This window comes from Paenibacillus sp. FSL F4-0097, from assembly GCF_038593125.1.
Classification (GTDB): domain Bacteria; phylum Bacillota; class Bacilli; order Paenibacillales; family Paenibacillaceae; genus Paenibacillus_AQ; species Paenibacillus_AQ odorifer.
In genome coordinates, this window is sequence record NZ_CP151965.1 from 1,095,754 (window position 1) to 1,211,096 (window position 115,343).

Genomic DNA, 115,343 nt, shown 5'->3' on the forward strand with positions numbered 1-115,343 from the left:
ATCAAATTATGGAGCATGCACGTAAATTCGATGAGCAGGCGTTTATGGTTAAGTTCAAGCAGTATGTTGAGCAGGCGTACGTCAATTTTCTAAAAGGAGGATGATTATATGAAGCTGACAGTAATCGGTACTGGGTATGTGGGTCTTGTATCTGGCGTGTGCTTTGCACTGGGCGGACATCATGTCATCTGTGTGGATAAGGACGAGGAAAAGATTAAGAAGCTGAAACAGAAGGAATCGCCCATCTATGAGCCGGGAATCGAGGAACTGATTGAACTGAATCTTCGTGAGGAACGGTTATCTTTTTCTGCGGATCTTCAGGATTCGGTGCGCCGTTCAGATATTATCATCCTTGCTGTAGGTACGCCATCACTGCCTAATGGTGAAGCAGACTTAACCTATATTGAGGGTGCAGCCGCTGAAATCGCTAAAGCGATGGAAGGGCACAAAATTATAATGACTAAATCTACAGTTCCAGTAGGGACAAATGAGAAAATCTCCAAAATGATCTCTAGCCATACCCATCATCCTTTTGATATCGTGTCTGCACCTGAGTTTTTACGTGAAGGCTCAGCGATTCGCGATACCCTCCATCCCGACAGAATTGTCATTGGTCTTGATAATCCAGAGCTGGAACCAACTATGCGCGAGCTTCATAAGGGTTTCACAGAAAATGTATTTGTAACAGATATACGCAGTGCTGAAATGATCAAATATGCTTCGAATGCATTTTTGGCCACGAAGATTTCCTTTATTAATGAGATCGCCAATATTTGTGAAAAAGTGGGAGCTGATGTAACCGAGGTAGCACAAGGAATGGGTATGGACCAAAGAATCGGGTCATCCTTCCTGCAGGCTGGCATCGGTTATGGAGGCTCCTGTTTCCCGAAAGACACTAATGCGCTCATTCAAATTGCGGGCAACGTCGATTACGAATTCAAATTATTGAAATCTGTAGTCGAAGTGAATAAGGGACAACGCTTTATGATCATCTCCAAGCTGCATGAATCACTTGGCAGCCTGCGCGGTTCGACGATTGGGATATGGGGGCTTGCCTTTAAGCCTAATACTGATGATGTCCGCGAAGCTCCAGCCAGAGAGATTGTTGAGGCACTGGTGGCTGAGGGGGCAACAGTCAAACTATATGATCCAATCGCAGCTACAAATTTCAGGCAGCAATACGATCATCCGCAGCTTCGCTGGTGCCATCTGCCAGAGGAAGCGGCTGAGGGCAGCGATGCCGTCTGCCTCTTGACCGATTGGAGCCTGCTCAAGGAGATTGATCTGCATCAGCTGGCGAAAAGCATGCGTAATGGGGTATTGATCGATGGACGCAACGTGTATTCCAAGGAGCAAATCGAGGGTACCGGCCTCGTTTATCATTCTGTCGGCCGCCCGCAGATGGGCGGATTGAGCGGTTATTCTGCTAGTGTGGCTGGAGCGGTTTAATCTAAGTTATATTGATTGAACTTGTGATTTTTCTATTTAGGGATGAGCCGTGACTCCAGAGAATGTTTGGACTTCCAGCCGCTGTTGTCTGCAGATTTCCTGATTTTAACCGCTGATAGCGGTAGAAATCCGCAGACAAAGGCGGATGCTATTGCTCCTCCAGTTCCAAAATTCTCTTCCGCCACTTCGTTCCCTTATTTTAAGGTTCTAAGCAATTTATAAAGTTAGGTACTCTGATTATATACCGCAGTAGCAGTAGCATTTGTAGTTGTCATTGTCTCTGTCTCTGTGGTGGCAACTAGTCTTGCTCTTGTAGTTGCAGTTGTTCTTGCAGTTGTTCTTGCAGTTGCAGCTGCCTCCCCCGGAGCAGAAGCAAATCTTTAGAAAAACGTGCTCGCTTCCGGCTGGTACAGCCCGGTGCGCATGGATCATTGTTAAAAAGTAGTTGGTTAGGTTAAGAACGGAAAGGGAATTTGGAACTGTAGAAACGGAGTGTTCGCCCGAAAGATTTCCGTAGGAAAGCTAGCTTCGAAAGCATATGCTATCCTCGGATTTCTACCGCGAGAAGCGGTCCAATCAGGAAATCTGAGGATAACAGCGATCGGAAGTCCAAAATCCCTTGGAGTGGATTCTACCTAACAAAGACATAGCTTTTAATACATTCCATTCAAGGAGGGTTCATTCTATGAAAATGGTACTTCTATCAGGCGGTTCAGGTAAACGGTTATGGCCGTTGTCTAACGACTCACGTTCAAAGCAATTTCTAAAGGTACTTGAAAGCCCTCAAGGTGAACCAGAATCCATGGTACAACGTGTCTGGAGACAGCTGGAGGAAGCAGGGATGGCAGAATCATCTTATCTAGCCACCGGCCGCGGCCAAGTAGAAATGATACAAAGCCAACTGGGAAGTCATGTGCCGATTATCGTTGAACCGGAGCGTCGGGATACTTTTCCGGCTATCGCCTTAACAGCTACCTATCTTTATTCAGTGGCAGGTGTTTCTCCAGCGGAGACGGTAGCAATATTGCCTGTTGACCCTTATGTAGAAGCATCCTTTTTCGATACCATAGCTATGCTTGAGGGGACCATGCTGGAAAGTGGAGCAAATCTGGCACTAATGGGTGTTGTTCCTGAACATGCCTCAGAGAAATACGGATATATTATTCCTACCACTGAAGAGGCGGGGGGGAATGGTTTTATGAAGGTGAGTCACTTTCAAGAGAAACCAGACCGCATACAAGCAGAACAGCTCATCGAGCAAAATGCATTGTGGAATTGCGGAGTGTTTGCCTTCCGTTTAGGGTACTTGTTAGATATTTTGCAGCGTAAAGGGTTGCCTTTAGGATATGAAGAATTGCAGAAGCAGTATAAGCTATTGTCTTCCATCAGCTTTGATTATGAAGTGGTGGAGAAAGAAGAACATATTGTGGTGCAGCCGTATGATGGATTCTGGAAGGATCTTGGAACGTGGAATACGCTGACAGAGGAAATGAGCAGCAAGCATGTAGGAAAAGGTTTTGTGACGGCGGATTCTGAGGGGACTTGCTTGATTAATGAGCTGGACATTCCGATTACGGTAATTGGTGCGAAGGATCTGATCATTGCGGCTAGCCCGGATGGAATTCTAGTTACCCATAAAGCTGAGAGCCCACGGATTAAAGAAGTGCTGAAGACCTTTGAACAGAGACCGATGTACGAGGAACGCCGCTGGGGCCATTACAAAGTTATTGATTATGTGAAATATGATGAAGGCAATGAAGTGCTGACCAAACGGATTTTTATATCCGAGGGGAATAATATCAGCTATCAATTACATCGCAAGCGTAGTGAAATTTGGACAATCGTCAGCGGCGAAGCAAGTATTGTGCTGAATGAGAAAAAACATAATGTGAAGGCTGGGGACGTGGTACGTATACCGGAAGGAACGAAACACGCGATCCTTGCTTTGACGGATGTTGAGTTTATAGAGGTACAGACGGGGTCTGAATTAGTAGAAGAAGATAACATTCGTATTACTTTAGACTGGAATGATATAGAACTACAACAATTCATTTCATAGGTCTAACCTATCTATTTAACCAATTCAAAATTTCTTGAAACAGGTAAATTGACTCAATTATCAAAAAAAGTCATAAAAACACTAAATATATCATTAATTGTCGTCGATACTTACGGTAAGAGAGATTATTTCTCTTAAATTGAAAAGGCAAACCTATCGAAAGGTAGGGACGCAAAGCTATAGGGCCTTCGAAAGAGTGGCAGCCTGGCTACCGAAAGGGAGAATATTTTGAAAGCTTACCGTACGTATCGATTGTTTGGTGCATTTCTGTCACTCGTCCTGTTTCTGACTGCACTTCCGCTTGCTGTTGGGATTTCGCCGTCTATTGTCATAGCTGCTTCAAATTCTGGAACGCCAGTTACCCCAGGTGCCTCACCTGAAGCCGTAAAGCTGCTTAACTATTTTTACTCGATCTCAGGAAAAGGCATTATTGCTGGTCAACATGACTATTTAGAAAGTCCAGATGAAATTAACAATATGCTGAAGGGAACCAGCGGACAATATGCGGCTCTTCACGGTTATGAAATGGGTGCGATCAGTGGTCAGTCCGAAGCAACGATGGCTTGGCAACGTCAAAATGTGGTGAACAGCGCCATCAACTGGAATAAAGCGGGCGGGATCGTAGCTATGACTTTTCATGCTAACCTGCCGGGCACCTCTTATGACTGGGATAATGTGAAAAAAACACTCAGCCAGAGTGAGTTCGATAGTTACGTTACACCGGGTACCAAGCAATATAATAATCTGATCGCTGAGCTTGATAAGGTGGCAGTCTCTTTAAAAAGCTTGCGCGATGCCAATGTTCCGGTGCTTTGGAGACCCTATCATGAAATGAACGGGAACTGGTTCTGGTGGGGGAAGAAAAATAACTTTTCTAAACTATGGAATATAATGTATGACCGTTTTGTTAACGTTCATAAATTAAATAATTTGTTATGGGTATGGAGTCCGAATGCTCCCAATGTTTGGTCAGATCCTTATGCGCTAACTTATCCAGGTGCTGATAAAGTAGATATTCTGGCAGCAGATATATACGAAAATGATTACCAGCAAAAATACTATGACAGCTTGTTGAGTCTAGCCGCAGGCAAACCGATTGCGATCGGGGAGAATGGTGAAATGCCTAATCTGGAGAAGCTTCAGCAATCGCAAAGTAAATGGACGTATATGATGAGCTGGGGAAAAATGCTTTACGAAAATAACAGTGCAGACACAATCAAAACATTTATGAATAGCAACTACACCCTGACCAGAGATAAATTAAATACTGGTCTGGCACCGACACCTAGCGCCGCACCAGCGCCGGCACCTTCCGAAGAAGAGGGGGAGGCAGCAATTCCTCTCGCGAAGGGGCTTGCAGGAGAGTATTACAACAACATGTTGTTGTCGGGAGCAGCAGCTCTTAATAGAACTGATGCAATAATCGATTTCAATTGGCGGCAAGGCTCGCCGGATGCCTCCCTCGGGATTGATCGTTTCTCCATACGTTGGAGCGGTAAAATTAAGCCGTTATATAATGAGCAATATACATTTTACACTACCTCAGATGATGGTATCCGTGTCTGGGTGAATGGGGAATCCGTGATTGATAGTTGGACTAAGCAAAGTGGTACTGAGCGTAAGGGCACTATAACGCTGAAGGCTGGCCGGCTATACGATATCAAGGTGGAGTATTACGAGAATGAAGGCGATGCGAGAGTCCGCTTGATGTGGGAAAGTGCTAGTCAAGCTAAAGAGACAGTTCCAGCAAGTGCACTTTTTCTTCCGGATGTCTCCTGATTGATGAAAATTAAAGGTCGATCCTTAGTGGCTCTGCGTTATTGCAGAGCTACTAAGCTATAGTCCTCATTAGGTCAGAAGACGATTGTCCGATAACAGGTATGTTTATTTAGCACCTGTAGAGGCAGTACAGCTACCGAAAGGAGGATTTATTTGCGTAAATATTATAAGAAAAACAGATTGTTGTTTACTATGTTACCGGTGTTTATTATTTTTTCCTTGCTGCCTTGGGGAGAGGTTAAGAGTCTTCCGAAGGCTATGAGTGTTTCTTCCTCTTTACCTCCGGTTATACCCAGTAATCCATCGGCTTCTGAAGAGGCTAAGCAACTGCTGAGTAATTTGGTGAATCTACGTGGCAAAGGGATTTTGTCCGGCCAGCATGATTATCTAGAAAGCCCAGATGAACTGGTTCATAAGCTGAAGAATACTTCGGGACAAAATGCTGTTCTACATGGTTATGAATTAGGGGCGATTAATAATCAATCCGAAGGGACGATCGCAGAACAGCGGCAAGCAGTGATAGACAGTGCAATTGAATGGCATCACGAGGGTGGCATTGTAGCCATGACATTCCATCAGAGTTTGCCGGGAACATCTCCAGAATGGTCCAATGTAAACAGAAGTCTCAGTCAAGAGAAATTTAATGCTTATGTTACACCTGGGACAGCTCAGTATAAGAGGCTAATCTCAGATCTAGACGAGGTTGCTGGATATTTGGGACAATTGCGTGATGCCGGAGTTCCAGTCTTATGGCGACCTTACCATGAAATGAATGGCGGTTGGTTTTGGTGGGGGAAAAAGGACAATTTTTCAGAGCTTTGGAGTATTGTCTATGATCGTTTTGTAAACACACACAAGCTAAATAATCTACTGTGGGTATGGAATCCGAATGCGCCGAATGAATGGTCAGATCCTTATGCTGCATATTATCCCGGTGGGGATAAACTCGATGTTCTGGCTGCGGATATCTACAATAACGATTATAAGCAGTCCTACTATGAGGATCTGCTCGCATTGGCCGAGGGTAAACCTATCGGAATCGGGGAGAGCGGACAGCTGCCGAACCCGGATGTATTAACTGAGAAACAAAATAAATGGGTCTATATGATGACCTGGGGAAAATTACTGACAGAAAATAATACGCTACAGTCAATTAAAAGCTTTATGAAAGACTCGTTTATAGTATCGAGAGAGGACTATGTTCTCACAACAGGAGGTCCTTCGATAGCACCCGTAACTCCGGTAACCCTAACGGGTTTAACTGGAGAATACTATAACAATACTGATTTAGAGGGAGAAGCGGTACTTATCCGCGATGACCGTAAGATTGATTTTAATTGGCATGGTGCGTCACCTGCCTCAGGGATAAATGAAGATCACTTTTCTGTACGCTGGAAAGGGAAGCTCAAACCCAAATTCAGTGAAAAATATACAATTTCAGCATCCTCTGATGATGGAGTCCGTGTCTGGATTGACGGAAAGCTGATCATCGACAATTGGAAAAATCAAAGTGCAACCCTTCATAAAGGAAGTATCCCGCTCACAGCTGGAACGCTTTATGATATCCAAATTGAATATTATGAGAATGAAGGAGATGCCAATCTTCGTTTGCTATGGGAGAGTTCCAGCCAGAAGCAGCAGGTAATTCCACAAGGGGCATTGTTCCTTCCTTAATCTAATGAAATGATAGGGTAAGACATTCCGGAAGAAAGAGAGGACCTATGGATGGGAATAACGAGGAGAATATCTAATAGAAAAAATAAGATATCTGCAAACAAACCATTACTGTTATTACTAAAATTCGCCGCATTAACCGTCTTGTTTCTGTTGTCTGTCTCTGTCTTCGGAACGAATAGGACAAACGATTATAAGGTAGGTGCCAATATACCGAGACTATCTGCAGGAACTGATGCTGCAGCAGAAATACCGGATGGTACTGTGATCTGGAATCTGGGACAACATGATGGCTCAGCAGCTGAATTCGCTACGAGTGGCACTTCTGGCAGCAAGAAGGACTTTAATGTTACTTCTTCGGTGCTCAAATCATCGGCTCTGCAGAGCTTGCCTGCAGGCTTGAATGGAAAGACCCAGCCGGAATTAACGATCACATATCAGCTAAATAAGATCCCGGAGAATGGGGTCTTATTTAGCGTAGGTATTCTGGATGCGTATAAATCCGTGCCGCAAATGAGTGTGTTCTCCAATCATCAATTGTCGGGGATCATTCAAATTGCGGGCGTTGCTGGCACAGAAAGTGAATATAGCTTTCAAAAGACCTATGAATTATATATTCCCAAGGAGCAATTGAAGATAGGAACGAACGAATTGAAGCTGCAAACGGTTCGCTGTTTATATTGCAGTGACAAAGAAGACGAATATTCCTGGTGGACTTGGGATAATCTCCGTTTAGAGTCTCTTAACGCTCCAATTTCTGAGCCTATCCATGGCAGCTACACATTGACCGGAACAGTAGTGAATAATAAGCAATTTTATTTCGATGAAGGTGCAGTTACGCACTTGCCTTATGTTATCAAATGGCTAGGTATGGCTTATAGCGGCAATGTGATGCGAACCAGCTGTGCCAGCGATGTTGGGCGGTCCTGCTCGGATATGATGGAATATTACAAGGTGTTGCAGGATTACAACATGCAGGCGGTTGCTCTGTATTTGCATACTGGTGATATTAAGCTTAAGGCAGACGGATCGTTGCCCGCTGATGCAGAGAAAAAGCTGACGGATTATTTTGAGCAATATAGCCCCTATTTTCAATATTATGAGGTAGATAATGAGCCAGGATTATTCAATCGTTCTAAGGCAGTTAACTTGGCGATTGCGGACTGGCTAAATAAAAAGGGCAAGCAAATCGCGCCCCATTTACAAACTGTTGCTCCGGGCTGGGCGTATTGGCCGAGTTACAGTGAGGATTCCTGCGGTAATCAGAAGGGAACTGGGAAAGAATGTGGAGATCCGGATGGCTGGGAACGTGATCCAGAGCAACGTATGGAGCTGGAGAAGGTTACGGATTTGACCAATGGACATTCCTACGGGGACTCTTATATTTTTAGTAATGGAGGAAGCTTTACTGAGAATTTGAAGACCTTCACTGGCGCAGAAAATGGACTCGGCAAAAAAATGCTGACCACTGAATTTGGTACCTCGGACAGTCATGTGGATGCCTATCAATACGGGGCAACGGAGCGGACAGCGGCTGTATTCGACCGGATCATGCGTGCACATATTGGTTATGCGGATATGTTTGTGCAGCATGCTGCTTTTTTTAAGGATTTCAGTTTATTCAAATACGGGTTTAATTTAGAAGAGCATGATCCGGCGACCACAGAGATTTATTATACAAAAGAAAATGAGGATTCACGTGTCAGCATCATGAGAAGGCTCAGTCTTGCCTATGCTACGCATGGAGCTCCATTAACTTATCAAGTTGCCAACAAAGATGTGTTAGCCGACAAGCTGGTATATGTTCGGGCCGTGGATACTTCTACATTGAAGCCTCTTGCGGGAAGCGGAGCGACCTCAAATAAGGTGCTGGTTAATTTCGTTAACTTTGAGTCTACTCCACAAACTGTGAGTGTAAATGTGACTATGCCGAAAAACGGGGTGTATGAAGGGGAACGTTTTGGAAACGGGGATACGTATGAAAAAGCAAGAAGCTATGTAACAGGTAAAAAGGCTACTCCCACGTTAACTTTTACGGAGACACTTGCTCCAGGAGAGGCTGTGCAGTATATTTTGCAGCCTTCCTCTGAAGTAAAGCCGTCGGCCCCTAAAGGATTCAAAGCCGCAGCAACAAAAGGTTTAGCTGTAAAATTAAATTGGTTGGAGGCACCGGGAGCAAGCTACGAGCTGCTTCGTGCTGAAGGTAGCGGGGGGGAAATGAAGGTGGTAGCCACCGGTGTGAAGCTTACAGAATACACGGATCATAATTTACGTGAAGGGACGTTATATACCTACGCGGTAAGGGTATCAGGTTCAAATCTACTTTCCGACAAAATTCAGATTACAGCCACCGGCCTGGTTCCTCTGGATCGGACAAAGTGGAAGGTAACCTCAAATGTGAATACGGTGGCATCAGCTCCAAGTCTGGCCATCGATGGGGATCGGCGCACGCGCTGGGATACGGGGAAACATCAGGTTTCTGGAGAGTATTTTCAGATTGATCTGGGTGAAGCACATGAAATTGAGAGAATAGATTTGGACAGCACGTTATCACCATTTGATTATCCAAGAGACTATGTAGTTTATATTTCTGACGATGCTCAAAACTGGAAAAAACTCACGTCTGGTAAAGGTACGAAAGAGCTTACTAAGATATCCGTTTCTAAAGTGAAGACGAGGTATGTAAAAATTGTACAGACCGGAGCCGGCGGGAATTATTGGTCTATTCAAGAGCTACAGGTGTACTCCAGAGAATAAGCAATCCTTTGAATTTATATAACTGTTAATAGAGCATACTAAATAACCTCAGCGGGATCATTCTCCCGCTGAGGTTATTTTTGTGCTTTAAATAAAATGGAGACCAGACATATAAGGTAATGGAATTGCCTCAGATTCCCCTGAGGAATCTGAGGTGCGAAGCGGGCTCGCTGGATCAAACAGCAGCGAGATCAGCTCCTTGTCGTCCACGGACGACAAGTCGAGGCTACGCTTGCGGCATACTTCCGTCTGCCGCAAAAGCGATTCCCGGTCTGCGATGCAGACCGTCCCGCTGTTCGCGCCGGCGCTTAAGGAGGCGCCGGCGTCCCGCAGAAGCGCGAGCAGGCTGCGCTCCTGCCACGGCACAGGCACTTGCAGCGTGCCAACGCCGCTGCACAGAGCCGCCTTGGCCAGCAACGCCGCTACCGCTTGCGGCTGGCCGGCCCAATCCACCGCCGTCGCTGGGCTCGGCGCCGGTACATCCGCCGCGGGCACAGCCATCGCGGCGAACCCCTCGATGCTGCCGTCCCGCACGGCTACGAGTGTGCGCTGGGACAAGCCCAGCACACCCGCGTAAGCCTCGGCACCCAACAGCAGCGCTAGCTCACCCGGACTGTACATCTGTCCGGCTTCGCGTTCATTCAGCAGCCGGTTGACGGCGAAGAAGTCGCCCGGCTGCATTGGCCGCAGCGTCCATTCTTCCCCTGCTGCGGCAGCAAGTGCGTGAGCCGAGCTTGCGTTCAGCTCGGCAAATTGCGTACCGCCGAACGGTACGCATCCCGCTCGGGTATACAGCGAGCGGTCACCCGAGACAAAGATAAGTGATGCGCCAGCATTCGCAGCATGGGTCTGGCATAGCTGTAGAAGCTGACCGGCTAGTCCCTGGCCGCGATAAGCAGGATCTGTGCAAACTGCACCGATGGAGAACACGTTCAGGAGAGTTTCTCCAGTGCGGATCGTGGAGGGCACTAATCCCATAAAAGCAGCGATGTTACCGTCCTCGGCAACGGCTGCATAAGAGTGAGTGTAACCAGGGCTAAAAATCAGCGGAAACAGCTCTTTCATAGAAGTGTCGCCGGCTTTGCGAAAGATGGAATGGGCTAGAAGAGCGGCTTGATCCAGCTCCGCAGGTTTAATTAATCTCAATTGCATTTACAGTCAGCCTCCTTATATGTAAATACGAGCAGGGTAGGAAGGAATTATTTTAAGTATAAGCCCCAGCGGATGAAATCTTCAATCCTGCTTATATTATTCAATGTCTCAAAAGGATGTGGATAAGGGTAATAACGTACATAAATAAGGAAGCTTATATTTTAAGCTAGAAGAGAAAGGGAAGTGAATAAACGGTGACCCAACTTGCAGATAATATCATATTATTGCTGGCAGCTCTCTTACTTGTAGGTGTGTTTTCCACCAAATTCTCCACTAAATTTGGAATGCCAGCGCTAGTGCTTTTCCTTGCTGCGGGGATGGTACTGAGTCAATTTATCTTTTTTAACAATGCTTCCTTAACACAAATGGCCGGGATTTTTGCGCTGGTTGTTATCCTGTTCGAAGGTGGGATGCAGACCAGTATTAAGGATATCAAGCCTATTATTCGGCCGGCATTATCCTTATCTACGGTAGGCGTATTGTTAACGACAGCTATCGTTGGGGTGTTCGCTAAGCTGATTCTTGAGGTGTCATGGGCGGAAAGTTTTCTGTTCGGAGCTATCGTGGGTTCGACTGATGCGGCTGCGGTCTTTTCGGTATTAGGCGGTAAGAATATTGACAAACGACTGACCTCGACACTCGAAGCGGAATCAGGCAGCAACGATCCTATGGCGGTGTTTTTGACAGTATCGCTGATCGAATGGATTCAGCATCCGGATATGGCGATATGGGGACTTGTGCTGTCCTTTATATGGGAGATGGCAGTTGGTTTGGTGATAGGGATTGTACTTGGCAAAATCGCAGTATACCTTATCAATCGAATTAACCTGGATTCCACGGGGCTTTACCCGGTATTGGCGATTGGATTTGCTGTCCTAACCTACGGGTTATCTGCACTCGTTCATAGCAGCGGCTTGCTGGCTGTCTATGTAATGGGTCTTACCCTTGGCAATTCTGAGCTAATGTATCATCGAACAATTATGAATTTTAGTCATGGCTTCGCTTGGATGATGCAAATATTTATGTTTATATTGCTGGGTCTACTGGTATTTCCACAGGAGCTGGCAGAGGTGGCTTGGCAAGGTATATTGCTGTCCGTCATTCTGATGGTTGTGGCAAGGCCCATTGGTGTGTTTATAAGCTTGCTCTTTTCCAAATTCTCTATTCGTGAAAAAACACTGATTTCCTGGGCAGGCCTGCGCGGAGCCGTTCCAATTGTACTGGCAACCTATCCGCTGCTAGCCAATCTTCCCCACGGACGACTGTTCTTCAATGTGGTGTTCTTCGTCGTGCTGACCTCAGCAGTGATTCAAGGAACAAGCATTTCACCGCTGGCTTCCCGGTTGAAGCTGGTGGGGCAAGAGGATTCAGCACAGCCATCACTGATGGAGCTGGTCGCCCTTGGCAAGACAGATTCCGAGTTCAACCACATAGGAATTGAACCTTACATGCCCATTGCCGGGCAGAAAATCTCCGATATTGGACTGCCAGATGATATCTTATTTACTGCTATTATCCGGAATAAAAGCATTGTCACCCCCCATGGCAGTACCGTCATTGAGCCAGGGGATACTGTATATGTCTTAAGTCCAAAGAGCAAACGCGATGAGATGAGGGCTTTTTTCCGGAGTCAGAAAGGGAAGACGGCGGAGGAAAATATATCTTTGATTTAAGTTTAGAAAGAGGCTGTTATCCAGAGTGTGACAGAGATAATAGGCGGTATAACAAAAGTTATGCTAGAATCGGCAACATGTAAATCTTCAAAGTGGTTGCAAAAAGCAAAAGGATGTGTTAAATTGTATATAGATTTAGAACGAGTCTAAATACAATGTAATAAATTAACCATAGGAGGTTTTATTAATGAGTACACAACTAAAGAGCCAAACTGAACTGCACGCTGCTTTGAACCGCCAGACCGCGAACTGGTTCCTGCTTGGGGTAAAGCTTCATCATTATCACTGGTATGTTAGCGGATCCCAATTCTTCACGCTGCATGAGAAGTTTGAAGAACTCTACAATGAAGCTGCTGGTTATGCAGATGATTTGGCTGAGCGCCTGCTTGCTATTGGTGGACAACCTGCCTCCTCTATGAAACAATATTTGGAGCTTTCCGATTTACAGGAAGCTCGTGGTGGCGAAGATGCCAAGGGTATGGTAATGGAGCTGGTTAGAGACTTTACGACTGTCTCTAAAGAACTGCAAGCTGCGATTGCTACTGCAGAAGAACTGGCTGATCAACCTACTGCGGATCTGCTGATTGGTATTAGAAGCAGCATTGAGAAACATGCATGGATGTTGAATGCTTTTATCGCCTAAGACAACAGTCTTATAAAGGATAGAACCACAAAGAGCGCCTGCGTATAGGATACGCATGGCGCTCTTTGTTTTGTTGTTTTACTGCTGAACACAACTATTTAATAAACACACCCCCGAAGGGGACTACCTCGCGTATAAATCGTTTAACAATTCCATCATCGTTATTATCTCTTTCGAATCGGCGGTTCTGACGTCCTGCCTGAAACAGCACAGGCCCGTGACCTGTCATCTTCCAGTGATAGCTCATATGCTGGCTAGCCAAATGGTTGCCGTAAACGGTGAGCTCCAGCTTGGCATTCTCAGGGTAGGCAATAATGCTGCCTGCATCGACATAAAGGGGGTTGGTCGGATGCAGTACAGCTTCACAGACCGTACCCTCCGTCAGTATGCCAATCATGCCATTGCCCGAAAATTTCACCTTTACAATATCCCGTGTAACGAGCACATTTTTCATGCTTAGCACCCGGGTCTCCAGCGAAATACCTATACTGTAGAAGAAGAGATGCTTAAAGTCGTACAGCAGATCGCTTTTACCATCGAGCTGCAGGATTTTTATGCGATAGCCTGGCGGAAGGGCGGCAACGAAATGGCAAGGACCTGCCATATCGGAACGAATCAACTTTCGCTTGCGGTATATGCCCTTTACATCCATAAATCTGTCCGCTCGTCCTGAGGAAGGACCTTGATAAGCGATAATTTGTTGTGGATGGAGTACATGAACCTCTTCCTTCTCCTGAAGGGAGAAGGCTACGGCTTGTCCGCTTCCACTGTCGCTTTCATCTTGGATATCGATGTTCATAGTTCATCTCCCTCATGCTGTGACTGTGATCTTCAATGAATACGTAAGACTAACGCAGACGATCGCCTTTTCGAGAACGGTAAAGCATGCTGAAACGAATAAAACGGATCAGTATAAAATAACCTAGGATTAGTCCAATCCCTGTAAAAATAGTCACTTTGATTTTATGATAATATTCTTCGCGTGCCGTCCGGTCATTTTTTAATTCATCAACCATCTGCGTCAGTTGGCGATTCTGCTCTTGTAGGCTTTCGTTCTGTATCCGGTAAGCTTCCATCTCCTGCGTGGTATTCGCGAGCTTATCCTTTGCCTGCTGAAGCTCTTCAGCAGTTTGCTGAAAACCTTCCTTTAATTCATTCACTTCGTTTGGCAGCTCGGAGAAATTTTTAACTCCATTATAGATATCACTGAATATATTAGCTTTTGCTACAGGAGCTGGCAGGCATACAGTAAGCGTCAGCAAGAACAGGAGCGAATATAACAGCTGTAGATATGCTCGGGATTTATGTTGCTTCATCTATATAATCACCACCCAATTTAGGCTTGTAGTTCTTTTATTTTAACACAGCTTGACAGCTTCTGACAGCGTACGCCATGGGACTGGCAATGCTTATAATGAAAGTAATTTTTACCTCCTTAAGGTTTTCGTTTACTCATTATTAAACACGATCAGTCCGTGATTATCTCGATTGAGAAGAGGTACTATTTATCGTATACTTTGGACGAAAGGGGCTGCTGTCGATTGAACAAATGGCTTAAAACAATATTGCTTCTGATCGGATCTGCTTTTTTGACTAGATTGATCCCATTTTCATCTTTGTTTCGGAATTTAGACACGATGATTCATGAATTTGGTCATGCTCTGATGACCTTACTACTGTCGGGTAGTGTGCTGAGGATTGAATTATACGCAGATCATAGCGGTGTAACCTATTCAGCCATTCAAGAAGGGGGCAAGGCAATATTAGTTTCCCTCTCGGGTTATTTGCTAGCCTCCTTATTTGCACTTCTGCTCTTCTATTTATATAGTAAGGGACGCCATGATTGGGGCCTTATCTTAGCTACGGGTGTGGCGTTGATTATGCTCCTGCTATACGTACGAGGAAGCTTTGGCATGATGTGGTTGGGCGGATTTATTGCGTTAAATATTCTAATGCTGGTGGTTTGGAAGAAGGCCAGCAAATATTATTATTTGTTATTGGCCTTTTTAACCTTGGAGGAGTCTGTAATGGGAAGTTTATTTCTGGTATACGCGGCTGCTGTATCACCGTCCCGTGCAGGAGATGCCAGCAATCTGGCAAGAATGACTCCCGTACCGGCTATATTTTGGGCCACACTGTTTTTTATATTTTCTCTGTTGTGTGCCAAATGGGCACTGGGACTATTTTTCAAGCGAGAGCGAGTGCAGACTAAATTAGGGAGTCGATGAGAAAAAAACATAAAATTTTCGTCATAAAAAGACAAAAGGGGTTGTTTTTACAAGAGTCAGTCTACTAAGCATGTAGAATGACTCTTTTTTTGTCGATAATATAGAACCGAACATACATTCCATGACATGGAGTTGTCCGCCATTATTGGTACATTAATAGAAGACCCAAAAAAAGAAAGAGGTGGAAATAATGATAGAAAGTATTCATCCCGTATTCACATGGAGTCAAAATCGTATTTTTGCAGGCGGCAATCGTAATGTTATCTTGCTTGTCGAATGGAAAGGGAATATGCCTTCAGAGCACAGCCGACCCAGCAGTTATAAAGTGGTTGCACGTGAAATCGAACTGCGGGTTTGGCTTGAACCCCATGTAACTTTTAAGCGCTCGTATGGGTGTGAGTTTGAAGTCGGTGAAGGCAGTTCGCTACTTCTTAAGCTTGGCAAAATAAAAACGGGGCAACGAAAGTTTATTGCACTGGAATTCAATATCTCTACTACTATTGCAGGTAGATATGAAGCTCTTTCCTTACAGTGGAAATATAAAAAGCCAACCGTAGAGCGTGTTCAAGAGCTTCCAGTAAAGGTTCTTGAGCTAGAATACACTCATCATACTCAGGTTCTGAGTGAAACCTGCTGCTTTCATGTAGAGAAACATCTGGAATTGTTAAAAACAGCTGAAACGATTGAGGAGGCAACCACGTTGCAAAATGAAGGACAACATAGTCAAGCTCATGAAATGCTCTGCCGTCACGCAGATAAATTACTATTACTAGCCGTACGTTCTGGAGATCCTTTACTACTTAAAGAGGCCGAAATGTTGTATAAACAGATTGGATTCGAGTATCAGAAGCGGGGTAAAACTGCTACTGGAAATTGATATAGGACATACAACTAGAAGATGCATATTGACGAAAAAAGACCTATACATAAATTTGTTTTGTCAGCGGGTTCGGCGGAAAATAATCAGAAGAATTGTAATATAAAATGTGGTAACATAGTAAAAAAGTTCTATCACACTATTACTTTTTTTCATAAAATAATGGGTCTATTTAACCATAAATCAAGGGGAACTGAATATGACAGACCGATTAATCCGACTGATGCGCATTATTACACTTGTTCAAGCCAAGCCAGGGATATTAGCCCGTGAATTGGCGGAACGCTGCGGCAACAGCGAGAGAACGATATACCGGGATATGGACGCGCTTAGCGCCATGCATATTCCTATAACCCACCTTGGACATGGAAAAGGCTATGCTTTTATTGGCAATTTTGCACTTTATCCTTTGGATTGGTCGGAAGAAGAGGCGGCTGCGTTTTCGCAATTACGCTATATTATGGAAGATATTAAACCCGTTCTGCCTATCGATTTTGAAGGCGCTTATGAAAAAGTAGTCGCAGCTGAATACAAGCGAAAGGCAGAGCGGGAAGAAACGATAGAACGTGCAAGAAGAGAAGCAGGTACAAGCTGGTTGGAAAGAAGCGGTGCACAGATGGAGCATCAATCTTTTTTAACACCTATTTTGGAGTCTTTATTAAAGCAGAGGAGTATTCAAGCGAATTATTGCGAGAATGCGGTGGAGGAGAAGGAAATAACCATCGATCCTTATTGTTTAGTCCCACTGGAAAATCGTTTTCATCTCATTGGATTTTGCCATCATCAGGGTGTTATTCGTACATATCATATCAACGATTTTTCAAACGTGAAGCCATTAAACCGCTGCTTCTCAAAGGAATCATTTGATTTGCAAGCTTTTATGAAGCAAAAATGGTCACTTGACCGCGATAGTTTGCAGGTAGAGTTTAAAGTGAAATTTTCGGAGCGAATCATGGAAGGGCTAAAGAAAGAGGATTTGCCCTATAAGCCGAATAAAGTAGACCGTCAAGCTCGGTGTTGTTATTTTAAAGTCGCATTGGAACAAGATATTGCATTTGTCCGCTGGATTAAGCGATTTGAAGAGGATGCGGAAATTATAGAGCCGTTTTATTATCGTGAAGTGCTCAGGCAGCAGTTGGAGAAATGGATATCGCAATATAAATAAGATGGATTCTCACCTTCAAATGAAATATTCGTTTACATATATTGTTACAAATCAAAAATTATAGAATATTTCTCTTGTTTGGTGAGTCTTTTTATAATACCACATACATTTAATAACATAATTGCAATTTAGAGGTTTTTTTATCCTCGAATTTGACCTTTGTTCAATTTTATACAGAAGAGGGCTATTCTCTAGATCCATTTGATTCTTAAAAATGAATATATTAATCCGGGTGAGCTTCTTGGGGGAGTGGATTATCCATTATGTTGAATGTACTTGGCTTTAACCTGGTGGGTGACGGTCAACATGATGTGCTTGGCCCACAGATGAAGAATTAATATCATTCGTGAAATAGGTGTCTTTGCAGCCCTATTTAGGGGAGTCAGAGGCATCTTTTTTGTGTGCAAAAAGCCAAAATCATCATTATATATTGTCTAATTATAACAATATATAACTAAACATATCTAAACATATCTGTAGTTATAGAAAAACGAAAAAGTGTATGCTAGAATAGCATCTAAATATATACATACGAAATTGGGAGGAATGGAAATGTTTAAGAAATGGACACTCTCCGTGATGGGGATATTGGCAATCGTTCTGGTTGTGAATTTATCTGCAGGTCCAGGGGGAGAGGTGCAAGCAGCCACCAAGAAGACTGAAATTATTGTTTCCGCTGCGGCTAGTTTGCAGGATAGCCTGGATAAGATTGCCCTCCTTTATGAAAAGAAACATCCCGATATTGATTTGGTCTTTAATTATGCAGCATCCGGTACTCTGCAAAAGCAGATTGAGCAAGGGGCTCCGGCGGACCTGTTCTTCTCTGCAGGTGATAAACAGATGAATGCACTGGTGGAAGGTGGACTTATCTCCGATCATAAGGTTCTGCTTAAGAATCAATTGGTTGTAGTCGTACCCTCAGATTCAAAGGTTAAATTAACAACGATTACTCAGCTTACGGATAAAGCTTTTAAGAAGGTGGCAGTGGGACAGCCTGAATCTGTACCAGCGGGTCAGTATGCTCAGCAATCATTGACAGCGAAAAAGGTCTGGGATCCGCTGCAAAGCAAACTCGTATTTGCCAAGGATGTGCGTCAGGTTCTCTCTTATGTAGAAACAGGAAATGCCGATGCCGGTTTTGTCTATAAGACAGATGCGCTTACTTCAAAGAAAACTAAAATCGCTTTGACGGTCGGTCCACATGTACACAAAGCTATTAATTATCCGGCAGGCATCGTGAAGAGCTCGAAGAATCAAAAGGCAGCTAAGGAGTTGTATAGTTACCTTCAAAGCAAGGAAGCTAATGATATCTTTGTTAGTTATGGCTTCCTGCTTCCTTAAATAGAAATTACGAGTAGAAGCGGGTGGAATAAGGTTGGAAATAAATTGGACTGATTTCTTCGCCCCGGTATGGCTTTCCGTAAAAATATCTGTGATTACAAGCATTATTGTATTCATTTTGGCAACAGCTGCTGCGAAGGCTATGGCGGGCCGGAAGTTTCCCGGTCACAGCTTGGTAGAGACTATAATGCTGCTTCCGCTCGTATTGCCGCCGACGGTCGTAGGATTTGTGCTTTTAGTTATTTTAGGCCGACGAAGCTGGATCGGCAGATGGTATGAACAGATGACGGAGCAGACGATCCTGTTCACATGGGGGGCAGCTGTTATCGCCGCTGTAGTCGTAGCTTTTCCACTCGTATACCGCACAGTGAAGGCGGGTTTCGAAGGGATAGAAGCAGATCTTGAAGATGCGGCGCGGGCACAAGGGGCAAGTGAACTGCAGGTACTGCGTTATGTCACGCTGCCGCTTGCGGGCCGGTCGCTGGCAGCCGGTTATGTTCTTGGTTTTGCCCGCGGTCTTGGGGAGTTTGGCGCTACCATCATGGTAGCTGGCAATATTCCGGGCCGCACGCAAACCTTACCCACAGCGATCTATGTTGCGGTAGATGGAGGTAATATGACGCTCGCGTGGATGTGGGTATGTTCAATTATTGTTATTTCAGCCGCTATGCTGATGTTTGTGAATCGGCGTTCTTAAAAAAACACCAGACAGCGATTCTCCGGTTATTGGAGAGTTGCTGCCTGGTGTTTTTGGTTTGAAGCGGGTGGTTTGAGCAGATGCTGGGCAAGTGAACCCGGCAACTTTGATGTCAGCTTCTAGCGCCGTCGGATTTTGATGGAGTCTGTGAGTTAACTGCATTCTATACAGTTATTCCGTCTGCATAAGGAATCGTTCTAACTTTAATTGTATTCTATACAACTAAAACTAGAAAAGTCGCCTATGGGGTAGTAAATCAAGAGAAATAGGTGTACCAAATACAGTTATATCTAATTTGCGAGTTATTCGAAGTAATATAGTTGTACGAAATACAGTTAAACGCTTCTGCATAATGCTCCCGTCTTCTGCTGTGACCCATTAAGTCTCATAAATTATCGTCCCTGTTTCCGTGAGATCATATCCGTGAATGGACCCAAGCTCACTCTGGAAGGCTGGTGAACGCAAAATATCAATCACGGCAGCAATCCATTGCTCATGATCCGGTTTTTTAATCATCACCAGATCGTAGCACTCCTGAATCATAGGAACGAAATCAACACCGTCGACAATCTTAGCGGCTTTCTCGGTGCCGATGGCTACATCTGCTTCTCCCCGGACCACTTTACCGGCAACTGCCAAATGGCTGTTCTCCTCGTTCTCATAGCCTGATAGGCAGGCTGCTGGAATGCCATGCAATCGAAGCTGTTCATCCAATAATACGCGTGCACCTGAACCTCGTTCTCTATTGATCAGCGTGAGTCCGTTCTGCTCTAAGTGAGACCATTCATGAATACCCCTGGGATTCCCTTTTTGTACATAAAAACCTGCACTTCGGGTAAGTAGGCGAACTACAACATAAGAGCATCCTACGAGTATTTTTCGGATATAGGGTAGGTTGTATTCTCCAGTATCCCCGTCGAGCAGATGTGTGCTGACAATGTCCGACTCCCCTTTATACATGGCTATCAGGCTATCAAGACTCCCGGCATAAGAACGAAGAGGGCGTTCAGGCAGAGCCCGTTCCAAATAGGTAGCTAGAATATCCAGTGACATATCCTGACCTGTAATCACCAAGCTGTGTCCTACAGTTTTAAGGTGGGGAGATTGTGCTGGCATTTGAGCTGGATTTGTACCGGAAAAGGCCAAGGGTATTGCTGGTGGAGTCTGGGCCATTATAGTAGTAGGATTAGCGGTGGACGCCCCACTCCGTGTATTTTGTTTGTAGGTTTCCAAATCGGATTGATCCACGCGCATTTGTTTTCCTACACGGTAGGAGGGGAGCTCCCCTTTTTTAATTAGATCATATACTTTTAATTTTGATATTTTTAATAAGCGGGCAATTTCCTCTGTCGTATAGGATGTATTATCGGACATGACAAAAGCCTCCAGAACTTCATATTAGGACAAGACTACCCTATTTTGAAGTCCTGTGCAATTAGCCTATTGTTGTTTACCCGCCTGCTGTGTACTGGATAATTTGATCAACTCAGAGACAGTGACAAATCGAAAGCCTTTCTTTTCTAATTCCGGCAAAATAATTTTAAGAGCTTCTCTAGTTTGTGACTGCCCGTGCACATGATCATGAAATAGAACGATGTCCCCATTACGTGCATTTCGAATGACCTTGTTCGAAATACTGTACACGCCTGGGCGATTCCAGTCACGAGTATCTTGATGCCAGGACCATAATATTGGCTTCAAGCCCATATTGTTAGACAGATCAACTAAGGTCTCGTCATACATGCCGCCTGGTGGTCTGAACAGTGAACTATGTTTACCGGAGACTTTTATAATCTCTTCTTCGGTCAATCTTAGCTCCTGCTCAAATTGTGCTTCATTAATAGGTTTTTTAAAATAAACGTGATTGTAGGTATGGTTAGCTAATTCATGCCCCTCAGCAATAACTCGTTTCGCTACCTCTGGATAGGCTGCAATTCTTTTTCCTATCGCAAAAAAGGTGCATTTCGCATGATATTGATTCAATACCTTTAAGATTTGATCGGTTTCAGAAGGGTCAGGACCGTCGTCGAACGTCAATGCAATCACTTTTTGGTTAGTATGTACTTCCCAAATCATGTCTCCTCTTTTTTCGTAGTAGTCGCGGTTTTTGCTTGGACTACCTAGAGCAGAGTTCGTGAAGCATAAAAAGAATGCAAGGGTGATCAACATAATTTTGCTGCAAGTTTTCATCATTTCACCTGTTTTTTTATTTTAGAGTGCTCCTTTTGGGGGTCGGTATATTCATAGTTTCAGTTTTGTATAGGCAACCAGTCTTTTTTCGTGCTCATTCTTCTTTCTACTATATCTTCATGTACAGGTTATGAGATTCATTTTGGCTTCTGACGATTACATAGTTATCCACGTGACCGTCTATAATTAAATTAGCCTTTGTATTTTGATGTGAAAATTGTTATGAAAATGCCTTATAATGAAGTACTATATACAGACATTTGGTTAGGGTGGTGGGAACATGACACTTATTGAAAAAAGAGAACACCGGCAGTATCCGGAGATTACCCGCCTAGAAACGTCGAGAGCTGCTTATGAGCGTGATTATTCACGCCTGATTCATTCGCCTACTTTTCGGAGGCTGCAAGGTAAATCACAAGTATTCGGGGCTGGGACGGGTGATTATTACCGCACGCGTCTGACTCATTCACTTGAAGTTGCACAGATTGCTCGTGAGGCGGCGAAAAGTCTGCTGCGATCGTATCCAGAAGTGGAAACCACCAAGGCGGAGAATCCGGGTCTTGTTATAGATCCAGAGGTAGTGGAATGCGCAGCTATCGCTCATGATTTTGGCCATCCTCCCTTTGGACATAAAGGGGAAGAAGTGCTGGATAATATTTTGGAACAGCTTATTGAAAAGAAAACTAACGAAGCTGCGCTGCAATCAGTTGCAACGGGTGTGGATCGCCTGCTGATCCATGAGCAGATGAAGCAACGTTATGAGCATTTCGAAGGCAATGCCCACAATTATAGGCTGATTATGTTTCTGGAGAAGCGTGAGAATATTGATGGGCTAAATCTGTCAGATGCTGTGCTGCTAGGCATAAATAAGTATCCTTTTCCCGGCACCTCGCTGAAGAAGGGGATGTACCTTCACGAATGGGGATATATTTCGGAGATCCGCAAAGAGTGGGGAATACCGGCAGGTAAGAAAACGTTAGAGGCTCAGCTTATGGACCTTTGTGACGATATCGCTTATTCTGCACATGATCTGGAGGATGGGATTAAAGCCGGAAAGATTGAAGTGCATGAACACTTTATGCATGATTCTTATATCCAGCGGTTAATCGTAGAGAAAATCACCACGCTCGAGGATTTCTTCTGGAAGGGCTGGGAAGAGGAAGGCATTCGCGCGAAGGTCGAGGAAGTGCTCAGTTCATTTCTTCGGGTTTGGAAGGAAAAAATGCCAACCTGCGAAAATGACTATTCCCGCACTCGACGTGAAGTTAAGGCTTATTGGGTAAGTACCTTTGTCGCCAGCTTGGGAGTGATCCAAGATGGAGACTGGAAGAAGGTCACCTTTATAAAGGAAGGAAAAGAAGACGAAGATATGCTGCGGACCGTAAGTGTGCTGAAAAGCTTCGCGTGGGTTACTATGATCCGTGATTTGCGTGTGCAGCGGCTGCAGAAACGTAGTGAGTGGATTTTGCGCCGTCTATGGGGAGCATTTTTGGATCCACAGACCTCTAAAGCCATTATTCCATCGGATTGGCTGCAGCGATTTGAGAAAGATCAGAAGCAGGCAAAACCGATTTGGACCTGGGAGCATATGGTGATTGATTATATCGCAGGGATGACTGATGCTTTTGCAGAGAAAATATATAATGAGCTGTACGGACTGAAAGTCGGCTCGATTTATGATTTGGATTAGAGGCTCTTAGACAAGTAGTCCCTGCTGTTCATTTAGGATGATCTAAATGAACAGCAGGGGCTATTTTTATAAGGATTATTGATTTAAATACCACTCATATGCAGTTCTTTCAAGATTAACCACAAATTCTTCTTTCCCGTCTATATAAGCTGCAATGTCCTCTGGGAATTGTTTGGCAAGAGTATCCTTCAAATCTCCGTACTGTTTAACCGTCTCCGGATGTGATCGAAGGTAGTCTCTTACAGCCAGATGACGGTCGATATCTATCTTATTATCCATTTGGAAGACATGAACATGATGGGTTCTGCTATTTCCGCCTTTTCTGAAATATCTTCTGCCACTGATACCGAACTCACCCATACATTCATAACCAAGTGCTGTCATTTGCTGGTTGAACTCATCTACAGCTTCGATATTTCGTACTACAGGCATTATATCTATGATTGGTTTAGCTTTTAGTCCGGAAACAGAAGTGCTGCCAATATGGTGAATATCAACGAGGGCATCAGCAAAGATGTCTTTAATCTTCTGAGCTTCTTCAATGAACATTAGACTCCATTGCTCGTTAAATTCTGTGACCGTGACCTTCATTTCACTAACCCTCTCTTTATGGATAACTTTGGATTTTCTTATTATAGAACAGATGTTCTTGTTTTGTAAAGCATATTATTAATATTGCCGGTCGTAATCAACAAGATTTAGAGAAGGTGTGCCTGATGATAAGTAAGACTTCACATTTTCGGTAAAAATATTAACGATCCGGTCAGCGTATTGATCTGTAATTCCAGCGGAGTGTGGAGTGATGATTACTTGCTCCATAGACCAAAGCGGATGATCCTGCGGAAGGGGTTCGGTCTCAAAAACATCCAACCCAGCGCCACGGAGTTGTCCGCGATTCAATGCATCGATCAGAGCCTCAGTATCGGTAGTTGCGCCACGGCCAATGTTAATGTAATAGGAGCCTTCTTTAAACGCGGAGAAGCTGGTGGCATTAAATAAATGCTTGGTCTCATCGGTAATAGGAAGGGTATTGATGATGAAATCGCCTTGGCTTACAGCTTCGGATAAACGATCTGTTGTATAGATTTGATCAAAGTCTGCGACTGGCTTACCGGAACGGCTGACACCGATAGTCTTCATCCGGAAGGCTTTAGCAATTCTGGCGGTTTCACTGCCGATCGCTCCAGTTCCAGCTATAACGGCTGTTTTGCCGGACAGCTCGCTTTCACTGCCATCAGATTTCCAAATCCGGTTCTGCTGATTGCGTACAGCCGTATGCAAATTACGTGTGAAGAGAAGGATGAACCCGAAGATTACCGCAGAAATAGGCTCGGCATGCACTCCGCTCCCACTGGTGAGCAGGACTCCTTGTTCCTTAAGACGATCGAGAGGAAGTTTCTCAATACCAGCAGACCAGGACTGAACCCAGCGAAGGGAGGACTCGGGGCGAAGGATTGTATCCGAAATACCTTTAGCCCAGCCGATTACGATTTCTGCGTCTGCAAGCAGCTGCAAATCTGGATTTTTGGCGTCTCCTTGTGTGAATGTATAGCCTGGGGCAGCCGCTTTGATCCTTTCCTGCTGCTGAGATGTAAGTGGTTGTAGACATACTATAGACTTAGTCATGATGTGTTCCTCCTACTTTGTGGTTTAATGGATATGGATCATGTTATAGGTTAAGAATACCAAATCTATTGGAGAAGGTGAAATTGACCATGAATACTAAAGTATCAGAGAACGAATCAGAACGGCTTTTTCTAGCTGTGAAATTACCTTCTGAGCTGCAAGAAATAGTGGCGCAGGCATGTTCAAAGCTATCTGGAAACTTTGAATTTGCTAAATGGACAAATCCGCAAGATTATCATATTACCCTGCAATTTTTAGGAGATACCCCAAAGACCGTAATTCCAGATTTAGTAAAATCATTAAGGCAGATCGCGGGTCAAGGCAGCCCCTTCAATCTCTCTTTGGACAAATGGGACACATTTGGTCTTTCAGCTTCCCCAAGAGTCCTGTGGATAGGGGTTTCTGGCGAAATAGAGGCATTAAATCAATTAGCTGCGAGAGTGCATTCTGCGACGTTTCCATTAGGTTTTTCAGGCGAATCCAGGGCCTATAAACCGCATCTTACCGTGGCTCGAAAGTACCGGGGAAAAAATTCATATGATGATAAATTGCTGGAAAACTTACTGAAATTGGATGATGATTGGAACCTAAAAAACTATCAGAGAGACTGGACGATTGATAGTTTTGTGTTGTATGCTACCAGAATGTATGCCATTCCTATGTATGAAATTATTGAAAAGTTTACAGTTTAAAATCGATAATAAAGTTTTCAAAGCTTCCGTTTTCGGTTACATACAATAGGAATGTGCCGTGAAATAGGAGGAATATCATGTTAATTTTTAAACAAAACCGCTATATTGCGTTGCTCGTTGGCGTTATACTAGTGTGTTTCTCTGCCATAAGCTTATTGCAACCCGAACAAGTTGCGGAAGGGAAGATGGACAGGGTGCAGATGGATAAGTTGCAATCCACCAGCCGTGCATCCGTACTTTCTCTTTTGCAAGATGAATCGAAGTCTAGTATAACGAGTAGCATTACGAGGGGCATTACTGAAGTTACACAAGCCAATAAGCTTAATAACACATTCAGTCTTTTAAGTTCCGCTTGGAAACCGGCGAAGGGTGTGGAATGGCTTAGTGTAAAAAAAATAAAACAAAAAAACACAAAAAACACATCGAACGTTTCCATTATTCGGGTGAAGGCTGATGTAGTACAATCCAAGCCAGCTGCGCAAAAAGCGTCGCAATTGGCGGAAACAGCAACAAAGAGTAGTCAGGCGACAGCGAAGATAGCCTCGGCTTCTCAGAAACATCCCCTCACAACATTGTACTTCTCTCGGACAGAGCTATTAAGCCAGGAGCAGCAAAGTAAAGCAACCCGGCGCTACGCTGTATCCGAAGAAGAACTGCTTCTGCTACAAAAAATTGTAATGGCAGAGGCGGAAGGTGAACCGTACAAGGGCAAGGTGGCAGTTGCCAACGTTGTTCTGAATAGGCTGCGGTCAGCCAATTTCCCCGACACGATATATAAAGTTATTTATCAGAAGAGCCAGTTCAGCCCTGTAGCTAACGGGCGTCTTAACCGTGTGAAGCCTAACGATGATAGTATTAAAGCGGTGAATGCTGCACTCTCCGGAGTAAAGGAAGTTCCCGATAATACTTATTTTTTCTTGTCGCTAAAACTTGCACAGGATCTGACCGTACATCATTCACAGACTTATGTTAAAACTATTGGCAATCATACTTTTTATAAATAATTTGGTGGATCTGTGAACCTCAGCGCTATATAGGGTAAACTAAACTATATGAATCTGGAGGTGGAAGATAACCATGAAAATCACTTATTATGGACATTCAGCTCTGCTGGTAGAGACGGGGAACGTGAAGGTTATTATTGACCCTTTTTTGTCAGGTAATCCGAACTCCGGTATTTCACCTGCCGATATTTCCGTTGATGCCGTTCTGCTTACTCACGGCCACTCTGATCATTTAGGAGATGCTGTCGAAATTGCCAAGCAGAATGATTGTCCGATCTTTGCGGTGTTTGAGCTTGCCGAATATTGCCGGATGAAGGGTGCACAGGTTAAGCACATGAATATAGGTGGTAGTCATACCTATGCAGGGATGACTGTGAAATTTACGCAGGCGTTTCATTCCTCATCCATTCAGGAGGGCGATTCTTGGATTTATGCTGGACAACCCGCGGGGATTTTGTTGACGATTGAGGGCAAGACGATTTTCCATGCGGGGGATACCGCACTATTCAGCGATCTGCGCCTCATTGGAGAAAGGAATGCGATTGCCCTGGCAGCTCTTCCTATAGGCGATATGCTAACCATGGGACCGGATGACGCCTTGCTGGCCGCACGCTGGCTACGGGCGGATAAAGTGATCCCGCTACATTACAATACATTTCCGGATATTGCTCAGGATGGTGCTGATTTCTGCGATCGCCTGCATCAAGAGGGTGTAGAAGGTTTTCCGCTTAAAGCTGGTGAGAGCGTAGAAATTTAACCAATCCGATTTATATTATAAAAAAAGCAGGTAGCCGGGGGAAATTCCCTGACTGCCTGCTTATTCTTTAAGGTGTAATACACACAGGTTCTTCATTACGTGCTTGCGCTCTTGTGCCTCTGATTTCAGTTGCCTCGCTTACGGGGTTACCTAACATCTTCAGAACAGTAGTCGCACAGCTTTGCGGTTGATGTTTATCTGGAGCGAGACGTCGTCTGCGTTGCTCTTCCAGAACTGAATATTCACGAAGCATCATAGTGAACCATTTGTTCACTACTTCCGAGTCGAGCACCTCTGCCAGCCCAAGCTCTACGAAATATTGGCAGTTTTTCTCTTCCTGACCTGGAATAGCTTTATAGAAAAGCATTGGAATTCCTTTGGCCTGACCTTCCGTACAGGTCATGCCTCCAGGCTTCGTAATCAGCAGGTCTGAGGCATCCATCAATTTATTGATTTCACTGCTATATCCCAGAATTTTAACATTGGGATGATTGAGCAGTGGATTGGACTTCATTTTGGCGATTAGCTTCTCATTGCTGCCCATACAGAAGACGAGCTGAATATCATCCATTCTGGCGGTGAGGGAATGCATAATCTCTTTGCCGAACATCAGCCCCCATCCTCCGCCCATAATGAGTACGGTTGGAATATCAGCCAATCCCAGCTCCTTGCGTAGCAGCGTCTTGTTGGACCGTTCCCAGAACTTTGGATGCACTGGGATGCCAGTGACGGTTACTAGCTCTGGAGCGATCCCACGGCCTGTCAGAATGGACTTGACGCGTGGGGTAGATACGAGATAACGATTGACCTCGGAATTTACCCAACTCCCATGTGCATCATAATCAGTAATTAATGTATACAGAGGCACATGTAGTCCACGACGTTTCAGTCTGGAGATGACCGCAGCCGGAATGGGATGAGTGCAGATAATTAAATCAGGCTTTAGCTGCTCAATGACCTGTGAAGCATGTGTATAAAAAATCCGGTGAAGCGCCATTTTAGTCAACGGGTTCAATGATTTATGATATTGTGTCTTATACATCATGCCGACCAGCTTAGGCTGGCTGCTAACTGTTTTGCGGTAAGCGGAAAGAATCCAAGGGGCGACCGTCGGGTTAAGAAATTTCCCCAGCTCGATGACTCGGCATTGGACATCCGGATTCAGCAGCTTTATTCCTTCGGCCAGAGCATAGGCTGCTCCTGTGTGGCCCGTACCGAAGCCTTCCGAAAACAGCAGTACTCTTTTCTTTCGCATAAGTTCACCTGCTACTTTCCTTTTCTATAGAAATGCGTTTCTTCTTCTAATTATACTAGGAAATCTATACTATACTCACATTATACAAGTAAGACGTAAATAGAAAGTTAAAACCCTGCAATAAATAAAAAAAATAAAAGGTTCGCCCAAAGTATTGCAAACTAGAAAACAACATGATAAAGTAGTGAATGACCAATTGACCGGATTAGTAAAATGGTCAGAAGTCAGCGGGGACGATATTTTCTGGAGAAAGGAAGTGTGCACAGGTGGCAGTGGTGGATCGAAGACAGCAGGTGCTTCAGGCCGCAGCAAAATCTTTTTCATTATTTGGCTATAAGGCAACTACAATGGATCAGGTTGCTAAGATTGCAAATGTCGGTAAGGGGACCATCTACACCTTTTTTACAAACAAAGAGCAATTGTTTGACGAGATCCTGCACGATATGATGATGGAAATGAAGACGATTGCTGAGCGGGAGATCAGGCGAGACAGACCTTTCTTTGACAACTTGCATCGTGTGCTGGATGCTCTGCTTGAGTTTCGAAGTGAGCAGGAGCTATTCATAAAACTTTCCCAGGAGAATCGCGAATTCGGTACGCCGCAGGCTGGAGAAGGACTTGAGAAGATCGAGAACGTAGTTTTAGAATATTTAGAACGGGAGGTGCAACAAGCGCTCCAACAGGGAGAAATCAAACCTTGCGATCCCAAAATCGTCTCGGTAGTCATGTTCAGATTATATATTGTATTGACTGCTGAACTGAATAAAACACATACTCCCTTGGACAAGGAACAGATCAAGATGTATTTTCATTTGTTTCTCGCCGAAGGATTGGCACAGTAAGGGTTGATTCAGGACAGGGATGGCGTTCTCAGCTTCACTCGATTCGCTTTCCCTTAACAATTCTCAAGATGGATTAGGCATTGAAAAAGAGCCGCGAGGCATTTTTTTATACCCTGAATTGACCGAATGGGGAAAACAGTCACTTAGTGTTACGTAATATTTCGCAAACAAAGCATTTTAAAGAGAGCATAAGCTCATAAGGAGAGAACCAGAATGAAATCATTATCCGTATTTACCAAGGATCTTGGCGCAGCCCTTAGAAATCCGAAGGTGCTAATTCCAATGATTGCTATCCTATTTATTCCGGTGATGTACAGCGGATTCTTCCTGAAGGCATTCTGGGATCCGTATGGCAAGATGAATGAGCTTCCGGTTGCTGTGGTCAACCAGGATGTCGGCGCTAATTATGAAGGCAAGCAACTACAAGCCGGTAATGATCTTATAGAAGAGTTGAAGGTAACCGACGGCTTCCAGTGGAACTTCGTTTCCCTTGAAGAAGCGGAAGCAGGAATGAAAGACAATACTTATTATATGTCGATCATTGTTCCGGAAGACTTTTCTGCTAAAGCTACTACTCTTATGGATGATGAACCACAGCCTGCAAAAATTATTTATGAGCCAAATGAAGGTTACAACTTCTTGGCTGGTCAAATCGGTGGTACGGCTGTAGCAGAAATTAAAAATAAAGTATCTGCTAAAGTAACTGAAGCTTATGTAGAGTCTGTATTCAATCAGATTACAGAAGTATCTGATGGATTGGGCGAAGCAGGAGATGGAGCCTCCAAGATCGCTGATGGCGCTGGTAAGCTAGATGACGGAGCCTTGAAGCTGAAAGATAATCTACTTGTACTGACAGATGGTACAGGTAAACTTCAAAATGGTGTAGAACCCCTTACACAAGGCGTGACTGATTTGAATGCAGGTGCTACGGCGCTTAAAACAGGATCAACCACGTTGGCAAGCGGATTGCAACAACTGTCTACTGCACATACGCAGCTTCAAGACGGTGTTGCACAGAGTGCTGCCGGCAGTAAACAACTTAGTGACGGCTTGAAACAAGCTGTAACAGGGGCAACACAGCTTCAGGCGGGAACGCAGTCTGCTGTGGATGGTACTTCTAAACTACAAGCAGGAACACAATCTTTAGTTGATGGCAGCGCGAAGCTGGAAGCAGGCTTAACTTCTTCCGTAGATGGCAGCGCGAAACTGGAAGCAGGTTTGCAAGCTTTCGCCGCAGGCAGCACGAAGGTAACTGAGGGTGCTAAAGCGGTAGCTCAAGGATTGGAGCAATTGGCACAGGCTAGTCCTGAGCTGGCACAAAATCCAGCGGTACAGAAGCTGCTGGCAGCCAGTGCAGCTGTGGCACAAGGCAGTGAGCAACTGCAACAAAGTCAAGAGCAGCTGGCACAGGGTGCTACTGCACTCCACAGTGGGCAAGAGCAGCTGGCACAAGGTGCAACTCAATTGCACTCGGGTTCACAGCAGTTAGCTGCTGGTGTAACTCAGTTGCATGATGGAGCACAGCAATTAAATGCTGGTAGCACACAGCTTTTGACAGGACAACAAAAACTGGCACAAGGCGCATCTGCACTTGTAACCGGTGGAGATAAGCTGAATGCAGGGATGCAACAATTTGGTGCGAAGCTTAAAGAAGCTGCAGCTGGAGGCAGCAAGCTGGCTGAAGGCGGTAAAGCGCTTGGCGATGGTACTACAAAACTGTTAAGCGGTGTAGGCGAACTAGGTTCCGGTATCAGTGCTGTAGCAGATGGTTCGAAAAAACTGGCTGATGGCGCAGGCGAGCTGAAAGATGGTATGGATGATCTGAAATCTGGATCAACAGAACTGGCAACTAAGCTTGGCGATGCTGCTGAAAAAACAGGCAGTGTGAACAAAACAGATGCAATGATGGAAATGTTCGCACAACCAGTGGTGGTTGAGGATCAAGTTGTGAATCATGTTCCGAACTATGGTACAGGTTTTGCTCCTTACTTCCTATCCCTTGGATTGTTTGTAGGTGCTTTGATTTCAACAATTGTTATTCCAATGCGTGATTCGGCTGTCCTTGGTGCTAGCCGTATGAACCGTTTCATTAGCCGTACGCTTACTTTCACAATCATGAGCTTTATCCAGTCTATGCTGGCTGCTGTGGTTGTATTGTATGGACTTGGATTGGAAGTACAAAGTAAACCGCTATTCTTCGTATTTACATTCTTAACAAGTTTAGTTTACACATGGGTAGTTCAAGCGATTGTTACTTGGATGGATCAACCGGGACGTTTCGTTGTTATCGTTATTCTTATTTTCCAATTAACAACTAGTGCCGGAACATTCCCACTTGAATTGATCCCTGACTGGATGAAATTCTTTAATCCACTGCTTCCAATGACTTACACAGTTAGTGGTCTTAAAGCAGTAATTTCTACAGGTGACTTCAGTGCAATGTGGGGAGATGTAGGTATCCTGGCAATCTTTGGTCTTGGATTCCTTGCTCTTACCTTCGCTTACTTCATGACTCGTAGCCGTGAGAATGAAGTTGGAGTGAAAAGTGAACAAGTTTTGACTGTATAAACTGATAGATTTTTTGAAAAAAAAGTATAAAAAAGCGTCTCCTCCGGGAGACGCTTTTTTTGATTTAAAATCATAAAAACCCTTTTTCTTGCAAACATATTAGAAGGGATGAAAAATCTTGTAACGCTTTCATTGCATATGCACTTATGCGTTATTCATGTATAATTATGCATTGTGAAGTTTTTTTAAACTTTTACTCGCTAAAGCTGTGATGCAAAAACAAATGTTAATCAGCATCATAAAAAAGTTTAAATTGCGCTGATGTTACCTCGGTGATAAAATAATAGCACTAATCTGGATTGAATAATTATTAAGATTTTCATGTGAAAAATTTTCCTAAGACATTGCATACTTTATAATAGAAAGGTTGCGTTCGATGAAACACACTGAACTGCCCGTAAAACAGGGCCTGTATGATCCCCAGTTCGAAAAAGATGCTTGCGGCATGGGATTTGTAGCTCATATTAAAGGCACACCGTCTCACAATATCGTAAGTAATGCTTTGACAATGCTCTTTAATATGGAGCATCGGGGAGGCCAAGGTAGCGAACCCAACTCTGGTGACGGAGCAGGTATCATGCTTCAAATTCCGCACCGTTTCTTTGCAAGTGAAGCTCAGAAGCTAGGCTTTACTTTGCCGGAACAAGGCCATTATGGCGTGGGCATGATCTTTTTATCTCATAACGAAGAAGTTCGGGCGCAGCATGAAGCCCTCTTAAGCAATATTATTGCTGAAGAAGGTCAAATAGTACTCGGCTATCGTGATGTGCCTACCTATGATGAAATGCTTGGCAAGACAGCGAAAGCTGCTAAGCCTTTTGTGCGTCAAGTGTTTATCGGCCGCTCGGCTTCGGTCACGAATGAATTGTCTTTTGAACGTAAGCTTTATGTTATCCGCAAACGTGCGGAGCTTGCCATTCGTTACGGTGGTGTAGAAGAGGCTGAATCCTTCTATATACCAAGCTTGTCGTGCCGTAAGATTGTATACAAGGGCATGCTGACTACAGAACAAGTCGGACAATTCTACCTGGATTTGCAGAACGAAGAGCTGGAATCAGCGATCGCGTTAGTTCACTCCCGTTTCAGCACGAACACCTTCCCAAGCTGGGAACGTGCGCATCCCTACCGTTTTATGATCCACAACGGTGAGATCAACACCTTGCGTGGTAATGTGAACTGGATGCATGCACGCCAGTCATTGTTCAAGAGCGAAGTGTTTGGTGAAGATCTGAACAAGATCAAGCCTGTTATTAACCCGGATGGATCGGACACTGCAATGTTCGATAACACCTTTGAGTTTCTCTATTTGAGCGGACGCTCCCTGCCACAGGTAGCCATGATGATGGTTCCTGAACCATGGAGCAATCATGATAGTATGGATGCTGATAAAAAAGCATTTTATGAATATCACAGTACTCTAATGGAGCCATGGGACGGGCCTGCTGCAATGGGCTTTACCGATGGGATACAAATCGGCGCTATTCTGGACCGTAACGGTCTGCGTCCTGCTCGTTATTATGTAACGAAAGACGATATGATTATTTTATCCTCAGAAGCCGGTGTACTGGACATTCCAGCAGAGGACATCTTATATAAAGACCGCCTGAAACCTGGACGCATGCTGCTTGTGGATACGAAGGAAGGCCGCATTATCTCGGATGAGGAAGTTAAATCGGCTATCGCCTCTGAGAAGCCTTATCGCCAGTGGCTGGATGAGCATTTGATCAGTCTTGATGAGCTTCCGGATGCGCCTGAACTGCCAAATCCTAAGCATGACAATGTACAACAGCTACAGCAGGCTTTTGGCTATACTTTTGAAGACTTGCGCAAGGTGCTTGAGCCAATGGCATCTACTGGTGCTGAAGCTGTCGGTTCCATGGGTTATGATGCTCCACTCGCTGTATTTTCGGACCGCCCGCAACGTCTCTATAACTATTTCAAACAAATGTTTGCTCAGGTAACGAATCCACCCATCGATGCCATTCGTGAAGAGCTGGTTACATCCACAACGACTACGATTGGACCAGAGCGTAATTTGCTTAAACCGGAACCGGAAAGCTGCCGCCAGATCTCGCTGCAAACGCCAATTCTTTCGAACGAAGATTTTGCTAAGATTCGCCATGTTCGCCGTGCAGGCTTCAAATCGATGTCTATTCCAATTCTTTTCCCGGCTGAGCTTGGGGCAGAAGGATTACGCATCGCGCTTGAGCGCATGAACGAGGCTGCTGACCGTGTTATGGCTAAAGGGCATAACATTCTGATTCTGACTGACCGGGGTGTGGACAGTGAGAATGCTGCGATTCCAGCGCTGCTTGCGGTATCGAGTCTGCATCACCATTTGATCCGCCAAGGAACACGGACGAAAGTTAGTATTTTGCTGGAATCCGGTGAACCACGTGAAGTCCATCATTATGCGCTGTTGCTCGGTTATGGGGTGAGCGCAGTAAATCCTTATCTGGCTTTTGAAAGCTTGGATGATATGATCGGCCAAGGCTTATTGCGGGGAATCTCGCATGAAAAAGCAGTGAAGAACTATATTAAAGCTGCGACTAAGAGCGTAGTTAAGATTCTTTCCAAAATGGGAATTTCGACGATTCAATCTTACCGCGGTGCGCAGATTTTTGAAGCTGTGGGTCTGAACTCTGAGTTCGTGGATCGCTACTTTACTTGGACACCTTCCCGGATTGGCGGTATTGGCCTGGAGGAAGTGGCAACTGAGGCACTTATCCATCATAACCGTGCTTTTACAGAAAAAGACGGAAATGATAAGGTGCTTGATTCCGGTGGCGATTATCAATGGCGTAATGATGGGGAAGAGCATCTTTTCAATCCACAGACCATTCATCTGCTTCAGCACTCTGTGCGTAGTGGGAATTATGATATGTACAAGAAATATGCTGCCCTTGTTCAAGGAGAAAGCGAGAAGCAATTGACGCTTCGTTCCTTGTTGCAATTCAAGTCAGCCTATGAACCGATTCCACTGGAAGAAGTAGAACCGGCATCGTCTATTATGAAACGGTTTAAGACGGGTGCAATGTCCTTTGGTTCCATTAGTAAGGAAGCACATGAGACACTGGCCATTGCGATGAACCGTATCGGTGGTAAGAGTAATACGGGGGAAGGCGGCGAAGATCCAGCCCGCTATATTCCGGATAGCAATGGTGATTCACGTCGCAGTGCGATTAAACAAGTAGCTTCTGGACGTTTTGGTGTTACCTCGAACTACCTAGTTAACGCTGATGAGATCCAGATTAAGATGGCTCAGGGCGCTAAACCAGGGGAAGGTGGACAGCTTCCGGGACGTAAAGTTTATCCTTGGGTCGCTGAAGTACGTGGCTCAACAGCAGGTGTCGGTCTGATCTCACCTCCACCGCATCATGATATTTACTCTATCGAGGATTTGGCAGAGCTGATCTATGATCTGAAAAATGCAAATCCACGTGCAAACATTAATGTTAAGCTCGTATCGGAAGTTGGAGTGGGTACGATTGCTGCGGGTGTAGCCAAAGGGCGCGCTGATATTATCTTGGTTAGTGGCTATGATGGAGGTACAGGGGCATCGCCGATGAACTCCATTCGTCATGCGGGTCTTCCGTGGGAGCTTGGCTTGGCTGAAACCCATCAGACATTGATGCTCAACAATCTGCGTGACCGTGTAGTTCTGGAAACAGATGGTAAAATGCTAAGCGGCCGCGATTTGGCTGTAGCTGTATTGCTTGGGGCCGAAGAGTATGGTTTTGCCACTGCTCCGCTAGTATCTGTTGGCTGTATTATGATGCGTGTCTGCCAAATGGATACTTGTCCGGTTGGTGTAGCTACACAGAATCCGGATCTTCGTAAGAATTTTACCGGTGATCCGCAGCATGTAGTTAACTTTATGACCTTCGTGGCACAGGATCTACGTGAAATTATGGCAAGTCTCGGCTTCCGCACAATTGAAGAGATGGTAGGCCGTACCGATTGTCTAGACGCAACTCAGGCGTCGAAGCATTGGAAGAAGAAAGGCATAGATTTGAGCAGCCTGCTGCATACACCGGAATTACCGGAAGGAAGCACACGCTTCCGCAGTAAATACCAGAATCATGGTCTGGAAGAGACACTTGATGTTTCGCAGCTGCTCGACCTGGCAGCACCTGCACTGGAATCAGGTACGGCTGTTGAGGCATCACTGCGAATCACGAACGTTAATCGTGCCGTCGGAACTATCCTTGGCAGCGAGCTGACCCGCAAGTATGGGGCCGCAGGTTTGCCGGATGATACGATTCGGCTTCATTTCACCGGTTCTGCTGGTCAAAGCTTGGGTGCATTCGTGCCTAAGGGAATCACGCTTACGGTGGAAGGAGATTCCAATGACTATGTAGGTAAAGGATTGTCGGGTGGTAAGATTATTATCAAGCCATCTCCGAAAGCTACCTTTGCTGCTGAGGACAATATCATTATCGGAAATACTGCATTCTACGGTGCAACAGGTGGAGAAGCTTATATTAACGGTATCGCTGGTGAACGTTTTGCCGTCCGTAACTCCGGAGCGAAGGTTGTTGTAGAAGGCGTGGGTGACCACGGCTGTGAATACATGACTGGAGGCCGAGTGGTTGTCCTTGGTGAAACTGGCCGTAACTTTGCGGCAGGGATGTCAGGCGGCATCGCTTATGTCTACGACCCAGATAGAACCTTCATCGGCCGCTGCAATCTCGAAATGGTACTACTCGAGAGAGTGGAAGAGTCTGAGGAGATCGAAGAGCTGCGTGAGCTGATTATCCGCCATACCGAGCTTACAGGTAGTGCGGCTGGCGCACGGGTACTGAATCAGTGGGCAGATAGCTTGCCGAACTTCGTTCGTGTCATTCCGAAGGATTACAAACGGATGATGGAGCAAATTCGCAAGGTAGAACAAACCGGATTGACCGGAGAAGCTGCGTTGATGGCTGCATTTGAAGCAAATATGCGCGAGCTTGCCCGTGTTGGCGGCTAAACTGCTGTACCTGAATGAAATAGGAATTAAATGAATAAGGGAACCTGACTCTTCCTAATGCCGGAGAAGTCAGGTTCCTTTTTTTTAGATGGCAGACTCGTATCCTCTAGTGATTTTCGGGAAAAAGGGTATATGTGGTAAACTAGGTTATAGATGAAAGGAAGTGAGACTATGTCGAATACAGAAATATTGATGGAGCCTGTTGCCCGCCTGCAGGGAGTCACCAAAAAAATCGGCTCGAAAACGCTGGTGAGCGATTTAACGCTGGACATCCCGCCTGGACAAATCTTCGGTTTTTTGGGGCCCAACGGAGCAGGTAAGACTACTACAATACGGATGATGGTGGGGTTGATTTCCATTAGTCGTGGAGACATCTTGATCTGTGGCCGTAGTATTAAAAACCATTTTGAAGAGGCTATCGCAAATATAGGGGCCATTGTAGAAAATCCTGAGATGTACAAGTTCCTATCCGGTTATCAGAATCTGCGCCAATATGCACGGATGGTGCCAGGGGTAACGAAGCAACGGATAGACGAGGTCGTCGAGCTAGTTGGACTAGGTCAAAGAATTCATGACAAAGTTAAGACCTATTCACTGGGAATGCGTCAGAGGCTGGGAGTGGCTCAGGCACTGCTGCACAGACCCAAGCTGCTGATTCTAGATGAGCCAACCAACGGCCTGGATCCACAAGGGATACGCGAGCTTAGAGACTATTTACGACGTTTATGTCAGGAAGAAGGAACAACTGTATTCGTCTCCAGTCATTTACTTTCCGAGATGGAGCTCATGTGTGACAGCGTGGCGATTATCCAAAATGGACGACTGGTGGATGTGAAGCAGCTGAAAGGGGTAGGCAATACTGCAATGCCTCTGGGAGAAACCTTGTTCGAGGTTGATAATGCTGAAGCTGCGCTAGCCCTCATTGGACGTGGAGTATTTAAGAGTGGGGGACTTGTGCTTGAGGCAGAGCGTGAGGAGATCGCAGAATTAAATGCCAAGCTAGTGGCAGGTGGGATTAAGGTGTATAGCATCAGAGCCCTTGCCCGTACGCTGGAGGATCAATTCTTAGAGGTTACAGGAGGTGAAGGAATTGGGTGAATTTACAGCTCTCATACATAATGAGAATATCAAAATATACAGCCGTGTCCGCACATGGATTATGCTGCTTATTCTTGCAGTGATGAGCGTGCTGCTTCCTGCGCTTATTTATTTCACAAGCGAAGGCGATTCATCGCTTATGGGGCTTTGGGACAACTTTCAGATGACGGTGAGTATTGCGTTCTTCTTGAATACAATATTTACCGTTGTAGTGGCTTCTGACTCCGTAGCGGGCGAATTTACCTGGGGAACCATCAAGCTGCTGCTGATTCGCCCGTGGAGTCGCTCCAAGATCCTGCTCTCGAAATATATTTCCATGGTGTTATTCAGTTTGCTTAGCACCGCAGTATTGATTGCTTTTGGCTTTGCTGCTTCGTTAATCTTCTCCTCATCTTCGGGAGATACGATGTCATCCATTACGGCTTGGAGCCCAGCGGAATATTCCTTCCTAGATCTCCTATGTCGTTACATTGAGCTTTTCCTGACCGCTGCTCTGGCTTTCATGGTATCTAGCGTATTCCGCGCAAGTGGACTGGCTATTGGATTATCCTTATTTATTATGTTTGCCAAGAGTATTTTTACGGTTATTTTTAGTCCAGAACGGTTTGAATGGGCCCAATACTTGATCTTCACACATATGGATCTAAGAGGCTACCTATTGTCGGATACGGGTCCGGGGGGCTCTACACTTGGCTTCTCCATAGCTGTACTAACGGTGTACTATATCCTATTCCTGGCCATTTCCTGGATTGTCTTCCGTAAAAGGGACGTTGCCTCATAGAAATAAGTCTAGCCGGCTTCGAGTGTTCCTTGTGCTTTGGAGGAGCGCTTGGCTGCCTTGTCCTTTTTTATATTACTTTTGGGCTCACCTGCTTTTTCAGAGGTGGGCTGTTCTTGCATGGCAATGGAGCCATTCAGGAGGCTGCCTTCCATAATGCTAAGTGCTCCTGCTGAAATATTGCCATGTAACTCCCCGGTTCCGGTCATAATGAGTCTGCGGTCTGCGGTAACATCCCCGTATACTTTGCCGGCAATCACGATTTCCTCCGCTTTAATACTGGAGCGCACTGTTCCTTCTTCTCCTACAGTCACGACACCACTGCAAATAATCTCACCGCTAAAGGTACCCTCAATCCGCAGGTTTGTATCGCATTGCACCTTGCCCTCCAGTGTTCCTCCATGCCCTATTAGGGAATCGGTAGATTTAAAGGGGACACGCTGCTGCCGTTTGTTCCACATTTATAAATTCCTCCTATTATATAAATTGAATGCATCCCTTAGGGTTTGACATACGCCAAAGGGTTGACAGTTTTATTCTGCTTCACAACCTGAAAATGAAGGTGAGGACCTGTGCTTCGGCCAGTGCTTCCAAGCAAGCCGATTTTTTGCCCCTTGCTAACCTTGTCTCCGGCAGATACGTTCATTCCGTTCAAATGCATGTACCAGGTTTCCAACCCGTTTGAATGCTTAAGCACGATGTATTTTCCGCGTGCGCCCATTTGTTCCGCAGTAATAACCTCGCCATCTAAGGCAGCATATACAGGATCACCGATGTTCCCGGCAATATCGACACCGGAATGGAAAGCAGACAAACCTTTGAATGGATCTGAGCGGTAGCCGAAGCTTGAAGAAATAACTTTGGACTCGGTAGGCCAAAGCGGTACTGCGTTAAGTCTAGCCTTTTCTGCACGGGCCTTTTGAGCTTGCAGATTTGCTTGTACGTTATTCTCATGCTCTGCCTGTGTGATTGTCTGTGTAATACTTTCCACCATTTCATCAAGCATTCCGTGAATCTCCTCAAAGTCATCCTTAGTTTCTTCCACCAAGCTTGTAGCGTCGTTCTGATACACCGCGATGTATTCTCCACCAACCTGTGGGGTGAGTGTTTTTGGAAGGGCTGCAGTAATGGCTCCAAAGCGGAAACTTATGGCGGATAGAGAAGTGGAAGATGAGTTCTCTTCAGTACTCTGCTTAAAGGAGGTCTCTTTAGGAACAGGAGAAGAAAGACGGCTCGATAAACCTAATGTTGAATTTGAAGTGGCCGATCCAGCTTTTGATTTTTCTGTTGCGGATTTCTCCGGTTGGGATTCATTCGTGTCTGTAGCGGCAGCAGCACCTTTGCTTTTGTTAATCAATGCTTGCAGCTCCTGTTCCAGTGCATTTACACTCTTCAGCTTGTCTTTAATGTTATCTGCCTCTTCCGAAAGTTCGCTGACCTGGCTACGAAGCTGGGTTAAATCTTTATCCTTGTCGGCGACCTTCATTTCCATGCGGAGATTGGTTAGCGATAGTGCGGCTGCCTCGGCTTCTAGCTGTGAGATGGACTGAGAGGCATGGAAATGCATAGAGGTGACCAGACTGGAGATAGAGAGGGCTGCTGCTGCCGGCAAAGCGAACGCTAGCGGTTTGGAGATGTGGAGCTGTTTGACTGGACGTCCGGCATCCCTTACGACAAGCAGCGTAATCCGTTTATGATCTGGCTGACTCTTCATGGCTTCTCCTTTCTGCGGCTTATGGCAGCCGCTTGCGATACCTGAGGCTAACGACTTTTCTTCCATTAGGCTCATCCGAATTGTCCTACTACTCTATGTATTCCATATCTTTCAGGAACATGACAACGGTTTGTTTGAATAAAGAAGGAGAGTTACGGCAAAACCTGTACTAGAGTCATCGCAGAGAGTCTATTGCATCTGTTTTTATTAATTGAGGGGGTAGAGAATTGAAGATTTTTGCGATAATTCTAATTCTTTTTATCATACAGATTGCATTGATTGTATTTCTGGAGTACCGCCGCCCGCAAAGGGCTATAGCATGGTTGTTTATTTCCTTTTGTTGTCCACCGCTTGGTCTGGCATTCTATTATTTTCTAGGTCGTGACTACAGACAGAATAGAAAATTGAACAAAAGATGTACTTCGCTCTTCCGGGAAATTCGTTCGTATGTCACTGGCAAGATTAAGGTAGTAAAACAAGCGTCGGATACTGGAAACGCTCAGTTTGAGAATAACGAAGGTTTATTGGTTTTGCTTGCAAAGCTCTCGGAAGGGCCTATTACAGGCCATAACAAAAGCAGAGTACTGTCAACTGCGAGAGAAGCGTACGACGCAATGCTGAAAGCCATGGAAGAGGCAAAAGAACATATCCACATGCAATTTTATATTTATCGTGATGATGAGATCGGAGAGCAGTTTCAGGACGTTATGATTCGAAAGGCGCGGCAGGGAGTAAAGGTGCGTTTGCTTTGTGATGGACTGGGCAGTCATCGATTAAGCCGTAGGTTTATTCGAACCCTGAGAAATGCCGGGGTCGAGTTCCACTTTTTTTTACCTCCGATTAGTTCTTTACTGGATCGTCGGTTTAATTTCCGCAATCATCGGAAGATCCTAGTGGTGGACGGATTGATTGGTTTTACAGGTGGAATGAATATCGGGGATGATTACTTAGGAAAGGACGCCAAGATGGGTTACTGGCGCGATACCCATCTGCGTTTAGAAGGAGATTCTGTTTATTATATTCAGTATGTCTTCCTGAAGGATTGGAGACTGGCCTCTGGTGAAGGTATGAGCCATCCTCGTTTGTTCCCTGAGCACTCTTGTAAGGAGCAAGAAGCCGTGCAGATTGTAGGAAGTGGACCGGATGCTGCGATCGATGCTTCTCAGGAGATGTATTTTGCCGCTTTTTGCTCTGCTAGGGAACGGATCTGGATTACTTCGCCGTATTTTATTCCGGACCCTGCGATTTGTCGTGCTTTGAAGAGTGCAGTCCTTCGTGGAGTGGATGTTAGAATCATCATTCCGGCGAAGCCTGATAATAAGCTCGTTTATCATGCTTCTTTGTCTTATCTGGAGAATTTACAAGATGCAGGCGTGAAGTTCTATCGCTACACCAAAGGATTTATGCATGCCAAAGTCATGATTGTGGATGATCTGCTGGGTACGGTGGGAAGTGCGAATCTGGATATGCGCAGCTTCTATTCTAATTTCGAAATGACAGCGGTTTTGCTGCATCCTGAGACGATAGCAGTGCTAGTCGCGGGGTTTGAAAAGGATCAAAAGAACAGTGAATTCATTGATCCTGTAAAATTTAAGGAGAGAGGGAGAATTGTCAAACTCGGTGAAGGGCTATGTCAGTTGTTATCACCGCTGTTATGACCGGAAAGAGGACTAAATCTGAATTTTTCGAAGGATAGTACGTGTTCCATTCATTATTAGAGCATATTTTGTGATATAATAATTGTATAAGAAGAAATGTAAGAAAGTATAGATTGTAATTATACTTCCGAATGTTTCAAAACTATATTGTTAAATTGTAGGGGGAGTTCTATGAATGTGAGTCCACAAATGTTTACCAAAGAGGAGCAGAACAAACTGCAGAAGACCGGTGCCCATAAAATGGCTAAGTTCGCGCAGCGTATGGTTATGTTATCCATTGGGGCCGCCATGATGGCTGTTGCACTTGAGATATTCCTAGTACCTAATCAAATGATTGATGGCGGGATTACCGGTATCTCCATTATTTTATCACATTTATTCGACATTCCTCTGGGTATTTTATTGACACTGCTCAATCTTCCGTTCCTGTTAATCGGTTATAAGCAAATCGGTAAGACATTTGCCTTATCTACCTTATATGCGATTTTACTTATGTCTATCGGCACTTCAATGCTGCATCATGTAGAGGCCTTTACAGTTGAACCGATGCTTGCTGCCGTGTTTGGCGGTATCATACTAGGTGTAGGTGTTGGGTTGGTTGTACGTTTCGGGGGATCTCTAGACGGTACAGAAATTGTTGCGATTTTAGTGGCTAAGAAGCTTCCCTTCTCTGTAGGTGAAGTAGTTATGTTCTTCAACCTGTTCATCTTGTCCGGAGCAGGATTTGTGTTCGGTTGGAATAACGCGATGTTCTCCCTGATTGCTTATTATATTGCATTTAAGGTTATTGACATTACCCTTGAGGGTCTGGATCAATCGAAATCAGTATGGATTATCAGCGATAAATTCCGCGATATTGGGGAAGCTCTGACAGAGCGTCTTGGACGTGGTGTTACTTATTTAGATGGAGAAGGCGGATTTTCCGGTGAGAACAAGAAAGTGATCTTTGTAGTTATCACCCGTCTGGAAGAAGCTAAGCTTAAAACCATTGTTGAAGATTGGGATTCTGATGCATTCATCGCAATAGGTAACATCCATGATGTTAAAGGTGGCCGCTTCAAGAAGAAATCCATCCACTAGCGTAGCTCTTAAGTATCATTAACTGAAAGAAGGTATTTTTACGGATAAAAAAGCAATAAATACGGTGAACAAAGCTCGGCATGCCGTATTCTTATATAGTATACCTTCTGTCCTTGAGTGGGACGCCAAATAAGCTCGTAGCATGTAGTTGATGCTGCGGGCTTATTGCTGTTTTTGGGGCTTTTTTCAATGGGATTGCTCCTTTATGGGAGCTTAGCAATGAGCTGTTCAACGGGCTGTGGTGGCACTTTCTCTAAAAGATCTCCCATACGCTGAAGGCGTTCCTCGATATTAAGCAGATGAAAATTAGAGGGAGATACATTTTGCTGAACCTCCTCCCAGAGCAAGGGGGTAGAAACTGTAGCAAGCGGTCTTGCACGCGGTGTGTAAGGTGCAGCTAATGTTTTGCCGCTATAATGCTGGAGGTAGTCAAAATAGATTTTATCTCCGCGATTCTTTTTTAGACGTTCCAGGGTGAACAGGTTGGGATGCTTTTCGGTGACATAACGACCCACAAAATGCCCGATTTTCCGCAATCCATCAAAAGTAACACCAGTCTCGATAGGGACGATGATCTGCACCCCGGTAGCACCAGAGGTTTTGGGTACAGAGGAGAGGCCAAGGGAGGTTAAAACCGCCCCAACGATCGCAGTTGCTTCCATGATACGAGGTTCGATTTCAAGTGAAGGATCAAGATCAATCATCCATTCACAGGGCAGTTCGCTGCCTACATAATGCAGGGAAGGGTGAAATTCCAAAGCAGCCAGATTCCCCAGCCAGATCAGCTCAGGTAAGCCTTGCAGCTTGATATAGTTAATATTCTCGTGTACAGCGGTTTGGACAAAGGCCGGAAGAGGATCAGGCGCATTTTTCTGATAAAAGGACATTCCAGAGATGCCGTGCGGATAACGAATGACGGTAAGCAGCCGGTCTCGGCAATAACGCAGCAGATAGGGAGAGAGTGCAGCGAGCTTTTGCAGATAAATCCGTTTTGTAATGCCACATTCAGGCCACAGCAGCTTCTCTGGATTAGTGATGATGATTTCTTCTCCGTCTATGGTAATTGTACCTTTGATCGCTGCCGGCATCGGGAAACTCCTTTCTGTGATAGGAATGAAGGTATTATGTGTCAGTCTGCTCCTTTTCATGAAAAAAATATTCCCAAAGTGTCCCTTTTGGATGATCATAAGACTTATAAGGATATACGTTAATGAGAAAGGGGAGTTTGCTGATTTTGGACGGGATCGAGCACACCGTTGTTCGGGTACAGGCAGGCGAGGTAGATTCCTATGCCTTGATCGTCGAGGCTTTTCAAAAGCCGATTTACCGCTATTGCTGTCGGCTGCTTGGGAGCCGTACTGAAGCGGAGGATGCAGTACAGGAAATTCTGGTAAAGGCATATCAGCATATAGGCACATACCGCCCTATCGCGAGCTTCTCTTCATGGCTATATAAAATTGCCTACCATCATTGCCTCAGTATGATCCGCAAACGTCAAAGCCAAATAAAGTTTATGGCGCTTTTTCAACCAGATCCGCCTGCGGAAAGCCCGGAACAGTTGATGGACCGTTACATATTTAACGAACATCTGACTTTTGCCCTCGCGAAGCTAAAGACAGAGGAGCGAAACCTGTTAGTACTTAGAATCTTTGAGGAACAGAGCTTCCCGGAGATTGCGGAGATTCTGGATAAGAATACTGATGCTGTGAAGAAGAAATACAGGCGAACGATTACGAAGCTTGGCAAAATGTTGAATGCTCAGAAAGGGGGAACGGAATGGTGCGGCAACGAGGCTTTGTTGAAGAGAAAATGATCAAGAAAATGGATGCGGTAGGGAGCTGCGAAGAGCTGGATGTAAAAGCAGCTGTTATGAAGCGGGTAAGAGCAATTCATGAACAACAGAATAGGATTGACGGTGAAAGGACGAGCATGGTTAGCGAGCTGAAGCCGTTCCCAGAACCGGAAGATCCTATTATGCAAAAGCAAAGGGAGATGCCCCAACACCCGTCTAAGTTTAGAAAAAGAGTGCTCACTGGAGTCTCCGCGGCTGTATTGCTGGGGATTATCGGGTTGGGTGCTCTGCAACTGTCTGAACATGGAAAGTTATCGGAACAAGGTAGCCAGTTTACAATTGATATCACAAAACCCCAAGGTGGTATTATTACACTAGTGAACAGCGGAGGGAAGGCTGTTGTGAAGACGGTGCATAATAATACGCCTGATCCGACAACCTCGCCTGCGATAGAGAAGTATCAGAGCTTATCTATGACTTATAAAGAGCAAGTGCTTGCTCGTTTAAACACTGGGGAAATGGCTGCTTATTATGTGAAGGATGCTGAATTAAATAAGCTGGAGTTAGGGTTAGGCTATGGAAATCAATTGCAGTTTGCTTTTATTTCGCCGGTGTATTCGAAATATCAAGACTTCGTAAAAAAATTAAAAAATGTTGGCGATTTCTGGCCAGGGTTGCCTTCCTCGTTAGCTGATGGTTATGAATTCGAGCAAGGAACTTTTAATGCAGCTCCCCTATACAGGTCGCTAGACACAGAATATGAAGAAATCCTTGAACAATTTCAAAAAAAGGCTACAACCGATAAAACTGGCCAAAAGTTGTTTATGGAGAAGATAGCTGTAAATTCCATAGATAATGCTGAAGTTACCTACCACAAGGGACATGAAAGAATAACACTATCCTTAAGGCAGAGTGCCTTTAGGGGTTATACCATGCAAGTGTCTATCTTGGAAGGCCAGACTGCTGAAAAATGGTCTGTGACAGGCACGAGGAAAGAGGCAGTTTTTATCGCGGCGGGTACGGGAAAAGGGAAGAAAGCTTGGTCTTCTCAGAATCGATTGCATTGGTATGATGAAGCCACCCAGATGGTTCTTTCTCTAAGCGACAAGCAGGAGAGTAAACTGACTCGTGAGCAATGGCAAAAGATTGCCACCAGTTTTATTCACTAGCTACTGTTCTAACTGTACATTATGAGAAGCTGTCTCAAAAGTAGTGAATTCTACTTGGGAGGCAGCTTTTTTTATGGAATAGGAAAAGTAATGGATATTACTGTGCCATGTGACGATATGCCACGCGTAGTGTTCTATGCTACTGATTGGGGCGGTGGGCGATGTGCTATGTGTGATTTTCATGCGGCTTGCAGTAGATGATCTTGTGGAATTAGTGGTATATGTGACGGTGGACTATGGGCGTTACGTTCTGTGTTTGTGCAATGTATAGAGTGCTTTAAACTAATTAGGGAAAAACTCCCTGAAAATAGCCGCTATTTGCTCTAAATGAACGAAATCAGGGAATTCCTCCCTAATAATCATGGGAATTTCTTTATTCGTTGCCGAATTGGCTGAATTTCAGGGAAGTTTTCCCTAATTATAAGTCCGATGAACAGAAATCTCTGAATTTTAGGGAGAAATTCCCCAATTATTCTATAAATGCTTTACTTATTGCATCACTTGGTGCATCACTTGTAATGTTAAGAACAAAAAAGAGGCTGTCCCCAAAGAGCTGTCCCCAAAGTCATGAAATAGTTGCTTGGGACGACCTCTTTTTTTGTGAGAAAATGTCCCTTTTTCTAATGATGGATTGTTATAGAAGTGTAGTTAAAAAAAGTGGTGAAAATACATTACCATTTTGAAGGAGAGGATGTTAGAAATTGAAGCTTCATTATGATTTCAAAAAAACACTGATCGCACTCTCTGCAGCAATCTTGCTGGGAACAGGAGTGGCCGGGGGTGTGGATGTACCTGGCTTGTCCCTTACAATTGCGGTGGCATCAGGACAGCAGGCTGCATCACAAACCGATCAGAAGACTCAAAAGGAATTGCAGGCACTCGTAGCTGGAGTGAAGGAAGGTTCGCTTTTGGCCTACTACGTACGGGATAAAGTCTCCAATCCACAGGATACGATCAGCTTCTCTGGTAAAGGGTTTGTTTTTAAAGACTATAAATCCTTTGCAGCTAAGTTTAAAGCGCTAAAGGGTCCGTCTTCTCCGCAGCCCGGAAATCTTCCCAAAGGCTTCACTCTGGCGACAGCCATCATCTATCCACCGGCTGTAGCTAATGATTCAGAGCTGTACTTGCAACTAGAGCAGGAATTGAAAGCAGCAGCAGCTGCTGGTAATTCTAATAAACAGTTGTTTAGTAAAATCATCAGCTGGAACCAGACGAATTTGTCTATGCAGCTGTATGCCAAAGGAAAAGCTAATTTTAGCATTGTAACTGGGTCGCCGCCCGCCAAACTTCCGGAAGGAGCGGTACCTTTTGTAAGAGCTTCGGAATCTAAGAAAGAATTAACGGTCAACGGCAGGAAAGTAGTACTTACAACTGATTCCGCTAAAGACGCAAGCTTTAACACAAAGCTAGTGTGGCTGGATAACTCAGGCACGATACAATATACCCTTTCAGACAATCGGGCTAGTAAGCTGACGACAAATGAAATGTTGGCGGTAGCTAAAACCATAATCAAATAACCAAGGGGTTAAAGGAGGATATTATAATGATGATTAAGAAAAGTGCGGCGATTACAGCCTTAAGCTTATTAGTATTGATGAGTGCGGTGAGTGGAACAGCAGGTGCAGTGCCTGCGGGAAGTAATAATAAAAGTAAAGCTACCGCACCCGTTGAGCAGAATACGCCGGTATCTTCAACGATTGAAGCTTTGATTGCCAAAGAAAATACGGTTCCCTTACAAGCAGGCGAACTTAAGGTTCTGTATGTAAATGATAAGAAATCTAATCCATATGAAACCTTGAGTATAAGCTATATGCCATATAGATTCAGTTCTGTAAACGAAGCGGCGCAGAAGTTTTTTTCTTTAAGCGGGAAGTCACTCCTGATACCCACTTCTCTACCAGAGGATTATAAGTTGCAGGATGTCGTTTTAAATCCAGTGATTCCAATGTTTTTTAGCTCAGAGTATAAGACTCTCAGGGATCAGTTAAAAGCTAAAGCCCAAGCTGCTGGCAAAAAGGTGATTTCGCAAAGCTTGAAGTGGAGCAATACAGAAACTTCTATCACCTATCTACGAAATGGAGAGAGGGTGAATTTAAGATCTGCACCTGCATACACGCTACCGGAAGGGGTGACTTTGGCCCAGCTGCCTGGCGACCAAGATGAGAATTTGAACATCAACGGAGTTGAGGCGGTTTACACAGTTTTTGGGCCTCATCACGGAGATCTTAAAGTCCAGCTGGTATGGTCCAGTGCTGATGGAAGTGTCGATTATACGCTTACGAGTACAAAAAATACTGCGCAGACAAAGGCAGAGCTGGAGGCCCTTGTAACAAGACTTACAGTGCAATAAGAAACGTCCTCCCACTTCAGATTGGGAGGACGTTTCTTTATTAATTTATCCTTTTTGCTCCATTGTGCATGACTCCGGGGGAAGATCCACTTTAGCTTGAGTAACAGGCTGACGCAGAGTGCCTGAGGTGTTCCATTCCAGAAAATGAACTTTGAAGACGAGCTCCGGCTTTATCCAAAAAGCACCCTTGCCTCGCTGTGGAACATCGGCAAAGGGCATCCGATCCAGCTTAAGGCGGTGTGCCTCCGCAGTTAAGTCGCGTTTATCCTGTACAGCCAATTTGCCCGGACCGGCATGTCCGATATAATGCAAATTTCCTTTATCATCATAAAGACCAAGAAGTAGTGCGTTGACGATACCGTCACGGAACGTCACACCCCCGGCTACAGCTGTAATATCAGAACTGATTTTGCGTTTCTGCCAACGTTTATCTTTTCCGCCCGGAGCATAAGTACTGTTGATGTCCTTGCAGACGATTCCTTCCAAACGCTGGTTCTGAGTGGCGGCGAACAGTTCTGTAGGATCGGTATAACTTGGCACAGCTTGAACATGGGGATGGGGCAGCAGAATGTCACTTAACAGCTGCTGCCGCAAGAATAATGGTTGATCCATCGTCGATTGGCCATTATAAAACAGAATATCAAAAATCATATAAATGACAGGAACCTGATGCCTAACGACGGAAATCGTGGAACCATTTTTTAAACTGTCCCTCCGCATCACCTCGTGAAATGAGGGTTTGCCGTCCTTGAGTGCGATAATCTCACCATCAAGAATAACGGAGCCAGCCTTGCAGTAAGCAGATACATCAGTAAGCTCCGGGTATTGCATGGTACGGTAATTGCCACGTTTGTTAATAAGCTGAGTAGTGCTTCCATCGTAATAGGACAACATCCGCACACCGTCCCATTTAATTTGTGCGATCCACTGGTCACCTGCTGGAAGCTGCCCAGCCAGTATAGGTTCAAAAGGAATAATGGGCTGAAGCTTCATCCGCAGAGCCTCCTAAGATACGGTTGTTTTGCTTTTTGTGCTGCGGCGTTTCGGTTTCGGCGTAATAACAGGAGTCGGCCCGGAGACCTCGTTTTGCTGCTCCGCAGGTTCCGCGGCGGTTGTTTTGGTCTTGGTTGTTTTTCTTTTGGCAGCAGGAGCCGCTTTAGTTTTGGTTTTTGTGGTGCCTGTTAATGAAGGACCAGGGTCTGAAGGAATATGCTGCACAGCTTGAATACTGGCCTGCAAGGCAGCCATTAGATCAATCACATTGCTTTCCTGTTTAGCAGGAGCGATATGAAATTCCTCGCCTGCAATTTTATGTGAAATCAGATCAAGCATACGCTGGCGATAATCATCGGTATATTTTGCCGGATCAAAAGGAGTGGATAGCTGTGAGATCAGCAGCTTAGCCATTTCCAGCTCTTTATCGTTCACTGTCCCTGCTTCGGGCAGACCGGGCACTTGTGAGATCGGCCGCACCTCATCGGGATAAAAAATGGTCTCAATCGCAAGGCAATCCTCAAGCACACGGATCGCTGCCAGACTGCTTTTTGAGCGAATTGAAATTTTGGCGATGCCAATTTTACCTGTCTGCTTCAAGGCCTCCATAAGAAGTCGATAAGCATTTGAGCCTGCCTGATCCGGGGATAAATAATAGGTTTTTTGAAAATAAATCGGATCGATTTCCGTCAGGTCAACAAAGTCGAGAATGGAGATGCTTTTACTGGTCTCGTCGGATAGTTGATCCAATTCCTCTTTGTCGAAGAGAACAAACTTCCCTTTTTCATACTCATATCCTTTACCGATCTCTTCCCAAGCTACTTCTTTGTCACATACCGGGCATTTGCGTACATACGACAGTGGGCTGCCACATTCCTTATGGATATAACGCAGAGAAATGTCCTTGTCTTCCGTAGCGGAGAACATTTTAACCGGAACATGCACAAGCCCGAAGCTGATGGCTCCTTTCCAAACGGTATGCATGAGAAACACCTCCTGATCTAAGTTGATTTGCTTTGGGTTAGTATGAGGCAGGAAAGGCTTTTCTAGCCGGGTGCATTTTTTGAGAAGCTTGGGAAAAAATAAACTCGGACCTGTGAAGTTGAGGAGGAGAATCTAAGGTATGGAACCAAGAGATAACGAATGGAGCGATGCGCTGAGCGAGCAGGATATTCCGGCCACAGTTGTGGATTGGGAGAGCATTATTGCGCCCACGGAGGCCAGTCAGGTATCCGATTCGGAAAAGCTGGATGCAGAACGAACCCTCGAAGATACGTCACCCTTAGAATCGTAAACTTTAGGAAAGATAAAGGAGGAGAACAGTTGTGGACGTCAAACGGGCACAGGATATTTATGCTTCTAAAGAAACAGTAAGTGTACATTTGGATGGGGAGCCTGTATGGATTGAACATGTGGATGAAGAGAACGGAATGGCTACGGTACAAGTTGGCTCTCGACCAACCAATACGCACACTGTGGGTGTTGAGCGACTCGAAGAGCAAGAGCACTAACAAAGGTCTTCTTAGAGCGTACGTTAAAGCTGAATTATAGTTTTTAAAAAAAGAGACTTTTTATGCTTAAGTTTGCGTAAAGGTCTCTTTTTTGATTTGGAGCATAACTGACATCAAGGTTGACGGTGTAAGATTTAAACCAATATATTGGGTCAGGCAGGAAAGTCCATTATTGTTGCGCTGAGTTCAGGAGTTATTGCGACAGTATTATTTTTTCAAGCTACGGATATGGTAAGGAGCAGTATGAGCGGATTAGCGGATTAGCGGATTAGCGGTAGTCGAAGCCACTCAATCTCGCAGCGTTCTGTATCGAAATCCAGCTTAACCATGCAAGTGAAAAAGAGGGCTGTACCTCCTTCGGCTTAAACAATGGGCAGGGACAGTTGTTGCGGTGGATGGACCATACCGATATAATTGAATGTAATGGTTTTCGACAGGGATATTTTAAAAGGTGGTAGTTGTAGTTGGACAAAACAGTCGAAACGGTGTTCACGTACCGTTCTTACAATCTGCAGGATACGGAGCAACTGGCAAGTGCAATAGCTGCTGCTTCAACGGCAGGAATGGTTATCGGTTTGGACGGTGATCTAGGCGCAGGAAAAACGGCCTTCTCGCAAGGTTACGCTCGCCATCTTGGAGTGAAAGGGATCGTAAACAGTCCTACTTTTACTATTATTAAAGAGTACGAAGGTCGTCTGCCGTTATATCACATGGATGTATATCGGATTTCACTTCAGGAAGCAGATGAGCTTGGATTGGATGAGTATTTCTATGGTCAGGGTGTTTGTTTGGTAGAATGGAGCAGTATTATTACGGAGTTAATGCCGCCGCGGCATATGCATATATACATGGAAACAGTTGGACCGGAGGAACGAATCATTACGGTGACCGGAATCGGGGCGCCTTATGGTGAGCTTTGCCGGGAGCTGATCCAGAAGTGGGGTTAATGAATATGACGAATGAGAATACAGAGCCGCGCAAGCGGCTTTTAGCGCTGGATACATCAACTGCTGTATTGGGGGTTGCAGTGACCGAAAATGGAGAATTATTGCATGAAATTAATGCTTCCGGTGAACGGAATCATTCGGTGCATTTGCTGCCGATTATAGAGCAGGCGCTGCAAGCTTCGGGAACAACCGTTGCTAATCTGGGCGGGATTGCAGTTGGTGTGGGTCCGGGATCTTATACGGGAACACGGATCGCGGTTACGGCTGCCAAAACGCTGGCTTGGGCATGGAATGTCCCAGTAGTTGGTGTTTCGAGCCTGCATGCTGTGGCATGGGGTGGGTATGAAACTGCCCTTAAGAATAAGACGACAGCAGAGTCAGGACAAGCCAGTGCGAACAGTGGCTACGGTCCAGACTGGATCATTCCACTGATGGATGCGCGCCGAGGACAGGTCTACACAGGGTTATTCGCAGCGGATGGGAATAGTGCTCTCAGCCGCCTTGAACCAGATGCCATCCGGTTGATGGCCGACTGGGTGGAGTACTTGGCAGAACGTTTACAACAGGCTTCAGCCGAAGGAACTAAACCAGCTATTCTATGGTTTGTTGGAGAAACCGCTGTGCATGGCAGCGAAGAATCACTACATCCGCTGGCGGAACTCGGCACTTCTGTAGCTGTTCCTTATGAGCTGGAGGGGCGTTGGACAGGCTTCCTTGGTGAAGCCCGGCTGCAAGTAGAGAATGATGATATTCATAGCTTAATCCCTAACTATACTCAGATTTCGGAAGCGGAGGCCAATCTGCGGTTAAGTAGTAAAGGAGGCTTAAAACGATGACGGAAGTGGAATCATTGAGAGCACAAGAGGCTGATCTTGTTTTTCGCCTGATGAAGCTGGAGGATATTCCGGACATTCTTATTATTGAGCGCGAAGCCTTTACCATGCCGTGGACAGAGGAAGCTTTCCGGAATGAGCTGACGCATAATCATTTTGCTAAATACATGGTCATGGAGCTGGCGGGTCATATCATTGGCTATGCTGGAATGTGGGCTATCGTGGATGAGGCGCATGTGACGAATATTGCCTTACTCGAAGCTTATCGTGGACGTAAATGGGGGGAGCGCCTGTTGGAAGAGTTAATGAATACTGCCTCTTACGTAGGCATGAAGTCCATTACACTTGAGGTGCGGGTATCCAACGAGGTAGCTCAGAATTTATATCGTAAAAAAGGCTTTCGTTCTGCCGGCACGCGCAAAGGATATTATTCCGATAATCGCGAGGATGCACTCATTATGTGGGCGGATCTACCGGAGTATAAGGAGCATGGCTATTTGGAAGGAAGCGTGGACTTGAAATGAAGACAGAAACAGGCGCAGCTCAACCTGTACTAATACTTGCTATAGAGACTAGTTGTGATGAAACCTCGGTGGCCGTGGTCAAAAACGGATCAGAAGTGTTATCCAACATTATCTCGAGTCAAATAGAGACACATCGCGCTTTTGGGGGCGTGGTGCCAGAAGTGGCTTCCCGTAAACATGTGGAGGTAATTACGCTCGTAATCGAGGAAGCGCTCGCCAAGGCAGGCGTTACACCCGAACAATTGACTGCGGTAGCGGTGACTCAAGGCCCGGGGTTGGTGGGCGCTTTACTGGTCGGTGTAGTAGCAGCTAAAAGCCTTGCCCTTGCATGGGGCAAGCCGTTAATTGGCACGCATCATATTGCAGGCCACATCTATGCTAACCGCCTGGTTGCAGAGTTGCAGTATCCTTGCATGACACTAGTGGTGTCAGGTGGACATACTGAACTGGTTCATATGGAGCGTGAGGGTGAGTTTCGAATTATCGGCCGCACGCGTGATGATGCTGTAGGTGAAGCATATGATAAAGTGGCTCGGGCGCTTGGGTTCCCTTATCCCGGTGGCCCCCATGTAGACCGCCTGGCACGCGAAGCGACGGAAGTTGTTGCATTGCCGCGGGTATGGCTGGAGCCGAACTCTTATGATTTCAGCTTCAGCGGTCTAAAATCGGCGGTGCTGAATGTGGTGAATCAGAGCAAAATGAAAGGTCTTGAACCCAATGTCGCAGGCATCGCCCGGGGGTTCCAAGAATCGGTAGTAGAAGTGCTGGTGGAAAAGGCGGTACGCGCCGTTAAAGCCACTAACTCCAAACAGTTATTGCTCTGTGGGGGTGTCGCTGCTAATGGTGGACTCCGCTCGGCATTAATCTCGCGCTGTGAAACGGAGGGCATTGAACTTATTATTCCGCCCCCGGTATATTGCACTGATAATGCGGCGATGATTGGAGCAGCTGCATACGTGAAGTGGCAGCATGACGGTGGAATACCGCTGGATATGGTTGCTGACCCTGGATTCTCACTGGAACAATGGTCTGTATCTGCCTATTGACATCATTTGGAGCTAACGAGTATAATCAGTTCAATTAAACAAGCAAACGCGATGAGCGGAAGTAGTAAGGATACTCTGGGATAAGAGAACTGCGGGTGGGTGCAACGCAGTCGAAGGAGTCCTGAACTCGTCTGGGAGCGGAGCGGTGGAAGCATTACTGGCAATTGTCGCCGGAACGTTTGTACACCGTTTACGGGTAACCTCCGTGATAGGGTGGTCTAGTACCTAACATACTGGACCGTAGAGTGGATGTTCAATTGGAATCGACAGTAACTTAGCCGATACAGAGCATCAACAAGAGTGGTACCGCGAAGGTTAACAGCCTGTCGTCTCTTGAATGAGATGGCAGGCTTTTTTGTATGGATTTAGAGTGGTGAATAATTTATATTACACACGCTAAGAACGGGAGTAGTAGAGTTTGACGGTGAACAGAGAGCTGCGGGTTGGTGCGACGCAGTCACCGGATTTCTTGAAGCTCGCCCGGGAGCGGAGCGGCGGAACTAGAGTACGCTGCCTACGATTGTCCTCGTTATCGGACCTTTCCGGATTTAAGCTGGCACTCCAGCTTAAATCGGGAAGAAGAGCTGGACGCAGCTTTAAGGCTTGTTATTAAGACAGCCGATGCGTCAAAAAGAGTGGTACCGCGGAGGGGTAACCCGCCGTCTCTTTATTAGAGACGGCGGGTTTTTGCGTTCTTGTAGAAGAAGTCCGAGTTATGGACTCATCGCTACATAAGACGCCAAAAGTGAACACTCTGCACATTGTGCAGAGATTCATTTGTTTCAGCTGCCGGCAGCAGTGGGTGGGAAATGAGCAGAACCGCAAGTCGACGTGTGGTTCTGCGCCGAAGCATAGGATAGAGATAAGGCATCCAATTACATGAAAACAAAACTAGGAGGAATTCAGATGATTATTCCAGTTAAGAAACGTATTCAAATTTTCGATACGACCCTGCGTGACGGTGAGCAGGCCCCTGGGGCTAGTCTGACTCCTGAACAAAAAATATTACTGGCCTATAAGCTCGCTGATCTGGGTGTTGATGTAATGGAGCCGGGGTTCCCGGTATCGAGTCCTGGAGATTTTGCAGCGGTGCAGACGATTTCGCGCAAGGTGCGCAACGTGGAGATTTGTGGTTTCGCGCGGGCCGTAAAAGGAGACATCGATGCTGCAGTCCGGGCCACTCAAGACGCTGAACGTCGGCGGATTCACTTGTTTATTTCTTCTTCTGATATTCATTTGCAGCATCAACTGCGTATGAGCAGAGCTGAAGTCGTAGCTAAAGCGCGCGAGATGACGGCTTATGCGCGACAATTCTGTGATGTAGTTGAATTCACGGCCATGGACGCTGCGCGGACAGGGATTGATGATCTGATTGAAATGGTTGAAGCAGTTATAGAGGAAGGGGCCTCCATTATTAACCTGCCGGATACAGTAGGATACGCATTGCCACATGAATATGGCGAGATGTTCCGGAGAGTGCGGCAGGGAGCAAGAGGCGGCGGCAAGGTTAGCTATAGTGCCCACTGTCATAATGACTTGGGGCTGGCTGTAGCTAACAGTCTGGCAGCGATTGATGGAGGGGCGACTCAGATAGAAGTCACCGTGAATGGTGTAGGCGAGCGCACTGGGAACTGCGCACTGGAAGAGCTTGTTATGGCACTCGAAACCCGCGGCGATGCAATTGGTGCAGAAACAGGCATCGTGCTCGATAAACTGTATGATACTTCACGGCTGATTAGTGGAGCGATGCATTTCCCAATCGCCTATAACAAGCCGGTCGTCGGAAGAAATGCCTTCCAGCATGAATCCGGGATTCATCAGGATGGCCTGCTCAAGGATCGTAGTACCTATGAGATTATGGATCCCGAACGGCTGGGCATCCCCCGCAGCATGATCATTCTGGGCAAACATTCTGGCAGACATGCGCTGAAGGATCGGGCTGCGAAGTATGGAATAACGCTGGAGCCTGCGGAGCTGGATGCACTTTATGAGTCCTTTAAAGAGACCGCTGACCGTCAAAAGGTGGTCAGTGATGACCAACTGCTGCAAATGGTAAGCAGTACAACTGGACAACAAGCTCAGGTCTATGAGCTGGGTGAGGTTCAGGTATTGGCGGGCAGTGCCCAGCGCCGTGTAGCTGCAGTTACGGTACGCCATCTGCAGACTGGCCGGGAAACGTCACATACCAGCACTGGCGAAGGCCCGCTTGAAGCGATTATCGCCGCTATTGGGCAAGGGATTGCTGAGGAGATAGACTTTGCAGGACTCGAGCTTCATTCGCTTGGAAGCGGAGAGAATGCTCAAGCAGAAGCAGCGGTGATGGTGGAGTGGGAGGGCCTAAAATTCAGAGGCACGGCCACTCACCAAGATATAATTATGGCGGCTGGCATCGCTTATATCGCAGCCTGTAATGCTGCCCTGCTCTCTACACAGATTGTCTAAAATACGACGTGCCCGCTGTCAGTTTAGGAGATAGCGGGTTCTTTTTTAGCATAAATTCGGTCTTGTAAAATGGGGTTACGTCTTTTGTCAAGTTGTGGACAACGTTATCCACATATTCTGCCTGAGTTGTGTAAAAAGTGCGTAAAATCAGCAATAACGGCTTTTTTCAAAATGCTCTAATAAACAATTTTGTTGGCAATGAAACACTGTGAGAATTGTGGATAATGTGGATAGATCCGTGGATAATAATTCCTTTTCCTTGAAAATACCGATTTAACGCATAAAAAAGACCCCGAAGGGTCTTTTAAAGTAGGGAGTTATACACGAAACCTGTGTATAGAGCTGTGGATAACTATTTATGAACAAATCTAGAACGATGAAAAAATATTTATAAGGAGGATTTACATTATTCGTCAGCAAGGATTTCCCATTCGCTAAAGAAATCTGCCAGCTGAGATTTTTTGTTCTTTAGGTCCTCTTCATAACCTTGAAGTGCTAAATAATCCTGATAAACTTCAGGTTTAGTCATTTCATGCTCTATAAATACGATCGATTCTTCGAGTGTGGCGATGTTCTCCTCAAGCTCTGCGATACGCCGTTTGCGGTTACGCTCTTCACGCTTAGCCTGCTTGTCTGCTTCAAAAGAGGTTACAGCGCTTTTTTCAGGTACAGCAGTGTCCTTATTGACGTTTTTAGTAGCTAGTTCAGCGGCATCTTTTGCAATCTCTTCTAATTCTCGTTTCTTCTCGACATAGTCATCGTAGTTGCCGAGGTATTGGTCGATCCCTTCGGGATGCAGCTCCAGTACGCGTTCAGCCATTTTGTTCAAAAAATAACGGTCATGGGAGATGAACAGCAGGGTGCCTTCGAAATCAATTAAAGCAGATTCCAGAACCTCACGGCTGACCAGATCCAAATGGTTGGTAGGTTCATCGAGAATTAGCATATTTGCACCGCGGAGCATTAGTTTAGATAACGAAACCCGAGCTTTTTCGCCGCCGCTGAGTGCGGAAATTTTCTTAAGAACATCCTCTCCGCTAAAAAGAAAATTGCCAAGGATCGTACGAATTCTGGCTTCCTCGATCATTGGATATTCACTCCACAGTTCTTCCATAACCGTATTTTGTGGATTAAGTCGGGTTTGTTCCTGATCATAATAAGCAATTTTTACTTTAGTGCCCCAATTCACCGTTCCGGCAGAAGGCTCACGGGTTCCGGTCATACACTGCAGCAGCGTGGATTTACCGATACCATTGGGACCAATCAGGGCAGCAGTCTCCCCGCGACGAAGCTCAAAAGAGGCGTCCTTGAATAAAGGTGAACCTTCATTAAAGGCAACCGCAACATTGCGCACTTGAAGCACCTCTTTTCCAGACATGAAGTCTGGCTCAAAGGAGAAGCTAGCTTTCTTCAGATCGCCCATTGGGCGATCTAGACGATCCATCTTTTCAAGCGCTTTGCGTCTGCTCTGTGCACGTTTTGTGGTGGATGCCCGGACAATATTTTTCTGAACGAAATCCTCCATCCGCGAAATTTCATCCTGTTGCTTCTCATATTGCTTCATCCGTGCTTCATATTCGGCAGCCTTCAAATCTACATACCGACTGTAGTTACCTGTATAACGCCGGGACTGGTGCCGCTCGATCTCTACAATAGTAGTCACGAGCCGGTCTAGGAAATAACGGTCATGGGATACAACCAGAATCCCGCCAGCATAGCTGCGGAGGTAATCCTCCAGCCACGTTAACGTTTCGATATCCAGATGGTTAGTAGGCTCATCCAGCATCAGAAGATCCGGAGCCTGAAGCAAAATACGGGCCAGCGCGAGCCGGGTCTTTTGGCCTCCACTAAGGGTAGAAATGGGTGTATCCGGTGGAAAATCACTGAAGCCCATGCCGTGTAGGACACTGCGAATCCGTGTATTCATTTCATAGCCGCCGTGGTCCTTGAACCAATCCGAACGCCGCGCATATCGTTCAAGCAGTTCTTCGTACCGCTTGGGATCTTCCGCGAGCTTAGGATCAGCAATACTTACTTCTAACTCTCTCAGCTCAGTTTCGGCTTCGATTAGCGGAGCGAAGACCGCCATCATTTCTTCATGAATGGTTTTGTCAGATTGCAGTCCGCTATTCTGAGCTAAATATCCGATTGTTGTTTCTTTTGATTTATGAATTTGACCGCTGTCATAAGACATCTCACCGGCCAGAATTTGTAGAAAAGTTGATTTGCCGGCACCATTCACACCCACTAGCCCGACACGTTCCTTTTCATTTACCTGTAGGCTTATGCCATCCAGTACGTTCTGTATACCATATGATTTAGTAATTCCTGTCGCTTGAAGAAGCATAACGATGAAACCTCCACCCTTGCATATTTCGCCTTGGTATTTATCCCTCAGCCGTATGAACAACTTATTCTATAGTTTACATGAAAAGCGTTTCCCAAGCGAGGGTTCGATCTAATGTAAGGAGGGAATAACGACCTAGTCCGATAACACAGTTCTATCCACCTTGGCGAACCGGGGAGAAGAGTGGTAAACTGGATTTACAAACAAGGATAAGCTAGGGATGAATAAGAGGGGGAAGCCGACAATGTCCAGCAAGGAGTCGGAGATCTCCAAAGTAAAGCAACAACTACGATCGGAGAAGACCATCGCCCGAAACGAGCTGTCTTCGGACCAGAGAAGTAAACTATCATTTCAAGTCTGCCACTATGCATTGGAGTGGCTGGACACGAAGGATATAACTTCACTAATGGCCTATGTGTCTTTTCGTTCAGAGCTTGAAACCCGCCCACTTATCACACAGGCGTGGAAAGATCAGCGTAAGGTGCTGTTGCCGCGTGTAATTCCAGCAAGCGGTGAAATGAGTGTCCACGTGGTGAATGCATGGAGCGATTTAGAGCCGGGGAATTATGGTATCCATGAACCTATCGTCTCCAGCAGAGATTTATTAGAGGTTGAAGAGATTAAGCTACCTGCTGTTGTTTTCGTACCAGGGCTAGCATTTGATCTTCAAGGCGGCAGGCTTGGCTACGGTCGAGGATACTATGACCGGCTACGTGCGTCTTGGGAGAACGCCGGGTACGTTAGCGCACAGCCTCCGATATGGATCGGGTTAGCTTACAGCATGCAGTTGGTTCCAAGAGTGCCGATGGATGAGCATGACGCTTTAATGGACATGCTGATTACTGAAAATGGTATAGTGCACTGCCGAAAAGGAGAGTGAGCCATGGAATTGACCCATTTCAACGAGCAGGGAAGAGCTCGTATGGTGGATGTGAGTGAGAAGGAGATCACGAAGCGGACAGCTGTCGCGCGGAGTATGATCAAGATGGCCGCTGGAACGCTGAGCGCCATTAAGAGTGGCAAGATCAGCAAAGGTGATGTCCTTGCTGTTGCACAGATTGCCGGAATTATGGCGGCTAAGAAGACGTCAGACTGGATTCCGATGTGCCATCCGCTGCCACTTACCGGTATTGATATCAGCTTCTCCGATAACAGCGAAGATGAACTTTATATAGAAGCAACAGTCCATACTACAGGAAAAACCGGAGTAGAGATGGAGGCTTTAACCGCTGTTTCTGCCTCAGCACTAACGGTGTACGACATGTGTAAGGCTATTCAGAAGGATATGATTATCGGACCGACGCTACTGGTATCTAAGAGCGGGGGCAAGAACGGAGATTATACGCTCGAATAAGTATCAGTTGCTTATGTTCGAAGCGCTGATGCGAGCAGGCTGAACTGTACAGCCAACTATACATATAGAGAGGAAGGACAAACCTATGGCGTGGAAGACAGCAATCCTAACGGCCAGTGATAAAGGGGCCAGGGGCGAACGGGAAGACACGAGCGCCCAGGTTATTCGGGAGCTGGTGGAAGAGGAACTAGGTGGCGAGATCATTGAATATCGAATCGTTCCCGATGAACAAGATGAGATTATCGCAGCATTGATTGAACTGACGGACTATTTTCAGGCAGATTTGGTACTGACCACCGGAGGCACAGATCTGGCAATTCGTGATGTGACCCCGGACGCTACTCGGCGAGTGGTAGAACGGGAAGTGCCTGGGCTCTCAGAAGCTATGCGCAGCACAGTGATGCAAAAAAACCGTGCAGCTATGCTTTTCCGTGGGATATGCGGCATTCGTGGACGCACGTTGATTGTCAATTTACCTGGAACGCCGAAGGGTGTCCATGAGAATTTGGCAGCTATTATGGATCAATTGCCGGAAGCGCTGCTCATGGTAACTGGCCAATACCGCCAATAACCCTTTGTCATCTTCTTGTCACGTCACAACGATAATCTATTTATAGAAGAAAGTGGATGTAACTGTGACATAAGTTATGGTATTATTAAATTAAAGTAAACGATACCATGAACGGACAGGTGGACAAGGAGGAATAATAATGTTTAGTGGAATTGGAACTCCTGGTATTATTTTGTTGGTCATACTGGCACTTCTGCTCTTTGGCCCAAATAAACTGCCAGAGCTAGGCCGTGCAGTTGGACGAACCTTCCGTGAATTTAAGGAAGGCGCGCGTGAAATCATCGGGGATAATGAACCGGTGAAGAAGAGCGAAGCTCCTGTGCCGACGGCCCCGCAAACGGTCGCTGCAGATATTCCTCAGGACAAACGCCTGCCGGAATAATAGAAGATCTTTCAATGGGGCAATCTCAGGAGTCTACTAGACTTGAGGAGACGCCCCTTTTTCTTTGCTTTCCGCAGCAACGGACACTGCTTTGAAGAAAGTTAGTGTTATCTTTTTTACTCTTGTCATGGGATGGTGTCTGGATGTCTCTGAAATCGGAAGAAATGTCGGTGGTGGATCATCTCACCGAGCTGCGCAAACGGATTATTTATGTGTTAATCGTATTTGTCCTTGGATTAATAGGCGGTTTATTTTGTGCAAAACCCATTTACGATTATTTGATTAGCACGGACCTGGCGCAAGGTTTTGTTCTGCATGCATTCTCATTCTGGGATGGCATTGGGATGTACATGAAGATCGCGATGGCCGTTTCGCTAGTGATTTCTGTCCCGTTTATTGCCTACCAATTGTGGGCATTTATCAGTCCAGGCCTTCGGCCGGAGGAGCGAAGTGCGACACTGCGTTATGTTCCTTATGTGTTTGTTCTTTTTCTTATCGGTCTTTCTTTTGCTTATTATATTGTTTTTCCAATGGCACTTTCGTTCACAATCTCAATTACCAGAAGCATGGGACTGGAAGAGACCTACGGGATTGCACAGTATTTTAACTTCATGTTCAGCCTGGTATTGCCGCTGGCATTGCTGTTTGAACTTCCATTGCTGGTGATGTTTCTGACCAAACTAAGAGTTCTCAACCCGCTACGCTTGCGTAAAATGCGTCGGTATGCCTATTTCACGCTTGTATTTATCGCCGTGGTTATCACACCCCCGGATTTTATCTCAGACTTTCTGGTGACGATTCCACTGCTCATCCTGTATGAGTTCAGTGTATTTTTATCTGCATTTGTCTATCGCAAGCAACTTGCTGCGGACGCGGCACGGGATGAACGGTATGTTCAGAAGCAGGAGTGAGGAAAAAAGGCTGCCGCTAAGTAGATTTTCTACGAATGTGGCAGCTTTTTTGCTATAAGTTGATTTCATTAGTTGGATTGAATACACTTAATAAGTAATTGTTATCGATCGATCAGGATCATTAGATGCAAAGGTCTAACCATTCTAGCAACGTTCATATCTATAAGGGGTGAGAGGAAAGCGCTGGAATCCTACGCATATTTTCAAAACCCGTGGATACAATGTAATAGAGTGTGTGCTTGGACAAGCATTGAAACGTATTTTTTTGCGAAAACTAATACGAATTTGTGTAAAAAGACTTGAAATCCGGGCTCAAGTTGAGTATCATAAAAATTGTTGTTAGCACTGCACGCTGTTGAGTGCTAACGCTCTTGAAAAATAGGAGATGGGCTGGAGATTAGCAGGGTTCCATTGATATTTTTCAAGAACATCACAGAATTCTAAGTTTGGCCCGTAAGTTCTAAACTATGTTTTGAAGCAAAATAACATAATTTTAAAGGAGGCTATTTTTTCATGATCAAACCATTAGGTGAACGCGTATTGGTGCTACCGAGCGAGCAGGAGGAAACAACTTCATTCGGGATTGTGCTTCCGGACTCCTCGAAAGAAAAGCCACAAGAAGGAACGATTATCGCAGTAGGTAGCGGAGCTTTGAAAGATGGAGTACGTGTAGCGCTTGAAGTTAAAGAAGGCGACCGTGTTCTTTTCTCTAAATATGCAGGAACAGAAATCAAATATGAAGGTAAAGAATATTTGATTATGAAAGAAAGCGACATTCACGCGATTCTTGACTAAGCAAGAGTCGATCATAAGCTAAATCTAAACTACTTAAAGTAATAGGATATACAAAAAATTCTAGGAGGTAATTACACAATGGCTAAAGAAATTAAATTCAGTGAAGAAGCTCGCCGCTCTATGCTTCGTGGTGTAGATGCTCTGGCAAACGCGGTAAAAGTTACACTTGGACCAAAAGGCCGCAACGTGGTGCTTGAGAAGAAATTTGGTAGCCCACTCATCACTAACGATGGTGTAACGATCGCTAAAGAAATCGAACTTGAAGATGCATTCGAGAACATGGGTGCTCAATTGGTTAAAGAAGTTGCTACTAAGACTAATGATGTAGCCGGTGACGGTACTACAACTGCAACGGTTCTGGCTCAAGCTATGATCCGCGAAGGTCTGAAGAACGTAACTGCTGGTGCTAACCCAATGGTTATCCGCAAAGGTATCGACAAAGCGGTTCGTGCAGCTGTTGAAGAATTGCAAAAAATCGCTAAGCCTATCGAAGATTCCCAAGCTATCGCTCAAGTAGCTGCTATCTCTGCTGCTGACGATGAAGTAGGTCAATTGATCGCTGAAGCTATGGAAAAAGTAGGTAAAGACGGTGTTATCACTGTTGAAGAATCCCGTGGATTCGCTACTGAGCTTGAAGTAGTAGAAGGTATGCAATTCGACCGTGGTTACATTTCCCCATACATGATTACTGATACAGACAAAATGGAAGCTGTTTTGGAGAATCCATACATCTTGATCACTGATAAAAAAATCAGCAGCACTCAAGAAATCCTTCCATTGCTTGAAAAAATCGTTCAACAAGCTAGACCGCTTGTTATTATCGCTGAAGATATCGAAGGCGAAGCACAAGCTATGCTGATCGTGAACAAACTGCGTGGAACATTCAACGCTGTTGCTGTTAAAGCTCCTGGCTTTGGCGACCGTCGTGAAGCTATGCTGCAAGATATCGCTGCCCTGACTGGTGGCCAAGTGATCACTGAGAAGCTCGGTCTTGATCTGAAGAGCACTTCCATTGAACAACTGGGTAACGCACGTCAAGTACGCGTAACTAAAGAAAACACAACAATCGTAGACGGAAGCGGCGACAAAGCGGACATCAATGCACGCGTAAGCCAAATCCGTGCTCAACTGGAAGAAACAACTTCCGAGTTCGACAAAGAGAAATTGCAAGAGCGTCTGGCTAAATTGGCTGGCGGCGTAGCCGTTGTCAAAGTTGGCGCTGCAACTGAAACTGAACTTAAAGAGCGCAAACTTCGCATCGAAGATGCCCTGAACGCAACTCGCGCAGCGGTTGAAGAAGGTATCGTATCCGGTGGGGGTACAGCTCTTGTGAACGTATATAACGCTGTTGCTGCTGTAGACGTAACTGGCGACGAGAAAACAGGCGTTAACATCGTGCTTCGCGCGTTGGAAGAGCCAATTCGCACCATCGCAGCTAACGCTGGTCAAGAAGGTTCCGTAATCGTGGACCGCTTGAAAAAAGAAGCAGTAGGTATCGGCTACAACGCTGCTACTGGTGAATGGGTGAACATGTTCGAAGCGGGTATCGTTGACCCTGCTAAAGTAACTCGTTCCGCGCTGCAAAATGCTGCATCCGTAGCTGCTATGTTCTTGACTACTGAAGCTGTTATCGCTGACAAGCCTGAGCCTGAAAAAGGCGGCGGCATGCCAGATATGGGCGGCATGGGTGGAATGGGTGGCATGATGTAAGGAAATCATTATCGAAGCAATTCGATGATGAGTTTCCTTGAGAGGAAACACCATTTGACCACATAGTACAAAAATGAGAGACCTTTCATAAGTTCATTGAACTTTTGAGAGGTCTCTCATTTTTTTGTGGGTATAATTTAATCTAATTCTTGCTCTAAAACAGTTTTTACTAACCGACGTACTTCATCAGTTGATCTTGTATCCATTAATTGGTTTCTTAGTTCACCTGCGCCTCTAAATCCACGAACATAGATTTTGAAAAAGCGAAGAAGTGGTTTAAATAAACGTGGCTCAAGTTCATTTGAATATTTATCGTGAAGATCCAACTGTAAAAGAAGTAAATTGAGAAAATCCTTCGCGCTGTGTTCTTTAGGTTCTTTTTCAAAGGCAAATGGATTGGTGAAAATACCGCGGCCAATCATGACTCCATCAACGCCGTATTGTTCTACTAATTTTAATCCTGTTGCGCGGTCAGGAATATCTCCATTAATAGTTAACAACGTATTTGGAGCAATTTCATCGCGTAATTTTTTTATTTCAGGGATTAGTTCCCAGTGTGCCTCTACTTTACTCATCTCTTTTTTTGTACGAAGGTGGATGGAAAGATTGGCAATATCTTGTTTCAATATATGTCCCAGCCAATCGCGCCACTCGTCAACATCAGAGTAACCCAATCTTGTTTTAACACTAACCGGCAATCCGCCTGCTTTTGCTGCTTGAATAATTTCTGCTGCTACTTCAGGATGTTTTATTAATCCAGCACCTTTTCCATTCGATGCTACGTTTTGTGCTGGGCATCCCATGTTTAAATCGATACCACGAAAACCAAGTTTTTTCATATCAATGCTCATCTGTTCAAAAAATACGGGTTTATCACCCCAAATATGAGCGACAATCGGTTGCTCATCTTCTGTGAACGTTAATCGACCACGTACGCTGTCTTTTCCTACAGGGTGACAATAGCTTTCTGTATTTGTGAATTCTGTGAAAAATACGTCGGGTTTTGCAGCTTCACTAACGACGTGACGAAATACAACATCTGTGACATCTTCCATGGGTGCTAATATAAAAAACGGCTTCGGTAAATCCAGCCAAAAGTTTTGTTCGTTACTCATAATATCTCCTCTTGTTGTAATATATAAAAACGATATAGGCTATAGCAAAGTCTTTTACCCATCATACATAGTATCATTTTTTTTCGTTTGATGCACAGAATCAATAATGTGAGAATGTTCGTCCATGGCTATTTGTTTATAATCTGTTTATTGATACTTGTTATAATCCTGTAGATGAAAAGTTTGTAATATAAAGTCGAATCGTGTTAACGAATCGATTATAGACAAACGACATAACGCAACCAAAGAACAGGGGGATAAGCAAGTGAACAAAAAGCAATGGATAAGCTCTATATTGGCTGCTGCTGTATTATCAAGCCCTATCATTATGCCGACCAAAGGATCGGCAGCTGCTTCCTTTATTGATATTGATGGCTCATATGCAAAGAAAGCGATTGTTGAGCTATTCGATCAGGGGATAGTGACCGGTGTTGGAGAGAGTAAGTTCTATCCTACGTCGAATATTACAAGGCAGGATTTTGCAATTATTTTAGCAAAGACATTAAAGCTGGATGTTTCGAACCCTCCTGCACTGCCAACCTTTCTGGACGTTCCCACAAGCAACTACGCATACAGCTATGTGGAGGCAGCTGTCAAAGCCGGATTGATTAAGGGTACAGGCAGTAATCTTTTCGGTACGGGGCAAAATTTATCACGTCAGGATATGGTCGTCATGTTCGTGAGAGCATTGGGAGTCAATCCTACGGGTAAAGCTGGAACTTTGCAATTTGCTGATAGTAGCCAAATTGCTGATTATTCTAAGGATTTTATAGCTGCCGCTGTGGAATATGGATTGATTACAGGATATAATAATTTTTTTAATCCTGATACCAAAGTAGATCGTCAGGCCGTAGCTCTAGTAGCTTCTAAGTTTCTGAAGTTTAAGGAGAACGGAAACACTGAGCAGCCCGCTTCCACCCCAACTGCTCAACCGAGCAAAGAACCGGTAACAGTGCCTACTCCTGTTGTTGGAGGGTCTTCGTCTTCGCAAAGTGAGCATAGCAGTAATTCAGATACAAATGCACCTGTGGTTGAAAGTACCAAGTTCGAGGCGATCGACAACTACAACGGGACACAAGATCAGCTTCGCGGGTTAGCGGGAGCTATTGGCGAGCAAGGAGCAGCAGTACAAGCCTACCTGTGGACGGATGCGAATGAGAATGGTGAAGTAGATGCCGATGAGTTAGGAACAGCCATCGCATTAGGCACTAGTGCATCAGACGGATCTGTAAGTGCGGCCAATATTGGTGATCTGAACGCAGGAACGTATCGTTTCGTGATTACCGCTAAGGATTCATCCAATAATGAATCAGCGAAGAAAGCTGTACATGCGGTTACGGTGACCTTAAGCAAAAACGAAGTTCCGGATACGACTGCACCAGTAGTGGACGCAGCCAAGTTCGAGGCGATCGACAACTACAACGGGACACAAGATCAGCTTCGCGGGTTAGCGGGAGCCATCGGGGAGCAAGGAGCAGAGGTACAAGCCTACCTGTGGACGGATGCGAATGAGAATGGTGAAGTAGATGCCGACGAATTAGGAACAGCCATCGCTTTAGGCACCAGTGAAGCAGACGGATCTGTGAGTGCGGCCAATATTGGAGATCTGAACGCAGGAACGTATACTTTCGTGATTACCGCTAAGGATTCATCCAATAATGAATTAGCGAAGAAAGCTGCACATGCGGTTACGGTGACCTTAAGCAAAAACGATGTTCCGGATACGACTGCACCGGTAGTGGACGCAACTAAGTTCGAAGCGATCGACAACTACAACGGGACACAAGATCAGCTTGGCGGGTTAGCGGGAGCTATTGGCGAGCAAGGAGCAGCGGTACAAGCCTACCTGTGGACGGATGCGAATGAGAACGGTGAAGTAGATGCCGACGAATTAGGAACCGCCATCGCATTAGGCACCAGTGCAGCAGACGGAGCTGTGAGTGCGGCCGATATTGGGGATCTGAACGCAGGAACGTATCGTTTCGTGATTACCGCTAAGGATTCATCCAATAATGAATCAGCGAAGAACGCTGCCCATGCGGTTACGATTGAGCTTGTTAATGGTGTTCTGACCACACCTACGGTTACTAGCTCTATATATGGCTTTGACGGAGGCGGCGGTTCAAAAACAAAACAACTGATAACGGGTTCTACACAATCGCGCATTCGCTTCGACTTTTTCTCGGGAGAAAGCTTTACGAATGCTGAAATTCAGGTAACGTTGGAAGGCATGATCTTTACCACAAACGACTATTATACCATTAGTGGATGGACACATCCGACGAGTGATCAAATTAGCAATAATGGGCATACGTTAACTTTCACAGGAAGTAACATAGGTGTTTCGGATATCGCTTTTGAACTTCATAATAAAGTGATGCCGGCACCCGGGACCTATCTCATTAAGTTCAAAGCCGATGCGGATGGACCTGGAACAGCCAGATCTTATTCCGAGGAACAAGTCATTACCTTAATTATTTTGCCACCGGCTTAAACTAGAAGCTTCTCATGAGTTCTTTGAACTTGTGGGAAGCTTCTTTTTTATGAAAAATAGGATTGCTCAATATAGTCTAAATGAGTATTATGAGTAAGGTATGTTCATATAAAAATAGAGATAAACAGGATGGAGAGCACCATGAAAACAACACGTCAGAACGCATTGATTTTCTCGTTTACTTTTATGGCTTTTATTCTGGGTACGACGGAGTATATTATTGTTGGTTTACTCTCTGAAATATCCTCAAGCCTCGGAGTTACGCTTGCGACAGCCGGGGGATTGGTATCTGGCTTCGCGATTTCTTATGCCATTGGCACACCAATTATGATGTCCTTGTGCAGCCGTGTTCCGAAACGGATTACGATTCTTGTATCACTTGTATTGATTTTACTGCTAAATTTGTGGAGTGCTGTAACTGGAACTTACAGTATGCTGCTGGTGACTAGAATAGTTACTGCCATACTATGTGGCTTTGTTCTTTCTGTAGCCATTACGGTAGCGAATGAAGCGGTTGATCAGGAGAAGAGAGGCAAAGCGATTGCTACAATTTTGAGTGGTTTTGCTATTGCGAATGTTTTTGGTGTGCCGATCGGTACTTTCGTCGGGCAGTTTTTTAATTGGCCAGCAGCGTTTGTTCTGAATGGGATATTAGCTGGAGTTGCCATAGTCCTAAATTATATCTATATTCCACGCCAATTACCGAAACCTGTGCCTAGCTCACTCAAGGATCAGATCGGATTGCTCACAAACGGCCGCATTATTCTTGCATTTCTCATTCCGGTTACGGCAGTGGGAGCCGTATTTGTGATGTATACTTACATTACACCTATTCTGGAGCAAGTCATGAATGTTCCTAAAAGCTCGGTTAGCGGTGTGCTGTTTGTATACGGAATTGCCACGATTGTCAGCAACTGGATTGGTGGCAAGGTTGCGACCGGGAATGCGGTTAGTAAGCTGAGATTCGTGTTCCTTATCCAAGCTGTGGTCTATGTTATCTTTAGTATGACCGCATCTGTTTCCATTCTTGGAATGATTGTGCTAATGGCTCTAGCCATGATGTCGAGTATTGTGAGCGCCCCTGCACAGCTCTATTTGATTGACTTAGCTAAGCAGTTCTCACCAAAAACGAAGGATCTTGCTGCCTCATTGAATCCAGTAGCCTCAAACCTGGGAATTGCAGGCGGGTCCGCGATCGGTGGAGTGGTTGCCGGGCATGGAGGATTAATCTCTCTTCCTGTAGCTGCTGCCATCCTGGCGATATTGGCCTGTGTGATTACGTTGATATGTTATAAGATGGATCATCAAAGCCAAGCAGCGGTCATCACTCAGCATCATAACTTAACCTAATGAGATGATATAAGATATCCCGGCTTCATACGAGTTCATTGAACTTGTGTGAAGCTTTTTTATAACAATAAGCTGCAAAGCGTTGACTTCCTATAGATTCAGTGCTAAACTTATCTTAAATTAAAGATAATTAAAGTAAAGATAAAAAGTCTCGGTGGTATCCGCTAAGGAGCTTGCCCAGTAGAAAAGATCTTTTTTTAAGTGATATCTTAACATTAAGATAATTAAACTAAACCTTCTTATTCTTGGGAATTATATTACGAGTCAAAATCAACTAAACATTAGGAGTGTATAACAATGAGAAACTTAAAAGGGATTCACCACGTTACAGCCATCACAAGCAGCGCAGAGAAAAATTACGAGTTTTTTACTTACGTATTAGGTATGCGTCTAGTGAAGAAAACAGTCAATCAAGATGATATTCAGACGTATCATTTGTTTTTTGCAGATGATAAGGGCAGCGCCGGAACAGATATGACCTTCTTTGATTTTCCTAACATCCCTAAAGGGGTTCATGGAACTAACGAGATTGCGAAAACATCCTTCCGGGTACCAACAGATGCTGCATTAGACTACTGGGTTAAGCGTTTTGATCGGCTTGCAGTGAAGCATACCGGCATTAAAGAGCAATTCGGCAAAAAGACATTATCCTTCGTAGATTTTGATGATCAGCAGTATCAACTTATTTCAGATGAATTGAATAAAGGTGTCATATCAGGTACACCGTGGCAAAAAGGACCTATCCCTTTGGAGTATGCAATAACTGGCTTGGGACCGATCTTTGTACGAATTGCTGATTTCAACTACTTCAAAGAAGTATTGGAGAAAGTGATGTTGTTTAAAGAAATTGCTCAGGAAGAGACATATCATTTATTTGAAGTTGGCGAAGGCGGAAACGGTGCACAAATTATTGTAGAGCATAATGAGTTCTTACCGAATTCACGCCAAGGTTTTGGGACTGTTCACCATGCTGCATTCCGTGTAGAGGATCGTGCGATGCTGGACGAGTGGACAGAGCGTTTTGAAGGCTTTGGATTCCAAACTTCAGGATATGTAGATCGTCACTTCTTCGAGTCGTTGTATACACGTGTTGCACCACAAATATTGTTTGAGCTTGCGACTGATGGGCCTGGATTTATGGGAGATGAGGAATATGAAACCGTTGGCGAGAAGCTTTCATTGCCACCTTTCTTGGAACCTAAACGTGAGCAAATTGAGAAGTTAGTCCGTCCTATTGATACCGTTAGAAGTACGATCGACTTCGTGAAAGAGTGAAGAAGGAGCTGAGGAGATTGATTTCAATTGATCCCAAGCACAACAGTGAGCGGGAAAATTATAAATTATTGATTGGCACTATTATTCCTAGACCTATAGCCTTTGTCACAACACAATCAGAAGTGGGTCTCTTAAATGGTGCACCGTTTAGCTATTTTAATATCGTTTCGTCTAATCCTCCGATGGTTTCATTAGCTATTCAAAGACCAGCAGGGCGTTTAAAAGATACGTCCCGTAATATTTACGATAATCAACAGTTTGTTGTGCATATTGTAGATGAGGAGAATGTTGCGAAGATCAATCAGACTGCAGCCACATTACCTGCTTCTGAAAGTGAAATTGAATTGGCGAATCTTACACCGATTGAAAGTACAAGTGTAGCTGTGCCTGGCGTTTTGGAAGCGAAGGTGCGGATGGAGTGCAAGCTTGTTCAAGCAATTCCGCTAGGGGGCGAAGAACCCGGGAGTGATTTGTTTATTGGCGAAATTGTTCAATTCCATATCGATGAATCGATCTATCAGGAGGGGCGCATTGACCCGAGAGTTCTAAACGCTGTGAGCCGCTTGGCGGGAAATAATTACGCAACCCTTGGAGAGATTTTTACCATAGATAGGCCGGAATAGGCAACTTTAGAATAGACCTGCTAGTAAGCAATGAAGCCTACTTAGCAGGTCTTTTTGTGTACCGCAGCTACAGCTCGTCCGCAATCCCCAACAAAGCAATCCCTAGAATCACAACGATAATAACGGCATATTGTGCCTTGCTTAGTTTTTCTTTGAGGAAGATGCGCGATAATATTACGGAAAAAATGCTGTATGAAGCAATAAGTGGTGCCGCGATAATGGCGTTGCTGGACATAGCAAATACGTAGAAGAATTGTCCGGTCGTTTCCAGAATGGCTGCGAAGCCCTTATCCCGTTCTTTAAATAGGTTGAACTTTACCTTTTTTAAAAATTTCAGGTATGTAAAAGACAAGATGGCACATATAAAGAAGGTGTATTCATACGCGAGCAGAGCTGCTTTTTCGCTAATCAGGCTGAGTTCATCCAAATAAATAGCATCGGCAAAGGTGCCAAGTCCATCGATTAGGCAGTATAGGATTGGAAAAATGATGGCGATCACACCAATCTGATATTTTTTATCAATCTGTGCGGCACTTTTTTGAAGCGCTTGGTGTTCTGCTTTCTTTTCCAAGATGGCGATCCCGATAATGCCTAAGGTGATAACGGCAACACCAACGATTTCAAGCGCCCCTAGCTCATGGGTGAAAAAGATAAATAATAATATCGTCGTTACAGCGCCTGATGAATTTTGTACGGGGGAGGCAATGGATAACTCAATATATCTAAGTCCAATATAACCGACTGCCATCGACAGGATATAGAGTGCAGACACAGGGAAATATCGGATTAAGTCTATAGGATCAAAAGTTAATCCTTGAATGAGCATATAAGCTGTCGCGTGAATACCCATGACTATGCCCACGATAATGACAATCTTAATATGGCTATACCGATCCTGACTATCGGTCCCCTTTTTATAAAATAAGTCAGCCCCTCCCCAAGCGAAGGCCGTTAATAATGCAAACATAAACCACATGATCATTGCTCCTTGATGTAATTTAAAATCCCCGCCGATTATACCAGATTAGATTCTACACAGGGTGCTCATTTCGTCACACATAAAAAATACACCCTCTAGAAGCGACCGGACAAACCATAGGTTTATCGAAAGTCTATTCTAAAGGGTGTACTTCATAACATAACAGAGGGGGAAGGCGTTCTATCTTAACGTAGAGTTTTCAATGCGCCACTCCAAGCCAAGACTTGATCCAGCATCCCATTAAGATTGGTAAGATGAAGATCCGCTGGTTTAAACACAGTTCCGTTCTCGAAATCAGTGAACAGTGACAACGCAGGGTGTACACGAACGTCTGCTACAGATAGTTCTCCCAAAATTCCACGTAGATGTTCAGCTGCACGAGCGCCGCCTACAGAACCATAACTTACGATACCTGCTGCTTTATTATTCCAAGCTTCACGGGCATAATCGAGCGCATTTTTCAGTGATGCAGAAATACTGTGGTTATATTCTTGTACGATAAATACGAAACCGTCTAGCGTAGCAAGTTTAGTGTTCCAAGCTGTTGCTTGTTCAGTTGCATCAGCCTCACCCAATAGTGGAAGCTTGAAGTCTGCAATATCTATGATCTCATAATTAGCATCCCCGCGTGCATCCGCAATCTTTTTAACCCATTCTCCTACTTGCGGGCTTAAACGACCTTGACGAGTACTTCCGAGAATAATACCGATGTTTAATTTTGACATTGTTTGTTCCTCCTCAATTTTTGTTCTACCAAATAGTTTGTCTAGAAATCCCATGAAGTACACAACCTTTAAAAATTATTTATCTCAAGAGTAGTAAACTCTGGTTGTCTTTAAGTTAAGTATCTTTAAGATGAGATAATAATACCGCACATAGTGTGCTTTGTCAAGCAACTTTATAATAGTTAGTTCATGGTTTTGCTTCACCTTTACAAAATTAGTTGTTAGGAATATAATTGTTTAAGCAACTATTAAAACAGTGTTAATTGAGAAGGGATACGATCATGACGACAAAGCATAACCAATCCGAGCTTACTTTAGGATTTATGATGGGCACGACTTATCGTAAATTAAGCATGTTATTTCAAAGTGGGCTGAAAGAACATGATATAACACCGGAGCAATGGTCAGTCCTTTTTCATATTGACAGAACGGAAGGTCTGATTCAGAAGGATATCGCTAAGCGCTCTGGTAAGGATAAGCCAACTACAACGCGAATTCTGGATCATTTAGAAGGAAAGGGACTGATCTACAAAAGAACCGGCGAGAACGATCGGCGTTCTTTTAAAGTCTATATTACGGAAAAAGGAAGGTCTCTGGTGAAGGAAACCGTTCCTATTGAAGATAAAGTAACAGAAGAGATTATGAACTGTATTTCTAGTAAGGAATATGAGTTGCTCATGGAATTGCTGCTAAGAATAAACAATCATGTAGATCAAATAACAGATGGAGAGTAGGAAGGCAAGTTATGTTAGAACAACAAGAACTACGTACGAAATTATGGACCAAATCTTTTATTGCTTTAACGATTAGTGCTTTATTTTTATTTATGAATTTACAGATGTTGTTATCTTCATTTCCGTCTTACGTAAAAAGCGAATTTCAGGCCGGAGATATTATGGTCAGCCTCGTTACCAGCGTCTTTGCATTAACTGCGATCGCTTCACGTTTTATGACCGCTTTTCTGATGCGGAAGGTTAGCCGCAATGTATTATTATATATTGGCTTAGCAATTGCCGCCGCTATAACCGGCCTTTATGTGGTAGCAGATTCCATTGGCTCACTGCTGCTGATGCGTGTGGGCTATGGGATTGGGTTCGGGATTGCCAGCACGATTATTCCAACGATTGTTTCGCAGATTATTCCGAGCAAAAGAATGGGTGAAGGGATAGGTTATTTCGGGTTATCTACCAGCCTGGCGATGTCGATCGGTCCAATGATTGGCTTGAATGTGATGAAGCATTCGGGATTTGGAACACTGTCTATGATTGGTATGATAACCTTGCTTCTTGCCTTTCCAGTGCTTTTATTTTCTCGTTCACTTCCAGCGCAACGGAAAAAGCAGCCGGCCCCTAATCAAAGCGAATCCACCAAACCTCTCAAGGTTCCGTTTAATACACAGTTAGTATTGCCCGCCATTCTAAATGTCATGTTGGCAATTACCTACGGGGGATTGCTAAGCTTTATCGCTTTATTCGGCGAATCAGTTCATCTGGAGCAAGTGGGTCTGTTCTTTTTATTTAATGCGGTTACGATCATCATTATAAGACCTATCTCCGGCAGATTATTTGATAAAAGAGGACCAGCTTCTGTCCTAATCCCGGCGGCGGTTTGCGTCGTTGCAAGCTTAACTGTGCTTTCTTATACGACATCTATGCCAATGCTTATCGTTTCTGCACTGCTATATGGACTTGGCTTCGGTGCTATTCAGCCAACTCTCCAGGCTTGGATGCTTCGTACCTCAACACCTGCACAGTATGGTATGGCTAACAGTATGTTTTATAACTCAACGGATTTAGGCGTAGCCAGCGGAGCTATTATTCTTGGGGCAATCTCGGCAGCAACCGATTATGGGATAATGTATCGTTATTCGGCTGGGTTTATGGTGTTGTTCCTTATCGTGTATGTGGGGATTCAGATTAACAAGGCTAGAGTGAATCCTTCAACCTTAAGTCAATAAGGGTTCGGAGATTAAGCCAATCTTTATCTACTATTCATATTATTTTAAGCTAAGGGGGTTATAGTAATCACATAACCCCCTTATAATATAGACTTTGACCCTGCCGGACGTTGGCAGGGTCCTTTTTTTGTGTATGAAGAGAAGAAGTACATTATGTCGATGCACTTTTCTGGCAGGATGGATTATGCTTAGAAGAATAGGAATCGAAGGGGGAGAGATTTGCGGATGAATATGACATGGAACTTAGATAGTTTATATCCTTCCTTTGAATCGGAGCAGTTAAAAAGGGATCGCAAGCTACTGGGCCAGCATGTACAAGATTTAAAGCGGTGGGCTGAGCACCATTTGAATGTAAAAGACGTTACAGCCATGCCTGTGGAGGGCTTTTTAAGAATTTATAATGATTATAAAAGCAAATATGTATGCTTGTTAGCTTATGCAGAGTTAACACTCAGCGCAGATCGTGGCTGCGAGGAAGCCATGAATCTTGCTGATGATATTGAGGAGGCCAATTCAGAAATCATTGGGGTAGTTGTGGCTTTTAAGCGCTGGTTTAGCACTTGTGATCATATGGATGAGCTTATCGTTAGCTCCCCTTATCTAATGGAGCATCAATTTTATTTGCGAGAACTCCTGTTACAATCCCGCTATGAGTTAAGCGAAGAACTTGAAATGGCTATAGCCAAAATGCAGAGTACAGGATCCAAAGCATGGAGCAGACTGTATATGGAGAGGACTTCAAGTACACTTGCAGATTTAGTGGTGGATGGGGAAACTAGACAAGTGACGCTTGCGGAGCTAAGAAGTATGGCTTATGAGAATAATGCCAGCTTAAGAAAAGCTGCTTATGAAGCAGAGGCAGAAGCCTGTAGTCTTATTGCTGAGGTCTGCGCAGCCAGCTTAAATGGCATTAGTGGTGAGGCGCTGACGATTTATGGCATGCGGGGTTATCAATCTTCGCTGGAAAAAGTGTTAATCGCTTCGAGAATGGACAGTGAGACTTTAGCCGCTATGCTCACTGCTCTTCGGGAGAGCCTGCCAGCCTTTCATACCTATTATCAAAAGAAAGCCGAGCTGCTGGGACATCCGGCAAAGCTGCCTTTTTACGATATTTTTGCACCAGTCGGTGTAGAAAACGGGAAAATTACATACGCTAACGCCAAAGATACAATCATCTCGAGCTTCGCAACCTTTAGTGAGGAACTGGCTTGTTTTGCTCAGAAGGCTTTTGATCAGCAATGGATTGATGCAGAACCTAGATCAGGCAAAGGGGGTTATGGACTTTGCATCGATATTTTTCCGATTGGCGAGAGCAGAATTATGACCCAGTTCACCGGAAATGCCATAGATATTAGTATCCTTGCCCATGAGCTCGGCCATGCCTATCATAGCTCCTGTCTGGCTAATGAAACGATGCTGAATACGGATTACCCGATTCCGATTGCTGAAACGGCTTCGATTTTTTGTGAGACGATAGTGAACCATGCCATAATTACAAATTCAACGGAGAAGGAAGCTCTGCTTATTCTGGAGAGAAGTATTTCTGATGCCGGTTATTATCTTGTAGACTTTTATGCCCGTTATTTATTTGAGATCAAATTATATGAGAGAAGAGCATTAGGCCCGCTGTCTGTTCAAGCGCTAAATGAATTGATGATTGCCTGTATGGTGGAAGCCTATGGTGAGGGCATTGACCCGGGTACAATCCATCCGTACATGTGGATGAACAAAGCTGGATATTTTATGGCTAGTAATGAATTTTTGAATTTCCCGTATTCCTTTGGTTTGTTATTCTCTAAAGGACTGTACGCGGAATATTTAAAGAGGGGCGAAGAGTTCGCCCCTAAGTATCGCCAGTTCCTTAGGGATACCAGCAAACATAATATTGTTGATGTAGCAAAAACAATGGATCTAGATGTTCACTCCGTCGACTTCTGGAGAAGTGCGTTGAAGCTGATAGAGAGCGACATTGAGGTGTTCATCGCTAAAGCCTAAACAACTCTCCAATTATGGTCACAGGTAGCTTCAATTTGGCCATGCTTTTCAATGTAGTCCGTGACAATTTCAGATATGTCGATCATAATTTCTTGAACAATCGGCTTACCCTTATACATCTCATAATCTCCGCCACCACTGGCTCTATAATTGTTCATAACAACCTCATATTCTTTAGAGTCCTCTATAGGCTGTCCTCGGTACAGCAGATGGAGGACTCTTTCGCCTGCAGGTCTAGCGGTATCAAGCTCGTATTGTATTCCTTCCCACATATCATAATTGTAATGCTGCGGTTTAGGCTCGATATAGGCGGGGTTAACGACTATTATTCCGTTCTCGTCTTGTTGGAAATAGTTAGCGGTTTGTTCTAAGGCCTCTCTAATATCTTGTCCTGTCAGTCTTAGGACGGTTAAGGTGTTGGGATATATGAAGTTGGATAAAATGTCTCTGCGTGTGATGGTATCGCTGAAACCCTTACAATCGTTACTGAGTAAGGCTGCTGTAGAAATATCTACGCCAGTAGCCTCCATTTGTACCTTATTCATAAATTCTATAAAAGGGTGGTCAGCTAAGCGGCATTCATCAGCACTGGAAATAGACAGATCCCCGATAACCGTTCCTATTCTCTCATCCAGCCAGGTTTGTGTTTCTGATTCAAGAGTACTGTTCAGCTCTAGGATTATATCATCTGCAGCTGTTGTCTCATTAACGTTAAGGAGCTCGGCATGTTTACGCTGAATCTTCCAGTGTGTATTTTCTTTTTGGAAAATAACCGAAATTTTACCGAGGGAAAGTCCATTACAACCAGGTTGTATGATTGTAACACCGTTCAACTCCCCAGCTATGGAGCGGTGCTGATGTCCGGTAATTAGCACATCTATGCCCTCTACCTCTGTACACATGGCGTAGGCTTGATTCTCCCCCGTTAGTCTCTCTACAGGTTCTCCACTGCTTAGATCGCGTTCGAATCCGCCGTGGTAAGCTACAACAAGCAGATCAGGCTGCTCTTCTGCCCGTATAATGGCACACCAATGCTTTACAGTCTCTAGCGAATCCTCAAATTGAAGCCCTTCAATATGGCTAGGGTTCTCCCAGTGGGGGATGTAATGCGTTGTAACCCCTAGAACGGCTACTTTGATCTTATCTACCCATTTGATGATATAGGGTTTACCAAAGGCGGGTTGATTTGTCGTGTTATCTATAATTCCAGCTGATAACCAAGGAAAGCGGGAATCCTGAACGGCTTTATTCAGCAGAGTTTTGCCAAAATTGAATTCATGGTTGCCAATAATTGCAGCGTCATATTTCAATTCATTTAGTGCAGCTATGCCCGGATTCAGCTCATTACTATAATGTGTAGCTGCATAATAAGTTAACGGTGTGCCTTGAATAAGATCGCCGTTATCTATAAGGATCAGCTCAGGAGTATGGGATCTTTCTTGTTTAATGAGGGTAGCAATTGTTGCTAAGCCTGCTGGTCGTTTCTCCCCCGTGCGGTAATCGACGGGCCCAAAATGTCCATGTAGATCACTTGTTACGAGGATTTCACAGGTTATTGAATTCTCTTTATTCATAGGTAGCCCCTCCTGATAATAAGTTCAGACCTCATTCTAGCAGATAATTGGCTAACTTTAAGAGATTGGAATAAATTTTACATATATTTGATGCTTGGTTGCTATTGATTTAATAAAACACATCTATAGTTTAGAAGTACTCAAAAATAAAAATAGAAAACAGTGGAGGTCTTTCGTTTGAGAAAAATCAGTAAATTCGTATTGCCGCTAATGATGTCTATTACATTGCTTAGTGGTTGTGGCGCTAACAACACTACAAATAATGCAAACCAAGGATCGACGGACGGGGCAAATGCACCGAAGGAAACGGCAGCTCCTGTAGCAGAGGGTTATGTTCCAGAGAAGCTTACTGTACAATTTGTTCCTTCTCAAAATGCAGATACGCTCGAAGCTAAAGCGAAACCTCTTGAAAAATTACTGGGTGACAAGCTCGGTATTCCTGTAGAAGTAAGTGTCTCTACTGATTACAACACCGTTATCGAAGCTATGGCCTCTAAAAAAGTGGATGTAGGTTTCCTTCCTCCAACTGCTTACGTGTTAGCTAAAGAAAAAGGAGCAGCTGAGGTTATTCTTCAGGCTCAACGTTTTGGTGTAAATGATGAAACCGGTGGTCCAACAGATGAATTAGCGGATTTCTATAAATCTATGATTATCGTCAAGAAAGATTCTGCGATCAAATCGGTTGCCGATTTGAAAGGTAAAAAAATTGCCTATCAAAACGTTACATCCTCTGCAGGATTTGTATGGCCGGCTGCAACGCTTATGGATGCGGGACTTGATCCGCTGAAGGATGTACAAGCCATTACGGTTAAAGGTCATGATCAAGGCGTGCTTGCTGTGCTGAATGGTGACGTAGATGCAGCAGCTATTTTCCAAGATGCCCGGAACACGGTCGTTAAGGATTATCCAAAAGTATTTGAAGATACTCAAGTTCTCGCCTTTACTGATAAAATTCCTAACGATACGATTTCGGTCCGTTCAGATATGAATAAAGAATGGATTGAAAAAATCCAGCAGGCATTCATTGATATCGCAGCTGACACAGAAGGCCATGAGATTATCAAAGACATTTACTCTCATGAAGGTTATGTGAAATCACAAGACAGCAACTTTGACATTGTTCGCGAATACAACAGTAAAGTAAAAACAGAGTAGAACAGGCCGTTCAAGGATACAACGATGTTGGTGTATAACAGGCATTAAGGATAGCCAGCTCCGGATTCCCCCCCGGATCTGGCTATCTCTTTTATACGAATATACGAAAACACATAAAGGGATGATTTCATGATAGAGCTTCGTAATGTATCCAAAACGTATCTAAACGGAACCAAAGGATTAAACAACATTAACCTGACCATTCCAGCCGGAGAATTTGTAGCTATTGTTGGTCTTTCGGGAGCAGGGAAGTCGACCTTGCTGCGTTCCATTAACCGGCTTCATGATATTTCCGAAGGTAATATTCTTATTAACGGGAAGTCCATTACGAATGCAAAAGGAAGCCGGCTACGAATGATCCGTAGGAATATCGGAATGATCTTCCAAAGCTTCAACTTAGTGAAACGTACGACTGTGCTTCGTAATGTTTTGGCAGGACGGGTGGGCTATCATTCCACACTGCGGACGATACTTGGCAGATTCCCACAAAAGGATATCGATTTAGCCTTCGAATCCCTTGATCGGGTAAATATCGCCGAGAAGGCCTATACACGTGCAGATCAGCTATCTGGAGGTCAGCAGCAACGTGTAGCTATTGCCCGTGTTCTTGCGCAGGAGGCACAGATTATCCTCGCAGATGAACCTGTAGCTTCACTAGATCCGCTCACAACCAAGCAGGTTATGGATGATCTAAAGAAGATTAATATGGAACTCGGGATTACGACCATTGTGAATTTGCATTTTATTGATCTGGCTAGAGAATACGCTACCCGGATTATCGGGCTCCGGGCAGGAGAGGTTGTCTTCGATGGTCCTGTATCAGAGGCAACCGATGAGAGGTTTGCGGAGATTTACGGCAGACCGATTCATCAGGATGAGTTGTTGGGTGAGCCTGTACTCGGAGGCGTGTGAGATGAGTGTGAATGCAGAGAAGCTACATCCCAAACCGCCAAGAAAGATAAAACATTATTTTACAGCCATTATATTAGTAGTATTACTGTGGAGAAGTGCTGTCTTAACCGATTCATCCTTCGGAGAGCTGATTTCCGGTCTGCCGAATATGCTTGATTTGCTTAAGGAAATGTTTCCCCCGAACTGGGGGTATTTTGACAACATTATAGATGCGATGCTGGAGACGATCCGGATGGCGCTGGTTGGCACAACGTTTGGTGCCATTCTTGCGGTTCCGGTTGCGCTGTTGTGTGCAAGCAATATTACGCAAAGCCGTTGGCTTCATTATCCGGTCCGTATGCTGCTGAACCTGATCCGCACGATTCCCGATCTGCTGTTGGCTTCTATCTTTGTGGCTATTTTCGGCCTCGGTGCGCTTCCTGGGATATTTGCTTTGACGATATTTTCGTTGGGGCTGATCGCCAAGCTTACCTATGAAACGATGGAGACGATTGATCAAGGACCTTTGGAAGCAATGACTTCAGTGGGGGCTAATAAGATTCAACGCATTATGTTCGGAGTCATTCCACAGGTACAGGCTCATTTTATGTCTTATGTCCTATATGCCTTCGAGATTAATGTTCGTGCTGCGGCGGTTTTAGGTCTGGTAGGAGCGGGTGGGATCGGCCACTATTATGAAGTCACCCTAGGCTTTTTGGAATACGATAAGACTTGCACCATCATCTTGTTCACATTAGCAGTAGTACTGATTATTGATTATGTGAGCACTAAGCTGCGGGAGAAATTAATATGAGTAAATCATGGAATACCCTTGTCCCTAAACCCCGTAAAAATCGTTTTCGTTGGCTGATTTATGTAGCCCTAGCCGCGTTATATATTTGGGCTTTTTCGGGAGTGCCGTTTAATGGATTCAAAGAAACCGCCGGGATCATTACTAAAGCAATTTTTGCCGGGATATTCTCACCTGACTGGGCCTTCGTTTATTTACCAGATGGGGAGGATCTCCTGCGGGGATTGCTCGAGACGTTAGCTATTTCAATCCTAGGCACTTTTATCTCGACCTTTTTATGTATTCCTTTTGCATTTTGGGCTGCAGTTAACATGAGCAAGGGAAAGGTAATTTCAGGTTCCGGCAAGCTGATGTTGAGCTTTATACGAACCTTCCCTGAGATTATTATGGCTTTGTTATTCATCAAGGCTGTTGGACCGGGTTCTTTTGCAGGTGTGCTGGCTCTGGGACTACATTCGGTGGGCATGCTCGGCAAATTGTTCGCGGATGAGATTGAGAATATCGACAACGGTCCACTCGAAGCTTTAATTTCTTCTGGCGCCAGCCGCATGCAGGTATTGTGGTTTGCAGTGTTACCGCAGGTGCTGCCGGGATTCTTATCCTATACCTTATATAGATTCGAAATTAACGTTCGTTCGGCTACGATTTTAGGTGTGATTGGAGCAGGGGGGATCGGCACACCGTTAATCTTCGCGCTCAGTTCACGGAATTGGGACCGCGTGGGGATTATACTGCTAGGTATCATTGCGATGATCACAATTATTGATTTGATTTCCGGCAAGATCCGGAAGAAGCTGGTGTAACCGAGTTGCATAATGATATGTGAGACAAAGACCTCCTTAGGGTATGAAGTGCACCCCTTAGAATAGACATTGGATAAAACCCCTGGTTTGTCCGATGAAATTCTAGGGGGTGTATTTTTATGGCGATTAAAGGACAGAAGTTTAAATCATACTCGGATGAAATCAAAAAGGAGGCTATTCGATTACATGTCGAGGAAAAATGGACTTATCGTAAGATTACGGAGCATTTTCAGTTTCAAGACCAAGGGCGAGTAAAGAAATGGATAAGAGATACCGAGAGCTAGGGGAATTTGGGCTACTAGATCAACGAGGGCGTCGTGAAGAATATATCGATCAAGATAGATATGTTCAAAAGCTCAAACGAGACAATGAAATGCTAAAAAAGTGTTTGGAAATCTGGATGCAGGAGGTGAAACGTGCAAATATAGAGTCATTGAGAGCGCAGCAAAAGAATATGCCGTTAGCGACTTATGTAAACTCTTTAGGGTCTCCAGAAGTGGATACTACGCTTTCTTGAAATGTAAAGGAGTAGAACGGGATCAGGCGGCGAAAGAACTCATTCAGAAGGTGTATGAACGGTATAACGGCATCTACGGTTATCGCCAAATTCAATTGTTCCTGCTACAAGACCACGGAGTTTGGATGAATCATAAGAAGGTACTCAGAATCATGCAGGATCTAGGCATCCGTTCGAGGATCCGCGGAAAGCATCGTTGTAATTATGCTTCTTCCGAAGGAGATCGTGTGGCGAAAAATATATTGAAACGGGATTTCAAAACGGATGCTCCCAACCAAAAATGGGTGACAGACATTACGCAATATCGCGTAGGCGAAAAGTGGCTCTATCTCTCTGCTATTATAGATTTATTCAACAACGAAATTATTGCTTATCAAATTTGCGCTAGGAACGACAATGAACTGGTTCTCCGAACCTTTCAGCAAGCGTGGTCTCAGCAAAAAGACGTGACTGGACTGATCGTTCACAGCGATCAGGGATTCCAATACACATCTCATGCATACCACGACATGCTGCCAAAGATTGGCGCCCGAATCAGCATGTCTCGCCGAGGCAATTGTTATGACAACGCCTCTATGGAGAGCTTCTTCTCACATCTCAAAACGGAAGGACTCTATCCTTATGATATCCGAAATATGGATGAGGCACAAAGAAAAATTGAAGATTACATTCGATTTTATAACCAACATCGGCCACAACGAAGGTTAAATAAGCTGCCCCCGGTAGAATACCGGAAGCAGCTTATAGTCTAGGGTCTTTTTTCAGTGTCTATAAAATGGGGTCTTGATCAACCTAGGGGATATGATCCATACTATATTGGACCATTCGAAAATGTATGAAAAAGTAATAATTATTTTTTCTGAAACATATGTTGGTCTATCCGACTTGTACCAAAGGAGTTGAAGGTTTGGAATCTGCGCTTATTGGCAGCTTTGTATCGGCAATGGCTACCGTTCTTGGAGCATTTCCGATCCTGTTCGTGAAGAGGTTATCCGAGAAGTGGAAAGATATCCTCGTAGCCTTCACTGCGGGGATTATGGTGTCCGCCTCCACGTTTGGACTCATGCCGCAATCGATCAAAGAATCGGGGATTATCGCTTTAACCTTGGGCTTGATTACCGGAGTGCTGCTGCTTGATTTAATTGAAAATAACATCCCGCATATCGATGTGGAGAATAAGCCCGGTTATACCAATATGGATTCAAAAGCGCTGCTTGTTATGATTGCGCTGTTCATCCACAACATACCAGAAGGCCTCAGTACAGGTTTCAGTTATGCCAGCGAACAGGCCAGTTTAGGTCCTACCGTGGCGATTGCCATTGGCGCACAGAATATGCCGGAAGGTTTGATTCTTGCAGTCTTTCTAATGAATTCGCGAACAAGCAAGCTAAAAGCCTTAGGAATCGTTACGCTTACCGGTTTGATGGAGATGGTATCTGCGGTGATCGGGTATTTTACTGCCAGTTACCTGCATAATGTTGTGGGTTATGGTCTCGCTTTTGCAGCCGGAGCTATGCTCTTTATCGTCTACAAGGAGCTGATTCCGGAGAGTCATGGCCATGGTTATGAGCGTCCTTCGACGTATTCGTTTATTTTTGGATTATTGATCATGGTGTACATCACGCAGATTTTTGGGTGAGCAAATAGAACTCTAATCTATAAAAAAGAAGACCAATGAAATGCCAGAGCAGCTTTAAGCTGCCTGACCTCATTGGTCTTTGTCTTGTTATAACTAAGCATTATCCCCGCAGAATTGCCTCAATTTGCTCTAGCTCTTCAGCGCTAAGCTCTGGGGCATTTAAGGAAGCGACGGCATCTTCAATCTGGCTTACCTTACTTGCGCCGATCAATGCAGAAGTTACTTTGCCTCCACGGAGTACCCAAGATAACGCTAGCTGAGACATTTTTTGTCCACGTGCAGCAGCAATCTCGTTCAGTTTGCGAACCTTGCCGATCGCCTCTTCGGTAATGGCATTCTCAGACAGGAATACACTTGGACCAGCGGCACGGGAATCAGGAGCGATTCCGTTTAGATAGCGATCGGTCAGTATGCCACCTTGTAACGGGGAAAACACAATGGAGCCGATGCCTTCTTCAGACAATACATCCTGCAAGCCATCTTCAATCCAGCGGGACATCATGGAATAGTTTGGCTGATGAATCAGGCATGGCGTGCCAAGTCGACGCAGAATTTGTGCCGCTTCGCGTGTTTGTTCAGGTCCGTAATTCGAAATCCCGACATAAAGCGCTTTACCTTGGCGTACCACGAGGTCCAGCGCAGCCATGGTTTCTTCCAGTGGTGTATTTGGATCTGGGCGGTGGTGATAAAAAATATCAACATAATCCAGTCCCATACGTTTTAAGCTTTGATCTAGGCTGGAGACGAGATATTTTTTGGAGCCCCATTCACCATAAGGACCAGCCCACATATAATATCCAGCTTTAGTCGAGATAACCATCTCATCACGATAAGGGGTCAGATCCTTTTTAAGAATTTGGCCAAAGCTTTCTTCGGCGGAGCCTGCGGGTGGACCGTAATTATTGGCAAGGTCAAAATGAGTGATTCCAAGATCAAAAGCTCTTCTTACCATGGCGCGGCCATTCTCAAATAAGTCGTTGCCGCCAAAGTTATGCCATAGACCAAGCGAGATCGCTGGCAGGAGTAGACCGCTCTTTCCGGTGCGATTATATTTCATATTGTCATATCTGGTAGCGCTTGCGTTATACATGATTTATTCCTCCTATAAACACTTATTACTTAGTAAGTTACGTCCTTATTGTAGCGAAAGATCGCGGACAAACGTATGTCAGCAAGGAAGGAGTTTATAGTACAATGTCATTTTCGAGATGACGGCTACGGTATTCTTTTGGCGAACAACCTTTCACCTTCTTGAACATCCGCGAAAAGAGTAAGGGGTCCTGATAGCCTACAGAACGTGAGATTTCACCAATCGTGCATAGGGTCTCTGTCAGCAGCTCGCACGCCTTAGCGATGCGGAAATTTAATAGATACTGCTGTGGTGGCATACCTATTGTCCGTTTGAACAAGGAGGATAAATATTTGCGATCCAGCTTGAGCGAAGAGGACATCATCTCAACCGAAATATTTTCACAATAATGTGTATGCAAAAAGTGCAGGCATTGCTCGACGTAAATACTCTTTTGACGTGGTAGAGGAAGTACATCTGGAACTGCTGGCACCGCTCGAAGTAACAGAGAGAAGAACTCATACATAATTGCTTTTAGAGGTAGATCCAGGCTGTCCGAAGCTTCAGCTGCTTGTGTCAGGAGCTCGTACAAATTAGGCATAAGCTGCTCATCCATTGGAAAGATCGGATGCTCAGGTGCCAAGGCAGTTTTGGCTAAAATATAATCAACCTGCTCCCCGGTAAAAGCTACCCAAGAATAGGTCCATGGATTTGCTATGTCTGCTGTGTAGGCAGTTACGATATGCGGATAGGTGAGAAAAGCTTGTCCTGGTTTAAGATAATGGGTCTGTTCACCCACAGTAACTTCACCTGTTCCTGCATGGATAAAATGTATCTTATATACGTCACGAACCCCAGGCCCAAAAAAATGCCCAGGAAGACACTGCTCCCGCCCCCAGTAATGGAGATGCAAGTCGGGATTGCCTCGGAAGGGACGCTCAGAATTATAGTTAAATATCGCCATGGATGATTCCTTCTCTTTCTTTTATAGAGTTGATCTAGGGTAGTTGTACCCGCTTACTTTTATTATACAGCATATTTTAGAAGGAATATGAACTCGGAATTGTTGCGAATTTAAATATCGTAGTTTATCCTTGTCCAGTTTGGTTAAGTAAGCTATGAAGCTGAACGTATGAGCTAACTACATCAATAGGAGGTAATGGAGATGAATAAGAGAATAGTGGGTGTCTTTGCTGCCGAATACGAAGCTTCGCGAGCTATTGAGGAGTTGAAGCGTCAGGGCTGTAGGACAGAGGATATTTCGATTATCGCGAGAAATAAAGCGGATGAGGAAACGCTTAGAGACGAGTCGGGAACCGTGGCCCCGGAAGGTATGGCTACAGGTGCAGCTACTGGTGGTCTGCTGGGTGGAGTAACGGGGCTGCTGATGGGAATTGGCGCTTTGGCTATTCCTGGTATTGGACCTATTATTGCAGCCGGACCTCTTGCGGCAACACTAGCCGGAGCGGCGATAGGCGCAGGCAGTGGCGGTTTAGTCGGCGGACTTATTGGCCTTGGTATCCCTGAAGAGGAAGCAGAAAGCTACGATAACTACGTGGATGAAGGTCATATTCTAGTAATGGTGGATGTGGAAGGCGAGCAGAAGGAGCAAGAAGTGAAACAAATCTTCACAAAGTATAACAGCCTGAACGCAGAACGCTTTGAGAAAGTTGCTAATATAGATCCATTAGCGAGTGAGCGTATTGGAAATAAATAAGAAGCAATTAGCATTCAGTGTAAAAAAAAAACAGGCTATCTCACTAGCAATGGATACTGTTAGTGAGATAGCCTGTTTTTTGTGGTTTTATAGAGAGACAGCATTTTGTCTAACGGTCAGCGCTTCTGGTATTTCTTTTCCTGGTAGGAAATGAATGCTGCGGATATAGCGGATCGTGCGGCTCTGTGCGCGCATGATTACCGAATGTGTCTCCGCGCGTTCTTTGCCGATGAAACGGACACCGTTCAGGAATTCACCTGACGTTACACCCGTGGCGGCAAAGAGGACGTCGCCCGTGCCAACCATATCTTCCATGTATAGCACTCGCGTAGGATTGGCAATTCCCATGCGTACACAGCGCTGCAGCTCTATGGGTCCATCCGGGAGCAATCTGCCCTGCATTTCACCACCAAGGCATTTCAGTGCAGCGGCAGCAAGAACACCTTCGGGTGCTCCACCGGAACCCATATACAAATCGACATCGCTGTCTGGCAGTGCAGCCGCAATAGCGCCAGCAACATCTCCGTGACCAAGCAGCTTAATTCGTACCCCGGCTTCACGCAGGCTATTAATCAGCTGCTCATGCCGTTTGCGATCCAGCACCATTACGGTTAACTCGGAGAGGGATTTGCCAGTGAAATGGCAGGCTTTTTGCAGAGTGATCTCTACAGGGTCCTCGAGTCTAAGCTTCCCGGCAAGTTCGGGCCCGCAGGCTAGCTTCTCCATATAAATGTCCGGGGCATGCAGCAGGCTGCCTTTATCTGCTATAGCAATAACAGATTGCGCATTATGCAGGCCGCAGGCAACAACCTCAGTTCCTTCGAGTGGATCGACGGCTACATCGACAGAGGGACCTTTTTGGTTCCCGACTTTCTCACCAATATAGAGCATTGGAGCATCATCCATCTCTCCTTCACCAATCACAACAGTTCCGTCGATGGACACAGAATCGAACATGGAACGGATCGCAGTCGTGGCTGCATCATCTGCCGCATTTTTATCGCCCCGCCCAATCCAGCGAGCCGAGGATAAAGCACCTAGTTCAGTTACCCGTACAATCTCAAGGGCCAGTTCGCGCTCCATTCTAATTCCCTCCAGTGCATTCTATATATTTTGTAAACTGAAATTTAGATATAACCCATAATAATCCCAGCGGTTTCTTCTATAGCCTTGTCAGTAATATCAATTACAGGACAGCCCAGCTTGTTGAACAATGAAGCGGCGTATTCCATCTCTTCGGTGATCCGTTCCAGACTTGCATATTGGGAGCCTGTCGGTAATCCCAGAACCTTGAGTCGCTCAGAGCGGACCTTCAGCATGTACTCGGGTTTCATGGTTAATCCGATAAGCCGGTTCGGCGGCAAGCTTAATAGTTCTTGTGGAGGACCAATCTCCGGGATAATCGGATAGTTAACGACTTTTTTTCCTCTATGGGCCAAAAAGATGCTAAGCGGTGTCTTTGAAGTACGGGACATGCCCAGCAGAACGATATCGGCTTTGAGCATGGCACCCAGATCACGGCCGTCATCACAGGCGACGGTGAATTCTATAGCTTCTATGCGGCGGAAATAATTCTCGTCGAGCTGGTGGAGAAGACCTGGCCGCTGCTGAGGAGCATCGTCGAAGGTATCAATGAAGGCCTGCATCATAGGGCCCATGATATCAACGATCCGCAAATCAAGACGTACCGCTTCCTCGCGGATCATTTCTCTTAATTCTGGCTGCACTAATGTATAGGCGACAAAACCTTGATGCTGAGCTGCTTCTTCCATAAGCTTGCGTAGCTCGTCTTCATGCCTAATATTGCCGTATCTTTTAATGGTGACCTGCTGATTCTGAAATTGGTGAATAACGGCCTGCACGACAGCCTCTGCCGTATCTCCTATAGAATCCGAGCATATCGTTATTAAGTTGGAAGATTGCTCGATGCTCATGGGTTCCTCCTGTTATCCTTTGGCTTCAAGTTCGAGGAGAAGTTTGATGATGGAGGTTTTTGTTAAACGTCCTACCACATCCAGTTTTGTACCGCCGTCTTCAGCGGCGCTGGGAACAACCACCGGCAAACTGTCTACCTCGTGAAAAATCATCTTATGTGCAGCTTCAAGCACCGGCTCATCCGGTGAAGTTGTGACCACTTTGGGCTGGCGCGTCATAACCATGCTTACGGGCATGGAGACTGCACCGGGGTTGCCCAGGGTTACCTTTAGGAAATCCTTACGTGAAGCAACGCCCGTGAGTTTACCCTCTTCGTCACAGATAATAAGAGTGCCTACATCTTGTAGAAAAAGCGTAACTACGGCATCTTGAATAGTTGTGGTCTCACGGATAACTATAGGTACACTTTGAATTTCTTTGACCATCGTTTCCTGCAGCAGATAACCGCTTCCCTGACGACTGGATGATTTCAATCCTGGGAAGTACCCGACCTTCGGCTTGGCGTCGATATATTTGAGCATAACCAAAACAGACAGATCCGAGCGAATTGTTGGCCGGGTAAGATTCAAACTTTCGGCAATCTGTTCGCCGGTAATCGGAGCTCTTTTGTTAACGATATCGATAATCTCTATTTGACGTGATGTCAGTTCGATCACAATTCCCTCCACTTCCGATAAAAAAGGCATTCCTCTTTAGAAAAGAAGCGCCGTTAAGCGAATCCTCCTTTCATATATGAGTCATATTTAGCTGTGTTTAATTTAACTTGTTTATATAATACGCAATAGTGGTCATAAATGCAATATATAGTACGTCATATATTTGATTTTTTTAACGCAACAGTGTTGATCTTCTTTTTTTGCAGTAATTGCTTTAAAGCATCAGCATTCACTAGGATTGTTCCGGCAATGATGGTGAACACTCCGAGAATTGTAATCCAAGATACGGACTCCTTGTAAAAGAAAAAGCCTACACCCACGGCAATCGGTGGAGAAATATAAAGCCAGGTAGAAGGAAACACTGGGTTGGTCTTAGCTACGAGCCAGTAGAACAAGGTATGGCCGACCATGGAGCCGATAACTGTGAGATAGAGCAGTGAACCTGCTGTCTCGAATGAGAAGAGAAATGCAGGATGTACTTTTTCCGTGGCAAAAGAAAGAATGAATAACAGTGCACCGCCATACATCATTTGAGCCGCATTCAGTGCGATCGGTGAGACTGCAGGCATACTGTTAATTACTTTTTTGGAGTAAATCGCACCTACAGCATAGCAACACTCTCCAATTAGGACTACAGTGCAACCGATGAGCCACAGTGGTGAAATATCAACGGCGAGATTGGGGAGAACCAGCAGCAGTACGCCAGTGAAGCCGATGATGCAGCCATATAGGGAGATGGCGGGTGCCTTTTGCCGAAGAATAGAGGTTTGGAGCAGCAGGATCATGATCGGTCCAGTGGCAGAGAGTACAGCTGCAAGCCCTGAAGAAACATATTGTTCAGCCCAGTAGAGACCCGCGAAGGTGCCGAAGGTTAGTGCAGACCCGGTGAACAACATTTCTTTGCGCAACAGCAAGGAGAAGCTGGCTTTACGTTTCCAGACCATCCATAGGAATAGAACAGCGCCCGCGACAAAAAATCTTAAGCCCGCTGAAAAAAAAGGAGGCGCACCGGCATCTACGCCGATTTTGATAGCTAGAAAGGTCGTGCCGAAGATCAGACATACAAGTGCATAAGCAAATAAGATCATTTTGAAAGTCCCCTTTTGTGTGCTTTATAAAATATAAGAATTTATAAGCTGGCATTTTGTTAATCATATAGGGGAGAGGACAGAACAGATTGCCTTGTGTAGAACAGATTAATTCAGAAATCGTGTACAATATGATTACAAGGTTGTTCGGAGAGGAGTTGTAGCCAGATGAAAAAGGTTGTGGGAGCGGAGCATAATCATCCCTTGTTTCGGCAGGTCTATGAATTTCTATTAAATCGCATGGAGCGAGGGGAGTGGGTCGCACATGATAAGCTTCCTTCTATACGGCTGCTGGCGGAGGAGCTTAAGGTACATCGACTGACCGTCTTCAAAGCGTACAGACGGTTGACGGAGGATGGAAAGGTTTATGTAAAAGATAAATCAGGATATTACGTGGCACCCATAATCTCGCTTCCTGCTATTGAAGTAGGAGCCGCAGTATCGGCTTATGCGCTCACTAACCCGCTGTCTGATATTCAGAGAGTGCCAGTTAAGTATCAGTTCTCGCAGGCGCTGATTGATCCGGGGCTGCTGCCGAACCTTTTTCTATCTGACTATGTCAAAAAAGTGTTCGATCTATATCCCAAGGTAATGGGAACGTATGCCTCGGTCCAGGGGGATAACGAGCTGCGTGAGACGTTAAGCCACCACTTTCGGAAGCAACATCGGCTGCAGTTAACTTCGGAAGAGCTGCTTATTTCCTCGGGTGCGCAGCAGGCGATCAATCTGATTGCCCGGATTGTGCTTGGTCCTCTGGATACGGTGCTTGTGGAGCGGCCTACTTATAGTGTTGCTATGGATATTTTTCGCCGGGAGGGGGCACGGTTGGTTCCGGTAGAGATCACTCCGGAGGGATATGATCTGGAGGAAGTAGAAGCTTTGATGAAAAAGCATAAGCCGCGTATGTTCTACATTAATCCAACGCATCACAATCCAACTGGATACACGGTGCCTGTGCAACAGCGCAAGCTGTTGGTAGAACTGGCCGAGCGTTATCGCTGTTTACTGGTGGAGGATGACCCGTTCCGCGATATGTATTTTGATGAGGAGCCGCCGCCGCCCTTTTTTGCTTATGATACGGAGGGCTGGGTGATTTATATCAGCAGCTTCAGTAAATATGTAGCCCCTGGCTTACGAATCTGTGCGGTGGCCTGCCGATATCCATTTATGGAGCGTCTGATCACGGCCAAATCACTCGCGGACAATGGTACTCCGCTGCTGAATCAAAAAATATTTCTACATTACTACACCTCCCCACGCTTGCAACAGCATCTCGGTAAGCTGCGCATTGCGCTTCAAGTGCATAAGGAAATCGTAGAAGAGGAGCTGGCGGGTACTGGCTGGGAATGGACGACTCCGCAAGGCGGATTAAATCTATGGGTGAAACTACCGGAGCATCTTACGATGGATCGCCTGTTTGCTTCAAGTATGGCGCAGTCGATCGCTTTTGTTCCTGGGGAGTTATTTGATCCACTGGGGGAAATGAAGTCAAGGCTTCGCCTAAGTTATTCCTTTGCAAGCGAAGGGGTGCTACGCGAAGGAATACAGCGTTTGATTGGGATCGCGCACAGTTTGTGAGTGGGTACAGCAGGTATGGGGGATTAATGAAGAGGATATGAGGAGTTAAAGAAGATTAGAGGAATTAAAGAAGAGGATTAGAGGAATTGCTACCGGATAAACTTGTATCACTTGTTTGGGAATTCCTGTAACACTTTCCACGTTTACTCCGTCTGTAAGGTAAAGAAGGGGGTTTTCAAATTGCGAAAGATCAATTTCCGAAAGTTCAATTTCCGAAGTCCAATGATGATATTTCTAGGTGTCCTATTAATATTTACGGCTTTGCTGACGGTGCGGCCCTCAGTCACTTACGCCTGTTCCTGTGTTATGCCTGCGGAGCCACTGGAAGCTCTTGAGAAAAGTACAGCTGTCTTTGTCGGGAAAGTAGTGGACATGAAGGAGCCGTCACAGGGGAACATAATTTCTTCTGCTGATCCAGTAAAGGTAACCTTTGAGGTGGATTCCAGCTGGAAAGGGGTCGAGGGGAATCAAGTTACATTGACTACGGCTTTATCTTCTGCAAGCTGCGGCTTTGAGTTTGTGGAAGGGGAAAGTTACATTGTCTATGCTTATGCTAGAGACGGTGGAGACTCTGGTAATCTGGAGGCTAGTTTATGCAGTCGAACTAAGCGGCTAACCGCTGACTCAGTGGATCTGAAAGAACTGGGGCCCGGTATTTCGGCAACGACACCTACCGCTTCTCCGGAGGTAACCCCGAATAATTCACCGGAGTCAGGAGCTGGGAGTAATGGGTCTGATCTAACGGGGGACCCCGCTGCGGACAGTGATTCCTTTCCACTTGTTACTGTGGGGATCAGTGGAATAATTATCGTTCTAGTAACTATCGCTGGGGCTGTTCTATACCGTCGTAGAAATGATGGAACGCGCAAAAAATGACTCTACCTGTAGAGTCACGTCATGTAATGGTGAGATCAAAGTAGGCAGTAAGAGTATATAAGGTGTTGTGCTGAAATAAGCGGTCGCTCGGGATAACATCCGAGCGACCGCTTATTTGTTTGAGATGACCTTGAGTAACTGGTGGGCTTGTTGGTGGCTGCTGGTGCTGGTGGTTGTGCTGGTGCTGGTGGTTGTGCTGGTGCTGGTGGTTGTGCTGATGCTAGTGCTGATGCTGCTGCTGATGCTGGTGCTGGTGCTGGTGCTGGTGCTGGTGCTGGTGCTGGTGCTAGTGCTCAATTGTAGCTCGGAACCATCTAGAATCAATAATTAGGGAAATCCTCCCTGATTTTATCGTGTTTTACTCAATATTAGCGATAATTGGGGAATTCCTCCCTAAAATTCTGCGGAAATTGCCCTTTTTTCCTAAAATCGGCTAATTATTAGGGAGAAATTCCGCAAAAAGTTCAATGTGTGCTTATAAAGTTCGATTATTAGGGAGAAATTCCGCAAAAAGTTCAATGTGTGCTTATAAAGTTCGATTATTAGGGAGAAATTCCGCAAAAAGTTCAACGTGCGCTTATGAAGTTCGATTTTTAGAGAGAAATTCCCTGCTATGAACGAATTAGTCAATTCCCCTGTTTTCCCCTTTAACTAGAGGGTTTTCAATCCCTTGGGCACAGAGACAAAATGCGAGTCGTCGGCTGGCAATCTGCTATCCGTGGGTTGGTTACCACATATTATGCCTACGTCGAAGGAGCTTCCGTAAACTAATTTCGCACGTTAGATCAGGGATCCTGTGCACAGGGAATTCACGGATTCTCCTCGAACCTTTCTCTTTGTCTCCATGCCCCAAGGATTCAAATCTTTTGGGTATGTTTTTATTTTTTTTCGTTTCACCTACGCCATTTTTCGTTCTGCCTCTACCGCAATCGACCAGATAAATCCAATTAACTCACGACCCACTGCTGCCATGGTTAAATTTCGGTGTTTCCCGCGTCTGACTAATTTTAAATACTTGCTGTGTAACCGTTCTTGGGCTTTCCACGACGTTTCATGGACATGAATACTCTGGCCCTCAAGACGCACTGCTAAATCTCCCTTGACGGCAGGGCGGTGACGGTAACTCCATGCGGACTCCACCAGTGCGCGCCGCACTCCGGAATTTCCGACTTTTGTAAGACTCCCTCTTTTGGTACTTGCTCCCGAGGAATATTCCCGTGGCACGAGTCCCAGGTAACTCATGAGCTGAGCCGGTGAACGAAAACGTTCGAAATTTCCAATCTCGACAACTAAAGTCATAGCTGTCAGCAGGGCGATTCCCCTCAGGCCTTGCAACGCTTGAATGACAGGTGCGTAAGGGCAGATCTGTGCTTCTTCTCGCATTGCGGCTTCAAGTCGCTTGATTCGCTCCTCCACTTCCCGGAGCTGTTGCAGGGATTCGGTAAATACCCGTTCTTGAGCTACATTATTAAACTTCAGCATAGAGAGCCATTCCCGGTACCTTTTGGTCCAGCGTTTTTTCATACCCTCTGGCTTGTGAATTTGGTGGCGCAATAGAAAATGAATGAGCCGTTGCCGAGCCCGATGTAGGTCTTGCCTAGCATCTTCTCGTGCACGAATGAGATCTCGTAAAGCTTCGAGTTCTGGCGTTGGCACATAGATCGCAGTCAATTCTCCAGCCCGGTGTAACTGAGCCAGTTTTTCTGCATCCCGTCGGTCGGTTTTTATGGCATCTCCGGGACGCTGTGGCATACGCGAAGGTGCAATTACCACACAGGAAATTCCCATCTTCGTCAACCAGCGGTATAAGTCGTACCCCGTAGGCCCGGCTTCATAGCAGACCTCCAGTGTAATCCCTGAACCTTTGAGTTTCCGAATCATTCGAGCCACTGCATCTGGGGTATGGGGGATGGCTCCATAATATCGTGCGGGTTCCCGACCCTCATCTGCAATCGCCACCGCAATTTTTTCTTTAGACACATCCAAACCGACGTATTTTATGGTATTCTTCATAGTAACAGCTCCTTTCGCATGTAGCTCTGTAATGGTTGTCCTTTTAACTTCCATTTTAACCTACGGTGTGCGAAACAGGGGCTGCCTTTCGTTCATCATAACTAAATATGAGTTCAAGGAGGGCAGAATTCTGTGAAGCAAGATGAACTCTAGATATTGTAGGGTGTTACAAAGTGTAGCAAGGTTAATTTGGGTGATGTGATTAAGGTGAATTTAATGAGTTAATGATGAATTTTTGCGATGTAAGTTGAAATCAGTTGAAGTTACTTGAAGCTAGTTGAAGTCAGATAAAGTTAGTTAAAGTTAGACGATGTCACTTGAGTTTAGATCGCAAACCTACCTCACCCTCGTCACACCCACCCAAATAACCGGGCAAGCTGAGCGACAGCAAAGGTTACTCCGATGGCGATACCCAGCGGAATGACTGCTGAGAGAACGGCCCATTTCATGCTTTTTGTTTCCTTGTAAATGTTCACGAGTGTCGTACCACAAGGATAGTGGAGCAGGGAGAACAGCATCATGTTGAGTGCGGTCAGCCAGGTCCAGCCATGTGAGAGAAAGACATCTTTGATACTGCCTAAACTGTCGATATCAACCATAGCGCCTGAGGACATATAGCCCATAAGCAAGATAGGCAATACGATTTCATTCGCAGGAAGTCCAAGAATAAAGGCCATGATGATAAAGCCGTCCATGCCGAGCATATGTGCAAACGGATCAAAGAATGCAGCCATATGATTCAGTACAGAATCGCCGCCAATAAACAGATTGCCTAGAATCCAAGTGATAATTCCGGCAGGGGCAGCAACGACGATAGCCCGAGTAAGTACGTTAAGGGACTTATCTTTGGAGGAAATAAGTATGGTCTTCCAGATTTGTGGACGGCGGTAGGGAGGAAGCTCCAATGTGTAATGTGTGGGAACCCCACGCAGCGCAGTTTTGGACATGACCAAGGAAACAGTCAAGGTAACAATGATGCCGATTAGAACCATCCCCATTAGGACGGAGGCAGTGGTGAATGTACGAAGCGCACCTGTCGTAGCGGCTCCTGCCATAAATAAGGAAGACAATAAAATCAGCGTGGGCCAGCGGCCGTTGCAAGGGACAAAATTGTTGGTCAGTATAGCCAGCATTCGTTCACGCGGCGATTCGATGATTCGTGTGGAGAGGATAGCGGCCGCGTTACAGCCGAAGCCCATGGACATGGTTAAAGCTTGCTTGCCATGACCACCTGATTTTTTGAATAGTCGGTCCATGTTAAAAGCAACGCGTGGCAGATACCCGAAATTCTCAAGCAGAGCGAATACGGGGAAAAAGATCATCATTGGTGGCAGCATGACACTGATTACCCATGAGGTGCCTCGATACAAGCCAAGCACAAGCACGCCGTGCAGCCAAGCTGGGGCATGGAGAGCCTCAAATCCCGCTGTCAGATATCCTTCGATGAAGCCAAAGAAGGTAGCGAGCCAGCTAGAAGGGTAGTTAGCCCCGGCAATCGTAATCCAGAATACGACACCGAGAATGGCGAGCATGATGGGAAAACCCCAGATTTTGGAGGTCACGATATTATCCAGCTTATAAGTGCTGTTCAGTTTCTTCTTATCCCGATAAGTAACTGCATCCCCGCAGATGCCTGCGGATACGCCATATATACCACTGACAATCTCATCCCGAATGGCTCCGCCGTCAGCGAGCTTTTTTGCGGTAGACAATAGGGAATCTAGAGCGTCAGAACCCTTAGTGATAGGCAGTGACTCCATGGCCGATGACCTCCTTTGCTTCGGGTAAATCCTTGCTTTTCATATGTTCTTTGAGTGAAGTAAGCAGGCTGTCATCACCGTCCAATAAGCGCAGTGCAATCCAGCGAGCGGGATATTTGGTGCCGATGGTTTGCTCTACCAATGGTGTAAGCTCGGCAATTCCCCGTTCGATCTCTTCGTTGTAACTAATGCGCAACGGCTGCGCTGTGAATGCGCCTGTAGCCACTCGCTCCACTTGATCCAATAAGGCATCGATCCCGATTTTATTGCGTGCCGATATCGCAACGACGGGTACGCCGAGACGTTTGGAGATACTCTTCAGGTTGATGTCGATGCCCAGCTTACGTGCTTCATCAATGAGGTTGATGCAGACAACCGCCCGTCCGGTAATCTCCAGCACTTGCAAGGCAAGATTGAGATTACGTTCCAGCGAAGTAGCGTCAAGCACTACAAGTGTCACATCTGGCTGTTCAAAAATAATATAATCTCTAGCCGCTTCTTCATCCGCGGAATTTGAGTATAGGGAGTACGTTCCTGGTAAATCTACCGCGAGGTATGAATGGTTATTGTGTTTGAATTCCCCTTCGGCAGTAATGACGGTTTTACCTGCCCAGTTTCCAGTATGCTGTCGCATGCCGGTTAGCAGGTTGAATAGTGTGCTTTTTCCAGTGTTAGGATTGCCTGCAAAAGCGACGGTGAACTGACTCATGCTTCTACACCTCCAATTAATTCTCCGAATATTAAAGAACTTTCTTCTCTACGCAATGCAATGGTCGTATTGCTTACCCGAAAAGCTATAGGATCTCCTAATGGACTACGCCGCAACACCTCTACGATATTCCCGACTACGAACCCGAGGTCCAGTAATCTTCTTCTAAGCACACCTTGGACTTCAATGTCGCTGATGCGCAGCGTGCTACCCTTTGCAGCTTCTGATAAAGGAATAGTTGTTCCAGTCATGAGATCCCTTCTTTCATTTATATTTTTACCGCCTATGGTTTTTATTTTGTGTATTAGAACATTTCTTGTAGTCTGGCACAACATTAGTATATGGCAACAACTTTGTCCCTGCAACAAGAATGTTTCCCTTAGGCAAAATAAAATTAAGCAAAAAAAGCCCCTGACGAAAAAGGGCTTGTACGCTCTTTTCCGCAGGGTTGAGCTTAATTCCTAATTAGCAGTAAAATTACGACCAGCTGCCAAAATCAAGTGTACGTCCGGTCTCGACCAAGGTTTTAATATTACTCAGAACCTGCCACCAGGCGTTGATACTGCCAGCATATGAAGGATCATCAGGATGCCATTCATCGTGGATAAGCGTAAGCTTAGTAGTTCCACCCACCGGTTCAAGCAGCCAAGATATACGCGATTCATATCTTTCTGTACCCTTATGATAGGAGGGGCCGACCTTATGCGTGAAACGAAACGCTTTTTGTGGAGTGAACTCCAGCAGAGTCCCATATACATGTATCGTTTCATCGCCATCTTCACCGGGACCAACATATTCCAGCAATTCGCCTTCTTTAAAGGTGGATTGGATTACGCTACCGTAGTAAATCTGTTTAGTACCTTCCGGAGAGATCAAAGTCTCCCATACCTGCTCAGGTGTTCCGCCAATATAAAATTCATAGTGAAGTTCTTTCATTTGTTATTCCTCCTTGGTTTGTACAATCATTAATTCCCTTAGACTTATTTACACTATACAAAAGGATCACTGACAATTACGGTCAGTGATCCTAAAATAATCATTTTAAGTTTTATAATAAGCTGCCAGATCGGTAGCTATTGCGGACAGCTTTTGCTTCAGAGCTAAAGGCTCTAGGATTCGTAGTGTTGATCCATAAGGCAACAAGAAGTAAGGCGCATAAGTCAGTAAGGAGGTCTCATCGACTTGAAAGCGGGCTTGTCCGTCAATACGCTGCACCAGAGTATGTCCAAACAGCCAATGACTGCATAGATCGTTCAGGATTCCTTCATCAGCGGCGATGACTACTGCTATGAGTTTCTCTGGAGTATTTGGTGTTGGCAGCAAGCTTTTTAACAAAAAATCACGTGCAGAGAAGTCAGCAGGACGGGCAAACACAGCTTCTGTACGTTTCAGTTCAGTCATTCTATCGACTCGGAAAGACCGAATTCCTTGCCTCTGATGGCAATAAGCAACGGTGTACCACTGCCCTTTCCACAGTACAAGTCCATAAGGATCAATAGCGCGGGAAGAAATTGTCTCCCCGTTTCCCTTCCGATATTCCATCTGGAGGGTATGTCCGTTCGCCGTCGCTAATTCAAGCTCTTGCAGCAGGTGGGGAAGCGGCACAGCAGGGGAGTGGATGGTTTCTATCCCGCCCTCATGACGCTCCATCTGTTCTAATTGCTGCGCATTGCTGTATCGTTTCAGTTTGGCGATTGCTTGATCTAGAGCTTCTACATAAGGATATCCAGTTCCCCGCGCAAAGGAGGCGGCTTGCAGGAGGGAACGCTGTTCGTCGGAGTCAAAGAATAACGGGGCCTCGGAAAAATGTTCCGGAAGGCTATAGCCACCACCAGGTCCACTATCCGCGATAATGGGTACGCCACTGATGCATAACGCGTCGATGTAACGATAGACAGAGCGGACACTGATCTCTAGCGCTTCTGCTAGTTCCCCGGCGGTTCTTCCCCGTTGCTTGAGCATCCAGAGAATGGATAACATGTGATCAGCCTTGGACATAAATCAAGAACCTCCTTGCTTCATTAATTAATAGCTCACTAACTATAGCAAATTGTCTAATGATCAGCTAGAGAACCTTTTGGTGCTGACATAAGTTCCAAGCCGCGAAGTACATCCAGGGTTATGATTCTTTTCGACATGTCGTTACACCATTATTTTCTTGAGACTATGAATGTAACGTGATCTCGCAATAAGGAAATAGATAGTTTGCACAACCAGAAATACAGCTGATGTAGTAAGCACGGGCACAGTTACATTTGTGATATTAATCTGTTTCAGTAGCGGGCGTATCACGACAAGGGTCTGAATGGTGGCAATAATAATCGGAATATAGAAAAGTACTGAAATCTGTTTGGTAGCAGAAGCTGACATTTCTTTAGTACTTAAACCGATTTTGGACAAAGCATTATACATTTGCTTATCTGTATTGAGTTCAGTATGAAGCTTAAAAAAGAGAAAGCTGGCCGATGAAAGTGAGAAGATCAGAGCGATAAAAATCCCTATAAAGCTAAGCATGGCGGCTCCCTGCTTGGTCGATAGATAGCTGTCTGCTCGCGATCCCAGTATAGAGCTGTATTGATGGTTAGCCTTGTTAGCAGCTTTATTCCATTGGATGAGGTCTCTGGTGACAACAGCTTCAGCTGAGCTGTCATTAGGTGTAGGACCGTCCCATGCAGGGATTTTGTATAGATATTTCACATAAGGTCTCGTGTACTTCTCTGTTGAATTAGAAATCTTATGATATAAGTTGTCATCTACGATTAGAAGTGAGGTGGCCATTGGATCTACTGGATGCACCTTTGGTGTTCGTATTTCTTTTAACATCAGTTCCTCATCTTTCTGAACCTTCAAATGAATCGCTCGATTAGCAGCATAATTCTGTGAATCCATATGTGGGTTCAGCAGTAATACAGCTTCTTTTTCAGACAAGGGTCCAACCTCGGATACATCCATCTGTAAGCCCAGTTGATTGAACTGTGAGCGGGAGATCAGGTCAATTCCAAGTATTTTTTCCTTATCGATTCCTTGAATGGAAGCAGAGATCAGATCTACTTTATTCTCTGTATACTCGACTTTAGCATTCTTTAATTTAGTGTGAATGGGCTCTAAATCTGGTGCTTCATCCTTCGGATCATAAATCGTATAACTCACAGCGAATGGGGATTTTTTATAGAGGTCTGAGTTCGCTTGATTAATCGATAAAAGAATTCCCGAAGCCATGCAGGCAAGCGAGGTAACCACAGTTACAAGGAACAGCATTCTTGCATTGTCTTTAATCTTATAACTCATCTCGGAAATCCACAGCAGATTGGTTCCGCGCCACAGCCGCTTGCGTCTTAGTTTTAGTAAGCGAATGCCCAATACAGATAACTGAGAGTAGAAAAAGTAGGTTCCAGCGATACCTGTGACAGCGGCGACTAACAGTGAGGTCGGGGACAATTGCTTCCGAATCGCGAGAGCGCCGACGGTCAACAGTAGAAGCCCAAAGAATGAGAACAATAAGGAGACACGGGGTTCTTTTTTAGGTTTAACATTTCCCTTAAGCAGTTCAAGAACTTGATGCTTACGAATGAACAATAATGTGAAGATCGAAATGACCAGAAATAATGAAATGAAAGAGATAGAGGTAATCATTAACGCCTTCATTGGCCAATAAAAGGGCAGTGGCTCCATGCCCATAATTGTCGTGCTTAGCAGCAAAAATAACTTGGATAAAAGCATGCCGAAAGACACACCTGTTACAATAGAGAGCAGTCCGATCAGCATATTTTCTATAAGAATCAGCTTGTTGATCTGGCCAGGGCGTGCGCCTAAAATCATCAGTATGCCGAACTCCAGATTACGCATTTTCAGAAATGCGCTAATCGAATATAGAACGAAAAAGAACGCAAAGATAAACACGATGTAAGAAGCAATTTGCATGCCGGAGGCTGAATTCGCACCCAGCTCGATGTTGGTAATACTAGGGTGGTAAATAAAGACTGAATAAGAGAAAAAGATCATGACCATAAAAGCACTGCTTAAGAAAAAAGCAAAATAAGCGCGTGAATTACGGCGTACATTATTAAACGCGAATTGAGGAAAGTTCATGACTATTCCCTCCCCAGAACGAAAGTGTGTCGATAATCTTTTGGAAGAAGGCCTGACGGTTATCTCCCCGGTGAATTTCGGCTGCTAGTTTGCCGTCTTTTATAAAAACAATTCGGTTGCAGTAGCTCGCTGCCAGTGGATCATGTGTTACGAGCATTAGCGTGGTGCCTTCTTTGTGGTTAATATCCTCCAGCGATTCCATCACCATCCGCGAAGAATTGGAGTCAAGCGCACCCGTAGGTTCATCGGCCAAAATAATCGAAGGAGAGGTGATGATCGCCCGGGCAATTGCGGTCCGCTGACGTTGTCCCCCTGAAATTTCATAGGTGCGTTTGCTCAGAATATCGGTAATGTTTAAGCGTTCTGCGACTCTTTGAAGCAAGATCTCCATCTGGGAGAGCTTACGGTTATCCAAAGTCAGGGGCAGCACAATATTCTCGGCGACGGTTAATGTCTCAAGCAGGTTGAAGTCCTGAAACACAAAGCCTAGTTGTTTTCGGCGAAAGTGGGCGAGCTCTTTTTTATTCAAAAGATAAGGGTTGCTGCCGTTGATATTCACTTCGCCAGAGGACGGCTGGTCGATTGTGGATACCATATTGAGCAGTGTTGTTTTACCGCTACCAGACGGTCCCATAATTCCGACAAATTCACCTTTTTCAATATTAAGATGAATATCGGTGAGGGCTTGGGTCACTATTTTGCCGGGGTATACCTTATGAAGTCCTTTGACTTCCAATACGTTCATATCATTCATTCCTTCCAATACAAAAATGATTTCATCCGCCTTATCCGGGGAACGGGTTATGTATATAATTTATAAGATCGAGAGATTAGCTGCTATGGATTTACCTTAAGGTTTCCTTACAGAGAAGTTAAGGTTATGTTCGCCTTTCTCCTTGTGAAGAATGGGTTGAGAGATAAGTAACCTATAAAGAAGAAGGAGGCTTCAAAGCCATGAATAATGACGACGAAGTCCCCTCAATATTATTTCTGTAGATGATCACTGTTGCTAAAAATAAGCCGCACGCGGGTTCCTTCCCCGAGCCGGGACTGAATATCCACCTTGTGTTCGAGCCTGTTGCAAATCTCCCGTACGAGATACAGCCCCATCCCTGTCGATTCATGATAATGTCGTCCGCGGTCACCCGTAAAGTAGGGATTAAAGACCCGCTTCAGATCCTCAGGAGAAATGCCGATCCCTTGATCGGTAATATCCAGAATAGTGTCGGTGCCCACACGCTGAGCTGAGAGGGTAACGGTTTTGCCAGAACCGGAGGTATAGTTTACGACATTAGTTAAGATTTGGACCAGCATAAACATTAACCATTTGGCATCGCTATATACCGCTAGATTGGCATCCACCTGTATATCTACTTTTATGCCCCGGCGTATGAATAGTCTGCGATTTTCGGCTACCGCCTCACTAACGGTTTTGCGCAGAAGTAACGGTTCAACTTGAAAATCATTTTCAAATCGGTCAAGTCTTGAAGTGTAGATGACCATCTCCAGCCCTCCGCGCAGACGTTCCAGTTCCTCCTGAATACTTGCGGCAGCCTCCTCTTCAAGATCCTTTAGCGTAAGCTGAATTACAGAGAGCGGGGTCTTCATTTGATGAACCCAGCGATTCATGAATACGATATGCTGATCCATCTGGCGCGCATGCGCATTCACTTGCTCTTGATATTGGCGGTCAATCAGCTGCAATAACTCATGGATAGCTTCTGAAAGAGGAGTGTCTCCTAAGGAAACAAGATGTTTTTGGAGCATGTCCATAGGTTCGCTTAATGCTGCATACAATCTCCGGTGCTGAACGTATCGGTAGCCTAGATATAGCAGTAGAACTACGGTACTCAAGGCGATTCCATAAAGCATGATAGAGATAGGTCTGTTCTCACCAGACAGCCAATACAGCAAAGGGATAAACAGCATCTGAAGCAGATAGAATAGGATCAGTGAGATCTGGTCTCTCCAAAAAAGCCTCATGGCGTATCCTTAGAGACATTAAGCCGATAGCCAGCGCCTCTTACGGTTTCCACAATGTCGCCAAGACCGAGATCCTTGAGCTTTTTGCGGACACGGGTTATGTAGACATTTAATGTATTGTCATCTATGAAATGCTGATCCTTCCACATGAGATCGAGCAGACGCTCCCGGTTAACCACTCGTCCTTCCTTAAGCAGTAAAGCTTCCAGTAGAACCGCTTCCTTCTGGGTTAGCTCACTCGTGTGCCCGTCGTATTGGATCACATATCGTTCAGGATAGAGGATTAAACCTCCAGACTGGAGTTTATGCTCTTCTTGAGTCTGTGAGTATGAACCGTATGCTCTACGTATGTGGCTGCGGATTTTGGCAAGCACAACCTCATAGTGAAAAGGCTTAGTGATATAATCGTCCCCGCCATTCTCAAGCGCCATCACCTGATCCATTCCACTATCCCGTGCAGAAATGAACAGAATCGGGCAGAGTGAGAGGGAACGGATCTGGCGGCACCAGTAGAACCCATCATATTTAGGCAGATTAACGTCCAGTAAGATAAGGTCAGCCGAGCTTTCATTAAAAGTCTCCAGCACCCTGTTGAAATCCTCTACAATAATTGTACGGAACCCATATTTCGATAGGTACGTGCTCAGCAAGCTTGCCAGCTTGGCATCGTCCTCTATGATTAGAATCGTCTCCATATTTTCACTCCTTTGTTCAGTAATACAGTAACATGGACAAGGAAAATTATGCAAAAAGAGTACTCTTATTCGTGGTCAACGTAAGAATCTAGCTAGATTTACCGAAGGAGAATTTAGCTGATCTAAGTCTAGCTGACCTAGCCTAGCTGACCTAGCCTAGCTGGCCTAGCTGGCCTAGCTCTAGCTGATCTAGCTCTAGCTAACCTAGCCTAGCTGACCTAGCTGTAGCTGACCTAGCTCTAGCTGATCTAGCTGTAGCTGAATAGCTCTAGCTGATCCAACTTTAACCGATCTACCGCTAATCGATCCAAAACTAACTGATCTAAAATCTAACTCAGCTAGATCTATGCAATCCAAATTTAGCTCAAGCGGCTTATCCAGACTTAATTGCACTTTCTACACTTATTTCTGCGTAGATAGTCCATAGAAGCCATTTAATTGCACTTCGTGCAACTAAAAAGGGTGAATTCGGTGCAATTAAAGGAAAACCGGAAATTTAACTGCACGAAATACAACTAAACTAACTTTTGAATGAGCATTCTGAGGAATAGTTGCACTAAATGCAGTTAACGGATGCGTGGAGCTCATATATCGCTTGAAAATGCTTGATCAGTGACTATTTCCTCCAGAAGAAGATCGCCCACTCAACAAACTTACTCTAATTGCACTTTGTACACTTATTTCTGCGTAGTTGGTCATTAGAAGCCATTTAATTGCACTTCGTGCAACTAAAAAGGGTGAATTCGGTACATTTAAAGGAAAACCAGAAATTTAACTGCACGAAATACAACTAACTATCTTTTAAAGGAGCATTCTGAGGAAATAGTTGCACTAAATGCAGTTAACGGATGCGTGGAGCTCATAATTATCGCTTGAAAAAGCTTGATCAGTGACTATTTCCTCCGGAAGAAGATCGCGAACTCCAAAACTTTCTCTAATTGCACTTTGTACACTTATTTCTCCGTAAATAGTCCCTAGAAGCCATTTAATTGCACTTCGTGCAACTAAAAAGGGTGAATTCGGTACATTTAAAGGAAAACCAGAAATTTAACTGCACGAAATACAACTAACTAACTTTTGAATGAGCATTCTGAGGAATAGTTGCACTAAATGCAGTTAACGGATGCGTGGAGCTCATAATTATCGCTTGAAAAAGCTTGATCAGTGACTTTTTCCTCCGGAAGAAGATCGCGAACTCCAAAACTTTCTCTAATTGCACTTTGTACACTTATTTCTGCGTTGTTGGTCATTAGAAGCCGTTTAGTTGCACTTAGTGCAGCTAAAAAGGGTGAATACAGTGCAATTAAAGGAAAACCAGAAATTTAACTGCACGAAATACAACTAAACTAACTTTTGAATGAGCATTCTGAGGAATAGTTGCACTAAATGCAGTTAACGGATGCGTGTAGCTCATAATTATCGCTTGAAAAAGCTTGATCAGTGACTTTTTCCTCCGGAAGAAGATCGCCCACTCCAAAACTTTCTCTAATTGCACTTTATACACTTATTTCTGCGTAGATACTCATTAGAAGCCGTTTAGTTGCACTTCGTGCAACTAAAAAGGGTGAATCTAGTGGAATTAAAGGAAAACCAGAAATTTAACTGCACGAAATACAACTAAACTAACTTTTGAAGGAGCATTCTGAGGAATAGTTGCACTAAATGCAGTTAACGGATGCGTGGAGCTCATAATTTTCACTCAAGAAATGTTTGTTTTGTGAACGTACGGATCATATTCGGTAGTATAAAATAATAATAACTAATTATGATATATGCTTCATTTTGCATCCCCCTTAATATGAAATTAAAGAGAGGGGCGCGGAAAATGAACATTAATTTTAGAAGCTACCGTTCAGAAGATCTGCTAAAGGTACGTCATTTTCTTATACAAAGTTATAGTAAGCTAAAGACTCCAAATACCTGGCTTATAGACCGCTGGGAATTCGTTGTTTTTTTTCAGGAGACGAGAAGTGGAACGCTGGAGCAATGGGAACAAAAAGTAGGCTTATGGGAGTATGAGAATGGAGAGCTTGCAGCTGTAGTGTGCAGGGACGATGGGTTCTATTTTCAGTGTGCTGAGATGAATCCTCCGGAAAAATTACTTGAAGAAATGTTCGCTTTTGCTGAACAAAAAGCTGAGGAAGAGAACGGTGGTTACGTAGAGCTGTATGTGCCAATACCGGAGAATATGACTTTTGCGGCGGAGGTTGCTCGTAAGAGGGGGTACCATTTAACGGGTGGTAAGGAAAGCGTAAACTCCTTGCGATTGGATAAGGAATTTCCTGTGGAGCTCCCCTCTGGATTCAGAATTTGCAGCGGAGATGAGATCGAGGTTACTGCAAAAGCGCTCGGACATATTATGGCCTTCGACTATGCAGAAACGGTGGAGGCAGAACTCACGCTGCTGCATTATGGGAATATGAGTAACGCTCCAAGTTATAATCCGCAGCTCGATCTTAGCGTTGTGAATGACGCGGGCGAAGTGGTTTCCTTTTGTAATATTTTTTGGGACAGCAGCAATAGAATTGGTATTCTGGAGCCTGTAGGCACATCCATTAATTATCGAAAGCTGGGACTGGGACGGGCGGTCCTACACGAAGGATTTAACCGTTTAAAACAACTCGGAGCTAGTAAAGTTTACGTAGGTTCGATGCAGCCTTTCTACGAGAAATTGGGCTTTACTACTGAAGTTTGGTTGCAGGTGTGGGAATATTCAGGTCACACAGATTAAGTTGCACCGGCTGCCCCCAACACTGGATCTGTCAGCAGTACCTAAACTGGCAACGTACTATGAAAAATCCCCTTGATGGGTAAGTCGTCAAGGGGATTTTTGGGTTTGAGCTCGGCAATCATATGCTGCACAGTAGTTTCATACGTCGTACAGCAATCATACCGCTATAGCAATTATGCGCTGCAAACTGCCTCTGATTACACTTTGTACAATAGAATCATATATTCTTAGTAGCCGTCTGGCCAAGAGATTTTATTGATATTTGACTACAATTGCATTGCTGATCTGACGCCCGGGGGACGTGAGATATTTGCCGTTGTAGTAGAGCCCGCTGGATGCACCACCATCCAGATTCATGGCTTGATACGCTCCAGCTTGCTTCATCATTTCTGCCAGCTGTGGGATGGTGGCTCCACCAGTGGTCAGCAGAATGAGCTTATGGTCGCGTGTTAATCCGAGCGCGCTGCGGGCTCCGCCGCCGGTCAAGATTTTCGGATCCTTGAAGCCTTCTGCCGCAACATTAAGGGATACCTTGCCGTTCACAAGAAGACGCGGGCCGGCTTGAAGAGCTCCTTCCATGGAGCCGGAAGCGAAGCGGCTTGTGAAATCCAACCCAGGAATCAGTGACGCTAGATGGTTGCTGTCATAGGTAAAAATCGTCCGGCGATCCCCGGAGCTATTTTTAAGCATTTTTCCACCGCTGACAATGTAACCGTATGGAGCTTTGTATGCCCCTTTTGTATAGGCATCAAAAAACGTTCCGTTAATCGCAACTACGGCATTATTACGTTTAGCCAGACTGCTTAGGTCCTCCACTTTTCCGACCGTATTTCCAGCCAGTACGACATCAAGTTTCACCTTAGGATGCAGCAGGGACACTGTAACCGTCTGGGCTTTGAAGGATCTGCCGCCAACCTTGAAGGTTTTACTAGCGCTGACAACTGGTGAAGAATCCGCTTTGATTAGTGCGCCGGACTGTACAGGAACAGTGGTTGCAATATCATTACTCTTAAGGGTTAACGAAGAGGCTTCCTTATCCCAAGTTAATTGAATGCCAAGTGTTGTGCTGATAAAAGACAACGGAATATATACCGTGCCGTTATCACTGAAAGCAAGATCAGTTAGTGTAACCGACTTTTCATTGACGAGCGCAGCGGTTTGACCTAATGTAAGCGTTATGGTTGTGTCTGCATTCGTAATGCTTATACGTTTTTCGTTAGGATTCCATACAGATTGTATACCAGTGAAGCTATTTAATAGACGCAGTGGTATGTATGAATGGTTATTCTTGTCCACATAGACGGTGTTTTTAGGAAGCGGTGTTGCACCAACAGTGGAAGGGCAAGTGGCGACAAGTGGAATGAGCAGTAAGAAGGTAAGAAACAAAGTGGACCCTAGCTTTTTCATCATAAACAATTACTCCTTATCTTGTAGCTGTTGTAAAAAACGACAAGGTTTATTATACCTCATGTTCAAAAACTTGGATAACCTTTATTTTTAAATGTTCATAGGGTGAATCTGATAGAATATAGATTATATTATTTATATTAGCACTGAAGTAGCACTGAAATTAGCATTATAACTAGCACTATAACTAGCACTACAACCAGTATCACAACTGCCACTAGACTCATTAGCTAAAAGGAGATTTTTATGACTACAATAGGTTTAATTCGCCATGGAAGTACCGCGTGGAATAAAGAAGGCAGAGTGCAAGGGCATACGGATAATTCATTGGATGCTGAAGGCCTGCAACAGGCACAACTACTGGCTGAACGACTTAGCACAGAACAATGGGATTACATATATTCAAGTGATTTACTCAGAGCGCGGCAAACGGCAGAGGTTATTGCAGAAAGATTAGGCCTTGAGATCACGGGTTTAGTGCCGGGCATTCGAGAGATGTATGCGGGACTTATTGAAGGAACTACGCAGCAAGAGCGGATTGAACGATGGGGAACCGATTGGAAGACGTTAGATTTGGGTTTGGAAACTCCAGAAGCCAGCGAGCTCAGAGGCAGCGAAGTGATTGAAGAAATTGCGGCGAGACATCCAGGCAGCCATATTCTGATCGTTAGCCATGGTGCAATTTTACGCAGTAGCCTTAGAAGACTACTTCCAGAACTGGACGGCACAGTATTATTGAACAATACGTCAATTACGCGAATAACAAAATCCGAATCGGATGGCTCATGGAACTGCGAGTTATATAATTGTGCGCGGCATTTGGAGAAAGAGTAAGTGTTCAGATAATGTTCAGAGCTTTTTTATATATTGGTATCGCAGTACAGTAAGCTAATTATTTGTAGTTCAGAAGGATGTGCGAATTAAAGGTGGTAGAGGTTCAGATTTATTTACAAACGTTAATGTCCATTATCATCGCAGGAGTTGTAGGTTATTTAGTATTGAGATTTTACCGGGATGTTGCTAGTAAGGAACCAAAACAAAGAGCGGTTTACACGGGCCTTTCCATTATAACTATCGTCGTTGGATTGTGGGCAATGCATCAGCTAGGCAAAAAATCCTTAGAAGAAACTCTAGAGGTCAATGGGGGGATTTTCACTCCGTTATTGATATACGCGCTTACGATAGCTGTTTTAATGTTTTTGCTTACACGGCTGAACCTTGTTTTGGCGGAAAGAGAGCAGCTTAAGGAACTTGCCTATAAGGATGGCTTAACGGGGCTGTTAAACAAGAATGGAATGGATCACTTTTGGGATCGCTGCAAAGTAAATGAGCAACTAGCCGTATTGTTTATGGATTTGAACCGTTTCAAATCAATCAATGACAGCTTAGGACATCATGTGGGCGATTTACTGCTGCAAGAGGTGGGAGGAAGGTTAAGTCAATTCTCCAGCAAAAGAAAACGCCATATTTTCCGCATAGGCGGTGATGAATTTGTGATCGTAGCTAAAGGCTGCAATCAGAAGGAAGCGGAGCAGTTAGCGGTGCAGATTCTGGAGAAGACGACCAGACATTATCAGCTGGGAGAGCACAACCTCTTTGTATCTGCGAGCATAGGCATCAGCATTAGTCATGGCAAGGTGGATCATTTCAGGCTGCTGCATGAGGCAGATACAGCGATGTACACCGCCAAACAGCTCGGGACAGGTCGTTATTCAGTTTTTAAAAATTAGTTTGTTAAATGTAAAATATAAGCGTCAGCCTTGGACATAAATAGATGTCTAAGGCTGACGCTTTTTTAGGCTCCCGGTGTGTGAAACTTGTGGGGCACTTGCTTGCGTCCCTTCATCAAGAAAAGGCAGAGCAGGGCAACTGCCATACTAATCGCTGCTACATAGAACAGGATGGAGTAATCAAAAATATCAATCATTAGCCCCAGCAAAGGAGGCGAGCTGATCGCTGCCAGTGAAGAGACCAAATAATACATCCCTGTTCGAGTACCAATACTTTCCTCAGTCCCCGTAGCAACAACATAAGGATAAGAGTTGATGTTGATACAAGCCCAGAAGATTCCTCCTGTCAGGAGCAACGCCCGAAGCACCAGCAGGTCCTGTGCAAACCCAACAAGCGCAAAGACTGTCATCAGGCCACATACGCCGACGATAATGATCTTCTTTTTCCCGAATCGCCCACCCAGCCAACCGCTCGGAATAGCGAACAGCACAAAGGCAAGGGAGAAAAAGGTAAGGGAGAAGGAGGCTGCTTGTTCACTGAGGCCCAGATGGTTTTTACCATACAACGTGAATAAGGTTTCGACCCCTTGATAAGCTACAAACCAGAAGAAAATCGCTGCCAGTAGAAATACTGTAGTACGATCCAGCTGGCCGCGAAAGGAGACTCTGGAAGGCTTAACTATCGTCGCAGAAGGGCTCCCCGCTGTATCGGATAGAAGCGTAGGGCTTATATTCACACCATCCCGTTTTTCTTTGATGAAGCGCGATACGATAAACAGACATAACAGGGTAATCAGTCCAGCAACGAGAAACGGCAGCGAAGGATTTGATTTATAGAGGATCGAACCCACGCCGAAAGCCAGAATTGATCCGAATCCACCCATGAAATTAATTAGTCCGTTAGCCTTTGTACGCTGCTCTTCAGGTGTTATGTCGGGCATGAGAGCGACGGTAGGGGAACGGTATAAACTCATGGCTAAATTCATCAGCATCATAAATAAAAGCAGTGTAAATAGTCCGGTATGAAACGGAATCAGCATAGTCAGCACGGCAGCGAAGGGCATACCGATCATAAGATAAGGCATTCTGCGTCCAAAACGCGAGGTCGTGCGGTCACTCCGATTGCCGATCCAAGGCTGCAAGAATAAGGCGAAGTAATTATCAATCGTCATCATGAAGCTGATTAGGGCTACACTATGTACATATTTTTCGAGGAAAAAAGGTACAAATGCGTTATACAGACTCCATGTAATGCTGATGCTGAAAAAGCCGAATCCGAGCAGCCAGACTTTTTTCACACCATCACACTCCCTTGTCAGCCAGAAGTCCAGCGAGTAGGTCTGGATGATCGGTAATAATGCCTGATACACCCGCTTCAATTAAATATTTCATCCGCTCGGGATCGTTAACGGTCCAAGGATGGTAGGCGACGCCATGCTTTGCAGCTTCTTCGACGAATTCAGGCAGTACCGCAAAATGATACGCATGCAACGCAGTCGCTCCAAGTGTAGCTGCATAGTCCCAAGGACGATACAAGCCTTCCCCGTACAGAATTCCTGTTCTGATCTCCGGTGCCAGCGACTGACAGTAAGCTAGTGAATAATGGTTGAAGCTCGAAAAAATGACGCGATCGCTCATCTTGAAATCCCGTACGGCCGCTATCACTTTTTCCTCCATGCCCGGATATAAAAAAGTGCCATTTTTAAGCTCGATATTTAGTATGGTATCTCTACCTTGCAACAGATCTAATAAATCTTCCAGCAATGGAAGGCGCTCATCTTTGAATTCAGGTCCGAACCATGAGCCTGCGTCCACTTCCAGCAGTTCTGCGAGTGTATGATCCTTCACATAGCCGGTTCCGCTTGTCGTGCGGTTTAGAGTTTCATCATGAATGAGGACTAGACCGCCATCCTTGGTCATTTGTACATCAGTTTCTATTCCGGTTGCACCCAGCTCAAGACCTTTGCGGAATGCTGCCATAGTATTTTCTGGACACACTGCCGACGCTCCACGATGCGCAAAATTAATGATGTTGTTCATAAGTTATTGTCCCTCCAACTTTAGTGTTTGCTATGCCCCTATATATGGGGGCTACTTGTCATATTCCACAGAGAGTAAAGAAACCCTGTCTGGAATTTTAATTCAGTTGTTCATAGCGCCATAAGGGATTCGTTCCAAAAGTCCAGCTTCATAGATGCTCCGCAGCTTCAGCTCGGGCATATGAATATAACCGATATAGCAATCGCATACCTTCATGCGGCAGCTTCTAACCGCAGAGAGACCTTCGAGCCCATCACGGTAAAGATTGCCTATGACACCTCTGTCCTTATAGCAGCGTTTCACAAGCCCAGCGCCCTGTACATAAAAAACATCTTTTCCTGCATTGCAGGCTTGGCCAAGGCTTTCATAATCCATAGCATTTACAGAAAAATGTGGATCAATCTCGCTAAGGAAGGCAAAATCCTCAGCTGTATAATAATCCGGTTTATCTTTGTAAGCATTGATCCATAGGTACACGTTTTCCGGTAATGCAGAGCGAAGTGAAGCTATAGCTGAAAAAGCGCTGCGTATTCCAACGCTTCCCACACTAAACGGAACGTCGTTCTCGTATAAAGTCATACATTGCGCCAGAAATTTATCCTCCCGCACTTGTCCGGGGTGGTAGGTGGCCCAAAAGGCCACTTTTTTACGATTCAGCTGGGAGATGAAATCCAGGTTGGCAGAAAGGTTGGTCTGAATCGCTACCTTCTCTACATGGTCCATATTGGAGAGCGCAATCATTGCTTCTTTGTACCAGCGATGAATCAGCCCTTCGCCATAGGGATTAAAAAATATAGAAAGCCGATGACCTGCCGCACCTTGCTCAGACGCCCATGCTACAAAGGCCTCCAGCCCCTGGCGGTCCTTGGCGAGCGTAGCTGCGCTGTCTCTTGTTTTGCCAAAAGGACAATAGGGGCAATCATAGTTGCAGGACGTGAGGGAGCCGCGGTAGTAGAGGACCGCATTCATGGCAATACGAACCTTTCCATCTGCTCTCGGATCTCCCCAGAAATAAACCAATCCCCAATCGAATCAGAGTAACCCATCCCTTCGGTGGTAAGACGCAGGATGCCATCTTCCTCCTGCCCAAGACCGGAATGAAGCAGGTTGGACAGCTCAGGATAATCGTTCCAGAGCGATTGACCGAAACGCTGGCTGTAATCTTCAAGCTTCAGCCCTTCGCTATGTAGAATCGCCTTCAGAATAAAGCGGCGTTTCTGTTCTTCAAGACTCAGCACAATTCCGTAATCCGCAGTATCGTAACGATCCGTCGCAACGTAATCAGCAATAATGCTCTCGGTTGCTTTACGGCTTACCCCATAGCGGGAAGCGTAATGCACATGGCGGGTGTAGGATCTGGCTCCGCAGCCCAAGCCGACCATTCCTTCTTCTTGGCAGCTATAATCGAGAATGGGTTTAGCTGTTCCTGCGTCTTCCTTGGCGAAACGACGCATGGAGTATTGGCGATATCCTCTCGCTCTAAGCAGCTGCCCAGCGGCTTTGTAGCAATCTAGGCGAATATCGTCCTGACGCTGGATATCACCAGGCTTCACAATCGTATGCTCTCGGGTGTAGAGCGGATAGATGAAAATTTCCTCTGGCTCAAAGCTGATCGCTTGATTGAGCGAATATAGCCAAGAGTCGACCGTCTGCCCCGGAAGCCCGTAGATCAGATCTAAATTTAATATGGGAAAATCATATTTCCCCAGCAGCTCTAGTGCCCGATACACCTCATCCGGATTTTGTGGGCGATAGATGGCCGCCGATTCAGCAGCGACAAAACTTTGGATGCCCATGCTGACCCGATCCACCGTATATTCTTTTAGAATATTCAACTTCTCTTCGGTAATCGTCTCCGGTGAAGTTTCCACTGAGATGGAGGCTGTATTTGTATCCAGTCCCATCGTATCAACGGCAATGTGGAACAAGCGGCGGAGCTGATCTGCTGCCAGCAGGGTGGGAGTTCCGCCGCCGATCGCAAAGCGCGCATAAGGTTTATGTCTGGTGAATTCCGCCCATTGCTTTGCTTGGCGTTCCAGTGCATCCACGTATGTGGCATGAACATTTGCGCGTTTATCAGGCAGGGTAAATAGGTTGCAGAATCCGCAGCGTGCGCCACAAAACGGAATATGCATATATAGAAAGAAAGATTCCGCAGGCTCATCACGCCAGAGTGTTTCTAGCGGCATCGGAGGCTGCAAATCCCTGTAAGCCGTTTTGTGTGGATAGGAATACAGATAAGAACGGTAAGGGTGAGCAGTAATGCTGT

General features: G+C 45.1%; 103 protein-coding genes, 1 pseudogene, 1 riboswitch and 2 other annotated features (2 of these 107 only partly in view). Of the genes and pseudogenes, 65 read left to right on the plus strand and 39 right to left on the minus strand.

Annotation, left to right across the window (positions count from 1 at the left end; all coding sequences use genetic code 11):
* From MHH86_RS04715 to MHH86_RS04740, 6 genes are all read left to right on the plus strand, one after another.
* On the plus strand, nucleotides 1-104 hold the 3' portion of the coding sequence (locus tag MHH86_RS04715; RefSeq protein WP_036676592.1) for a glycosyltransferase. Its footprint begins 997 nt before the window's first position; only the last 104 of its 1,101 coding nucleotides appear in the window; its start codon lies beyond the left edge, outside the window; the stop codon is at nucleotides 102-104.
* A gap of 4 nt (nucleotides 105-108) precedes the next feature.
* A complete protein-coding gene (locus tag MHH86_RS04720; protein ID WP_036676589.1) occupies nucleotides 109-1,449 on the plus strand; it encodes a UDP-glucose/GDP-mannose dehydrogenase family protein in 1,341 nt (446 codons plus the stop codon).
* A gap of 685 nt (nucleotides 1,450-2,134) precedes the next feature.
* Complete coding sequence (locus MHH86_RS04725; RefSeq protein ID WP_036676586.1) at nucleotides 2,135-3,508, plus strand: sugar phosphate nucleotidyltransferase; 1,374 nt, start codon at nucleotides 2,135-2,137, stop codon at nucleotides 3,506-3,508.
* 136 nt (nucleotides 3,509-3,644) lie between these two features.
* Nucleotides 3,645-3,724: riboswitch (cyclic di-GMP riboswitch) on the plus strand.
* Nucleotides 3,725-3,736: 12 nt separating this feature from the next.
* Entirely contained in the window at nucleotides 3,737-5,287 is a 1,551-nt protein-coding gene (locus tag MHH86_RS04730; protein WP_051490925.1) for a glycosyl hydrolase, read from the plus strand.
* A gap of 153 nt (nucleotides 5,288-5,440) precedes the next feature.
* On the plus strand, nucleotides 5,441-6,961 hold the full coding sequence (locus tag MHH86_RS04735) for a glycosyl hydrolase (protein WP_036676584.1): 1,521 nt from the start codon (nucleotides 5,441-5,443) through the stop codon (nucleotides 6,959-6,961).
* A 51-nt stretch (nucleotides 6,962-7,012) separates the two neighbouring features.
* A complete protein-coding gene (locus MHH86_RS04740) occupies nucleotides 7,013-9,718 on the plus strand; it encodes a discoidin domain-containing protein (RefSeq protein WP_342479650.1) in 2,706 nt (901 codons plus the stop codon).
* Between the two features lie 87 nt (nucleotides 9,719-9,805).
* On the opposite strand, the gene MHH86_RS04745 is transcribed toward MHH86_RS04740, so the two are convergent.
* Entirely contained in the window at nucleotides 9,806-10,870 is a 1,065-nt protein-coding gene (locus tag MHH86_RS04745) for a GNAT family N-acetyltransferase (RefSeq protein ID WP_339211418.1), read from the minus strand.
* A 194-nt stretch (nucleotides 10,871-11,064) separates the two neighbouring features.
* On the opposite strand from MHH86_RS04745, the gene MHH86_RS04750 reads away from it, so the two are divergent.
* Nucleotides 11,065-12,543, plus strand: a complete 1,479-nt coding sequence (locus tag MHH86_RS04750; RefSeq protein WP_036676580.1) for a potassium/proton antiporter — start codon at nucleotides 11,065-11,067, stop codon at nucleotides 12,541-12,543.
* Between the two features lie 187 nt (nucleotides 12,544-12,730).
* Nucleotides 12,731-13,186 (plus strand): Dps family protein, encoded by a 456-nt coding sequence (locus tag MHH86_RS04755; RefSeq protein WP_036676579.1) that lies wholly within the window; start codon nucleotides 12,731-12,733, stop codon nucleotides 13,184-13,186.
* Nucleotides 13,187-13,280: 94 nt separating this feature from the next.
* Here the strand turns inward: MHH86_RS04755 and MHH86_RS04760 are convergent, their stop codons facing one another.
* Nucleotides 13,281-13,985, minus strand: a complete 705-nt coding sequence (locus MHH86_RS04760; protein ID WP_076179877.1) for an AIM24 family protein — start codon at nucleotides 13,983-13,985, stop codon at nucleotides 13,281-13,283.
* A gap of 49 nt (nucleotides 13,986-14,034) precedes the next feature.
* Nucleotides 14,035-14,502 (minus strand): hypothetical protein, encoded by a 468-nt coding sequence (locus MHH86_RS04765; protein ID WP_076104226.1) that lies wholly within the window; start codon nucleotides 14,500-14,502, stop codon nucleotides 14,035-14,037.
* A 225-nt stretch (nucleotides 14,503-14,727) separates the two neighbouring features.
* Between MHH86_RS04765 and MHH86_RS04770 the strand changes: the two genes are divergently transcribed.
* From MHH86_RS04770 to modB, 5 genes are all read left to right on the plus strand, one after another.
* The gene (locus tag MHH86_RS04770; protein WP_036676576.1) at nucleotides 14,728-15,414 is read left to right on the plus strand and encodes a M50 family metallopeptidase; all 687 of its coding nucleotides are present in this window, start codon (nucleotides 14,728-14,730) and stop codon (nucleotides 15,412-15,414) included.
* A 190-nt stretch (nucleotides 15,415-15,604) separates the two neighbouring features.
* Entirely contained in the window at nucleotides 15,605-16,291 is a 687-nt protein-coding gene (locus MHH86_RS04775) for a hypothetical protein (RefSeq protein WP_036676574.1), read from the plus strand.
* Between the two features lie 199 nt (nucleotides 16,292-16,490).
* Nucleotides 16,491-17,456, plus strand: coding sequence for a WYL domain-containing protein (locus tag MHH86_RS04780; protein WP_036676573.1), 966 nt, complete (start codon nucleotides 16,491-16,493; stop codon nucleotides 17,454-17,456).
* A 546-nt stretch (nucleotides 17,457-18,002) separates the two neighbouring features.
* Nucleotides 18,003-18,797: a molybdate ABC transporter substrate-binding protein gene (modA, locus tag MHH86_RS04785; protein WP_176462621.1), complete on the plus strand. Its 795-nt coding sequence runs from the start codon at nucleotides 18,003-18,005 to the stop codon at nucleotides 18,795-18,797.
* A 40-nt stretch (nucleotides 18,798-18,837) separates the two neighbouring features.
* Entirely contained in the window at nucleotides 18,838-19,494 is a 657-nt protein-coding gene (modB, locus tag MHH86_RS04790) for a molybdate ABC transporter permease subunit (protein ID WP_172628881.1), read from the plus strand.
* Between the two features lie 378 nt (nucleotides 19,495-19,872).
* On the opposite strand, the gene MHH86_RS04795 is transcribed toward modB, so the two are convergent.
* The gene (locus MHH86_RS04795) at nucleotides 19,873-20,868 is read right to left on the minus strand and encodes a helix-turn-helix transcriptional regulator (protein ID WP_076179876.1); all 996 of its coding nucleotides are present in this window, start codon (nucleotides 20,866-20,868) and stop codon (nucleotides 19,873-19,875) included.
* A gap of 66 nt (nucleotides 20,869-20,934) precedes the next feature.
* Entirely contained in the window at nucleotides 20,935-21,570 is a 636-nt protein-coding gene (locus MHH86_RS04800; protein ID WP_305953520.1) for a polysaccharide deacetylase family protein, read from the minus strand.
* A 394-nt stretch (nucleotides 21,571-21,964) separates the two neighbouring features.
* Between MHH86_RS04800 and dgt the strand changes: the two genes are divergently transcribed.
* Nucleotides 21,965-23,374, plus strand: a complete 1,410-nt coding sequence (dgt, locus tag MHH86_RS04805; protein ID WP_036676565.1) for a dGTP triphosphohydrolase — start codon at nucleotides 21,965-21,967, stop codon at nucleotides 23,372-23,374.
* A 75-nt stretch (nucleotides 23,375-23,449) separates the two neighbouring features.
* Here dgt and MHH86_RS04810 read toward each other — a convergent pair whose 3' ends face one another.
* Nucleotides 23,450-23,965 (minus strand): GrpB family protein, encoded by a 516-nt coding sequence (locus MHH86_RS04810; RefSeq protein WP_036676563.1) that lies wholly within the window; start codon nucleotides 23,963-23,965, stop codon nucleotides 23,450-23,452.
* A gap of 78 nt (nucleotides 23,966-24,043) precedes the next feature.
* Nucleotides 24,044-25,000 carry a D-2-hydroxyacid dehydrogenase gene (locus MHH86_RS04815; protein WP_076141779.1) on the minus strand — a complete coding sequence of 319 codons (957 nt, stop codon included), beginning with the start codon at nucleotides 24,998-25,000 and terminating at the stop codon, nucleotides 24,044-24,046.
* 89 nt (nucleotides 25,001-25,089) lie between these two features.
* Here MHH86_RS04815 and thpR point away from each other — a divergent pair, with 89 nt between their 5' ends.
* The 3 genes from thpR to MHH86_RS04830 all read left to right on the plus strand — a co-directional run bounded on the left by thpR (nucleotide 25,090) and on the right by MHH86_RS04830 (nucleotide 27,453).
* A complete protein-coding gene (gene thpR, locus MHH86_RS04820; RefSeq protein ID WP_076214093.1) occupies nucleotides 25,090-25,692 on the plus strand; it encodes an RNA 2',3'-cyclic phosphodiesterase in 603 nt (200 codons plus the stop codon).
* 77 nt (nucleotides 25,693-25,769) lie between these two features.
* A complete protein-coding gene (locus tag MHH86_RS04825; RefSeq protein WP_076141781.1) occupies nucleotides 25,770-26,696 on the plus strand; it encodes a cell wall hydrolase in 927 nt (308 codons plus the stop codon).
* Between the two features lie 73 nt (nucleotides 26,697-26,769).
* Complete coding sequence (locus MHH86_RS04830) at nucleotides 26,770-27,453, plus strand: metal-dependent hydrolase (protein WP_036676555.1); 684 nt, start codon at nucleotides 26,770-26,772, stop codon at nucleotides 27,451-27,453.
* 67 nt (nucleotides 27,454-27,520) lie between these two features.
* Here MHH86_RS04830 and MHH86_RS04835 read toward each other — a convergent pair whose 3' ends face one another.
* A complete protein-coding gene (locus MHH86_RS04835; protein WP_038568920.1) occupies nucleotides 27,521-28,708 on the minus strand; it encodes a UDP-N-acetylglucosamine--LPS N-acetylglucosamine transferase in 1,188 nt (395 codons plus the stop codon).
* A 266-nt stretch (nucleotides 28,709-28,974) separates the two neighbouring features.
* On the opposite strand from MHH86_RS04835, the gene MHH86_RS04840 reads away from it, so the two are divergent.
* From MHH86_RS04840 to MHH86_RS04860, 5 genes are all read left to right on the plus strand, one after another.
* Complete coding sequence (locus MHH86_RS04840) at nucleotides 28,975-29,550, plus strand: TetR/AcrR family transcriptional regulator (protein ID WP_036676550.1); 576 nt, start codon at nucleotides 28,975-28,977, stop codon at nucleotides 29,548-29,550.
* Between the two features lie 213 nt (nucleotides 29,551-29,763).
* On the plus strand, nucleotides 29,764-32,118 hold the full coding sequence (locus MHH86_RS04845; RefSeq protein WP_342479651.1) for a YhgE/Pip domain-containing protein: 2,355 nt from the start codon (nucleotides 29,764-29,766) through the stop codon (nucleotides 32,116-32,118).
* Nucleotides 32,119-32,494: 376 nt separating this feature from the next.
* The gene (gene gltB, locus MHH86_RS04850) at nucleotides 32,495-37,090 is read left to right on the plus strand and encodes a glutamate synthase large subunit (protein WP_076316970.1); all 4,596 of its coding nucleotides are present in this window, start codon (nucleotides 32,495-32,497) and stop codon (nucleotides 37,088-37,090) included.
* 171 nt (nucleotides 37,091-37,261) lie between these two features.
* Complete coding sequence (locus MHH86_RS04855; protein ID WP_235219382.1) at nucleotides 37,262-38,188, plus strand: ABC transporter ATP-binding protein; 927 nt, start codon at nucleotides 37,262-37,264, stop codon at nucleotides 38,186-38,188.
* Nucleotides 38,181-38,969: an ABC transporter permease gene (locus MHH86_RS04860; RefSeq protein WP_036676545.1), complete on the plus strand. Its 789-nt coding sequence runs from the start codon at nucleotides 38,181-38,183 to the stop codon at nucleotides 38,967-38,969. Before MHH86_RS04855 ends, MHH86_RS04860 begins: the two co-directional genes overlap by 8 nt.
* Before the next feature lie 8 nt (nucleotides 38,970-38,977).
* On the opposite strand, the gene MHH86_RS04865 is transcribed toward MHH86_RS04860, so the two are convergent.
* Nucleotides 38,978-39,427 (minus strand): polymer-forming cytoskeletal protein, encoded by a 450-nt coding sequence (locus tag MHH86_RS04865; RefSeq protein WP_036676543.1) that lies wholly within the window; start codon nucleotides 39,425-39,427, stop codon nucleotides 38,978-38,980.
* A 38-nt stretch (nucleotides 39,428-39,465) separates the two neighbouring features.
* Nucleotides 39,466-40,746: a M23 family metallopeptidase gene (locus MHH86_RS04870; protein ID WP_051490924.1), complete on the minus strand. Its 1,281-nt coding sequence runs from the start codon at nucleotides 40,744-40,746 to the stop codon at nucleotides 39,466-39,468.
* 161 nt (nucleotides 40,747-40,907) lie between these two features.
* On the opposite strand from MHH86_RS04870, the gene cls reads away from it, so the two are divergent.
* Complete coding sequence (cls, locus tag MHH86_RS04875; protein ID WP_036676540.1) at nucleotides 40,908-42,338, plus strand: cardiolipin synthase; 1,431 nt, start codon at nucleotides 40,908-40,910, stop codon at nucleotides 42,336-42,338.
* Between the two features lie 240 nt (nucleotides 42,339-42,578).
* Complete coding sequence (locus MHH86_RS04880; protein WP_235219386.1) at nucleotides 42,579-43,418, plus strand: YitT family protein; 840 nt, start codon at nucleotides 42,579-42,581, stop codon at nucleotides 43,416-43,418.
* Between the two features lie 203 nt (nucleotides 43,419-43,621).
* Here the strand turns inward: MHH86_RS04880 and ligD are convergent, their stop codons facing one another.
* Nucleotides 43,622-44,506: a non-homologous end-joining DNA ligase gene (gene ligD, locus MHH86_RS04885; protein ID WP_036676536.1), complete on the minus strand. Its 885-nt coding sequence runs from the start codon at nucleotides 44,504-44,506 to the stop codon at nucleotides 43,622-43,624.
* Nucleotides 44,507-44,628: 122 nt separating this feature from the next.
* Here ligD and MHH86_RS04890 point away from each other — a divergent pair, with 122 nt between their 5' ends.
* From MHH86_RS04890 to MHH86_RS04905, 4 genes are all read left to right on the plus strand, one after another.
* Complete coding sequence (locus tag MHH86_RS04890) at nucleotides 44,629-45,231, plus strand: sigma-70 family RNA polymerase sigma factor (protein WP_256715188.1); 603 nt, start codon at nucleotides 44,629-44,631, stop codon at nucleotides 45,229-45,231.
* Entirely contained in the window at nucleotides 45,195-46,379 is a 1,185-nt protein-coding gene (locus tag MHH86_RS04895; RefSeq protein WP_076316969.1) for a hypothetical protein, read from the plus strand. The genes MHH86_RS04890 and MHH86_RS04895 overlap by 37 nt, the downstream gene beginning before the upstream one ends.
* 701 nt (nucleotides 46,380-47,080) lie before the next feature.
* The gene (locus MHH86_RS04900) at nucleotides 47,081-47,896 is read left to right on the plus strand and encodes a hypothetical protein (RefSeq protein WP_076316968.1); all 816 of its coding nucleotides are present in this window, start codon (nucleotides 47,081-47,083) and stop codon (nucleotides 47,894-47,896) included.
* Between the two features lie 26 nt (nucleotides 47,897-47,922).
* Nucleotides 47,923-48,729 carry a hypothetical protein gene (locus MHH86_RS04905; RefSeq protein ID WP_036676530.1) on the plus strand — a complete coding sequence of 269 codons (807 nt, stop codon included), beginning with the start codon at nucleotides 47,923-47,925 and terminating at the stop codon, nucleotides 48,727-48,729.
* 45 nt (nucleotides 48,730-48,774) lie between these two features.
* Here MHH86_RS04905 and MHH86_RS04910 read toward each other — a convergent pair whose 3' ends face one another.
* Nucleotides 48,775-49,722, minus strand: coding sequence for an RNA ligase family protein (locus tag MHH86_RS04910; RefSeq protein WP_036676528.1), 948 nt, complete (start codon nucleotides 49,720-49,722; stop codon nucleotides 48,775-48,777).
* Nucleotides 49,723-49,734: 12 nt separating this feature from the next.
* Nucleotides 49,735-50,706 carry a Ku protein gene (locus MHH86_RS04915; protein WP_036676527.1) on the minus strand — a complete coding sequence of 324 codons (972 nt, stop codon included), beginning with the start codon at nucleotides 50,704-50,706 and terminating at the stop codon, nucleotides 49,735-49,737.
* Nucleotides 50,707-50,845: 139 nt separating this feature from the next.
* Between MHH86_RS04915 and MHH86_RS04920 the strand changes: the two genes are divergently transcribed.
* The 8 genes and pseudogenes from MHH86_RS04920 (at nucleotide 50,846) to MHH86_RS04955 (ending at nucleotide 57,025) form a co-directional block, all read left to right on the plus strand.
* The gene (locus MHH86_RS04920; RefSeq protein WP_155288087.1) at nucleotides 50,846-51,016 is read left to right on the plus strand and encodes a hypothetical protein; all 171 of its coding nucleotides are present in this window, start codon (nucleotides 50,846-50,848) and stop codon (nucleotides 51,014-51,016) included.
* 31 nt (nucleotides 51,017-51,047) lie between these two features.
* Entirely contained in the window at nucleotides 51,048-51,233 is a 186-nt protein-coding gene (locus MHH86_RS04925; RefSeq protein ID WP_036676525.1) for an H-type small acid-soluble spore protein, read from the plus strand.
* A gap of 147 nt (nucleotides 51,234-51,380) precedes the next feature.
* Nucleotides 51,381-51,543: pseudogene (locus tag MHH86_RS04930) on the plus strand (multidrug resistance efflux transporter family protein); the annotation flags it as partial.
* Between the two features lie 175 nt (nucleotides 51,544-51,718).
* Nucleotides 51,719-52,180 carry a tRNA (adenosine(37)-N6)-threonylcarbamoyltransferase complex ATPase subunit type 1 TsaE gene (gene tsaE / locus MHH86_RS04935; RefSeq protein WP_235219385.1) on the plus strand — a complete coding sequence of 154 codons (462 nt, stop codon included), beginning with the start codon at nucleotides 51,719-51,721 and terminating at the stop codon, nucleotides 52,178-52,180.
* Between the two features lie 5 nt (nucleotides 52,181-52,185).
* The gene (gene tsaB, locus MHH86_RS04940; protein ID WP_036676654.1) at nucleotides 52,186-53,016 is read left to right on the plus strand and encodes a tRNA (adenosine(37)-N6)-threonylcarbamoyltransferase complex dimerization subunit type 1 TsaB; all 831 of its coding nucleotides are present in this window, start codon (nucleotides 52,186-52,188) and stop codon (nucleotides 53,014-53,016) included.
* Nucleotides 53,013-53,537 carry a ribosomal protein S18-alanine N-acetyltransferase gene (gene rimI / locus MHH86_RS04945; RefSeq protein ID WP_036676521.1) on the plus strand — a complete coding sequence of 175 codons (525 nt, stop codon included), beginning with the start codon at nucleotides 53,013-53,015 and terminating at the stop codon, nucleotides 53,535-53,537. The genes tsaB and rimI overlap by 4 nt, the downstream gene beginning before the upstream one ends.
* Entirely contained in the window at nucleotides 53,534-54,583 is a 1,050-nt protein-coding gene (tsaD, locus tag MHH86_RS04950; protein WP_036676520.1) for a tRNA (adenosine(37)-N6)-threonylcarbamoyltransferase complex transferase subunit TsaD, read from the plus strand. The genes rimI and tsaD overlap by 4 nt, the downstream gene beginning before the upstream one ends.
* 42 nt (nucleotides 54,584-54,625) lie before the next feature.
* Nucleotides 54,626-54,920 (plus strand) — a binding site (T-box leader).
* Nucleotides 54,921-54,972: 52 nt separating this feature from the next.
* Nucleotides 54,973-55,253: a binding site (T-box leader), on the plus strand.
* A 236-nt stretch (nucleotides 55,254-55,489) separates the two neighbouring features.
* On the plus strand, nucleotides 55,490-57,025 hold the full coding sequence (locus MHH86_RS04955; protein WP_036676518.1) for a 2-isopropylmalate synthase: 1,536 nt from the start codon (nucleotides 55,490-55,492) through the stop codon (nucleotides 57,023-57,025).
* A gap of 406 nt (nucleotides 57,026-57,431) precedes the next feature.
* Here MHH86_RS04955 and MHH86_RS04960 read toward each other — a convergent pair whose 3' ends face one another.
* Nucleotides 57,432-59,372, minus strand: coding sequence for an ABC-F family ATP-binding cassette domain-containing protein (locus MHH86_RS04960; protein WP_036676516.1), 1,941 nt, complete (start codon nucleotides 59,370-59,372; stop codon nucleotides 57,432-57,434).
* Nucleotides 59,373-59,616: 244 nt separating this feature from the next.
* Here MHH86_RS04960 and MHH86_RS04965 point away from each other — a divergent pair, with 244 nt between their 5' ends.
* From MHH86_RS04965 to groL, 7 genes are all read left to right on the plus strand, one after another.
* Nucleotides 59,617-60,252 carry a 5-formyltetrahydrofolate cyclo-ligase gene (locus tag MHH86_RS04965; RefSeq protein WP_076316967.1) on the plus strand — a complete coding sequence of 212 codons (636 nt, stop codon included), beginning with the start codon at nucleotides 59,617-59,619 and terminating at the stop codon, nucleotides 60,250-60,252.
* Between the two features lie 3 nt (nucleotides 60,253-60,255).
* Complete coding sequence (moaC, locus tag MHH86_RS04970; RefSeq protein ID WP_036676513.1) at nucleotides 60,256-60,726, plus strand: cyclic pyranopterin monophosphate synthase MoaC; 471 nt, start codon at nucleotides 60,256-60,258, stop codon at nucleotides 60,724-60,726.
* 85 nt (nucleotides 60,727-60,811) lie between these two features.
* A complete protein-coding gene (locus tag MHH86_RS04975) occupies nucleotides 60,812-61,297 on the plus strand; it encodes a MogA/MoaB family molybdenum cofactor biosynthesis protein (RefSeq protein ID WP_036676512.1) in 486 nt (161 codons plus the stop codon).
* 139 nt (nucleotides 61,298-61,436) lie between these two features.
* On the plus strand, nucleotides 61,437-61,679 hold the full coding sequence (locus tag MHH86_RS04980) for a twin-arginine translocase TatA/TatE family subunit (RefSeq protein ID WP_036676510.1): 243 nt from the start codon (nucleotides 61,437-61,439) through the stop codon (nucleotides 61,677-61,679).
* A 143-nt stretch (nucleotides 61,680-61,822) separates the two neighbouring features.
* Nucleotides 61,823-62,590, plus strand: coding sequence for a twin-arginine translocase subunit TatC (gene tatC / locus MHH86_RS04985; protein ID WP_038568942.1), 768 nt, complete (start codon nucleotides 61,823-61,825; stop codon nucleotides 62,588-62,590).
* Nucleotides 62,591-63,103: 513 nt separating this feature from the next.
* Complete coding sequence (gene groES, locus MHH86_RS04990) at nucleotides 63,104-63,385, plus strand: co-chaperone GroES (RefSeq protein WP_036676506.1); 282 nt, start codon at nucleotides 63,104-63,106, stop codon at nucleotides 63,383-63,385.
* A gap of 78 nt (nucleotides 63,386-63,463) precedes the next feature.
* Nucleotides 63,464-65,095: a chaperonin GroEL gene (gene groL, locus MHH86_RS04995; RefSeq protein ID WP_036676504.1), complete on the plus strand. Its 1,632-nt coding sequence runs from the start codon at nucleotides 63,464-63,466 to the stop codon at nucleotides 65,093-65,095.
* A 137-nt stretch (nucleotides 65,096-65,232) separates the two neighbouring features.
* On the opposite strand, the gene MHH86_RS05000 is transcribed toward groL, so the two are convergent.
* On the minus strand, nucleotides 65,233-66,210 hold the full coding sequence (locus tag MHH86_RS05000) for a tRNA-dihydrouridine synthase (protein ID WP_036676503.1): 978 nt from the start codon (nucleotides 66,208-66,210) through the stop codon (nucleotides 65,233-65,235).
* Between the two features lie 265 nt (nucleotides 66,211-66,475).
* Between MHH86_RS05000 and MHH86_RS05005 the strand changes: the two genes are divergently transcribed.
* From MHH86_RS05005 to MHH86_RS05020, 4 genes are all read left to right on the plus strand, one after another.
* A complete protein-coding gene (locus tag MHH86_RS05005) occupies nucleotides 66,476-68,704 on the plus strand; it encodes an S-layer homology domain-containing protein (protein ID WP_051490922.1) in 2,229 nt (742 codons plus the stop codon).
* 141 nt (nucleotides 68,705-68,845) lie between these two features.
* The gene (locus tag MHH86_RS05010) at nucleotides 68,846-70,054 is read left to right on the plus strand and encodes an MFS transporter (protein WP_036676501.1); all 1,209 of its coding nucleotides are present in this window, start codon (nucleotides 68,846-68,848) and stop codon (nucleotides 70,052-70,054) included.
* 297 nt (nucleotides 70,055-70,351) lie between these two features.
* Nucleotides 70,352-71,329, plus strand: coding sequence for a ring-cleaving dioxygenase (locus MHH86_RS05015; RefSeq protein ID WP_036676499.1), 978 nt, complete (start codon nucleotides 70,352-70,354; stop codon nucleotides 71,327-71,329).
* Between the two features lie 17 nt (nucleotides 71,330-71,346).
* The gene (locus tag MHH86_RS05020; protein WP_036676498.1) at nucleotides 71,347-71,952 is read left to right on the plus strand and encodes a flavin reductase family protein; all 606 of its coding nucleotides are present in this window, start codon (nucleotides 71,347-71,349) and stop codon (nucleotides 71,950-71,952) included.
* A 67-nt stretch (nucleotides 71,953-72,019) separates the two neighbouring features.
* Here the strand turns inward: MHH86_RS05020 and MHH86_RS05025 are convergent, their stop codons facing one another.
* On the minus strand, nucleotides 72,020-72,928 hold the full coding sequence (locus MHH86_RS05025; RefSeq protein WP_036676496.1) for an EamA family transporter: 909 nt from the start codon (nucleotides 72,926-72,928) through the stop codon (nucleotides 72,020-72,022).
* Nucleotides 72,929-73,116: 188 nt separating this feature from the next.
* Complete coding sequence (locus MHH86_RS05030; RefSeq protein WP_036676495.1) at nucleotides 73,117-73,656, minus strand: NADPH-dependent FMN reductase; 540 nt, start codon at nucleotides 73,654-73,656, stop codon at nucleotides 73,117-73,119.
* 281 nt (nucleotides 73,657-73,937) lie between these two features.
* Between MHH86_RS05030 and MHH86_RS05035 the strand changes: the two genes are divergently transcribed.
* The 3 genes from MHH86_RS05035 to MHH86_RS05045 all read left to right on the plus strand — a co-directional run bounded on the left by MHH86_RS05035 (nucleotide 73,938) and on the right by MHH86_RS05045 (nucleotide 77,608).
* The gene (locus tag MHH86_RS05035) at nucleotides 73,938-74,390 is read left to right on the plus strand and encodes a MarR family transcriptional regulator (RefSeq protein ID WP_036676493.1); all 453 of its coding nucleotides are present in this window, start codon (nucleotides 73,938-73,940) and stop codon (nucleotides 74,388-74,390) included.
* 11 nt (nucleotides 74,391-74,401) lie between these two features.
* Nucleotides 74,402-75,613 (plus strand): MFS transporter, encoded by a 1,212-nt coding sequence (locus MHH86_RS05040; RefSeq protein ID WP_036676491.1) that lies wholly within the window; start codon nucleotides 74,402-74,404, stop codon nucleotides 75,611-75,613.
* Between the two features lie 225 nt (nucleotides 75,614-75,838).
* Nucleotides 75,839-77,608, plus strand: coding sequence for a M3 family oligoendopeptidase (locus MHH86_RS05045; RefSeq protein ID WP_076224395.1), 1,770 nt, complete (start codon nucleotides 75,839-75,841; stop codon nucleotides 77,606-77,608).
* Here the strand turns inward: MHH86_RS05045 and MHH86_RS05050 are convergent.
* Nucleotides 77,605-79,182 carry a bifunctional metallophosphatase/5'-nucleotidase gene (locus tag MHH86_RS05050; RefSeq protein WP_076317279.1) on the minus strand — a complete coding sequence of 526 codons (1,578 nt, stop codon included), beginning with the start codon at nucleotides 79,180-79,182 and terminating at the stop codon, nucleotides 77,605-77,607. The genes MHH86_RS05045 and MHH86_RS05050 overlap by 4 nt on opposite strands.
* A 177-nt stretch (nucleotides 79,183-79,359) precedes the next feature.
* Between MHH86_RS05050 and MHH86_RS05055 the strand changes: the two genes are divergently transcribed.
* The 8 genes from MHH86_RS05055 (at nucleotide 79,360) to MHH86_RS05090 (ending at nucleotide 84,998) form a co-directional block, all read left to right on the plus strand.
* A complete protein-coding gene (locus tag MHH86_RS05055; RefSeq protein WP_038568963.1) occupies nucleotides 79,360-80,337 on the plus strand; it encodes a phosphate/phosphite/phosphonate ABC transporter substrate-binding protein in 978 nt (325 codons plus the stop codon).
* A gap of 129 nt (nucleotides 80,338-80,466) precedes the next feature.
* The gene (phnC, locus tag MHH86_RS05060; protein ID WP_076224399.1) at nucleotides 80,467-81,249 is read left to right on the plus strand and encodes a phosphonate ABC transporter ATP-binding protein; all 783 of its coding nucleotides are present in this window, start codon (nucleotides 80,467-80,469) and stop codon (nucleotides 81,247-81,249) included.
* Between the two features lies 1 nt (nucleotide 81,250).
* The gene (gene phnE / locus MHH86_RS05065) at nucleotides 81,251-82,042 is read left to right on the plus strand and encodes a phosphonate ABC transporter, permease protein PhnE (RefSeq protein WP_036676482.1); all 792 of its coding nucleotides are present in this window, start codon (nucleotides 81,251-81,253) and stop codon (nucleotides 82,040-82,042) included.
* Nucleotides 82,039-82,842 (plus strand): phosphonate ABC transporter, permease protein PhnE, encoded by an 804-nt coding sequence (phnE, locus tag MHH86_RS05070; RefSeq protein WP_036676480.1) that lies wholly within the window; start codon nucleotides 82,039-82,041, stop codon nucleotides 82,840-82,842. The genes phnE (MHH86_RS05065) and phnE (MHH86_RS05070) overlap by 4 nt, the downstream gene beginning before the upstream one ends.
* A 119-nt stretch (nucleotides 82,843-82,961) precedes the next feature.
* A complete protein-coding gene (locus MHH86_RS05075) occupies nucleotides 82,962-83,126 on the plus strand; it encodes a hypothetical protein (RefSeq protein WP_178420344.1) in 165 nt (54 codons plus the stop codon).
* Nucleotides 83,102-83,359, plus strand: a complete 258-nt coding sequence (locus MHH86_RS05080) for a hypothetical protein (protein ID WP_235219389.1) — start codon at nucleotides 83,102-83,104, stop codon at nucleotides 83,357-83,359. Before MHH86_RS05075 ends, MHH86_RS05080 begins: the two co-directional genes overlap by 25 nt.
* Nucleotides 83,275-84,111 carry an IS3 family transposase gene (locus tag MHH86_RS05085; protein WP_256717417.1) on the plus strand — a complete coding sequence of 279 codons (837 nt, stop codon included), beginning with the start codon at nucleotides 83,275-83,277 and terminating at the stop codon, nucleotides 84,109-84,111. The genes MHH86_RS05080 and MHH86_RS05085 overlap by 85 nt, the downstream gene beginning before the upstream one ends.
* Before the next feature lie 155 nt (nucleotides 84,112-84,266).
* Nucleotides 84,267-84,998 (plus strand): ZIP family metal transporter, encoded by a 732-nt coding sequence (locus tag MHH86_RS05090; protein WP_036676473.1) that lies wholly within the window; start codon nucleotides 84,267-84,269, stop codon nucleotides 84,996-84,998.
* A gap of 100 nt (nucleotides 84,999-85,098) precedes the next feature.
* Here MHH86_RS05090 and MHH86_RS05095 read toward each other — a convergent pair whose 3' ends face one another.
* Together MHH86_RS05095 and MHH86_RS05100 are read right to left on the minus strand one after the other, a co-directional pair.
* Nucleotides 85,099-86,091 (minus strand): aldo/keto reductase, encoded by a 993-nt coding sequence (locus MHH86_RS05095; RefSeq protein WP_036676471.1) that lies wholly within the window; start codon nucleotides 86,089-86,091, stop codon nucleotides 85,099-85,101.
* A 91-nt stretch (nucleotides 86,092-86,182) separates the two neighbouring features.
* Nucleotides 86,183-87,031, minus strand: a complete 849-nt coding sequence (locus MHH86_RS05100) for an AraC family transcriptional regulator (protein ID WP_076317281.1) — start codon at nucleotides 87,029-87,031, stop codon at nucleotides 86,183-86,185.
* A gap of 201 nt (nucleotides 87,032-87,232) precedes the next feature.
* Between MHH86_RS05100 and MHH86_RS05105 the strand changes: the two genes are divergently transcribed.
* Nucleotides 87,233-87,784, plus strand: coding sequence for a general stress protein (locus MHH86_RS05105; RefSeq protein WP_076100480.1), 552 nt, complete (start codon nucleotides 87,233-87,235; stop codon nucleotides 87,782-87,784).
* An 87-nt stretch (nucleotides 87,785-87,871) separates the two neighbouring features.
* Here MHH86_RS05105 and glpX read toward each other — a convergent pair whose 3' ends face one another.
* The 4 genes from glpX to MHH86_RS05125 all read right to left on the minus strand — a co-directional run bounded on the left by glpX (nucleotide 87,872) and on the right by MHH86_RS05125 (nucleotide 91,463).
* The gene (glpX, locus tag MHH86_RS05110; protein ID WP_076274196.1) at nucleotides 87,872-88,867 is read right to left on the minus strand and encodes a class II fructose-bisphosphatase; all 996 of its coding nucleotides are present in this window, start codon (nucleotides 88,865-88,867) and stop codon (nucleotides 87,872-87,874) included.
* Between the two features lie 44 nt (nucleotides 88,868-88,911).
* A complete protein-coding gene (locus MHH86_RS05115) occupies nucleotides 88,912-89,712 on the minus strand; it encodes a pyruvate, water dikinase regulatory protein (protein WP_080742671.1) in 801 nt (266 codons plus the stop codon).
* 18 nt (nucleotides 89,713-89,730) lie between these two features.
* Nucleotides 89,731-90,405, minus strand: coding sequence for a helix-turn-helix transcriptional regulator (locus MHH86_RS05120; RefSeq protein ID WP_051490920.1), 675 nt, complete (start codon nucleotides 90,403-90,405; stop codon nucleotides 89,731-89,733).
* 125 nt (nucleotides 90,406-90,530) lie between these two features.
* The gene (locus MHH86_RS05125) at nucleotides 90,531-91,463 is read right to left on the minus strand and encodes an EamA family transporter (RefSeq protein WP_341144678.1); all 933 of its coding nucleotides are present in this window, start codon (nucleotides 91,461-91,463) and stop codon (nucleotides 90,531-90,533) included.
* A gap of 168 nt (nucleotides 91,464-91,631) precedes the next feature.
* Between MHH86_RS05125 and MHH86_RS05130 the strand changes: the two genes are divergently transcribed.
* The 3 genes from MHH86_RS05130 to MHH86_RS05140 all read left to right on the plus strand — a co-directional run bounded on the left by MHH86_RS05130 (nucleotide 91,632) and on the right by MHH86_RS05140 (nucleotide 94,248).
* Nucleotides 91,632-93,041, plus strand: a complete 1,410-nt coding sequence (locus tag MHH86_RS05130) for a PLP-dependent aminotransferase family protein (RefSeq protein ID WP_342479652.1) — start codon at nucleotides 91,632-91,634, stop codon at nucleotides 93,039-93,041.
* Nucleotides 93,042-93,221: 180 nt separating this feature from the next.
* Nucleotides 93,222-93,917 (plus strand): hypothetical protein, encoded by a 696-nt coding sequence (locus MHH86_RS05135; RefSeq protein ID WP_076274197.1) that lies wholly within the window; start codon nucleotides 93,222-93,224, stop codon nucleotides 93,915-93,917.
* A 124-nt stretch (nucleotides 93,918-94,041) separates the two neighbouring features.
* Entirely contained in the window at nucleotides 94,042-94,248 is a 207-nt protein-coding gene (locus MHH86_RS05140) for a hypothetical protein (RefSeq protein ID WP_342479653.1), read from the plus strand.
* A gap of 566 nt (nucleotides 94,249-94,814) precedes the next feature.
* On the opposite strand, the gene MHH86_RS05145 is transcribed toward MHH86_RS05140, so the two are convergent.
* From MHH86_RS05145 to MHH86_RS05190, 10 genes are all read right to left on the minus strand, one after another.
* On the minus strand, nucleotides 94,815-95,930 hold the full coding sequence (locus MHH86_RS05145; RefSeq protein ID WP_036683961.1) for an IS110 family transposase: 1,116 nt from the start codon (nucleotides 95,928-95,930) through the stop codon (nucleotides 94,815-94,817).
* 350 nt (nucleotides 95,931-96,280) lie between these two features.
* Entirely contained in the window at nucleotides 96,281-97,690 is a 1,410-nt protein-coding gene (locus MHH86_RS05150; protein WP_038568973.1) for a nucleoside recognition domain-containing protein, read from the minus strand.
* Nucleotides 97,668-98,399 carry a FeoB small GTPase domain-containing protein gene (locus MHH86_RS05155; protein ID WP_038568974.1) on the minus strand — a complete coding sequence of 244 codons (732 nt, stop codon included), beginning with the start codon at nucleotides 98,397-98,399 and terminating at the stop codon, nucleotides 97,668-97,670. The genes MHH86_RS05150 and MHH86_RS05155 overlap by 23 nt, the downstream gene beginning before the upstream one ends.
* Entirely contained in the window at nucleotides 98,396-98,650 is a 255-nt protein-coding gene (locus tag MHH86_RS05160; protein WP_036679839.1) for a FeoA family protein, read from the minus strand. The genes MHH86_RS05155 and MHH86_RS05160 overlap by 4 nt, the downstream gene beginning before the upstream one ends.
* A gap of 226 nt (nucleotides 98,651-98,876) precedes the next feature.
* Entirely contained in the window at nucleotides 98,877-99,335 is a 459-nt protein-coding gene (locus MHH86_RS05165) for an SRPBCC domain-containing protein (RefSeq protein ID WP_036679837.1), read from the minus strand.
* Between the two features lie 105 nt (nucleotides 99,336-99,440).
* The gene (locus tag MHH86_RS05170; protein WP_038568975.1) at nucleotides 99,441-100,397 is read right to left on the minus strand and encodes a YafY family protein; all 957 of its coding nucleotides are present in this window, start codon (nucleotides 100,395-100,397) and stop codon (nucleotides 99,441-99,443) included.
* Nucleotides 100,398-100,541: 144 nt separating this feature from the next.
* Nucleotides 100,542-102,488, minus strand: coding sequence for an ABC transporter permease (locus MHH86_RS05175; RefSeq protein WP_076274199.1), 1,947 nt, complete (start codon nucleotides 102,486-102,488; stop codon nucleotides 100,542-100,544).
* Complete coding sequence (locus MHH86_RS05180) at nucleotides 102,463-103,233, minus strand: ABC transporter ATP-binding protein (RefSeq protein WP_036679832.1); 771 nt, start codon at nucleotides 103,231-103,233, stop codon at nucleotides 102,463-102,465. Before MHH86_RS05180 ends, MHH86_RS05175 begins: the two co-directional genes overlap by 26 nt.
* A 239-nt stretch (nucleotides 103,234-103,472) precedes the next feature.
* Nucleotides 103,473-104,471: a sensor histidine kinase gene (locus MHH86_RS05185; protein WP_341144680.1), complete on the minus strand. Its 999-nt coding sequence runs from the start codon at nucleotides 104,469-104,471 to the stop codon at nucleotides 103,473-103,475.
* Nucleotides 104,468-105,166 carry a response regulator transcription factor gene (locus MHH86_RS05190; protein WP_076100491.1) on the minus strand — a complete coding sequence of 233 codons (699 nt, stop codon included), beginning with the start codon at nucleotides 105,164-105,166 and terminating at the stop codon, nucleotides 104,468-104,470. The genes MHH86_RS05185 and MHH86_RS05190 overlap by 4 nt, the downstream gene beginning before the upstream one ends.
* 1,825 nt (nucleotides 105,167-106,991) lie before the next feature.
* Between MHH86_RS05190 and MHH86_RS05195 the strand changes: the two genes are divergently transcribed.
* Complete coding sequence (locus MHH86_RS05195) at nucleotides 106,992-107,897, plus strand: GNAT family N-acetyltransferase (protein ID WP_076145513.1); 906 nt, start codon at nucleotides 106,992-106,994, stop codon at nucleotides 107,895-107,897.
* Between the two features lie 252 nt (nucleotides 107,898-108,149).
* Here the strand turns inward: MHH86_RS05195 and MHH86_RS05200 are convergent, their stop codons facing one another.
* Nucleotides 108,150-109,304 (minus strand): phosphodiester glycosidase family protein, encoded by a 1,155-nt coding sequence (locus MHH86_RS05200; RefSeq protein WP_036680436.1) that lies wholly within the window; start codon nucleotides 109,302-109,304, stop codon nucleotides 108,150-108,152.
* Between the two features lie 246 nt (nucleotides 109,305-109,550).
* On the opposite strand from MHH86_RS05200, the gene MHH86_RS05205 reads away from it, so the two are divergent.
* Entirely contained in the window at nucleotides 109,551-110,138 is a 588-nt protein-coding gene (locus MHH86_RS05205) for a histidine phosphatase family protein (protein ID WP_036680369.1), read from the plus strand.
* A gap of 77 nt (nucleotides 110,139-110,215) precedes the next feature.
* Nucleotides 110,216-111,034, plus strand: coding sequence for a GGDEF domain-containing protein (locus MHH86_RS05210; protein ID WP_081383651.1), 819 nt, complete (start codon nucleotides 110,216-110,218; stop codon nucleotides 111,032-111,034).
* 65 nt (nucleotides 111,035-111,099) lie between these two features.
* Here the strand turns inward: MHH86_RS05210 and MHH86_RS05215 are convergent, their stop codons facing one another.
* The 4 genes from MHH86_RS05215 to MHH86_RS05230 all read right to left on the minus strand — a co-directional run.
* Nucleotides 111,100-112,332: an SLC45 family MFS transporter gene (locus tag MHH86_RS05215; protein ID WP_340900335.1), complete on the minus strand. Its 1,233-nt coding sequence runs from the start codon at nucleotides 112,330-112,332 to the stop codon at nucleotides 111,100-111,102.
* A gap of 4 nt (nucleotides 112,333-112,336) precedes the next feature.
* Nucleotides 112,337-113,074: a glycerophosphodiester phosphodiesterase gene (locus MHH86_RS05220; protein WP_076104695.1), complete on the minus strand. Its 738-nt coding sequence runs from the start codon at nucleotides 113,072-113,074 to the stop codon at nucleotides 112,337-112,339.
* Between the two features lie 102 nt (nucleotides 113,075-113,176).
* Nucleotides 113,177-114,043 carry an STM4011 family radical SAM protein gene (locus MHH86_RS05225; RefSeq protein WP_076104694.1) on the minus strand — a complete coding sequence of 289 codons (867 nt, stop codon included), beginning with the start codon at nucleotides 114,041-114,043 and terminating at the stop codon, nucleotides 113,177-113,179.
* On the minus strand, nucleotides 114,040-115,343 hold the 3' portion of the coding sequence (locus MHH86_RS05230) for an STM4012 family radical SAM protein (protein WP_076273323.1). It continues 46 nt past the right edge of the window; 1,304 of the gene's 1,350 nt are visible here — the last part of the coding sequence; its start codon lies off the right edge, out of view; the stop codon is at nucleotides 114,040-114,042. Before MHH86_RS05230 ends, MHH86_RS05225 begins: the two co-directional genes overlap by 4 nt.

What these genes read in the sequence shown, in the direction of transcription:
- MHH86_RS04720 (WP_036676589.1), top strand. Translation starts at nt 109, where the DNA reads ATGAAGCTGACAGTAATCGGTACTGGGTATGTGGGTCTTGTATCTGGC.
- MHH86_RS04725 (WP_036676586.1), top strand. Translation starts at nt 2,135, where the DNA reads ATGAAAATGGTACTTCTATCAGGCGGTTCAGGTAAACGGTTATGGCCG.
- MHH86_RS04740 (WP_342479650.1), top strand. Translation starts at nt 7,013, where the DNA reads ATGGGAATAACGAGGAGAATATCTAATAGAAAAAATAAGATATCTGCA.
- MHH86_RS04745 (WP_339211418.1), bottom strand. Translation starts at nt 10,870, where the DNA reads ATGCAATTGAGATTAATTAAACCTGCGGAGCTGGATCAAGCCGCTCTT.
- MHH86_RS04755 (WP_036676579.1), top strand. Translation starts at nt 12,731, where the DNA reads ATGAGTACACAACTAAAGAGCCAAACTGAACTGCACGCTGCTTTGAAC.
- MHH86_RS04760 (WP_076179877.1), bottom strand. Translation starts at nt 13,985, where the DNA reads ATGAACATCGATATCCAAGATGAAAGCGACAGTGGAAGCGGACAAGCC.
- MHH86_RS04765 (WP_076104226.1), bottom strand. Translation starts at nt 14,502, where the DNA reads ATGAAGCAACATAAATCCCGAGCATATCTACAGCTGTTATATTCGCTC.
- MHH86_RS04775 (WP_036676574.1), top strand. Translation starts at nt 15,605, where the DNA reads ATGATAGAAAGTATTCATCCCGTATTCACATGGAGTCAAAATCGTATT.
- MHH86_RS04780 (WP_036676573.1), top strand. Translation starts at nt 16,491, where the DNA reads ATGACAGACCGATTAATCCGACTGATGCGCATTATTACACTTGTTCAA.
- modA (WP_176462621.1), top strand. Translation starts at nt 18,003, where the DNA reads ATGGAAATGTTTAAGAAATGGACACTCTCCGTGATGGGGATATTGGCA.
- MHH86_RS04795 (WP_076179876.1), bottom strand. Translation starts at nt 20,868, where the DNA reads ATGTCCGATAATACATCCTATACGACAGAGGAAATTGCCCGCTTATTA.
- MHH86_RS04800 (WP_305953520.1), bottom strand. Translation starts at nt 21,570, where the DNA reads ATGATTTGGGAAGTACATACTAACCAAAAAGTGATTGCATTGACGTTC.
- dgt (WP_036676565.1), top strand. Translation starts at nt 21,965, where the DNA reads ATGACACTTATTGAAAAAAGAGAACACCGGCAGTATCCGGAGATTACC.
- MHH86_RS04810 (WP_036676563.1), bottom strand. Translation starts at nt 23,965, where the DNA reads ATGAAGGTCACGGTCACAGAATTTAACGAGCAATGGAGTCTAATGTTC.
- MHH86_RS04815 (WP_076141779.1), bottom strand. Translation starts at nt 25,000, where the DNA reads ATGACTAAGTCTATAGTATGTCTACAACCACTTACATCTCAGCAGCAG.
- thpR (WP_076214093.1), top strand. Translation starts at nt 25,090, where the DNA reads ATGAATACTAAAGTATCAGAGAACGAATCAGAACGGCTTTTTCTAGCT.
- MHH86_RS04825 (WP_076141781.1), top strand. Translation starts at nt 25,770, where the DNA reads ATGTTAATTTTTAAACAAAACCGCTATATTGCGTTGCTCGTTGGCGTT.
- MHH86_RS04830 (WP_036676555.1), top strand. Translation starts at nt 26,770, where the DNA reads ATGAAAATCACTTATTATGGACATTCAGCTCTGCTGGTAGAGACGGGG.
- MHH86_RS04835 (WP_038568920.1), bottom strand. Translation starts at nt 28,708, where the DNA reads ATGCGAAAGAAAAGAGTACTGCTGTTTTCGGAAGGCTTCGGTACGGGC.
- MHH86_RS04845 (WP_342479651.1), top strand. Translation starts at nt 29,764, where the DNA reads ATGAAATCATTATCCGTATTTACCAAGGATCTTGGCGCAGCCCTTAGA.
- gltB (WP_076316970.1), top strand. Translation starts at nt 32,495, where the DNA reads ATGAAACACACTGAACTGCCCGTAAAACAGGGCCTGTATGATCCCCAG.
- MHH86_RS04855 (WP_235219382.1), top strand. Translation starts at nt 37,262, where the DNA reads ATGTCGAATACAGAAATATTGATGGAGCCTGTTGCCCGCCTGCAGGGA.
- MHH86_RS04865 (WP_036676543.1), bottom strand. Translation starts at nt 39,427, where the DNA reads ATGTGGAACAAACGGCAGCAGCGTGTCCCCTTTAAATCTACCGATTCC.
- MHH86_RS04870 (WP_051490924.1), bottom strand. Translation starts at nt 40,746, where the DNA reads ATGGAAGAAAAGTCGTTAGCCTCAGGTATCGCAAGCGGCTGCCATAAG.
- MHH86_RS04880 (WP_235219386.1), top strand. Translation starts at nt 42,579, where the DNA reads ATGGCTAAGTTCGCGCAGCGTATGGTTATGTTATCCATTGGGGCCGCC.
- ligD (WP_036676536.1), bottom strand. Translation starts at nt 44,506, where the DNA reads ATGCCGGCAGCGATCAAAGGTACAATTACCATAGACGGAGAAGAAATC.
- MHH86_RS04890 (WP_256715188.1), top strand. Translation starts at nt 44,629, where the DNA reads ATGAGAAAGGGGAGTTTGCTGATTTTGGACGGGATCGAGCACACCGTT.
- MHH86_RS04895 (WP_076316969.1), top strand. Translation starts at nt 45,195, where the DNA reads ATGGTGCGGCAACGAGGCTTTGTTGAAGAGAAAATGATCAAGAAAATG.
- MHH86_RS04905 (WP_036676530.1), top strand. Translation starts at nt 47,923, where the DNA reads ATGATGATTAAGAAAAGTGCGGCGATTACAGCCTTAAGCTTATTAGTA.
- MHH86_RS04910 (WP_036676528.1), bottom strand. Translation starts at nt 49,722, where the DNA reads ATGAAGCTTCAGCCCATTATTCCTTTTGAACCTATACTGGCTGGGCAG.
- MHH86_RS04915 (WP_036676527.1), bottom strand. Translation starts at nt 50,706, where the DNA reads ATGCATACCGTTTGGAAAGGAGCCATCAGCTTCGGGCTTGTGCATGTT.
- MHH86_RS04920 (WP_155288087.1), top strand. Translation starts at nt 50,846, where the DNA reads ATGGAACCAAGAGATAACGAATGGAGCGATGCGCTGAGCGAGCAGGAT.
- tsaB (WP_036676654.1), top strand. Translation starts at nt 52,186, where the DNA reads ATGACGAATGAGAATACAGAGCCGCGCAAGCGGCTTTTAGCGCTGGAT.
- rimI (WP_036676521.1), top strand. Translation starts at nt 53,013, where the DNA reads ATGACGGAAGTGGAATCATTGAGAGCACAAGAGGCTGATCTTGTTTTT.
- tsaD (WP_036676520.1), top strand. Translation starts at nt 53,534, where the DNA reads ATGAAGACAGAAACAGGCGCAGCTCAACCTGTACTAATACTTGCTATA.
- MHH86_RS04955 (WP_036676518.1), top strand. Translation starts at nt 55,490, where the DNA reads ATGATTATTCCAGTTAAGAAACGTATTCAAATTTTCGATACGACCCTG.
- MHH86_RS04960 (WP_036676516.1), bottom strand. Translation starts at nt 59,372, where the DNA reads ATGCTTCTTCAAGCGACAGGAATTACTAAATCATATGGTATACAGAAC.
- MHH86_RS04965 (WP_076316967.1), top strand. Translation starts at nt 59,617, where the DNA reads ATGTCCAGCAAGGAGTCGGAGATCTCCAAAGTAAAGCAACAACTACGA.
- moaC (WP_036676513.1), top strand. Translation starts at nt 60,256, where the DNA reads ATGGAATTGACCCATTTCAACGAGCAGGGAAGAGCTCGTATGGTGGAT.
- MHH86_RS04975 (WP_036676512.1), top strand. Translation starts at nt 60,812, where the DNA reads ATGGCGTGGAAGACAGCAATCCTAACGGCCAGTGATAAAGGGGCCAGG.
- MHH86_RS04980 (WP_036676510.1), top strand. Translation starts at nt 61,437, where the DNA reads ATGTTTAGTGGAATTGGAACTCCTGGTATTATTTTGTTGGTCATACTG.
- tatC (WP_038568942.1), top strand. Translation starts at nt 61,823, where the DNA reads ATGTCTCTGAAATCGGAAGAAATGTCGGTGGTGGATCATCTCACCGAG.
- groES (WP_036676506.1), top strand. Translation starts at nt 63,104, where the DNA reads ATGATCAAACCATTAGGTGAACGCGTATTGGTGCTACCGAGCGAGCAG.
- groL (WP_036676504.1), top strand. Translation starts at nt 63,464, where the DNA reads ATGGCTAAAGAAATTAAATTCAGTGAAGAAGCTCGCCGCTCTATGCTT.
- MHH86_RS05000 (WP_036676503.1), bottom strand. Translation starts at nt 66,210, where the DNA reads ATGAGTAACGAACAAAACTTTTGGCTGGATTTACCGAAGCCGTTTTTT.
- MHH86_RS05010 (WP_036676501.1), top strand. Translation starts at nt 68,846, where the DNA reads ATGAAAACAACACGTCAGAACGCATTGATTTTCTCGTTTACTTTTATG.
- MHH86_RS05015 (WP_036676499.1), top strand. Translation starts at nt 70,352, where the DNA reads ATGAGAAACTTAAAAGGGATTCACCACGTTACAGCCATCACAAGCAGC.
- MHH86_RS05025 (WP_036676496.1), bottom strand. Translation starts at nt 72,928, where the DNA reads ATGTGGTTTATGTTTGCATTATTAACGGCCTTCGCTTGGGGAGGGGCT.
- MHH86_RS05030 (WP_036676495.1), bottom strand. Translation starts at nt 73,656, where the DNA reads ATGTCAAAATTAAACATCGGTATTATTCTCGGAAGTACTCGTCAAGGT.
- MHH86_RS05035 (WP_036676493.1), top strand. Translation starts at nt 73,938, where the DNA reads ATGACGACAAAGCATAACCAATCCGAGCTTACTTTAGGATTTATGATG.
- MHH86_RS05040 (WP_036676491.1), top strand. Translation starts at nt 74,402, where the DNA reads ATGTTAGAACAACAAGAACTACGTACGAAATTATGGACCAAATCTTTT.
- MHH86_RS05045 (WP_076224395.1), top strand. Translation starts at nt 75,839, where the DNA reads ATGAATATGACATGGAACTTAGATAGTTTATATCCTTCCTTTGAATCG.
- MHH86_RS05050 (WP_076317279.1), bottom strand. Translation starts at nt 79,182, where the DNA reads ATGAATAAAGAGAATTCAATAACCTGTGAAATCCTCGTAACAAGTGAT.
- phnC (WP_076224399.1), top strand. Translation starts at nt 80,467, where the DNA reads ATGATAGAGCTTCGTAATGTATCCAAAACGTATCTAAACGGAACCAAA.
- phnE (WP_036676482.1), top strand. Translation starts at nt 81,251, where the DNA reads ATGAGTGTGAATGCAGAGAAGCTACATCCCAAACCGCCAAGAAAGATA.
- phnE (WP_036676480.1), top strand. Translation starts at nt 82,039, where the DNA reads ATGAGTAAATCATGGAATACCCTTGTCCCTAAACCCCGTAAAAATCGT.
- MHH86_RS05075 (WP_178420344.1), top strand. Translation starts at nt 82,962, where the DNA reads ATGGCGATTAAAGGACAGAAGTTTAAATCATACTCGGATGAAATCAAA.
- MHH86_RS05080 (WP_235219389.1), top strand. Translation starts at nt 83,102, where the DNA reads ATGGATAAGAGATACCGAGAGCTAGGGGAATTTGGGCTACTAGATCAA.
- MHH86_RS05100 (WP_076317281.1), bottom strand. Translation starts at nt 87,031, where the DNA reads ATGGCGATATTTAACTATAATTCTGAGCGTCCCTTCCGAGGCAATCCC.
- MHH86_RS05105 (WP_076100480.1), top strand. Translation starts at nt 87,233, where the DNA reads ATGAATAAGAGAATAGTGGGTGTCTTTGCTGCCGAATACGAAGCTTCG.
- glpX (WP_076274196.1), bottom strand. Translation starts at nt 88,867, where the DNA reads ATGGAGCGCGAACTGGCCCTTGAGATTGTACGGGTAACTGAACTAGGT.
- MHH86_RS05120 (WP_051490920.1), bottom strand. Translation starts at nt 90,405, where the DNA reads ATGCCTTTTTTATCGGAAGTGGAGGGAATTGTGATCGAACTGACATCA.
- MHH86_RS05125 (WP_341144678.1), bottom strand. Translation starts at nt 91,463, where the DNA reads ATGATCTTATTTGCTTATGCACTTGTATGTCTGATCTTCGGCACGACC.
- MHH86_RS05130 (WP_342479652.1), top strand. Translation starts at nt 91,632, where the DNA reads ATGAAAAAGGTTGTGGGAGCGGAGCATAATCATCCCTTGTTTCGGCAG.
- MHH86_RS05140 (WP_342479653.1), top strand. Translation starts at nt 94,042, where the DNA reads ATGACCTTGAGTAACTGGTGGGCTTGTTGGTGGCTGCTGGTGCTGGTG.
- MHH86_RS05145 (WP_036683961.1), bottom strand. Translation starts at nt 95,930, where the DNA reads ATGAAGAATACCATAAAATACGTCGGTTTGGATGTGTCTAAAGAAAAA.
- MHH86_RS05150 (WP_038568973.1), bottom strand. Translation starts at nt 97,690, where the DNA reads ATGGAGTCACTGCCTATCACTAAGGGTTCTGACGCTCTAGATTCCCTA.
- MHH86_RS05155 (WP_038568974.1), bottom strand. Translation starts at nt 98,399, where the DNA reads ATGAGTCAGTTCACCGTCGCTTTTGCAGGCAATCCTAACACTGGAAAA.
- MHH86_RS05160 (WP_036679839.1), bottom strand. Translation starts at nt 98,650, where the DNA reads ATGACTGGAACAACTATTCCTTTATCAGAAGCTGCAAAGGGTAGCACG.
- MHH86_RS05165 (WP_036679837.1), bottom strand. Translation starts at nt 99,335, where the DNA reads ATGAAAGAACTTCACTATGAATTTTATATTGGCGGAACACCTGAGCAG.
- MHH86_RS05170 (WP_038568975.1), bottom strand. Translation starts at nt 100,397, where the DNA reads ATGTCCAAGGCTGATCACATGTTATCCATTCTCTGGATGCTCAAGCAA.
- MHH86_RS05175 (WP_076274199.1), bottom strand. Translation starts at nt 102,488, where the DNA reads ATGAACTTTCCTCAATTCGCGTTTAATAATGTACGCCGTAATTCACGC.
- MHH86_RS05180 (WP_036679832.1), bottom strand. Translation starts at nt 103,233, where the DNA reads ATGAACGTATTGGAAGTCAAAGGACTTCATAAGGTATACCCCGGCAAA.
- MHH86_RS05185 (WP_341144680.1), bottom strand. Translation starts at nt 104,471, where the DNA reads ATGAGGCTTTTTTGGAGAGACCAGATCTCACTGATCCTATTCTATCTG.
- MHH86_RS05190 (WP_076100491.1), bottom strand. Translation starts at nt 105,166, where the DNA reads ATGGAGACGATTCTAATCATAGAGGACGATGCCAAGCTGGCAAGCTTG.
- MHH86_RS05195 (WP_076145513.1), top strand. Translation starts at nt 106,992, where the DNA reads ATGAACATTAATTTTAGAAGCTACCGTTCAGAAGATCTGCTAAAGGTA.
- MHH86_RS05200 (WP_036680436.1), bottom strand. Translation starts at nt 109,304, where the DNA reads ATGAAAAAGCTAGGGTCCACTTTGTTTCTTACCTTCTTACTGCTCATT.
- MHH86_RS05205 (WP_036680369.1), top strand. Translation starts at nt 109,551, where the DNA reads ATGACTACAATAGGTTTAATTCGCCATGGAAGTACCGCGTGGAATAAA.
- MHH86_RS05210 (WP_081383651.1), top strand. Translation starts at nt 110,216, where the DNA reads ATGTGCGAATTAAAGGTGGTAGAGGTTCAGATTTATTTACAAACGTTA.
- MHH86_RS05220 (WP_076104695.1), bottom strand. Translation starts at nt 113,074, where the DNA reads ATGAACAACATCATTAATTTTGCGCATCGTGGAGCGTCGGCAGTGTGT.
- MHH86_RS05225 (WP_076104694.1), bottom strand. Translation starts at nt 114,043, where the DNA reads ATGAATGCGGTCCTCTACTACCGCGGCTCCCTCACGTCCTGCAACTAT.